Source organism: Anaerococcus sp. C0059F3, assembly GCF_056590475.1.
Genome location: NZ_JBWPWE010000001.1, coordinates 115,344 through 229,609 on the forward strand (window position 1 = coordinate 115,344; position 114,266 = coordinate 229,609).

General features: G+C 36.3%; 122 protein-coding genes, 1 pseudogene and 2 riboswitches (2 of these 125 cut by a window edge). Of the genes and pseudogenes, 112 read left to right on the forward strand and 11 right to left on the reverse strand.

What is annotated here, in order from left to right; all coding sequences use genetic code 11:
- From AC1EJ5_RS00500 to AC1EJ5_RS00535, 8 genes are all read left to right on the forward strand, one after another.
- Positions 1 to 1,344: the 3' portion of an ATP-dependent Clp protease ATP-binding subunit gene (locus tag AC1EJ5_RS00500; RefSeq protein WP_479813878.1), read on the forward strand. The gene continues 1,098 nt to the left of window position 1, outside the view; the window shows 1,344 of its 2,442 coding nt (coding positions 1,099-2,442); its start codon lies off the left edge, out of view; it ends in the stop codon at positions 1,342 to 1,344.
- 1,044 nt (positions 1,345 to 2,388) lie between these two features.
- Positions 2,389 to 4,539: an ABC transporter substrate-binding protein gene (locus AC1EJ5_RS00505; protein ID WP_479813880.1), complete on the forward strand. Its 2,151-nt coding sequence runs from the start codon at positions 2,389 to 2,391 to the stop codon at positions 4,537 to 4,539.
- 311 nt (positions 4,540 to 4,850) lie between these two features.
- Entirely contained in the window at positions 4,851 to 5,459 is a 609-nt protein-coding gene (locus tag AC1EJ5_RS00510) for an amidohydrolase (RefSeq protein WP_479813882.1), read from the forward strand.
- Entirely contained in the window at positions 5,460 to 6,035 is a 576-nt protein-coding gene (locus AC1EJ5_RS00515; protein WP_479813884.1) for a M20/M25/M40 family metallo-hydrolase, read from the forward strand.
- A 380-nt stretch (positions 6,036 to 6,415) separates the two neighbouring features.
- Positions 6,416 to 6,529: riboswitch (SAM riboswitch) on the forward strand.
- Positions 6,530 to 6,617: 88 nt separating this feature from the next.
- Positions 6,618 to 7,454, forward strand: coding sequence for an SAM hydrolase/SAM-dependent halogenase family protein (locus AC1EJ5_RS00520; protein ID WP_223418186.1), 837 nt, complete (start codon positions 6,618 to 6,620; stop codon positions 7,452 to 7,454).
- Positions 7,454 to 8,005, forward strand: a complete 552-nt coding sequence (locus AC1EJ5_RS00525) for an ECF-type riboflavin transporter substrate-binding protein (protein ID WP_223418184.1) — start codon at positions 7,454 to 7,456, stop codon at positions 8,003 to 8,005. The genes AC1EJ5_RS00520 and AC1EJ5_RS00525 overlap by 1 nt, the downstream gene beginning before the upstream one ends.
- Positions 8,006 to 8,010: 5 nt before the next feature.
- On the forward strand, positions 8,011 to 9,720 hold the full coding sequence (locus AC1EJ5_RS00530) for an ABC transporter ATP-binding protein (RefSeq protein WP_308749242.1): 1,710 nt from the start codon (positions 8,011 to 8,013) through the stop codon (positions 9,718 to 9,720).
- Positions 9,717 to 10,541 carry an energy-coupling factor transporter transmembrane component T family protein gene (locus AC1EJ5_RS00535; RefSeq protein ID WP_479813887.1) on the forward strand — a complete coding sequence of 275 codons (825 nt, stop codon included), beginning with the start codon at positions 9,717 to 9,719 and terminating at the stop codon, positions 10,539 to 10,541. Before AC1EJ5_RS00530 ends, AC1EJ5_RS00535 begins: the two co-directional genes overlap by 4 nt.
- A gap of 76 nt (positions 10,542 to 10,617) precedes the next feature.
- On the opposite strand, the gene AC1EJ5_RS00540 is transcribed toward AC1EJ5_RS00535, so the two are convergent.
- Positions 10,618 to 11,265 carry a hypothetical protein gene (locus tag AC1EJ5_RS00540; protein WP_311487157.1) on the reverse strand — a complete coding sequence of 216 codons (648 nt, stop codon included), beginning with the start codon at positions 11,263 to 11,265 and terminating at the stop codon, positions 10,618 to 10,620.
- Positions 11,266 to 11,347: 82 nt separating this feature from the next.
- Positions 11,348 to 12,853 carry a C69 family dipeptidase gene (locus AC1EJ5_RS00545; protein ID WP_479813889.1) on the reverse strand — a complete coding sequence of 502 codons (1,506 nt, stop codon included), beginning with the start codon at positions 12,851 to 12,853 and terminating at the stop codon, positions 11,348 to 11,350.
- A 272-nt stretch (positions 12,854 to 13,125) separates the two neighbouring features.
- On the opposite strand from AC1EJ5_RS00545, the gene AC1EJ5_RS00550 reads away from it, so the two are divergent.
- The 5 genes from AC1EJ5_RS00550 to AC1EJ5_RS00570 are packed head-to-tail and all read left to right on the forward strand — an operon-like array spanning position 13,126 to position 18,940.
- On the forward strand, positions 13,126 to 14,463 hold the full coding sequence (locus tag AC1EJ5_RS00550) for a sugar ABC transporter substrate-binding protein (protein ID WP_308749239.1): 1,338 nt from the start codon (positions 13,126 to 13,128) through the stop codon (positions 14,461 to 14,463).
- Positions 14,464 to 14,514: 51 nt separating this feature from the next.
- Positions 14,515 to 14,919 (forward strand): hypothetical protein, encoded by a 405-nt coding sequence (locus AC1EJ5_RS00555; RefSeq protein WP_223418177.1) that lies wholly within the window; start codon positions 14,515 to 14,517, stop codon positions 14,917 to 14,919.
- Between the two features lie 5 nt (positions 14,920 to 14,924).
- Positions 14,925 to 16,955 carry a carbohydrate ABC transporter permease gene (locus AC1EJ5_RS00560; protein WP_308749238.1) on the forward strand — a complete coding sequence of 677 codons (2,031 nt, stop codon included), beginning with the start codon at positions 14,925 to 14,927 and terminating at the stop codon, positions 16,953 to 16,955.
- A 1-nt stretch (position 16,956) separates the two neighbouring features.
- Positions 16,957 to 17,850 (forward strand): sugar ABC transporter permease, encoded by an 894-nt coding sequence (locus AC1EJ5_RS00565; protein WP_223418172.1) that lies wholly within the window; start codon positions 16,957 to 16,959, stop codon positions 17,848 to 17,850.
- A 4-nt stretch (positions 17,851 to 17,854) separates the two neighbouring features.
- Positions 17,855 to 18,940 carry a sn-glycerol-3-phosphate ABC transporter ATP-binding protein UgpC gene (locus tag AC1EJ5_RS00570; protein ID WP_308749237.1) on the forward strand — a complete coding sequence of 362 codons (1,086 nt, stop codon included), beginning with the start codon at positions 17,855 to 17,857 and terminating at the stop codon, positions 18,938 to 18,940.
- Positions 18,941 to 19,010: 70 nt separating this feature from the next.
- Here AC1EJ5_RS00570 and AC1EJ5_RS00575 read toward each other — a convergent pair whose 3' ends face one another.
- On the reverse strand, positions 19,011 to 19,460 hold the full coding sequence (locus AC1EJ5_RS00575; RefSeq protein ID WP_479813892.1) for a methylated-DNA--[protein]-cysteine S-methyltransferase: 450 nt from the start codon (positions 19,458 to 19,460) through the stop codon (positions 19,011 to 19,013).
- Between the two features lie 64 nt (positions 19,461 to 19,524).
- Between AC1EJ5_RS00575 and AC1EJ5_RS00580 the strand changes: the two genes are divergently transcribed.
- From AC1EJ5_RS00580 to AC1EJ5_RS00595, 4 genes are all read left to right on the forward strand, one after another.
- The gene (locus tag AC1EJ5_RS00580) at positions 19,525 to 20,826 is read left to right on the forward strand and encodes a glutamate-cysteine ligase family protein (RefSeq protein WP_479813894.1); all 1,302 of its coding nucleotides are present in this window, start codon (positions 19,525 to 19,527) and stop codon (positions 20,824 to 20,826) included.
- Positions 20,819 to 22,189 (forward strand): DNA repair protein RadA, encoded by a 1,371-nt coding sequence (gene radA / locus AC1EJ5_RS00585; RefSeq protein WP_479813896.1) that lies wholly within the window; start codon positions 20,819 to 20,821, stop codon positions 22,187 to 22,189. Before AC1EJ5_RS00580 ends, radA begins: the two co-directional genes overlap by 8 nt.
- Before the next feature lie 88 nt (positions 22,190 to 22,277).
- Complete coding sequence (locus AC1EJ5_RS00590) at positions 22,278 to 22,652, forward strand: FMN-binding protein (protein ID WP_223418161.1); 375 nt, start codon at positions 22,278 to 22,280, stop codon at positions 22,650 to 22,652.
- A gap of 89 nt (positions 22,653 to 22,741) precedes the next feature.
- Positions 22,742 to 24,574, forward strand: coding sequence for a flavocytochrome c (locus AC1EJ5_RS00595; RefSeq protein WP_479813898.1), 1,833 nt, complete (start codon positions 22,742 to 22,744; stop codon positions 24,572 to 24,574).
- 70 nt (positions 24,575 to 24,644) lie between these two features.
- Here AC1EJ5_RS00595 and AC1EJ5_RS00600 read toward each other — a convergent pair whose 3' ends face one another.
- Positions 24,645 to 25,514 (reverse strand): NAD(P)/FAD-dependent oxidoreductase, encoded by an 870-nt coding sequence (locus AC1EJ5_RS00600; protein ID WP_479813900.1) that lies wholly within the window; start codon positions 25,512 to 25,514, stop codon positions 24,645 to 24,647.
- Positions 25,515 to 25,726: 212 nt separating this feature from the next.
- Between AC1EJ5_RS00600 and AC1EJ5_RS00605 the strand changes: the two genes are divergently transcribed.
- The 3 genes from AC1EJ5_RS00605 to AC1EJ5_RS00615 are packed head-to-tail and all read left to right on the forward strand — an operon-like array spanning position 25,727 to position 28,806.
- Complete coding sequence (locus AC1EJ5_RS00605; RefSeq protein ID WP_479813902.1) at positions 25,727 to 26,596, forward strand: D-alanyl-D-alanine carboxypeptidase family protein; 870 nt, start codon at positions 25,727 to 25,729, stop codon at positions 26,594 to 26,596.
- Between the two features lies 1 nt (position 26,597).
- The gene (locus AC1EJ5_RS00610; protein WP_348937342.1) at positions 26,598 to 27,542 is read left to right on the forward strand and encodes a type I phosphomannose isomerase catalytic subunit; all 945 of its coding nucleotides are present in this window, start codon (positions 26,598 to 26,600) and stop codon (positions 27,540 to 27,542) included.
- A 1-nt stretch (position 27,543) separates the two neighbouring features.
- Positions 27,544 to 28,806 (forward strand): beta-N-acetylglucosaminidase domain-containing protein, encoded by a 1,263-nt coding sequence (locus tag AC1EJ5_RS00615; protein WP_479813904.1) that lies wholly within the window; start codon positions 27,544 to 27,546, stop codon positions 28,804 to 28,806.
- A 31-nt stretch (positions 28,807 to 28,837) separates the two neighbouring features.
- Here AC1EJ5_RS00615 and AC1EJ5_RS00620 read toward each other — a convergent pair whose 3' ends face one another.
- Positions 28,838 to 30,280 carry a nicotinate phosphoribosyltransferase gene (locus tag AC1EJ5_RS00620; protein ID WP_311480479.1) on the reverse strand — a complete coding sequence of 481 codons (1,443 nt, stop codon included), beginning with the start codon at positions 30,278 to 30,280 and terminating at the stop codon, positions 28,838 to 28,840.
- Positions 30,281 to 30,410: 130 nt separating this feature from the next.
- On the opposite strand from AC1EJ5_RS00620, the gene AC1EJ5_RS00625 reads away from it, so the two are divergent.
- The 15 genes from AC1EJ5_RS00625 to pepD all read left to right on the forward strand — a co-directional run bounded on the left by AC1EJ5_RS00625 (position 30,411) and on the right by pepD (position 44,863).
- On the forward strand, positions 30,411 to 31,058 hold the full coding sequence (locus AC1EJ5_RS00625) for an HAD family hydrolase (protein ID WP_479813997.1): 648 nt from the start codon (positions 30,411 to 30,413) through the stop codon (positions 31,056 to 31,058).
- A complete protein-coding gene (locus AC1EJ5_RS00630; protein ID WP_311480478.1) occupies positions 31,058 to 31,516 on the forward strand; it encodes a PTS sugar transporter subunit IIB in 459 nt (152 codons plus the stop codon). The genes AC1EJ5_RS00625 and AC1EJ5_RS00630 overlap by 1 nt, the downstream gene beginning before the upstream one ends.
- A 176-nt stretch (positions 31,517 to 31,692) precedes the next feature.
- Entirely contained in the window at positions 31,693 to 33,174 is a 1,482-nt protein-coding gene (gene gltX / locus AC1EJ5_RS00635; protein WP_479813907.1) for a glutamate--tRNA ligase, read from the forward strand.
- A complete protein-coding gene (gene cysS, locus AC1EJ5_RS00640; RefSeq protein ID WP_479813909.1) occupies positions 33,174 to 34,592 on the forward strand; it encodes a cysteine--tRNA ligase in 1,419 nt (472 codons plus the stop codon). The genes gltX and cysS overlap by 1 nt, the downstream gene beginning before the upstream one ends.
- Positions 34,592 to 35,296: a 23S rRNA (guanosine(2251)-2'-O)-methyltransferase RlmB gene (gene rlmB, locus AC1EJ5_RS00645; RefSeq protein WP_479813911.1), complete on the forward strand. Its 705-nt coding sequence runs from the start codon at positions 34,592 to 34,594 to the stop codon at positions 35,294 to 35,296. Before cysS ends, rlmB begins: the two co-directional genes overlap by 1 nt.
- Complete coding sequence (locus AC1EJ5_RS00650) at positions 35,283 to 35,807, forward strand: NYN domain-containing protein (RefSeq protein WP_223418143.1); 525 nt, start codon at positions 35,283 to 35,285, stop codon at positions 35,805 to 35,807. Before rlmB ends, AC1EJ5_RS00650 begins: the two co-directional genes overlap by 14 nt.
- A 30-nt stretch (positions 35,808 to 35,837) precedes the next feature.
- Positions 35,838 to 36,860 carry a sigma-70 family RNA polymerase sigma factor gene (locus AC1EJ5_RS00655; protein ID WP_479813913.1) on the forward strand — a complete coding sequence of 341 codons (1,023 nt, stop codon included), beginning with the start codon at positions 35,838 to 35,840 and terminating at the stop codon, positions 36,858 to 36,860.
- Between the two features lie 154 nt (positions 36,861 to 37,014).
- Positions 37,015 to 37,737, forward strand: a complete 723-nt coding sequence (locus AC1EJ5_RS00660; protein ID WP_479813915.1) for an ABC transporter ATP-binding protein — start codon at positions 37,015 to 37,017, stop codon at positions 37,735 to 37,737.
- Positions 37,730 to 39,379 (forward strand): hypothetical protein, encoded by a 1,650-nt coding sequence (locus AC1EJ5_RS00665; RefSeq protein ID WP_479813916.1) that lies wholly within the window; start codon positions 37,730 to 37,732, stop codon positions 39,377 to 39,379. The genes AC1EJ5_RS00660 and AC1EJ5_RS00665 overlap by 8 nt, the downstream gene beginning before the upstream one ends.
- Before the next feature lie 66 nt (positions 39,380 to 39,445).
- The gene (locus AC1EJ5_RS00670; protein ID WP_308749394.1) at positions 39,446 to 40,240 is read left to right on the forward strand and encodes a nucleoside hydrolase; all 795 of its coding nucleotides are present in this window, start codon (positions 39,446 to 39,448) and stop codon (positions 40,238 to 40,240) included.
- Entirely contained in the window at positions 40,231 to 40,728 is a 498-nt protein-coding gene (locus AC1EJ5_RS00675; RefSeq protein WP_479813918.1) for an FUSC family protein, read from the forward strand. The genes AC1EJ5_RS00670 and AC1EJ5_RS00675 overlap by 10 nt, the downstream gene beginning before the upstream one ends.
- A 148-nt stretch (positions 40,729 to 40,876) precedes the next feature.
- Positions 40,877 to 41,422, forward strand: a complete 546-nt coding sequence (locus AC1EJ5_RS00680) for an ECF transporter S component (RefSeq protein ID WP_479813920.1) — start codon at positions 40,877 to 40,879, stop codon at positions 41,420 to 41,422.
- A gap of 52 nt (positions 41,423 to 41,474) precedes the next feature.
- Positions 41,475 to 42,113 (forward strand): CpXC domain-containing protein, encoded by a 639-nt coding sequence (locus AC1EJ5_RS00685; RefSeq protein WP_479813922.1) that lies wholly within the window; start codon positions 41,475 to 41,477, stop codon positions 42,111 to 42,113.
- A gap of 46 nt (positions 42,114 to 42,159) precedes the next feature.
- A complete protein-coding gene (gene hemZ, locus AC1EJ5_RS00690; RefSeq protein ID WP_479813924.1) occupies positions 42,160 to 43,476 on the forward strand; it encodes a coproporphyrinogen dehydrogenase HemZ in 1,317 nt (438 codons plus the stop codon).
- Positions 43,463 to 44,863 (forward strand): beta-Ala-His dipeptidase, encoded by a 1,401-nt coding sequence (gene pepD, locus AC1EJ5_RS00695; RefSeq protein ID WP_479813926.1) that lies wholly within the window; start codon positions 43,463 to 43,465, stop codon positions 44,861 to 44,863. Before hemZ ends, pepD begins: the two co-directional genes overlap by 14 nt.
- Positions 44,864 to 45,290: 427 nt before the next feature.
- On the opposite strand, the gene AC1EJ5_RS00700 is transcribed toward pepD, so the two are convergent.
- Both AC1EJ5_RS00700 and AC1EJ5_RS00705 read right to left on the reverse strand, forming a co-directional pair.
- On the reverse strand, positions 45,291 to 45,719 hold the full coding sequence (locus AC1EJ5_RS00700) for a Dps family protein (protein ID WP_479813928.1): 429 nt from the start codon (positions 45,717 to 45,719) through the stop codon (positions 45,291 to 45,293).
- Positions 45,720 to 46,178: 459 nt separating this feature from the next.
- Entirely contained in the window at positions 46,179 to 47,171 is a 993-nt protein-coding gene (locus AC1EJ5_RS00705) for a helix-turn-helix domain-containing protein (RefSeq protein WP_479813930.1), read from the reverse strand.
- Between the two features lie 160 nt (positions 47,172 to 47,331).
- On the opposite strand from AC1EJ5_RS00705, the gene AC1EJ5_RS00710 reads away from it, so the two are divergent.
- The 23 genes and pseudogenes from AC1EJ5_RS00710 (at position 47,332) to thiE (ending at position 68,391) form a co-directional block, all read left to right on the forward strand.
- Positions 47,332 to 49,086, forward strand: a complete 1,755-nt coding sequence (locus AC1EJ5_RS00710) for an ABC transporter ATP-binding protein (RefSeq protein ID WP_479813932.1) — start codon at positions 47,332 to 47,334, stop codon at positions 49,084 to 49,086.
- The gene (locus tag AC1EJ5_RS00715) at positions 49,070 to 50,791 is read left to right on the forward strand and encodes an ABC transporter ATP-binding protein (protein ID WP_479813934.1); all 1,722 of its coding nucleotides are present in this window, start codon (positions 49,070 to 49,072) and stop codon (positions 50,789 to 50,791) included. The genes AC1EJ5_RS00710 and AC1EJ5_RS00715 overlap by 17 nt, the downstream gene beginning before the upstream one ends.
- Positions 50,792 to 50,802: 11 nt before the next feature.
- Positions 50,803 to 52,146, forward strand: a complete 1,344-nt coding sequence (locus AC1EJ5_RS00720; RefSeq protein WP_479813999.1) for an MATE family efflux transporter — start codon at positions 50,803 to 50,805, stop codon at positions 52,144 to 52,146.
- 59 nt (positions 52,147 to 52,205) lie between these two features.
- Positions 52,206 to 52,790 (forward strand): MptD family putative ECF transporter S component, encoded by a 585-nt coding sequence (locus AC1EJ5_RS00725; protein ID WP_049690828.1) that lies wholly within the window; start codon positions 52,206 to 52,208, stop codon positions 52,788 to 52,790.
- Entirely contained in the window at positions 52,790 to 53,485 is a 696-nt protein-coding gene (locus AC1EJ5_RS00730; protein WP_479813936.1) for an energy-coupling factor transporter transmembrane component T family protein, read from the forward strand. The genes AC1EJ5_RS00725 and AC1EJ5_RS00730 overlap by 1 nt, the downstream gene beginning before the upstream one ends.
- Positions 53,473 to 54,837, forward strand: coding sequence for an ABC transporter ATP-binding protein (locus AC1EJ5_RS00735; protein ID WP_479813938.1), 1,365 nt, complete (start codon positions 53,473 to 53,475; stop codon positions 54,835 to 54,837). The genes AC1EJ5_RS00730 and AC1EJ5_RS00735 overlap by 13 nt, the downstream gene beginning before the upstream one ends.
- A 636-nt stretch (positions 54,838 to 55,473) precedes the next feature.
- Positions 55,474 to 56,301, forward strand: a complete 828-nt coding sequence (locus tag AC1EJ5_RS00740; protein ID WP_479813940.1) for a class I SAM-dependent methyltransferase — start codon at positions 55,474 to 55,476, stop codon at positions 56,299 to 56,301.
- A 51-nt stretch (positions 56,302 to 56,352) separates the two neighbouring features.
- Positions 56,353 to 56,979 carry an L-2-amino-thiazoline-4-carboxylic acid hydrolase gene (locus AC1EJ5_RS00745; RefSeq protein ID WP_479813942.1) on the forward strand — a complete coding sequence of 209 codons (627 nt, stop codon included), beginning with the start codon at positions 56,353 to 56,355 and terminating at the stop codon, positions 56,977 to 56,979.
- Positions 56,980 to 57,000: 21 nt separating this feature from the next.
- Positions 57,001 to 57,117, forward strand: a pseudogene (locus AC1EJ5_RS00750) (alpha/beta fold hydrolase); the annotation flags it as partial.
- A gap of 13 nt (positions 57,118 to 57,130) precedes the next feature.
- Complete coding sequence (locus AC1EJ5_RS00755; protein ID WP_479813944.1) at positions 57,131 to 57,637, forward strand: hypothetical protein; 507 nt, start codon at positions 57,131 to 57,133, stop codon at positions 57,635 to 57,637.
- A gap of 812 nt (positions 57,638 to 58,449) precedes the next feature.
- Positions 58,450 to 58,716, forward strand: coding sequence for an HPr family phosphocarrier protein (locus AC1EJ5_RS00760; protein ID WP_223418115.1), 267 nt, complete (start codon positions 58,450 to 58,452; stop codon positions 58,714 to 58,716).
- A 134-nt stretch (positions 58,717 to 58,850) separates the two neighbouring features.
- Complete coding sequence (sufC, locus tag AC1EJ5_RS00765; RefSeq protein ID WP_223418114.1) at positions 58,851 to 59,582, forward strand: Fe-S cluster assembly ATPase SufC; 732 nt, start codon at positions 58,851 to 58,853, stop codon at positions 59,580 to 59,582.
- A 1-nt stretch (position 59,583) separates the two neighbouring features.
- Positions 59,584 to 60,996: a Fe-S cluster assembly protein SufB gene (gene sufB, locus AC1EJ5_RS00770; protein ID WP_223418113.1), complete on the forward strand. Its 1,413-nt coding sequence runs from the start codon at positions 59,584 to 59,586 to the stop codon at positions 60,994 to 60,996.
- Positions 60,996 to 62,039: a SufB/SufD family protein gene (locus tag AC1EJ5_RS00775; RefSeq protein ID WP_479813947.1), complete on the forward strand. Its 1,044-nt coding sequence runs from the start codon at positions 60,996 to 60,998 to the stop codon at positions 62,037 to 62,039. Before sufB ends, AC1EJ5_RS00775 begins: the two co-directional genes overlap by 1 nt.
- Before the next feature lies 1 nt (position 62,040).
- A complete protein-coding gene (locus tag AC1EJ5_RS00780; RefSeq protein ID WP_479813949.1) occupies positions 62,041 to 63,261 on the forward strand; it encodes an aminotransferase class V-fold PLP-dependent enzyme in 1,221 nt (406 codons plus the stop codon).
- Positions 63,261 to 63,692, forward strand: coding sequence for a Fe-S cluster assembly sulfur transfer protein SufU (gene sufU / locus AC1EJ5_RS00785; RefSeq protein ID WP_308749521.1), 432 nt, complete (start codon positions 63,261 to 63,263; stop codon positions 63,690 to 63,692). The genes AC1EJ5_RS00780 and sufU overlap by 1 nt, the downstream gene beginning before the upstream one ends.
- Positions 63,679 to 63,861, forward strand: coding sequence for a hypothetical protein (locus tag AC1EJ5_RS00790; protein WP_308749520.1), 183 nt, complete (start codon positions 63,679 to 63,681; stop codon positions 63,859 to 63,861). Before sufU ends, AC1EJ5_RS00790 begins: the two co-directional genes overlap by 14 nt.
- 78 nt (positions 63,862 to 63,939) lie before the next feature.
- Positions 63,940 to 64,035, forward strand: a riboswitch (TPP riboswitch).
- 148 nt (positions 64,036 to 64,183) lie between these two features.
- The gene (thiS, locus tag AC1EJ5_RS00795; protein WP_308749519.1) at positions 64,184 to 64,381 is read left to right on the forward strand and encodes a sulfur carrier protein ThiS; all 198 of its coding nucleotides are present in this window, start codon (positions 64,184 to 64,186) and stop codon (positions 64,379 to 64,381) included.
- A gap of 1 nt (position 64,382) precedes the next feature.
- Positions 64,383 to 64,988 (forward strand): sulfur carrier protein ThiS adenylyltransferase ThiF, encoded by a 606-nt coding sequence (gene thiF, locus AC1EJ5_RS00800; RefSeq protein ID WP_308749518.1) that lies wholly within the window; start codon positions 64,383 to 64,385, stop codon positions 64,986 to 64,988.
- On the forward strand, positions 64,978 to 65,748 hold the full coding sequence (locus AC1EJ5_RS00805) for a thiazole synthase (RefSeq protein WP_223418106.1): 771 nt from the start codon (positions 64,978 to 64,980) through the stop codon (positions 65,746 to 65,748). Before thiF ends, AC1EJ5_RS00805 begins: the two co-directional genes overlap by 11 nt.
- Position 65,749: 1 nt before the next feature.
- Positions 65,750 to 66,907 carry a 2-iminoacetate synthase ThiH gene (gene thiH, locus AC1EJ5_RS00810; RefSeq protein ID WP_223420680.1) on the forward strand — a complete coding sequence of 386 codons (1,158 nt, stop codon included), beginning with the start codon at positions 65,750 to 65,752 and terminating at the stop codon, positions 66,905 to 66,907.
- A gap of 51 nt (positions 66,908 to 66,958) precedes the next feature.
- Positions 66,959 to 67,780 carry a hydroxyethylthiazole kinase gene (gene thiM / locus AC1EJ5_RS00815; RefSeq protein WP_223418105.1) on the forward strand — a complete coding sequence of 274 codons (822 nt, stop codon included), beginning with the start codon at positions 66,959 to 66,961 and terminating at the stop codon, positions 67,778 to 67,780.
- Positions 67,777 to 68,391: a thiamine phosphate synthase gene (gene thiE, locus AC1EJ5_RS00820; protein ID WP_311486764.1), complete on the forward strand. Its 615-nt coding sequence runs from the start codon at positions 67,777 to 67,779 to the stop codon at positions 68,389 to 68,391. The genes thiM and thiE overlap by 4 nt, the downstream gene beginning before the upstream one ends.
- A gap of 206 nt (positions 68,392 to 68,597) precedes the next feature.
- Here thiE and AC1EJ5_RS00825 read toward each other — a convergent pair whose 3' ends face one another.
- Positions 68,598 to 68,843, reverse strand: a complete 246-nt coding sequence (locus AC1EJ5_RS00825; protein WP_223418101.1) for a hypothetical protein — start codon at positions 68,841 to 68,843, stop codon at positions 68,598 to 68,600.
- Positions 68,840 to 69,328, reverse strand: a complete 489-nt coding sequence (locus AC1EJ5_RS00830) for a dihydrofolate reductase (protein ID WP_479813952.1) — start codon at positions 69,326 to 69,328, stop codon at positions 68,840 to 68,842. Before AC1EJ5_RS00830 ends, AC1EJ5_RS00825 begins: the two co-directional genes overlap by 4 nt.
- Before the next feature lie 60 nt (positions 69,329 to 69,388).
- Between AC1EJ5_RS00830 and AC1EJ5_RS00835 the strand changes: the two genes are divergently transcribed.
- From AC1EJ5_RS00835 to AC1EJ5_RS00865, 7 genes are all read left to right on the forward strand, one after another.
- Positions 69,389 to 69,952: a chromate transporter gene (locus AC1EJ5_RS00835; RefSeq protein ID WP_479813954.1), complete on the forward strand. Its 564-nt coding sequence runs from the start codon at positions 69,389 to 69,391 to the stop codon at positions 69,950 to 69,952.
- Complete coding sequence (locus tag AC1EJ5_RS00840; protein WP_479813956.1) at positions 69,942 to 70,496, forward strand: chromate transporter; 555 nt, start codon at positions 69,942 to 69,944, stop codon at positions 70,494 to 70,496. The genes AC1EJ5_RS00835 and AC1EJ5_RS00840 overlap by 11 nt, the downstream gene beginning before the upstream one ends.
- 6 nt (positions 70,497 to 70,502) lie before the next feature.
- Positions 70,503 to 72,107 (forward strand): sensor histidine kinase, encoded by a 1,605-nt coding sequence (locus AC1EJ5_RS00845; protein WP_479813958.1) that lies wholly within the window; start codon positions 70,503 to 70,505, stop codon positions 72,105 to 72,107.
- A 1-nt stretch (position 72,108) separates the two neighbouring features.
- Positions 72,109 to 72,852, forward strand: coding sequence for a response regulator transcription factor (locus tag AC1EJ5_RS00850; protein WP_479813960.1), 744 nt, complete (start codon positions 72,109 to 72,111; stop codon positions 72,850 to 72,852).
- 102 nt (positions 72,853 to 72,954) lie between these two features.
- Entirely contained in the window at positions 72,955 to 74,040 is a 1,086-nt protein-coding gene (locus AC1EJ5_RS00855; RefSeq protein WP_308748973.1) for an extracellular solute-binding protein, read from the forward strand.
- Between the two features lies 1 nt (position 74,041).
- Complete coding sequence (locus tag AC1EJ5_RS00860; protein WP_348938798.1) at positions 74,042 to 75,115, forward strand: ABC transporter ATP-binding protein; 1,074 nt, start codon at positions 74,042 to 74,044, stop codon at positions 75,113 to 75,115.
- Positions 75,099 to 76,757 (forward strand): ABC transporter permease, encoded by a 1,659-nt coding sequence (locus AC1EJ5_RS00865; protein WP_479813962.1) that lies wholly within the window; start codon positions 75,099 to 75,101, stop codon positions 76,755 to 76,757. Before AC1EJ5_RS00860 ends, AC1EJ5_RS00865 begins: the two co-directional genes overlap by 17 nt.
- 222 nt (positions 76,758 to 76,979) lie before the next feature.
- Here the strand turns inward: AC1EJ5_RS00865 and AC1EJ5_RS00870 are convergent, their stop codons facing one another.
- Positions 76,980 to 77,789 carry an AraC family transcriptional regulator gene (locus AC1EJ5_RS00870; RefSeq protein WP_308748976.1) on the reverse strand — a complete coding sequence of 270 codons (810 nt, stop codon included), beginning with the start codon at positions 77,787 to 77,789 and terminating at the stop codon, positions 76,980 to 76,982.
- A 105-nt stretch (positions 77,790 to 77,894) separates the two neighbouring features.
- Between AC1EJ5_RS00870 and AC1EJ5_RS00875 the strand changes: the two genes are divergently transcribed.
- The 18 genes from AC1EJ5_RS00875 (at position 77,895) to AC1EJ5_RS00960 (ending at position 98,267) form a co-directional block, all read left to right on the forward strand.
- A complete protein-coding gene (locus AC1EJ5_RS00875) occupies positions 77,895 to 79,205 on the forward strand; it encodes an oxidoreductase (RefSeq protein ID WP_308748977.1) in 1,311 nt (436 codons plus the stop codon).
- The gene (locus AC1EJ5_RS00880) at positions 79,202 to 79,960 is read left to right on the forward strand and encodes a 3-ketoacyl-ACP reductase (RefSeq protein ID WP_308748978.1); all 759 of its coding nucleotides are present in this window, start codon (positions 79,202 to 79,204) and stop codon (positions 79,958 to 79,960) included. The genes AC1EJ5_RS00875 and AC1EJ5_RS00880 overlap by 4 nt, the downstream gene beginning before the upstream one ends.
- A complete protein-coding gene (locus AC1EJ5_RS00885) occupies positions 79,929 to 81,791 on the forward strand; it encodes an FAD-binding protein (protein ID WP_308748979.1) in 1,863 nt (620 codons plus the stop codon). The genes AC1EJ5_RS00880 and AC1EJ5_RS00885 overlap by 32 nt, the downstream gene beginning before the upstream one ends.
- 94 nt (positions 81,792 to 81,885) lie before the next feature.
- A complete protein-coding gene (locus AC1EJ5_RS00890; protein WP_308748980.1) occupies positions 81,886 to 82,929 on the forward strand; it encodes a TRAP transporter substrate-binding protein in 1,044 nt (347 codons plus the stop codon).
- Between the two features lie 8 nt (positions 82,930 to 82,937).
- On the forward strand, positions 82,938 to 83,399 hold the full coding sequence (locus AC1EJ5_RS00895) for a TRAP transporter small permease (RefSeq protein ID WP_479813965.1): 462 nt from the start codon (positions 82,938 to 82,940) through the stop codon (positions 83,397 to 83,399).
- Complete coding sequence (locus AC1EJ5_RS00900; protein WP_308748982.1) at positions 83,400 to 84,674, forward strand: TRAP transporter large permease; 1,275 nt, start codon at positions 83,400 to 83,402, stop codon at positions 84,672 to 84,674.
- 373 nt (positions 84,675 to 85,047) lie between these two features.
- Positions 85,048 to 86,061 carry a LacI family DNA-binding transcriptional regulator gene (locus tag AC1EJ5_RS00905; protein WP_308748983.1) on the forward strand — a complete coding sequence of 338 codons (1,014 nt, stop codon included), beginning with the start codon at positions 85,048 to 85,050 and terminating at the stop codon, positions 86,059 to 86,061.
- Between the two features lie 241 nt (positions 86,062 to 86,302).
- Positions 86,303 to 86,929: a bifunctional 2-keto-4-hydroxyglutarate aldolase/2-keto-3-deoxy-6-phosphogluconate aldolase gene (locus AC1EJ5_RS00910; protein WP_223418084.1), complete on the forward strand. Its 627-nt coding sequence runs from the start codon at positions 86,303 to 86,305 to the stop codon at positions 86,927 to 86,929.
- Positions 86,929 to 87,954 (forward strand): PfkB family carbohydrate kinase, encoded by a 1,026-nt coding sequence (locus tag AC1EJ5_RS00915; protein ID WP_479813967.1) that lies wholly within the window; start codon positions 86,929 to 86,931, stop codon positions 87,952 to 87,954. Before AC1EJ5_RS00910 ends, AC1EJ5_RS00915 begins: the two co-directional genes overlap by 1 nt.
- A gap of 63 nt (positions 87,955 to 88,017) precedes the next feature.
- Entirely contained in the window at positions 88,018 to 89,010 is a 993-nt protein-coding gene (locus AC1EJ5_RS00920) for a sugar kinase (RefSeq protein ID WP_308748985.1), read from the forward strand.
- 413 nt (positions 89,011 to 89,423) lie between these two features.
- On the forward strand, positions 89,424 to 90,386 hold the full coding sequence (locus tag AC1EJ5_RS00925; protein WP_308748999.1) for a LacI family DNA-binding transcriptional regulator: 963 nt from the start codon (positions 89,424 to 89,426) through the stop codon (positions 90,384 to 90,386).
- Positions 90,386 to 91,834 (forward strand): tagaturonate reductase, encoded by a 1,449-nt coding sequence (locus tag AC1EJ5_RS00930; RefSeq protein WP_308748986.1) that lies wholly within the window; start codon positions 90,386 to 90,388, stop codon positions 91,832 to 91,834. Before AC1EJ5_RS00925 ends, AC1EJ5_RS00930 begins: the two co-directional genes overlap by 1 nt.
- Positions 91,831 to 93,312 carry a UxaA family hydrolase gene (locus tag AC1EJ5_RS00935; RefSeq protein WP_308748987.1) on the forward strand — a complete coding sequence of 494 codons (1,482 nt, stop codon included), beginning with the start codon at positions 91,831 to 91,833 and terminating at the stop codon, positions 93,310 to 93,312. The genes AC1EJ5_RS00930 and AC1EJ5_RS00935 overlap by 4 nt, the downstream gene beginning before the upstream one ends.
- 8 nt (positions 93,313 to 93,320) lie before the next feature.
- Complete coding sequence (locus AC1EJ5_RS00940) at positions 93,321 to 94,352, forward strand: zinc-binding alcohol dehydrogenase family protein (RefSeq protein WP_308748988.1); 1,032 nt, start codon at positions 93,321 to 93,323, stop codon at positions 94,350 to 94,352.
- A gap of 159 nt (positions 94,353 to 94,511) precedes the next feature.
- Positions 94,512 to 95,402, forward strand: a complete 891-nt coding sequence (locus tag AC1EJ5_RS00945) for a C4-dicarboxylate TRAP transporter substrate-binding protein (protein ID WP_308748989.1) — start codon at positions 94,512 to 94,514, stop codon at positions 95,400 to 95,402.
- An 11-nt stretch (positions 95,403 to 95,413) separates the two neighbouring features.
- A complete protein-coding gene (locus tag AC1EJ5_RS00950; RefSeq protein WP_479813970.1) occupies positions 95,414 to 95,902 on the forward strand; it encodes a TRAP transporter small permease in 489 nt (162 codons plus the stop codon).
- Positions 95,903 to 95,927: 25 nt separating this feature from the next.
- Positions 95,928 to 97,181 (forward strand): TRAP transporter large permease, encoded by a 1,254-nt coding sequence (locus tag AC1EJ5_RS00955; RefSeq protein WP_479814002.1) that lies wholly within the window; start codon positions 95,928 to 95,930, stop codon positions 97,179 to 97,181.
- 150 nt (positions 97,182 to 97,331) lie between these two features.
- Entirely contained in the window at positions 97,332 to 98,267 is a 936-nt protein-coding gene (locus AC1EJ5_RS00960) for a 2-keto-3-deoxygluconate permease (protein WP_479813972.1), read from the forward strand.
- A gap of 237 nt (positions 98,268 to 98,504) precedes the next feature.
- Here the strand turns inward: AC1EJ5_RS00960 and AC1EJ5_RS00965 are convergent, their stop codons facing one another.
- Positions 98,505 to 100,427, reverse strand: coding sequence for an FAD-dependent oxidoreductase (locus AC1EJ5_RS00965; protein ID WP_479813974.1), 1,923 nt, complete (start codon positions 100,425 to 100,427; stop codon positions 98,505 to 98,507).
- A gap of 424 nt (positions 100,428 to 100,851) precedes the next feature.
- Between AC1EJ5_RS00965 and rpsJ the strand changes: the two genes are divergently transcribed.
- The 29 genes from rpsJ to AC1EJ5_RS01110 form a co-directional block, all read left to right on the forward strand.
- Positions 100,852 to 101,163 carry a 30S ribosomal protein S10 gene (gene rpsJ, locus AC1EJ5_RS00970; protein ID WP_004826901.1) on the forward strand — a complete coding sequence of 104 codons (312 nt, stop codon included), beginning with the start codon at positions 100,852 to 100,854 and terminating at the stop codon, positions 101,161 to 101,163.
- A gap of 79 nt (positions 101,164 to 101,242) precedes the next feature.
- Positions 101,243 to 101,878 carry a 50S ribosomal protein L3 gene (gene rplC / locus AC1EJ5_RS00975; RefSeq protein ID WP_223418053.1) on the forward strand — a complete coding sequence of 212 codons (636 nt, stop codon included), beginning with the start codon at positions 101,243 to 101,245 and terminating at the stop codon, positions 101,876 to 101,878.
- Positions 101,879 to 101,888: 10 nt separating this feature from the next.
- Positions 101,889 to 102,512: a 50S ribosomal protein L4 gene (rplD, locus tag AC1EJ5_RS00980; protein ID WP_479813976.1), complete on the forward strand. Its 624-nt coding sequence runs from the start codon at positions 101,889 to 101,891 to the stop codon at positions 102,510 to 102,512.
- The gene (rplW, locus tag AC1EJ5_RS00985) at positions 102,512 to 102,805 is read left to right on the forward strand and encodes a 50S ribosomal protein L23 (protein WP_223418049.1); all 294 of its coding nucleotides are present in this window, start codon (positions 102,512 to 102,514) and stop codon (positions 102,803 to 102,805) included. Before rplD ends, rplW begins: the two co-directional genes overlap by 1 nt.
- An 11-nt stretch (positions 102,806 to 102,816) precedes the next feature.
- Positions 102,817 to 103,650: a 50S ribosomal protein L2 gene (gene rplB, locus AC1EJ5_RS00990; RefSeq protein WP_223418047.1), complete on the forward strand. Its 834-nt coding sequence runs from the start codon at positions 102,817 to 102,819 to the stop codon at positions 103,648 to 103,650.
- 9 nt (positions 103,651 to 103,659) lie between these two features.
- Complete coding sequence (rpsS, locus tag AC1EJ5_RS00995) at positions 103,660 to 103,947, forward strand: 30S ribosomal protein S19 (protein ID WP_004826896.1); 288 nt, start codon at positions 103,660 to 103,662, stop codon at positions 103,945 to 103,947.
- 9 nt (positions 103,948 to 103,956) lie between these two features.
- A complete protein-coding gene (gene rplV / locus AC1EJ5_RS01000) occupies positions 103,957 to 104,298 on the forward strand; it encodes a 50S ribosomal protein L22 (RefSeq protein WP_308748995.1) in 342 nt (113 codons plus the stop codon).
- A gap of 7 nt (positions 104,299 to 104,305) precedes the next feature.
- A complete protein-coding gene (gene rpsC / locus AC1EJ5_RS01005) occupies positions 104,306 to 105,040 on the forward strand; it encodes a 30S ribosomal protein S3 (protein WP_311480431.1) in 735 nt (244 codons plus the stop codon).
- Positions 105,041 to 105,067: 27 nt separating this feature from the next.
- Positions 105,068 to 105,496, forward strand: coding sequence for a 50S ribosomal protein L16 (gene rplP, locus AC1EJ5_RS01010; protein ID WP_223418044.1), 429 nt, complete (start codon positions 105,068 to 105,070; stop codon positions 105,494 to 105,496).
- A 2-nt stretch (positions 105,497 to 105,498) separates the two neighbouring features.
- Positions 105,499 to 105,705 carry a 50S ribosomal protein L29 gene (gene rpmC / locus AC1EJ5_RS01015; RefSeq protein ID WP_004826892.1) on the forward strand — a complete coding sequence of 69 codons (207 nt, stop codon included), beginning with the start codon at positions 105,499 to 105,501 and terminating at the stop codon, positions 105,703 to 105,705.
- A 5-nt stretch (positions 105,706 to 105,710) separates the two neighbouring features.
- Positions 105,711 to 105,971, forward strand: coding sequence for a 30S ribosomal protein S17 (gene rpsQ / locus AC1EJ5_RS01020; RefSeq protein WP_223418043.1), 261 nt, complete (start codon positions 105,711 to 105,713; stop codon positions 105,969 to 105,971).
- Between the two features lie 17 nt (positions 105,972 to 105,988).
- Complete coding sequence (gene rplN, locus AC1EJ5_RS01025; protein ID WP_209773450.1) at positions 105,989 to 106,357, forward strand: 50S ribosomal protein L14; 369 nt, start codon at positions 105,989 to 105,991, stop codon at positions 106,355 to 106,357.
- A 9-nt stretch (positions 106,358 to 106,366) separates the two neighbouring features.
- A complete protein-coding gene (rplX, locus tag AC1EJ5_RS01030; protein WP_223418042.1) occupies positions 106,367 to 106,675 on the forward strand; it encodes a 50S ribosomal protein L24 in 309 nt (102 codons plus the stop codon).
- A 15-nt stretch (positions 106,676 to 106,690) separates the two neighbouring features.
- A complete protein-coding gene (gene rplE / locus AC1EJ5_RS01035) occupies positions 106,691 to 107,233 on the forward strand; it encodes a 50S ribosomal protein L5 (protein WP_311480430.1) in 543 nt (180 codons plus the stop codon).
- An 11-nt stretch (positions 107,234 to 107,244) separates the two neighbouring features.
- On the forward strand, positions 107,245 to 107,430 hold the full coding sequence (locus AC1EJ5_RS01040; RefSeq protein ID WP_223418039.1) for a type Z 30S ribosomal protein S14: 186 nt from the start codon (positions 107,245 to 107,247) through the stop codon (positions 107,428 to 107,430).
- A gap of 19 nt (positions 107,431 to 107,449) precedes the next feature.
- Positions 107,450 to 107,845, forward strand: a complete 396-nt coding sequence (gene rpsH / locus AC1EJ5_RS01045; RefSeq protein ID WP_209773442.1) for a 30S ribosomal protein S8 — start codon at positions 107,450 to 107,452, stop codon at positions 107,843 to 107,845.
- A gap of 10 nt (positions 107,846 to 107,855) precedes the next feature.
- Entirely contained in the window at positions 107,856 to 108,395 is a 540-nt protein-coding gene (gene rplF / locus AC1EJ5_RS01050; RefSeq protein ID WP_479813981.1) for a 50S ribosomal protein L6, read from the forward strand.
- 9 nt (positions 108,396 to 108,404) lie between these two features.
- On the forward strand, positions 108,405 to 108,764 hold the full coding sequence (rplR, locus tag AC1EJ5_RS01055; RefSeq protein WP_223418037.1) for a 50S ribosomal protein L18: 360 nt from the start codon (positions 108,405 to 108,407) through the stop codon (positions 108,762 to 108,764).
- Positions 108,765 to 108,776: 12 nt separating this feature from the next.
- Entirely contained in the window at positions 108,777 to 109,286 is a 510-nt protein-coding gene (gene rpsE / locus AC1EJ5_RS01060) for a 30S ribosomal protein S5 (protein WP_223418036.1), read from the forward strand.
- A gap of 10 nt (positions 109,287 to 109,296) precedes the next feature.
- Entirely contained in the window at positions 109,297 to 109,479 is a 183-nt protein-coding gene (gene rpmD, locus AC1EJ5_RS01065) for a 50S ribosomal protein L30 (RefSeq protein ID WP_209773426.1), read from the forward strand.
- Between the two features lie 8 nt (positions 109,480 to 109,487).
- Positions 109,488 to 109,967 carry a 50S ribosomal protein L15 gene (rplO, locus tag AC1EJ5_RS01070; RefSeq protein WP_223418034.1) on the forward strand — a complete coding sequence of 160 codons (480 nt, stop codon included), beginning with the start codon at positions 109,488 to 109,490 and terminating at the stop codon, positions 109,965 to 109,967.
- A gap of 15 nt (positions 109,968 to 109,982) precedes the next feature.
- On the forward strand, positions 109,983 to 111,257 hold the full coding sequence (gene secY / locus AC1EJ5_RS01075) for a preprotein translocase subunit SecY (protein ID WP_479813984.1): 1,275 nt from the start codon (positions 109,983 to 109,985) through the stop codon (positions 111,255 to 111,257).
- A gap of 3 nt (positions 111,258 to 111,260) precedes the next feature.
- Positions 111,261 to 111,911, forward strand: coding sequence for an adenylate kinase (locus tag AC1EJ5_RS01080; protein ID WP_223418031.1), 651 nt, complete (start codon positions 111,261 to 111,263; stop codon positions 111,909 to 111,911).
- Between the two features lie 124 nt (positions 111,912 to 112,035).
- A complete protein-coding gene (infA, locus tag AC1EJ5_RS01085; RefSeq protein ID WP_223418029.1) occupies positions 112,036 to 112,254 on the forward strand; it encodes a translation initiation factor IF-1 in 219 nt (72 codons plus the stop codon).
- 79 nt (positions 112,255 to 112,333) lie between these two features.
- A complete protein-coding gene (gene rpmJ / locus AC1EJ5_RS01090; protein ID WP_004818043.1) occupies positions 112,334 to 112,447 on the forward strand; it encodes a 50S ribosomal protein L36 in 114 nt (37 codons plus the stop codon).
- Between the two features lie 9 nt (positions 112,448 to 112,456).
- On the forward strand, positions 112,457 to 112,801 hold the full coding sequence (gene rpsM / locus AC1EJ5_RS01095; RefSeq protein WP_223418028.1) for a 30S ribosomal protein S13: 345 nt from the start codon (positions 112,457 to 112,459) through the stop codon (positions 112,799 to 112,801).
- 3 nt (positions 112,802 to 112,804) lie between these two features.
- Positions 112,805 to 113,203, forward strand: coding sequence for a 30S ribosomal protein S11 (rpsK, locus tag AC1EJ5_RS01100; protein WP_004826876.1), 399 nt, complete (start codon positions 112,805 to 112,807; stop codon positions 113,201 to 113,203).
- 13 nt (positions 113,204 to 113,216) lie between these two features.
- Positions 113,217 to 113,810: a 30S ribosomal protein S4 gene (rpsD, locus tag AC1EJ5_RS01105; RefSeq protein ID WP_223418027.1), complete on the forward strand. Its 594-nt coding sequence runs from the start codon at positions 113,217 to 113,219 to the stop codon at positions 113,808 to 113,810.
- Positions 113,811 to 113,842: 32 nt separating this feature from the next.
- Positions 113,843 to 114,266 carry the start of a DNA-directed RNA polymerase subunit alpha gene (locus tag AC1EJ5_RS01110; protein WP_223418026.1) on the forward strand. It continues 527 nt past the right edge of the window, so the window shows 424 of its 951 coding nt (coding positions 1-424); the start codon lies at positions 113,843 to 113,845; its stop codon lies off the right edge, out of view.

Below are 114,266 nucleotides of genomic sequence, written 5' to 3' on the forward strand. Positions count from 1 at the left end.
GACCTATCTGATAGGTATATCACCGATAGGTATTTACCAGACAAGGCCATCGACCTAATCGATGAGGCGGCATCAAAGCTAAGGATTTTAGCCTTTGACGATGAGGAAGAAAATACAGATACCAATGAGGATATATTGGAGAAATTAAAGGCGGAAAAGGACCAGGCAGTTCTTGACCAAGATTTCGAAAAGGCCGCCAAGCTCCGCGATATAATAAACCAAAAGAAGTTTGACCTGGAAGAGGAAAATGAAGAGGAAAAAGCGGCCTACAAGCTAGCTATTTCCTACGATGATATAGCAAATATTGTCGCTTCTTGGTCCAAAGTTCCAGTTGAAAGGCTCACAGAAGACGAAAAAGCCAAGTATGCTAGCCTTGATAAAAATTTGGCGGGCACAGTTATTGGTCAAGACGAGGCAATAGAATCTGTGGCTCGTGCTATCAAAAGGGCAAGAGTAGGTCTTAAAGATCCTAAAAAACCAATCGGTTCTTTCATATTTGTCGGACCTACAGGTGTGGGTAAGACTTACCTTGCCAAAAGCCTTGCTGAAGCTCTTTTTGGCTCAGAAGACAGGCTAATTAGGATGGATATGAGTGAATATATGGAGAAATTTGCCGTAAGCCGTTTGGTGGGATCTCCTCCAGGCTATGTTGGCTACGAAGAAGGTGGCCAACTCACCGAGGCAGTTAGGACCAATCCATATTCCGTAATCCTCTTTGACGAAATCGAAAAGGCCCACCCAGACGTCTTTAACCTCCTTCTTCAAATTCTAGATGACGGAAGGCTCACAGATGGCCAGGGTAGGACAGTTGATTTTAAAAACACAATTATAATTATGACCTCAAATGTTGGTGTATCAAGCCTTGCTAAGGCCACATTAATTGGTTTTGACCTGGCGGAAGACAAGGAAGAAGCCGACAACGAACGCAACAAGGAAATAATAACAAAGGCTATCAAGGATTCTTTTGCGCCAGAATTTTTAAACAGGCTAGATGGAACAATCATGTTCAATTCCCTAAGCCAAGCTAATATCAGGGAAATAACTGGCTTAATGCTTGAAAAAACAAGGGCTAGACTAAATGAAATTGGCATAGAAATCGCCTTTGACGAGAGGGTTGTAAACCTCCTTGCCAAGGAAGGCTTCAACTCCGAATATGGAGCAAGACCACTAGAACGCCACATCACAAAGATGATAGACGATAGGCTTGCTGAAGATATTCTTGATAACAAGCTTGATAAGGACATGACTATTAGGATTTATGTTCAAAACGATAGGTTGTGTTTTAGAAACATTACTAAATCTAAGAAAGCTTCTAAAGAAGCTAGGCAAGAAGCAAAAGCATAATACAGATTAAACTGGGTTGAGAAATCAACCTGGTTTTTTTATCCAAGATTAATGGTAGTAAAAACTTTGTTGGCAAAGTTTTTACGGTTTTCAAAATTTCTCAAGGTGCAAAGCACCGCAGTAGAAATTTATGAAAAACCTTATGTAATTTTTTAGAATAGATGCGACGAATAGGAGCATTTATTCTAAAAAGATTACGTTCCTTAGATATTTAATTTTAAATTTTATTTAATCTTATAAATGTTTAATTTTTTAACAATTGAATCTTCGTAATAAGGGGGAACGCTAAGGGGGCAGCAGAGGCCCCCTCCAGCTTTCCCCCTTAACCCCCCATTTCCCTCACCCCTCCTGCTCCTTAAGCGGAGGGCGAAAGCAGAAACTTGCCTTTTCGGCAAGCTTTTTTTGGTATGGTCTGATTCTTCGTTTATTGTTGATTTTCTTTTGAAGTTTTAAAATCACAAGCCTCCTATAAATTGCAATCTAGTCTGACTTTTAATTGATATTAAGATTTTCTCACAGTAGCTACTGAAATTTACTTGTAAACGTGCGTCAGTGCAATTTTTTTGACGGAGTCTTGAGATTTTATAATACATAATAAATGAGATATGATGCTAATTTTTAATGGTTTTTAAATAGTTTTAAAATTGTTTTATTAAATAAAGTAATCTAAAACTTAGAAAAATAGTAAGAAATGGAACTCTCGCTTCCTCTCTTCTCTACCTTGCTCGAGGTAAACTAAGCGGAGAAGACCCTGGCCATTTTGTATTTTTCGTATTCTAAAGGTGGCTGGATTTTTTTGATTTTGGATTTTATGCCCTTATGATGATAAAGCGAATAATTTGTGTATAATTTGTGAATAATAACGCTTTAGGAAATGAAAAACTTGGGAGCACAAAGTCCTTTAGCTTGATATTACCGCACCTAGAAATCTACTAAACTAAAAAAGGAAATTAATATATATACAAAAATCTTTGACCAGGATGAATAATAGGGGTGGAGTTGAAAATATTTTAAAAAAATATACATAAGAAAAGGAAGGTTAGTATGAAGAACAAAAAACTTTATTCATCCCTAATGGCTTTGGCTTTGGTCCTAAGTATTTCGGCTTGTGGTTCTAATACGGATTCTACAAACGATGCGGGAAGTAAAACAAGCGGACAAGAAGAAAGCAATGAAGCTGGTGGATCTAACGATGGTCAAGAAGAAAATCTTGATAATTTCGAAAAGCAAACAGCTGATGATACCATCGTTTTGGGTGTTGGTACTATTAATGGTGACTTCATCCAAGGCTACAACAATGATGCCAATGATGTAAATGTTAGAAGGTTTATGGGTATCGAAGGAAATAATGGCTATAATTGCTATGTAATTGACGAATATGGCCAATTTCAAACAAATACAGCAGCTCTTGAAAAGGATCCTGAAGTGATCAAGAATGAAGATGGGTCTATGACTACTAAATATACCATCAAAAAAGATTTGAAATGGTCAGACGGCGAGCCTATTACAGCTGATGATTATCTTTTCGGCATCCTACTAGAATCTGATAAGGACTTTAACACTCTTACAGGCTCTTTAAATGTTGGTGGCGATTCTCTTAAGGGATTCGATGCTTTCAAGAAGGGCGATTCAGATTCATTCGAAGGTCTTGAAAAAATCGATGATTATAATTTCTCTATAACAGTCGATGCTTCACAACTACCATATTTTGAAGCCCAAGCCCTATCAAATGCAGGTCCTACACCTCTTCACTATATTGGTCAAAACCTTGCTGTAGCAAAAGATGGTAAGAAACTTGTTGTAAAAGATGGCTACCAAGTGACTGACCAAGACAAGGAAAATTACAAGAAATCTATAGATAATCAAATTGCCCTCCTAAAAGAAAACTTTGACAAAGACAATGAAGGTGAGGATAAGGAAAGCGAAGATTACAAAAAAGCCAAGGAAGAATTAGATCAAAAAGAAAAAGATTTAGAGGCCAGAAAAAACGGTGATGTTGATCCAACAAGACTTCTAATTGAAGAAGCCATGATAAAAGAAACTAGCGATTACAGGTTCAATCCTGCTGTTACTTGCGGACCTTATAAATTCAATAAATTTGAAAATAACATGGTAAAACTTGACCTTAATGAGAATTACCAAGGTAACTTCAAGGGCCAAAAAGCAAGTATCCCTCACATCATAGTTCAATTGGTAAATAGAAATATAGGCCCAGACCTCCTAGAAAATGGCGACATCGACATTTGGGAAGGTGAAACTGATGGAGCTAAAATTGACCAACTTAAAAAAGCTCAAGAAGCAGGCAAAATAGGGTTAACTTCTTATGAAAGAAATGGTTATGGAAATATAATCTTTTTAACAGACAGAGGAGCCACTCAATACAAGGAAGTAAGACAAGCTATAGCAAGCCTAATGGACAGGAATGAATTTGTTCAAGCTTTCCTAGGTGGTTATGGAGTTGTGACAAATGGTATGTACGGCCAAAGCCAATGGATGTATAAGGAAAGAGGAAGTGACCTACAAGAAAAACTTATAAACTGGGTTTTAAATATTGATAAGGCAAACGAATTGTTAGATAAAACTCCTTACAAGTTTGAAAAAGACGGCAAGACCCCATGGGATAAGGCGAAAGCTCTCGATGAATTTAGCAAAAACCAAGAAGGCTTTGACTATTATAGGTATGACGAAAATGGCAATAAGCTTGTTGTTAACCAATATGGTGCAGAACAATCTCCAATCACAACCCTAATATCCAACCAACTTCCTCCAAATGCTAAACAAGCTGGTATGGAATATAATGTGACAGCAGGTTCCTTCTCAACCCTAATGGATTATTTAAGTTTCCCAAAAGAAGATGCACAATATACTGCATTTTCAATGGCTTCAGACTTTTCAACACCATTTGACCCATGGTTCTACTATTCATCAGAGGGTCCATTTAACAGAAGCAAGGTTAATGATCCAAAGGCTGATGAAGTAACATCAAACTTAAGAAAAACAGACCCAACTGACAAAGAAGGCTACCTAGATAAATGGGAAGAATTCCAAAAATGGTACAACGACTATCTACCAGAAATCCCACTATATTCAAATGTATTCCACACAGGATATTCAAACAGGATTAAAGGCTTCGATGTCATTACACCAGTATGGCAAGCTTGCGATCAAATCAACGCAATGACACTTGAAAAATAAAAATAAATTTATAAAAGGTGATGATTTAGAATGGTAACGGCTGTTCTACCATCGCCTTTTTCTTTATATATATGTTCATAAAAATCAATATACATCTTCAATTAAAACTTCGAGAAATATTAAGGATTTTAACCTACCCCTCGCTTCCTCTCGACTCCGCTCGAGGTAAACTAAGTGGAGAAGCCTATTGCCACTCTTATATAATCAATATGGTAAAGGCGTCTAATAAAATAAAAAATAGAAGAATACCTTTTTAAATTTTTATATCCTCCCTCAAATTTTGGGTAAAATTACATTAAGAGGTGATTTTTTTGAATAAAATTTTAGGTGAAATTTATAAGGAAATCGATGATCGTTTTGTTCAAATGGTTGATTTTCGTAGAAGGATCCACCAAAATGCTGAGCTTTCTTTTGAGGAAGTGGAAACTGCTGAATTCGTTGAAGACTTTTATAAGGATAAGGATGTGGAAATTACAAGCCACATGGGCGGTAATGGTCTTAGGGTTATAATTGATACAGGAAAATCTGGCAAGACAATTGCCCTTAGGGCTGATTTTGATGCCCTTCCTATTAAGGAAGAAACAGGTCTTAGTTTTGCTTCAAAAAACGAAGGGGTCATGCACGCTTGCGGACATGATGCCCACACAGCCTATTTAATGGTCCTTGGAGATATCCTCCGTGAGAAAAAAGAAAAACTTTCTGGAAAAATCGTGCTTATCCACCAACACGCCGAAGAAGTCCCACCCGGAGGTGCCAAGGGGATGATTGAGGCGGGCGTCCTCGACGGGGTTGATAATGTTTTTGGCATTCACGTCATGTCCGCCATGGATTATGGAACTATTCAATACCACAAGGGCAACACCCAAACTGGCAGGGCCATGTTTAAGATAAAATTTCAAGGTAAGGGAGGTCATGGATAAATGCCTCATTTATCAAACGACTCAATTGTGGCCGCAAGTCATTTTGTGACAGCTGTTCAAACTGTCGTAAGCCGTAGACTTTCTCCATACGAGGTGGGAGTTGTGACTATCGGTTCTTTTGACGGCAAGGGAACTTTTAATATAATCAAGGATTCTGTAACTGTCGAAGGCGACGTCAGGGCCATGGCAGATGAGACCAAAAAAACAATTGAAGACGAAATAAAGACCATTGCCAGGGGAATTGGGGAGACTTTTAAGGTTGGAGTTGAGATTGAATATACTGATGATTACCCAGTTTTATACAATGACCCTGAAATGACCCAGCTGGTTGTTAATGCTGTTAAGGAAGCAAATATCAAGGAAGTGACTGACATAATTGATTGTGGTCCTCAGCCACCATCAGAAGATTTCTCTTATTATGCCAAGGAAAGGCCATCCTGCTTTTTCTATGTAGGTGCAAAAAAGGAAGACGCTCCATACCCACACCACCACCCAAAATTTGACATAAGAGAAGATGCCATGAAAATCTGCGCCAAGGCTATGGCTGCTGTTGTTGTTAAATATTTGGGGGAATAAGCTGAATCCATTAAAGGGAATGAAGCTTGAATTTTATGCTATAGGACGTATAATTAAACTACAAGAAGGAAATATGTTCATTTTGAACGCAAAAAAAGACAGGAGAACTCGACTAACTCCTGTCTTTTTATTTAGGCTAGTTACTATCTTTATCTGATAAGCTGTCTAGCCATTTGCAAAGGTAATAGCTTATTACATTTGCCATGACAGCTATCAAGAAGGGATATAATATGCTCATTTAAACGCCCCCTTTCTGTTACCAGTATAGGGATAGTAACATAATAATTATAGCAGATTTTTATATATTTTTGTTAAAAATAAGATAAGTAATCAGAGCTTAATAAATAATAGCAAATTCCATCAAAAGCAGTATAATAAGATTACCATAAAGAGAAGGGGAGAGACAAGCTCTGTGATCCTTCAGCAACCTACTTTTTGTAAGGTGCTAAAGCTTGGCTGATGGAGTTTTTTCACATCCATCAGGGCGATGGGTGTTTTTTCGTGCCTAAAATTTATTTGTGGAAATTGACTGATAGAATTATGTTGATATAATATCCTAGTAATAATTTGAAAGGAATTTATATGAACACATTAGTTTTTCAATCAGATTTCGGTTTAGGAGACGGAGCAGTTTCCGCTATGCACGGAGTAAGTTTTATGGTAAATCCAGACTTAACCATAGACGACTTGACTCATGAAATTATGCCCTACAATATTTTTGAAGCATCTTATAGGCTTTTACAAACTATCAAGTATTGGCCAGAGGGCACAGTTTTTGTATCAGTAGTTGACCCAGGGGTTGGCTCTAGTCGCCATTCTATAGTGGTAAAAACCAAGTCAGGTCACTATATAGTCACACCAGATAATGGCACCATTTCCCATGTGGCAAAATATATAGGCCTTGAGTCTGCAAGGATTATAGACGAGATAAAGGATAGACTTCCTTTTTCCGAAAATTCTCACACCTTCCATGGTAGAGATGTCTATGCCTACAACGGGGCAAAACTTGCCGGTGATACTTCTTATTATGATTTTCTAGATACGCTTAGTCTAGATGAGCTTTGCTATGAAACCATAAAAGATGCAAAAATTACTGATGGAGTCATAGAAGGCACTGTTGACATCTTAGATATTAGGTTTGGATCTTTATGGACAAATATTAGCCTCGATATGCTAAACGAAGCTGGTATCAAACAAGGGGATATGATTAAGGTCATTATCTATTATAAGGGAATCAAAAAATATGAAAATCAGATGACCTTTGGCCATTCCTTTGCAGATGTAGGTTTGGGTGAAACCGTAGCCTATATCAATTCGTTAATCAATCTTGGTATCGCAATTAACCAAGCGTCATTTTCTGCCACCTACCAAATCGGTACAGGGGCAGATTGGAGTATTTTTATTAAAAAGGAGCAATAATGAAAAAGAATAATTCTATTACTACAATTGTAGCTATCGGTATTGGCGCTGCTGTATTTTTTATCCTAGGTAGGTATTTATCTATACCAGTTGGCTTTATACCAAACACATCAGTTGAAACAACCTATCCATTCTTGGCTTTGATGTCAGTTCTTTTTGGACCAGTAGCAGGCGGCCTAATCGGTCTTATTGGCCATGCTATTAAGGACCTTCTAACTTATGGTCTATGGTGGTCATGGGTTGTAACATCAGGCATCACAGGCTTTGGTTACGGTCTAGTTGGATCTAAACTTGACATTTCTCAAGGCGCTTTTACAAAAAAAGACATGGTTAAATTCAATGTTGGCCAAATCATTGTAAATGTTCTTTGCTGGGGAATCATTGCACCAGTTTTGGATATTTTAATCTATTCAGAACCAGCTAACAAGGTTTTTGCCCAAGGTTTTGTATCAGCAGGCTTAAATTCAGTAGCAGTTGGTATCTTAGGTACAATTTTAATCGCAGCTTATGCTAAGACAAGAACAGCAGATAATTCACTAAAAAGAGATTAGGATATATGGAAAATAGACAGGACCTGGTAGTTTTTGACAAGTACAATTTTAAATACAAGTCCCAGGTCGAACCTTCGCTTTTTGACATAGATTTAAAAGTGAAAAAGGGCGAGAAAATAATAATTGTGGGCCCATCTGGCTCTGGCAAGTCCACCCTTGCCAAAAGCCTAAATGGACAGATTCCAAACACCTTTCCTGGGGATATAACAGGCTCTTGTCTAATTGATGGAAAAGATTTACTTGATTCGTCTATTTTTGACCTATCCCTATCGGTAGGCACAGTTCTTCAAGATACAGACGGTCAATTCGTAGGCCTTACAGTTGCCGAAGACATTGCCTTCTCTCTAGAAAATGACAATGTAGACCAGGAAGAGATGAAAAAAATCGTTGAGAAGTGGGCGAAAGAATTAAATCTTTCTAAGCTTTTAGAAATGAAACCTGGAGAGCTTTCGGGGGGACAAAAGCAATCGGTCTCCATAGCTGGGGTCTTGGTTTCAGATGTGCCGATTTTATTACTTGATGAACCTCTGGCAAATCTTGATCCAAAGTCTGGCAGAAAGACTATGGAGTTATTAAAAAGGCTCGCTGATAAGCTTGGTTACACAGTTATTGTAATTGAACATAGGTTTGAAGAGGCCCTTTTACTTGATCCCGATAGGATAATTGCTGTTGACGGTGGGAAAATTCTTGCGGATATGAGTCCGACTGACCTTTTAAAGTCAGATATTTTGGAGAAAATCGGTATTAGAAGACCTCTTTATATCGACGCTATGAAATACGCTGGCGTAGATATTTCTGGATACGAAAAGCTTGGAGACTTTGATGAAGTTGAAATATCCCCAAGTGACCTAGCCAAGATAGAAGGATGGGCCAAGGGGCAGGTCGGCAAAGAAATCAAAAAAACTAATGAAGAAGTGATTAAAATAGAGAATCTAACCTTCTCCTATGAGAGGGAAAATATTTTGGAAAATCTTTCCTTAGAGATTGACAAGGGGGAAATAATTTCGATTTTAGGTCCGAATGGAGCAGGAAAATCAACACTCGCCAAGCTTATGTGTGGGTTCTTAAGACCAGATTCTGGGAAAATAATCCTTGCAGGGAAGGATTCGAAAGACCTATCCATAAAAGAAATTGCCGATAAGGTTGGCTTCATCCTCCAAAATCCAAACGCTATGATTTCAAAGACTATGATTTTTGATGAAGTCGCTTTTGGTTTGAGGGTGAGGGGAGTGGCCGAAGATGTAATCAAGAAGAAAGTTCACGATGCTCTTGAAATTTGTGGCCTATATTCCTTTAGGAAGTGGCCGATTTCCGCTCTTTCTTACGGGCAAAGACGAAGGGTCACTATAGCTTCGATTTTGGTTTTGGACCCAGAAGTGATTATTATGGATGAGCCGACAGCCGGTCAAGACTTCCACCACTATACAAAAATGATGGAATTTATAAGGAAAATCAACAAAGAATATGACCTAACCATCCTAATGATTAGCCATGATATGCACCTAATTGAGGAATATACAGATAGGGCGCTTGTAATCGGTGATAAGAAAATCCTAGCTGATACTACTCCAGCTGAGCTTTTTAGTCAAAGTGAATTAATTGACAGGGCAAATCTTGCCGAGACATCGCTTTTTAAACTTGGTCAGAGGCTTAAAAGTATGGATGCCCTTGACTTTATAGAGACCTTTATTGGTTATGAAAGGAGCAAGAGATGAATAAGACCCTCGGATATATCAAGAACGATACATTTATTCACGGACTTTCTGGCACAACAAAACTGCTTGCTTTTATCCTTCTTTCTGTAATAGTCATGACTAGCTATGACACAAGATTTCTAATCCTCGTTATGGCACTATCGCTATTGGCAATGAAAATTGCAGAAATTCATTGGGAAGATGTGGCATTTTTGATAAAAATTGTCGCAGTCTTTTCCCTAATCAATATCCTTGCAATTTATATTTTTGAGCCAGCCTATGGGGTGGGACTCTATGGGTCAAGGACACTTATTTTTGGCACTGGAAGGTACGCCCTGACTTTGGAGCAAGTTTTTTACGAATTTAACGTCGCTCTTAAGTATTTTTCAACCATTCCCTTGGCTATAGTTTTTATTTTTGCCACAGATCCATCCGAATTTTCATCAAGCCTAAATAGGATTGGCCTATCTTACAAAATCTCTTACGCAGTCGCCCTTGCCCTTAGGTATATACCAGACATCCAAAAATCTTATTTTGATATTAGGCAGGCAAGCCAGGCTAGGGGGATAGAAATGAGCGAGAAGGCAGGTCTTGTAAAGAGAATTAAGGCGAGTAGCAATATTGTAATTCCCCTAATTTTTGACAGTCTAGAGAGGATTGAAGCCATAGCCCAAGCCATGGAATTAAGACGTTTTGGAAAAAATAAAACTAGAACTTGGTACAAGGCTAGACCCTTTGGTAAAAATGACTTTGTAATTTTATTTATCACCCTAGCTTTGGTCGGAATCGGAATTTCTTTATTTTTCATCAATAAGGGCAGGTTTTACAATCCATTTATATAGGAAACTTCAATCAAAAAAGCTCTCTTTATTTGAGAGAGCTTTTGGGATTATGAGATTTTAAAGACCCTTGTGGGTCTTATTTTTTTGTTATTTTATAATTAATCCCATTTACAAGTTCAACCTCATAAGGACTTGCTGAAAAATAGCCTTTTAGAAAATCTAGCCTGTATTTGTGGTAGGAGGATTCTTCGTTTTTTAAGTCATTTACCGAGCCATTTCCAAGCTCAAAGGACTCGTGATGATCGTGGCTGTGACCACCCTCGCAAGAGGCATTTCTTGAATTTTCAAGGTTGATGGCGTCTTGGTATTTTGCATGGAGGTTATTATTGGTAATTAAATATAAACTTCCTCCGTCAAGGACGGCTGAAAGTCCTTGATCACAAGGCATACCGTCGAGTAAATACTTATTTAGGTCGGTAAAAATCTCCTCAAAGTTTGAAAAATCTTTGTCCTTGCCACATTCTTGACCAAGTTTAAAAAGTTTTTCGCTTGGGTTTTTGCAAAGACTAAGTGCCTTGGCAAGGCGACTTTCAACTATATCTATCTTTTCTTGGAGAAAACCGTGGATATTTTCTTGGTCTAAGATTTCCTCGAGGGGTCTTTTTGAAACAGGTTCATATTTTATTTGAGAAAAATCCCCATCCATCAAAAAATCTGTTATTTCATCTTGAAACTTGATTTTTTCATACATTAGATAGTGGATTGGTCCTAAAGTTTTTGACATAAAATCTCCTTTATTTTTTATATTATTATAAGATTTGGTGAAATTTTTGCAAGGGAAAACCCGAGCTCGGCTCGGGAATTTTTTATGCGTCTGACCTTGAAAAGCTGTTTGTCATCTTATTTGATGCCACTAAAAGGACTTGGTCAAGAAGGTCGTCAGTCTCTTTTTGGAGCATTTTTGCGATTTTCTCGTTGGCTTCTTCAAGGATTTCTAGAGAATCTTCTCTTGAAAGATTTCCGCTTATAATTTTCTCATCTGTCTTATAAATCATCTCCCAAGCAAAAGATCCTACTTTTTCTTGGTAACGCTCGATTAAATTTGCAGTATCTGCGAAATATGGGTCGGCAAGGGCTGCAATTATGCGGTTTATCCAGTAGAAAGATTCTGTAGTGACACGTCCTGTAGTATCTCTCAAATAAGCTGGAGTGTTGGTGATGTTTACATAAAATGGAGCCATGGCGTTAAAGGTATTTGAGCCTAGGGCAAGCCATTCTATGGCCTTGATTGGATCTGGCTTATCGGACCTAATTTGTGTTAAGCCTAGGAAATTATTCCTATTTATGCCGATTGGACGGAAGGCACCTGCCTGAGATGTGTCCCCATGTTTTTTGTATGGGTCGTAAGGTGTGCCTTGGAAATGGTGGGAGAGGGCATATTTGATGTCTTCTACAGTGATTTTCTTTTCAGGAACACTTGCCCATGGGATATCGTCATCATCTGGTCTTAGGTCAGCATCTATGCCGTCATAGGTATTTGACATTGGGTTAAAATATCTTTGTAAAACCCAGGCCCTTGGTGTGTTGTAGACATGGTCTGCATCTGAATGGCTACCAAAGGCATCTCTTGGATTTAAACTACCATCAAGGGATAGGTCTAGGTGGTATTTTTCTATAAAGTCCTTAAGGTCAGCTGAACATAAGAAATTCTCACCCTTTCCTAGGGCGTCTTCTAGGTCAAAATAATCAAGGCCTAGTTGGTTTGGCATGATTACATAGGAATCGTCTGGGACACGTCTTGCAATCCAGTGGTGGCCGCCAATAGTTTCTAGCCACCAAATTTCATTTTCATCTTGGAAGGCAATGCCGTTTTTCTCGTAAGTGCCGTATTCTTCTAGGAGGGAACCCAGACGGAGGACGCCTTCCCTTGCTGAACTTATATAGGGAAGGACGATTGAAACAATGTCTTCTTCGCCAATTCCGCCAGGAATTTCTTCCTTATAATTAGCCTCTCCCTTTGTGCCGACAGATTTTTGGTAGACTACAAGAGGGTCTGCGCCGAGGACTCTTTCATTTGAGGTAATTGTCTCAGTTGCAGTCATAGCGACGTTTTTAGCATTGACACCGCAAGCTGCCCAGATTCCTTGGCCAGCTACAGCCTCTGGCATAGCTGTATAGGAAAGAGGATTTTCTGGAAGAGGAATTTCCACCTTTGAAATCACTGATTTATAGACCTTTGGTTGGTCTTCTTTTTTAACAAAAACGAATTTTTTTGCATTATATTGGCCACTTCCAGAATCTTCATTTCTGGCAACTAGGGTTGATCCATCAAAACTTGCTTTTTTACCTACAAGTATGGTTGTACATGACATAGTAATTCTCCTTATATTTTTTATAAACTTTTATATAAACAATGTACCTTTTGCTCAAAAAAATAAAATATTTAAGAAAAAAATTTTTTCTTGCAAAAAAAATAAGAAATGATAAAGGCTCGCAAATGGCGTGGCTTCAACCTTATCTCACAACTTGATAAAACGTTGCAACTCCATAATAGAGAACGATACCGAAAAAGTTTGACAGAATTTTGATAATTAGATATAATGATGGTGTAATAAACGCTTTCATATCATTTTTAGGAGGAAATATGAAAAAAGGAATAAAATCAATAATGGCTTTATCACTTGCTTTTGTTATGGCAGCATGTGGTGGAGCTAAAGATGGCGGAAAAGAAGCTGCTGATACTGGTAAAGAAGCAGCAAATAAGGACGCAAGCGCAAAATTAAGCGTGCAAGTAGAAGAAGCATGGCTTCCACACTACGAAAAAGCAGCAGAAAGAGTTAAGGAAAAATTCCCTAACGCAGAAATCGAATTTAAGACAATGGGAGCATTCGATCACCTAGATATAATCGATGCTACAGACGCTTCAAACGAAGACGTTGCAGACCTATTTGCAATCCCAGCAGACAGACTTTACGGTCTTCACGGAAACGATATACTAGCTGCAATCGATTCTAAAAAACTTGCTGGTGAAATCGGTGGTTGGGATGATTTTGATAAGGGAATCGGCGGAAACTTCAACATTGACGGCGAATATTTTGCTTTCCCATTCAACATTGAAACTCTAATTACCTATGTAAACAAAGCTAACGCTGAAGAAAAAGGTATCGACCTTTCTAAACCAATTGAAATCAATGATGTAGCTGATGAATCAACAGTTCTACTACCAATCTTTGATGCTTGGTACGGTGTTGCAGCAACAAACTCTTCAGGAATCGAACTTTTAGGCAAAAAAGAAGACGGTACACTTTACTCTGACTTCACAAAAGAATGGGATGAGCTTGAACCAGAAAAACAAGCAACAGTTAAAGCCCTATTCGACTACTGGAAAAAACACAACGAAGCAGGAACACAATTATTTGACGCTGATGCTGGTTGGGGATATATCGATGATACATTCAAACCTGGCAAGGGCGGTGTAGCTAGACTTGGTGGACCATGGGATGCAGCTCCTATATCTGAACAAGCTGGCGAAGATAACCTAGAAATCTTCCCAATTAGCCAATTAACATTAGCAGGCAAAGCTCTAACCCACTGGCAAGGTGGATGGGGACTTGCAATGAACGCTAGAATCGAAGAAGATGCTGACAAAGTTGCTATAGCAGAAGCAATGATTGAAGAAATTGTAAACCCAGAATTTGCAGCAGACCTATACAAAGCTACAGGTAAGGTACTTGAAAACGTAAGCGCTGAAACATATCAAGGAATGGATCTTCCAGAAACTGATAAGAAAATCATCGCAGCTACAATCGAATCTTACAAAGAAGCTCCAGCAAGACCACTATTCAAAGAGTGGGGCGATGTATGGGATACCTACAAAAACGCAATACTTTCTTGGAACTCTGTAAAACCAGCTGACGAAAAAGCAGCATACGCAGAATTAAAAGCATCATTTGATTCAATGATGGCAAACTTTAACCATTAAAAAAATGTTAAGGGGCAGGCTTTAAGCTTAGCCCCTTATATTTAAAACAATATGGAAAAAGAAAAACAAAGAAATAAATTTCTACTACAAATACTTCTAATATCCGCAGCAATCATCCTAAACTTCAGCCTAGAAGCAATGATGTTAGCCAAGGACCCAAGTGTTTTTGAAACTATTTCTAAAATTAAACCAGGACTTAGTTATGATGATTTTTTAAATTCAATCATTTTTTCTTTATTTATAAAGGTAATAAATCCCATAACTATATCTCTATACACCTTTTTTACTATTAAAAAATACGGAATCAACAAAACCTATAAGCTATTTTTCGGGGCAATGACTCTTATTTCTATAGTCAACCTATTTTTTTCCTTTAGCCTAGGATCTGTATTTTATTATCTAGGACTTATTCTAAATATTTTCTTACTAATAGTAATAACAAGACAAGAAAGGTAATTATAATGACTTATGAAAAAAGCCTTATAGATAGGAGGGGAGTGACCTATCCTAGGAAAAATCAATATATAATTGATCTTATCGAAGCTAAGGAAAACGGTACTAGCCCTAAATATACTAAAGCAAACCATCCCTACAATATTAAGTTAAAAGAATACGAGGATCAGAAAAAAACCCTTCTAGAAAAAGCAAAAAACGAGGCGAATTCTGATAAAAACCTTCCAGCAGATGGTAAACTAAAAGACCTATATATAGAAAAACTCGTGGCAGAAAAGATGCAGGCCTTCTATGAGGAAAACAAGGACCTATCTTATGAAAGTCTCCTTGATTATAGGCTTAATGAGCTAGATGTCACAGAGATACCAAAAATCTTAGACCACGACCAATTCTTAAAAGATTCCCTAAAAGACGCTGAAGAACGCCAAAAAAACTTGACTCCAGAAGTCATTGCTGAAAAAAGTAAGTTCATTGAGGCTGACAGAAAGGTCTTAAAGGAAAAATACGAACACGACGTAGCTGAAATAGAAGAAGCCTTCAAAGAAGAAAGAATTTCAAAAAAGGCCTACAAGGCTACAAAAGAACAACTAAAACAAAAATTTAAAGACCAAAACTTAAAGATAGACTATAGGAACCCTGAAAGATCAATAAAAGAAGAGATTGAGTCTTACAAATATAAATTAAAAGAAGACCTCAAACATTCTTTAAAAATCCTGGAAGAAGAAAGATCAGATGCTAGAAGAAGGACCCCTGTCGAAGTCGAAAAGGAAAGACCTTTCAAATCCATAATCTCAGCCCCAATCCCAGGAGTCGGCCAACTATTAAACGGCCAATGGCAAAAGGGCCTAATGTTTTTAGTAGGAGCCTTGTTTATATTCTTAATAGCAATTCCATATGCCCTTGGCTTTGGAAACTACCAAGGACAAGGTATAGCAGGTCTTATTTCCCTAGCCCAAGGCGGCAAAAGACTTGATAGGTCAATTATCTTTATGATAGAGGGCATCTTAGCCCTAGCCTTTGTATGCATAGCCCTTGCAATCTTTATAGGATCATTCTTGGATGCCTATAGGACAGAAAAGGGAGAAATTCAAGGCATAAGACCAAACTCATACTTTGAAACAAAAAAATACCTAAGAACTGATGGATTCCCATACTTAATAACCTCACCAGCTCTGTTGGTAATCATCTTTATAGTAATTGTTCCAATAGTAACAGCCATCCTTATTTCCTTTACAAATATGGACCCACAACACCAAAACAAATTCGAGTGGGTAGGACTTGCTAACTATGTATCCATAGCAAGAGGACAAGGTATAGCAGGTAAGGCCTTCTGGCATATATTCGGTTGGACAATTATGTGGACAATACTAGCTTCTACACTTGCAATTGTATTGGGCTTCATCTTTGCCTTAATGGTCAACAACGAGAGAATCAAAGGCAAAAAGTTCTTTAGAACTGTTTACCTATTGCCATGGGCAATACCAGCCTTCATCACAATCATGTTCTTCTCAATAATGACCAGCCGTGGCGGTGTAATAACAGAAGCTGTAAACAACTTGTTTAACACATCTTTAGATATTAAAAACAACACAGTTCAAACCAGAGCTGCCCTAGTGCTACTTCAAGGTTGGTTGGGACATTCTTATATATTCCTACTTACAACTGGTGTACTTCAAGCTATACCAAAGGATTTATATGAAGCAGCAAGCATAGACGGAGCAACAGGTTTCCAAAGGACATTAAGAATAACAATACCTTTGGTACTTTTCCAAATATCTCCAATGCTAATCAACCAATACACATTCAACTTTAACAACTTCTCAATAATTTACCTATTTAACGGCGGTGGCCCATTCAACCCACAAGTCTACGGTAACTTAGCGGGATCAAGTGATATTTTGATTTCATACATCTACAACTTGACTATGAACAGTCAGTACCAGGCTATAGGAGCTGCGATTACTGTATTTATCTCAATAATACTTATAATCATTTCCTTCTTCGGCTACATGAAATCATCAGCCTTCAAGGAGTATTAGTATGTTTAAGAAAAAGAAAAATAAAGACCTCTACCTATCAGACCTTCAGCCACTTACAGCTGCAGGCAAGGTAGCTTTGACAATATCCTACCTAATCTTATTTATATGGGCTGCAATTATCCTAGTACCCCTAGTAATCATGGTTGTATCATCATTTAACGGCAACCAAGGCCAATATATATCAATGACAGGAGACTTTGTCTTCTCAGTAAATAACTTTAAGTACTTGTTTGAAAAAACACAGTTCTTAAGATGGGTAGTAAATACACTAAAAATAGCAACAGCAACAACAATCCTTACCCTGATTTTTGTATCTTTTACAGGTTATGCCTATTCAAGATTTAGATTTAAGGGCAAGAAAGCAAGTCTTATAACCATAATGCTAGTTCAGATTATCCCAGCCTTTGCGGGAATCACTGCCTACTACGCTATCCACACAATTGTTTCGGGTGTAGTTCCAGTATTTTCTCGTCCAATGATGCTAATTTTAATCTACTCAGGTGGGGCAATAGCAGGTAACACCTTCATCTTAAAAGGTTACCTTGATTCTATTTCCCAAGAGCTTGACGAGGCTGCAAGGATAGACGGATGTTCAAACTTCCAAGTTTATAGGCTAATAATCATGCCACTTGCAAGACCAATGCTAGCAATCATAGCTCTACAATGCTTTATAGGACCATTTCTTGATTACATGATGCCAAAAATACTCTTGACAAATCCAGCAGATTACACCTTGGCAACAGGCCTATTTACACTAATATCAGACGTTAGAAATATGAACCAACCGGCCTTTGCAGCAGGCGGCTTCTTATCAGCCATCCCTGTTATGCTTCTCTTCTTGTTCCTACAAGATGAGCTAGTTGGAGGATTGTCATCAGGTGCAGTGAAAGGATAAAATAATGAGAGTTAAATTAGATAATTTAGGAAAAAAATATGAAGGTAGGGATAAATTTACCATCAGACACATAGATCTAGACATCAAAGACAAGGACTTTTGTGCCATCCTAGGACCATCTGGTTGTGGTAAATCAACCCTAGTAAGAATGATAGCGGGCCTTAACTCAATAACAGAAGGTACCCTATATTTCGGTGATAAAATAATGAATACAGTAGAGCCAAAGGACAGGGACATCGCAATGGTATTCCAATCCTATGCCCTCTACCCACACATGACAGTATATGATAACATGGCTTTCTCTCTAAAAATGAAAAACGAGAGAAAAGAAGTCATCGACCAAAGAGTTCAAGAAGCGGCAGACATCTTACAATTAAGAGACTACCTATATTCTAGACCATCAGACATCTCAGGTGGTCAAAGACAAAGGGTGGCCCTAGGACGTGCGATCGTTAGAAAACCATCTGTATTCCTTATGGACGAACCACTTTCTAACCTTGACGCCAAGCTTCGTGAACACATGAGAGTTGAAATCGTAAGGATACACAACCAGCTTGAAACAACCAGCTGCTATGTAACCCACGACCAAACAGAAGCAATGACTATGGCAACAAAAATCATCCTTCTTGACCAAGGTAAAATCCAACAAGTAGGAGCGCCAACAGAATTCTACCAAAGACCAGAAAACCTCTTCGTAGCAGGATTTATCGGATCTCCAACTATGAATATCATAGAAGGAAAGATAGAAAATGGCATGTTTGTCAATAATTCAGGCCTTATGAAAATAAGGGCAAATGACAAAGACGCTGCCATCCTTAAAAACTATGAAGGCAAGGAAGTTTCTCTAGGAATCAGATCAGAAAGATTTATCCCAGGTGAACACGAATATAACTCTGTAACAGGAACAATAGAAGTTATAGAAATGCTTGGTAAGGAACAAATCATCTACGCAAAGATGGACGACGGAACTGAACTTGTAGTAAGCCAACCAGGCCACTTCGAATACAGAATAGGCGAAAGCCACACCTTTAGCCTAGATCCAGAAGCCCTCCACTTCTTTGACGGAGAAACAACAAATAGAATTAACTAAAAAAGAGAGTCGGATGTCCGACTCTTTTTTGTGTTAGGAAATATCAAAAATTTCTCCTATAAGGGAAAATTTATCCTTCGATTTTTAATAGTTTTCTTTTTATTTCCCTGTCATAGGCAAAGCCTCCTAGGAATCCGTCTGCTTTTATTACCCTGTGGCAGGGGATTATTATTAAAAAAGGATTTTTGCCAATGGCTGTTCCTACGGCTTGGGTGGCCTTTGGCCTTCCTATGGCTTTTGCGATTTCTTTATAAGATGAAGTTTTTCCGTAAGGAATTTTCAACAAAGCTTGCCAGACTGATTTTTGAAAGGCGGTGCCTTTTGGATCTAGGAGGTCAAGCTTATCGAAAGTTTTTCTTTTTCCTTCAAAATATTTTAAAAGCTGGTCTTTAAAAATGTTAAAAAGCTCATTTTCTTCGCTATTTTCATCAATTTCATCCACCAATTCAATTTTCCTTATCTTTGCCTCATAGGAAATTTTTATTATTCCTAGGGGACTTTCAAAAAATCCGTATTTCATAAGTCCATTATACCATGGTTTATTTGGCAAATATTCGTATAATGATAAGAGTAAAGGGGTTATTATGGAAAGATTAGAAAAAATTCAAAAAATTGTAGATTTTATTAAGTCTGGCGAAAAGAACGAAAAGGACTTTAGGCTGGGCTTTGAAATAGAGCACTTTGTAGTAAATAAGGAAACTTTGGAGAGCCAATCTTTTTACGGCGAAGACGGGATTGGGGAAATCCTAAAAGACCTAGTCGACCTTGGTTATGAAAAAACAGACGAATCTGGCATGGCCTTTTCTGATGGTAATGTTGATATCTCAATAGAACCTGCTGGCCAATTCGAACTTGCCCTAAGGGCTAAGACTATGGTAGATGACCTTTTTGAAGTTTATAGGACCCACATGGAAAGACTTATCCCTCTTTTTGAAAGAAGAGGCCTGCTTTTGGTGACCCTTGGCTACCATCCAAAAACTAAGATTGACGATATTAAGATAATTCCAAAGGCTCGCTATGATTTTATGTACAAATATTTTGAAAAATACGGCGGAGAGTATGCCCATAACATGATGAAGGGGACTTGCTCTATGCAGTTGGCTGTGGATTATAAAAATGAAGAAGATTTCAAAAAGAAATACTTTTTAGCCAACGCCCTCAGCCCATTTTTGTATTCAGTCTTTGATAATGCCCTAATTTTTGAGGGAGAAACCTACATTGACAGAAACCTAAGGCAAACAATTTGGGAATACACAGATAGGGACAGGACTGGTCTTTATGACTTTGCCTTTGATTCTGATTTGTCATACGCAAAATATGCTGAGAAAATCCTTGATACTCCAATGATTTTTATGCCAAGTGATGATGGGGAAGCCTATGTCGGAAGAAAGACCCTCGATGAACTAATGACCGAGGAAAATGCCGACGCCATGGTTAACCACGGAATTTCCATAGTTTTCCCAGATGTGAGAGTTAAAACTTATATGGAAATCAGGATGCCTGATAATATTCCATATCCTTACAATATGGCGGCTGCGGCTTTGATAAAGGGAATATTTTTTGTTGACGAAACTTTTGAAAAAGTTTACGAATTGTTCCAAGATATGACCTATGACGAGGCTCAAAAGCTTAAAAACAACGCTACTAGGATGGGGATTTTCGCCCTTTATCAAAATGTGGAAATCTACCAGCACGTCCTAGATATAATCGATATTATTAGGCCAGTTCTAGACGAAAGTGAAAATAAATATCTTGATGAACTTGAAGCTATGCTTGATTTTGGCATTGTTCCAAGGGATATTTTTGCAAAAATTTATAAGGACGATCCAAAGAGGGCCGTTTACGAATTTTCTGTAAATAGGTTTGTTGAGGCAAACAATGGCTAAGGTCAAAAAAGCTTACGAATGCACTAATTGTGGCCATATCCAAAATGTTTGGGCTGGCCAGTGCCCATCTTGCAAAAAGTGGGGAAGCCTTGTAGAAACAACAATCAAAGAAGAAAAGGCCGGCAAAAAAGTTATCCTCGATGAAGATAATAAGGCTAAAAAGCTAAAGGAAATTGAAATTAACGAGTCGGAGAGAATCCACTCTGCCTATGAGGAATTTGACAGGGCAGTGGGCGGAGGACTTGTCCGTGACTCAGTTTCAATACTTACAGCTCGCCCAGGTGCAGGAAAATCTACACTTTTATTACAATTGTCAAAATCCTATGCCGACGAGGGACTCAAAGTCCTTTACGTTTCGGGAGAAGAAAGCGAAAGCCAGATAAAATCAAGGTCACAAAGAATTATGAAAGACGAACCCAAGAATCTTTGGATCCTTTCTACCAATTCCATGGACCTTGCAATTAAGGAAATAAAGGCAACTGGGGCTGATATTGTAATTTTAGACTCCATTCAGACTTTTTCCCTCCAGGAATTTGACAACAAGCAGGGCTCACCTACCCAGACAATTGAGGTGGCTGGTAAGGCTGTTGAAATGGCCAAAAATCCAGAAAAGAAGCGTGCCTTCATCATGGTCGGCCACATGACAAAGACAGGGGAAATGGCAGGGCTTCGTACCCTTGAACACTTAGTAGATACAGTTCTAATCCTAGACGGCAGTCCCGATGAAGACCTAAGAGTTTTAACATCAAGCAAAAACAGGTTTGGAAGGACAGGTGAGATTGGGCTTTTTTCAATGGATGAGGAAGGCTTAATAGAAATCACAAATCCTAGCGAATATTTTATAACCCAAAGAGATAGCGAAATCGAAGGCTCAGCGATTTCTGTGACAAAGGAAGGCTCAAGGCTCCTTGAAGTTGAGATAGAATCCTTAGTTTCAAAATCCTTTATGCCTTATCCGCAAAGAATAGGCGATTCCCTAAGGAGAGATGACCTAAATACCCTTATTTCAATTCTCCAAGAAAGGGCGGGTCTTAATTTATTTGATATGAATGTTATAATCAAGACCACAGGTGGGCTAAAACTTTCAGAACCATCTGTAAACCTTGCTATAATCATGTCTATCGCTTCATCTTACTTGAAAAAACCAATCTCAGACAAGGTCGTTTTTATAGCCGAAGTTGGCCTTACTGGCGAACTAAAAAAAGTGCCCCAGGCCAAACAAAGGGTCAAGGAACTTGAAAGACTTGGCTATGACAAGGTTTATTTGGCTAAAAATTCCCTAGTTCAAAAGGATTTTAAAGATATGAAAATAATGCAAATGGGCAACATCAAAGAGGTCATTAAAGACGTCTTTGGGGCCTAGGTCAGGAAAAACCTTGAAATTTACCAGAATTTATGGTATATTTTTCTAGTAAACATAATTCAAACAGAATTTTTACAAGGAGAGTAATATGAAAAAGAATATATTTTTAGTTGGAGCTCTTGCTCTAGTACTAGCAGCTTGTGGAAACTCAGCTGAAAAACCAGCAGAAGAAAACGCACAAGCACCAGCAGCAGAAGAAACAGCTGAAAAAACAGGTACAGCTACAGCTGCAGGTTACGGTGGAGACATCAAGCTAACAGTTACTATGGAAGGCGACAAGATCAAAGACATCGTAGTTGATGAACACAGCGAAAGCGAAGGAATCGGTGCAGATGCACTTCCAGAACTAGTAGAAGCTGCTAAAAATGCAAACGGAACAGAATTCGACAACGTATCTGGCGCAACAGTTACAAGTGAAGCATTCAAAGCTGCCCTAAAGGACGCAATGGACGCTGCAAAATAAGAAAATATGAGATTTTTAAAAGGCTATCTTCGGATAGCCTCATATTTTGTTTTAATTTGCCTATAGAATATAATTAATGAGGAGTACATATGAACAAATATAAGTCACTAGCAATGGCTCTTGCTATGGCAATGGCACTTTCCGCTTGTGGAAATACTGCTACAAAGCCAAAAGAAGAAACTAAAGAAGAAGTTAAACAGGAAGAAACTGCTAAAGATGAAAAAGAAACAGAAAGCACTACAGATATAGCTACACTTTCTGGTGATTTTGAAGGTACAGCTAAAGGCTACGGCGGAGATATCAATGTTAAAGTAACTATGGAAAATGGCGTAATTACTGGTATTGATGTAGATCAAAAGGAAACAGGTGCTGTAGGCGGAGCGGGAATTCTTAGAATTAAAGAAGAGGTTATTGCAAAAAATACTACAGACCTTGACAATGTCTCTGGAGCAACTATATCATCAGCTGCATTTTTATCTGCAGTTAACAATGCTATAAAAGAAGCTGGAGCAAATCCAGAAGACCTAGTAGCAAAAGAATCTAAAGAAGATAGACAAACAGAAATAACAACTGATACAGTAGTAGTAGGTGCAGGTGGAGCAGGTCTTTCTGCAGCTATCCAAATGGCCCAAGACGGTAAAAATGTCACTGTAATTGAAAAAGCAGGCATCACAGGTGGTAACTCATCTCTAGCATCTGGCGGCATGAATGCAGCTGAAACAAAACTTCAAAAAGAAGAAGGAATTCCAGATACAGTAGAAACATTCGTAGCAGATACTATGAAGGGTGGCCATGACAAAAATAACAAGGAATTAGTTGAAAAAATGGCAGCAGAATCATCAGAAGCTGTTGACTGGCTAGAAGAATTAGGTGCACCACTTAAGCAGCTAAAATTCTCGGGTGGTCAAACAGAAATGAGAACCCACGCACCAATTAATGACGAAGGAAAATCAATACCTGTAGGTAACTATTTAGTTCAAAAACTTACTGAAAAAGCAAAAGAACTTGGCGTAGAAATTGTCTATGACGCAAGAGTAGAAAAAGTTCTTATGGAAGATGGAAAAGCTGTTGGTGTTGAAGCAGCTTATAAAGATGGCGAAAAGCTAAAAGTCAACGCTGGTGCAGTTATAGTTGCAACAGGCGGTTTCGGTTCAAACCAAGAAATGATTGAAAAATACAACCCAGACCTAAAGGGCTATGTATCAACAAACGCTAAGTCTATCGAAGGTGACGCTGTTAAATTCTTAGAAGAGGTTGGGGCAAACTTCATAGATATGGATCAAATTCAAATCCACCCAACTGTAGTACAAAAAGACGGATCACTAATTTCTGAAGGTCTTAGGGGAGAAGGAGCAATCCTTGTAAACCAAGACGGAAAGAGATTTGTAAATGAACTAGAAACAAGAGATTTTGTATCAAAAGAAATTCTAAGTCAAAAAGACCCAGCAGCTTGGCTAATAGTTGACCAATCAATGTTTGACCAATCTGCAACAATTGCTAAGTATTTCGACAAGGGACTTCTAACAAAATGTGATGATTATAAGGCTCTAGCAGAATTAATTGGCACAGACGAAGAAACTATCAAAGAAACAATAGAAAACTGGATTGAAACAGTTAAAAACAATGAAGATAAGGAATTTGGCAGAAAAGGAATGGAAGAAACAAGATCTGACCTATCAGTTGCTCCTTATTATGCAGTTCAAATCTCACCTGGTATCCACCATACAATGGGCGGGGTAGAAGTAAATACAAATTCTGAAGTCCTAGATAAAGACGGCAATGTTATCCCAGGCCTATACGCAGCAGGCGAAGTTACAGGCGGCATCCACGGAGCTAATAGACTAGGCGGAAACGCTGTAACAGATATAATAGTATTTGGTAGAAATGCTGCAAAACACGCAGAAGAATATCTTCAAAAATAACTATTAATAAAAACTAAAATAGGACTCCCTTATCCAAAGAGGAATAGGGAGTCCTATTTAATTGAAAATTTTACTTGCTTGCCCTTATACCAGCAAGAGTCCCATCAGCAACTGCTGTGGCTATTTGTTTTACATCTTTAATCCTAACATCTCCTGCAAAAAACAAGCCGTCTACTTTTGAGCTTATTTCTTCATCAAGGAAGGTATTTTTAACTTGACCTAAATCCTTAACTAGGTCTGTATTGCCGTTTTGGCCGATTTGAACATAGATTTCTATGCCGTTTTCATCTTCGATGACACAATCATCAAGGATGGCCTTCACACACTTATTATCCTTAACTTCAATATCTTTAAGGCTTGATGATGTGTGGACTTTTATCTTTTCTGAAGCCTCGATTTGCTTTTTAAATTCATCGATGCAAAGAAGGGCATCCTGGTTTTGGACGATGTGGACTTCTTTGGCAAATTTACCTATATAGAGAGCTTCCTTGCTTGCTCCGTCTGATCCACCGTTTACAATTACAGTTTTCCCCTTAAGGCTTTCTTCATTGCCATATGGCCAATGTTTTATCTCAAAGCCCTTATAATCAATATCAAGCTCTTTTAAGTGAGAACCTGCTGCATAGATTAGTTTTTTACCTTCATAGGTATTTTTATTTGTTTTTACAAGGAAAAAGTCGTTTTTTTTCTCAATAGATAGACATTCTTCGTAGGTCACATCAATCTTTGAAAAGGCGAGTTGGTCTTTTAGTTTTTGTGAAAAATCCTCGCCGGATTCATTATCGGCAAGGCTAGCATAATGACTAACTTTGGAAACATGGCTAATTAGGCCACCTACCCTATCTTTTTCTAGTAAAAGTAGGTCCTTGCCACGAGCCTTCGCATATAAGGCTGCGCTAAGGCCGGCAGGGCCTGCTTCAATTATAATTATATCTTTCATTTTTTTCACCTCATATTTACTATCTGATATAAATTATCAATTGCAAGTAGTGGGAAAAGTTTTTTTATATTTTTTTCTATGATTTTCGGGGACAAGCTAGCCGCTAAAAATCATATCTAATAAGCTTTAAATTTGGCAAAATTTTAAGCTTTTATAAAAAGGCTTACAAAAGATTTAATTATCTAAATTCGAATTTGGTGTACAATAGAAGTATGAAAAAGATTAGAAATTTATTTATAATTGCCTTAGTTTTGCTTATAGCAGTTTTTGTCAGCTCTAGGTTCAAAAAAGAGGCTGAAGATGAAAAGTTTATATCAAAAGCGGTCTACCTTTACAATTTGACTGACGATAAGGAAGTCCTTTCTAAAAACGAAAACGAGAGGCTTCCAATGGCATCTCTTACAAAAATCATGACTGTAAGGGTGGCCCTAAAACACATCACAGATTTGGCGGCGACTGCCCCAGTTGACACTGATGCCTATCACAGGGCTATTGACATGAATGCCTCAATGGCAGGCTTTAGGGGAGGTGAAGCCACATCTTATAGAGATCTTTTGTATGCAACCATGCTCAAATCTGCTGGTGAAGCTGCCGATAGTCTTGCCATAAATATTTCAGGTTCTATGGATAATTTTGTGGCGATGATGAACCAGGAAGCAGAAGATTTGGGCCTTAAGAATACTTCCTATGCCAACGCTGACGGCATGGATGATCCAAAAAATTACCAATCGGCAAAAGACTGCGCCATGCTTATAAAAGATAGCCTAGAGGACGGCAATTTCAGGGCAATTTTTACAAAAAGAGACTTTGTGACAAGGCCAACCCTTGACCATCCCGACGGAGTCTATCTTGAATCGACAGTTTTTAGCCATCTGAAAAAATACAATCAAAATGGATTTGAGATAATAGGCGGCAAGTCTGGAACAACCGACAAGGCCGGCCTTTGTTGGGCAACTCTTGCAGAAAAAAATGGCAAGGAATATATCCTCGTTGTCATGGGTGTCCCTTATGATGACATAGACAACCTAAACGACAACCATATAGAAGAAACATTGAGGATTTACGAAAGTATAGGAGATTAAAATGGATAAAATTTTATTTTTAGAAGGCAAATTTTCAGAAAAAATCTGGGGCGGATCCAAATTAAAAGACCTTTATTCTTACCAAATCCCATCAGATAAAACTGGGGAATATTGGGCTATTTCAGGCATGGAAGGGGAATCGTCTGCAATTTTAAATGGCGAATTTAAAGGCAAGTCCTTAAGGGAAGTTTATAAAGATAAGCCAGAGCTTTTTGGCAATCCTAATGAAAAAGAATTTCCACTTTTGGTAAAAATAATTGATGCGGCAGACGACCTATCAATCCAAGTTCACCCTGACGATGAGATGGGGGCTAGGCTTGAAAATTCAAGGGGCAAGACCGAGTGTTGGTACATTTTAAATGAAAATCCAGCTTCGATAATTTTTGGGCTCAAAGTTGATTCTAAAGATGAGGCCATAAAATTGATTGACGAGAGAAAATGGGATGAGCTTTTGAAGGAAGTTCCTACAAAAAAGGGTGACTTTTTCTTTGTAAGGGCAGGCACAGTCCACGCTATCAAAAAAGACTCCCTAATCCTTGAAATCCAACAAGCTTCAGACATCACCTACAGGCTTTATGACTACGATAGGAGGGACGATAAGGGAAATCTCAGAGATCTTCACTTAGAAAAATCTAAGAAAGCCATCAAAATTATTGACCAAGAAGACCAAATCCAAAACTTGTCCGGCACAGGCTACGAGGGAAGAAATTTAACTTCCAATGAATATTTTGAGGTAAGGGAATTAAAAATAAATAGCCAAGCTAAGTTTGAAAGACAAAATCCATATTTATTGGAATCTTTAATTGAAGGGGCCGGCGAGATTGAAATTGACGGAAAAGTCTACCCAATCAAAAAGGGAGATTTTTTCCTAATAACAAATTATGCTAAGGACTATAAAATTACAGGCAAGCTTACAATAATAGAAGCAAATCCAGTGGAGAAATAAGATGAAGAAAGGCATAATTGAAGGCTTTTACGGTATCCCTTGGACTTTTGACGAGAGAAAGTCTATGATAAATTTCCTAGCTGAAATTGGCATGGACCAGTACATTTATGCTCCAAAAGACGACCCCTACCACAACAAAAAGTGGCGTGGGCCTTACCCAGCAGAAGAAATTGCGAAAATCAAGGCCCTCGCAGACCTAAGCGATGAAAAGGGTATTGAATTTACTTGGGCCATCCACCCAGGCCAAAATCCCTTCGATTTTGATTCTTACGATGAAGAAATTGGGAAGATTTTCGCTAAATATAGTCAATTAATAAGTGTTGGAGTCAAGTCTTTTGGCCTATGTCTTGATGATATTGACAAAAATCTCGCCTATGAAAAAAGATCTTACCATATGAAATTAATAAGGGACTTGGCTGATTTTGTGGAAAAGGAAACAGGAAATCATCTTTATTTTGTCCACCCTTGGTACAACGACGCTTGGATAGACGAAAAAGGTTTTGAATACGAAGGCCTTTTGAAGGACATAAAAAATGTCAACCTCATGTGGACTGGCAGCCAGGTTGTAGATCCAATCAATCACAAGTCAAACGAAGATTTTTTCAAAAGAACTGGCAAAAAGCCCTATATTTGGTTTAATTGGCCGGTAAATGATTATAAGCCAGAAGAAATTTTTTTGGAAATTTTTGAGTTTTACGATTCAAGAGAGATAAATTTCGACGGATTTTACCTAAACCCAATGAATCAGGCAGAAGCTTCAAAAATATCAATTTACCAGGCAAATCAATATTTGAAAAATCCAGACAAATACAACCCTGAAGAAGCTTTTAAAAAAGCAGTCAAAAACCTAGAACTAGGCGCTTTTGAAGATTTGATAAAAATCGCTCCAAGCCTTTATGGGTCCTTGGTCTACCAAAGGACTGAGGATAAGAAATTTACAGAAGATATGGATATTAAAAAAGCCTTTGAAGAAAAAAACACAGGAATCCTTAAAAAATTACTGGAAGAAAAAATAAAGGCAACAGAAGCTTACCAAAAAAATCATTCAAATGAATCCTTATACAAGGAAATAAAGCCCTTTGTAGTAAGCTTAAAAAACCTAGCAAGTGCAGTCTTATCAAAGCTTGAAGGAAATAAAAGCCAAGCTGAAAATTATTATAAAAATGCAAAAAATATAAAAATCCAAGTCCTAGGCGAAAAGGGCTTAGAAGAGATAGATGTCAAAACCAGTGAGGTTTTGGAAAAAATTTACCAAAAAATTTAACAAGCAAAAAGGCAGCCCAGGCTGCCTCTTTTTATTTAGATTTGGCTTCTAAAATTAATTTTTGTTTCAAATTCCAAAGTTTTTGGGAAAGGTCAACGTAATAATTGTGTGGGGCGTCATACCTTTTTACCTCATCCCATAGAGATGCAACTTCCTCTTTTCTGTAGGCTGCAATCTCGTCAAGGCTTGGCTCGTCATAGACAAGTTCGCCTTTTTCAAAGATTTTAACTTGCATCTCTCTAGCCTTGTAATTTTTCATTTTTTTCATCTTCCAGGTGAAAAGTGGGTCGAAGATTACAAGTGGTTCGGAATCGTCAACTTCCTCATCTCTTAGGGCAATATAGTCAGCCTCAGCCTTGCCAGTTTCAGCATCGTAGAGCCTGTAGACCTTCTTAAAGCCTGGTGTTGTAATTTTTTCTACATTTTCAGAGACTTTAATTTTCGCCTCAAGGTCTCCGTCTTTTTCAATAGCTACAAGCTTATAAACTCCACCAAAAACAGGGTCGGACTTGGCTGTAATTAGCCTTTCTCCTATACCAAAAGAGTCGATTTTTGCTCCCTGGGCAAGGAGAGATTCAATTTTAAATTCATCTAGGGAATTTGATGCGACAATCTTAAAGTCCTTAAAACCATTCTCGTCAAGCCTTTTTCTGACTTCCTTAGAAAGGTAGGCCAAATCGCCTGAGTCAATCCTAACTCCGCCTGTAAGGCCCTTTGGGACAAGTTCTTCCTTGAAAACCTTCATGGCATTTACAAGGCCAGATTCAAGTGTGTCGTAGGTATCGATTAAAAGTATGCAGTTATTTGGATACATTTTTGCATAGGTTTTAAAGGCTTGGTATTCAGAATCAAAGGCTTGAATCCAAGAGTGGGCCATGGTTCCAGATGCCTTAAAGCCATATTTTTTGGCTGAATAAGTGTTGGATGTAATTGGGGCACCCGCGATGTAGGCTGCCCTTGCTCCAGTGATTGAAGCATCGGCTCCCTGAGCACGTCTGGCACCAAATTCCATTACAAGCCTGTCTCCTGCAGAGTTTACAATCCTATTGGTCTTAGTTGCAATTAGTGAATTAAAATTCATTGACAAAAGCAAGTAGGTTTCAATTATAGAACACTCTATGATTGGGGCCTTGACTGTTACAATTGGCTCTCCTGGAAACATTACTGATCCTTCAGGAAAGGCATAAACGTCGCCTGTAAATTTGAAATTTCTTAAATATTCTAAAAATCCTTCAGAAAAACCACCCTGGGCCTTGAAATATTCAATGTCTTCGTCAGTGAAATGAAGGTTTTTGATATAGGAAATTATATCATTAAGACCTGCAAAAATCGCATAGCCACCTCCATCTGGGTTTTTCCTGTAAAAGGCGTCAAAGACGGCGATTGTATCTTTCATTCCGTTTTCATAATAACCATTAGCCATAGTAAATTCATAAAAATCGCTAAGCATGGTTAGGTTTCTAATTTCTCTCATAAGCTCCTTCTTATTTTCAGTTCATTTTCTTACCAATATTTATACCCTAAAAGTCAAAACTTTCTTTAAATATTTACCTATAGGCAAATTTCCAAAGAAAAGTACAATGATAGAAAAAAGCGAGGAAGATATGTATATATTTGATATAGACGGTACCTTGTTATACACAATAGATACCATAACTTATTTTATAAACCAAACTCTAAAGAAATTTGAATTGGAAGCTTGCCCAAAAGAAAAGGTCGAAGCTTTTGTTGGAAATGGCCCAGTTGTCCTTTGCGAGAAGACCCTTGACTATGTTGGGGCTCCTAAGGACGAAAAGTTTAGGAAAGATTTCTTGGATTCTTACAACAAGGCCTACGACGATAATCCTACCTATCTTACAAAGGCATATGATGGTGTGAAAGAAGCCCTTGATGCGCTAAAGAAAACGAGAAAACCCTTAGTTTGTTTTTCAAATAAACCAGATGAAACATGCAAAAAAGTCATTCCTGTTGTTTTCGGAGAGGGATATTTTGACGATATCTTAGGTTATAGGGAAGATTACAAAAGAAAGCCATCACCAGAAGGAATTATTATCCTAAAGGAAAAGTTTGGGGCAGATTTTTCTGATATAATTTATTTCGGCGACAGCGAAGTCGATATGAAATGCGGGAAAAACGCCGGAATTTTCACTGTTGGAGTCTCTTGGGGTTTTAGGGATAGAAAAGTTCTTGAAGATGCAAATCCTGACCTAATAATTGATGACCCAAGCCAAATGCTTCTTAGGAGGGCTTAATGGGAAAAATTACTCTCGCGAGAATTGATTCGAGACTTGCAAATGGCAATGTTGTTGAAGATTGGTGCGGAAAATACGGCTTAAAAAAAGTAATCATCGCCAATGACAGGACAGCGACCGATCCTATTAGAATTGAGGTCATGGACCTTACAGTGCCAGATTTTATTGAATCGACTTATTTAAAAGTAGCAAATGTAAAAGATTTTCTTGATAAAAATGAGGGAGAGTATTTTCTCCTTATTGAAAATACGGGAGATCTTGAAAAAATAATTGATTCAGGTGCCCAAATTACAGAAGTAAATGTCGGAGTAATTCACCTTTCAATCGGCAAAAAATCTTTGACAGAACTCGTGGCTGTGGACGACGAGGATATGAGAATTTTTGAAAAAATCAAAAACACAGGGATAAAAATTTTTATAAAAACCTCAATAAATGATAAAGAAGAAAAAATAATTTAATAAAAAACCAAAAATTTATCAAAAAATCAATTTTCAACCTTGACAAGGTTGATTTTTGTAGTAATAGATGTTATAATTAGATGAGTTAAGGTTAAGTTTGAGGGGGAAGTTTTACTTCCCTTATTTACTTATCAACCTAAAAGAATAATTGAAATGAAAACTAAAAGGAGTTATTAATGAGTGAAGTTAGAGTAAGATTTGCACCATCTCCAACAGGATATTTGCATATAGGCGGCCTTAGGACAGCCTTATTCAACTACCTATACGCAAGACATACTGGCGGCAAGATGATTTTAAGAATAGAAGATACAGACAGGACTAGGTTTGTAGAAGGTGCTTTGGAAAATCTTTTGAAGGCCCTAAAATGGTCAGGCGTTGAAATCGACGAAGGTGTTATGCTCGATGAAAATGGTCATGTTACAGAAAAAGGAGATTTTGGTCCATATATCCAATCTGAAAGAGTAGAAAAAGGCATTTATAACAAATACATCGACCAATTAATCGAAGAAGGCAAGGCTTACTATTGCTTCTGCTCTCAAGAAAGAGTCGACAAGGTTAGAGATCAAATGAAAGCTGACGGCCTTACACCAAAATACGACGGTCTTTGTAGGTCTATTCCTCTAGAAGAAGCCAAACAAAGAGTTGAAAATGGGGAAGAATACACAGTTAGACTAAAATTACCAAAAGACTACGATATTTCATTTAACGACAGGATTAAGGGCAAGATTACCTTTAATACTGACGACCAAGATGACCAAGTCCTTATCAAAAGAGATGGTTACCCAACCTACCACTTTGCTGTAGTTGTAGACGACCACTTAATGGGAATTACCCACGTTGTTCGTGGAGATGAGTGGATTTCATCAACACCAAAGCACGTTTACCTTTACGAAGCCTTTGGCTGGGATGCTCCAGAATATATCCACCTACCTACAGTTTTAAATAAGGACCACAAAAAATATTCAAAGAGAAACGGCGACGGCATGGTAGAGGACTTCATCGAAGAAGGTTACATGCCAGAAGGACTAATAAACTTCCTATCACTACTAGGTTGGTCACCAGATAGCGAAGAAGAAATCTTCACAATTGAAGAGCTTGCTAAACAATTTGACTTTGATAGGGTAAATAAAACTGGTGCCGTTTTTGACAAGAAAAAACTTGACTGGGTAAATGGCCACTATGTAAGAGAATTATCACCAGAAAAACTTGCAGAAGACATCAAGCCATGCATGATAAAGGCTGGATTAATTGACGAATCTTATGACCATGACAAACTAGTTCTTCTTGCAGAAACATGGCAATCAGCCATTGACAAGTTCTCAGATGCACCAGAACTTGCTAAAAACTACTATATAAAGAGCGAAGATATTGAATATGATGATGACGCAAAAGAAGCAATTTCAACAGATGAGGCAAGAACTTTATTTAATGCCTTCTTAAACCAACTTGACCAAGTAGATGAAATTGATCCTGAATTTGCAAAATCAGTTATGAAAACTATCCAAAAGGAAACAGGCATCAAGGGCAAGAACCTTTGGTTCCCAGTAAGGGCAGCAGTTACAGGATCAGTTCATGGACCAGATTTATCAAATGCCTTTTTAATCATGGGCAAGGACCTAGTTAAGGATAGATTAGAATACGTAAGGGATAATTTTTAATGAAGATTTACAATACTCTTAGCAGAACTAAGGAAGTATTTAAACCAATTGAAGAAAATAAAATAAAGATGTACGTCTGTGGACCTACTGTTTATGATTACATGCACATAGGAAACGCAAGGCCTTTGGTAATTTTTGACACATTTAGGCGTTTTGCCCAATATAGGGGCTATGATGTGACCTATGTTGTAAACTTCACCGATGTTGACGATAAAATTATAAAAAAATCCATCGAAGAAGGCATCACAACCAAGGAAGTCACAGACCGCTACATTGCCCAATATATGACAGACGCTAAGGCCCTAAACCTAGACGAAGAAGACACCATCCACCCAAGGGCAACCGAGGTTATGGATGATATTATAGACTTTGTAAAGGGTCTAATCGATAAGGGTATGGCATACGTTTCAGATGGGGATGTTTACTTTGATGTAAGCAAAAAATCCGACTACGGCAAATTATCAAGGAAAAATCTTGAAGACCTAGTTCATGGAGCTAGCCAAAGGCTAGATGATAAGGACGCAGGCAAGAAGAAAAATCCTGCAGACTTCACCCTTTGGAAGGCAACTAAACTAGCAGGCGAAGTTGCTTGGGATTCACCATGGGGCAAGGGTAGACCAGGTTGGCATATAGAATGTTCAACCATGAATAAGAAAATCCTTGGAGATACAATCGACATCCACGCTGGCGGGGAAGATTTGGAATTTCCTCATCACGAGAACGAAATCGCCCAATCTGAAGCCCTAAATGACGTCCAGTTTGCAAATTATTGGATGCACAACGGGATGATCCAAGTAAATGGTTCAAAGATGAGCAAGTCGGTTGGTAATTTCTTTACTCTTGATGATATCAAGAAGGAATACGACTTGATGACCATTAGGTTTTGGCTACTCACAACATCTTATAGGCAGCCAATTAACTTCACCAAGGAAATAATCGACCAGGCCCAAGCTTCCCTAGATAGGCTAAACAATGCTTATTTCAAAGCGGAAGACCTAGTCGCAAATGCAAGTGAAAAAGAAATCTTAAATGAGGAAAAAGATTTGCTTCAAATCCTAGATGCCAAAGAAAATGAATTTGTAAGTGTAATGGAAGATGACCTAAATACAGCAGATGCCATTACAGTTTTATTTGATCTTGCTAAATTTATAAATACAAACTTAGACGGGGACTCTTCTAAGGCATTTGTAGAAAAAACTTTCGACCTTTATAAGAGGCTCTATGATGTCCTTGGACTTCTTGCAAAGAAAAAGGAAAGCCAAGTAGACGAGGCATTTATAGAAGAAAAAATCGCAGAGAGAAATGCAGCTAAGAAAAATAGAGATTTTGCGACAGCGGATAAGATTCGTGATGACCTAAAGGAAATGGGCATCATCCTTAAGGATACCAGAGAAGGTACCAAGTGGGAGATAGGCTGATGGATAAGATTTACGGCAGAAAACCTGTAATCGACGCCATTGATTCGGGTGTAAAAATCTATAAGGCTTTTGTAATCAAGCAAAATTCTAAGATTGTCGATGAGATTATTTCTAAGCTTCAAAGAGCAAATGTTGAGATAAATTTTGTAGATAAGAGATTTTTTGATAAAATAGATATGAACCACCAGGGAGTGATGGTAGAGGCGGAATCTTTTCAGTATAAGGACCTAAAAGACATTGATAAGTATAAAAGGCTAATTATCCTTGACCAAATCGAAGACCCTCACAACCTCGGAGCCATAATCAGAAGTGCAGAAAGCTTTGGTTTTGACGGGGTAATCATTCCTGAAAGAAGGAGTGCATCAGTAAGCCCAATTGTCTACAAAACAAGTGCTGGTGCTATCAATAATATTAATATTATCATGGTTAAAAATACCAACAGGGCCATAGAAGAGATCAAAGAAGCCGGTTTTTGGGTTTATGGATTAGCTGGCGAGGCCTCTTCACCAATTGACCAAGTAGACCTTAAAGGCAAGGTTTGTTTGATAGTTGGTAACGAAGGTAAGGGACTATCTAGACTTGTTAGGGAAAATTGTGATATACTTATTAATATACCGATGAAGGGTTTTGTAAATAGCTTAAATGCATCAGTAGCCTCAGCCATTGGCATGTATGAGGTTTTAAGACAAAATGGCTTTAATTAAGGAAAATATATCCTACGTCGACGGCTACAATGTGATAAACAAGTGGCCAAAGCTTAGAGAGGCGGCCAGAGAAAGTCTAGAAACAGCCAGGGAAGATTTAATCGAAGATTTGGCTGAATATAGCTTTTTATCTGGGGAAAAAATGGTCATAGTTTTTGACGCCTATAATCTTGATAGGCTCAAGGAAACGACCATAGAAAAATACGGGATGAAAATAGTTTTTACCAAGAGGTTTCAAACTGCAGATACCTACATTGAGGCAGAACTTGCAAGGATTGCAAGAAGGCACAATGTAAAGGTAGTCACAGATGACGGCCAAGTCCAAAACATGGCCCTAGTCAAGGGTGCAGTGAGGATGACAGCCCTTGAGCTTAAGGCTGATCTTGATATATTAAGGTCCAAGATTAGAAAAACTAAAAGGGCAAATTTCAATGAAAATTACGACGCCTATCCCATTTCCAAAGCCTTAAAAGCCAAGCTTGATGAGCTTAAAATAGACCTAGACGACTAGGTGGGTAAATAAATTCAAACGGGTGATAAGATGGATAAAATAAATTTAAAAGATAAGGAAACTTTAGAAAAGCTTAGAGATTATCTTGATACAAGTGATTTGAGCGAAGAAGAACTCATCGAACTTGTAGATGCGATGACCGATGAGCAAAAAGAAGAAATTCTAGATATTATTTCTGAAGAAGACGACGAAGACTTCGACGATGATGATGACCTAATTGGCTCTGCCAAAAAGGGAGTAAACACCTCCCTTGCCCCTATCAGACGCAAGGATATGATGAAATTATCTGACCTAAACAACGAAGAGATAGTGGAGCAATTCCAACTTGGCAACCAAAACGCCCTTTCAGCCCTTGTTGAAAAAAACCAAGGACTTGTAAGGAGCAGGGCTTCATATTTCTTTAGGTCCCACGGCAATGACCTTGACCTAGAAGATTTGGTTCAATCCGGCATGCTAGGCATGATAAGGGCTGCAGAGAAATTTGACCTTACTTTAGGATACAAATTTACAACCTACGCCTACAAATGGATAGACAAGGCAATCAGAAAGGCCATCAACAAAGAAGGACATACAATCAGAATACCAGCAGGTAAATACTTAAAATTAAATAAATTAAAACAAATCTTAAAGGCTAATCCAGAAGCAAGCGATGAAGAGATTTACAGGATCTTAGAAAATGAAGGAATAAACAAAAAACAAGCAGATGATTTGTTCCTCATAAACAGAAACCAAGTAAACTCCACATCCCTAAACATCAACCTAGATAGTGAAGACTCCACAGGTGATGAGCTAATGGATATGGTAGGCGACGAGTCAACCCCAGTAGATATGGTAATCCTAGAAAAAGACATGGAAAACTTTTTGATGCAGGCCCTAGACCAGCTAACAGAAAGGGAAAAGCAAATCATAATCTACAGGTACGGCCTAGACAACGAAAAACCAAAAACCCTAGAGCAAATAGGTTCAATTTACGACCTTTCTCGTGAGAGGATAAGACAAATTGAAAACCAAGCCTTGGGTAAATTAAAAGATTATTCAGATTCTATCGGATAAAATTTATAAGCGTCTTTTGCGGACGCTTTTTTTATGCAAAAAATTCTCCGACTGGTAAAATGTTTAAGACTATTGATATTATATTTTTATGAATATTTATGGAATGAATTTTATTAGTTATAGTTGTAAAATAATATAAAAAAGGAAGTGAAATATGATAGAAGTAAAAAACTTTACCAAGGAATACACTGTCGAGAAAAGGGCTGTTGATGATATTTCTTTTGAAGCTAAAGATGGGGAAATCTTTGGATTTTTAGGCCCAAACGGAGCGGGCAAATCTACTACAATTAAGTCTATTGTAGGGATAAATTCAAAGACTAAGGGCGAAATTTTTATAAATGGGATCCGTATAGAAGACAACCCAATGGCTTACAAAAACCAGTTCTCCTATGTGCCAGATAATCCAGAATTATTCGAAAATTATTCAGGAAATGAATATATAAATTTCATCGCCGATATATATGGGATTGACACTGAAACTAGGAAGGAGAGGCTTGATTATTACCTAAACTTTTTTGATATTAGAGATGCCATGAAAGACCAAATTTCAACCTATTCCCATGGTATGGCCCAAAGACTTGCCATAATCGGTGCCCTTATTCATGACCCACAGGTTTTAATCCTTGACGAACCAATGGTTGGCCTTGATGCCAAGTCTGCCTACAATCTCAAACAGATTTTAAGACAAAGAGCAAATGAGGGCAAGTGCGTCATGTTTTCAACCCACGTCATGGAAGTTGCCCAAGAACTTTGCGACAGGATTGCAATTATCGCCAAGGGCAAGATTATCGCTATGGGAACTCTTGAAGAAATCAAGCACATAGCCAACAATGAAGGGACTCTTGAATCAATTTTCTTGGAGCTTACAGATGAATAAGTCTAATATCCTAATATTCGCCAAATATAGTCTTAAAGAGTCATTTTTTCCATATATGCCGAGGAAAACTGTCCCAAATATGCCAAAATCATATTTAGGTAGGATTTTGCTTTTAATATGGACTTATGTATTTTTTGGAGCGATTTTCACAGGAGTTTTCAAGGCATCTGCCTACCTTTACGTGGCAAACGACATGGCCTTTATGTATTTTACAAGCTTTGGCATGTCCATGACCCTAATGGTATTTTTATTTTACCTGCCACAAATTTTCTCAAACCTCTATACCAAGTCGGCCATAGCCAATTATCAGACTATGCCTATTAGGGAGGGCGAACTCTTTGTGGGCAAGGTTTTTGGTGGAGTTTTAAGCTTTGTGGACTTTTTCCTATATTTAGTTATTGGTCTTGTAATTTATTTTGGGGAAGCTGGTTTTGATCCTTGGGTTTTAGTAATGGGGCTAATATTGTATTTGCCAATGGTTTACCTACCTTATGGGATTTTGTCACTTTTCTTACTTGTAATAAAAAAGTTTACCAACGTCAACAGGCACGCAAAACTTTTTAAGACAATTGGCTATTTAATCATGTTTGCAATGATGGGAGTGATTTACTACTTCTCTTTTTCTACTTCAAATTCAAGTTCAATGGGAAAAATGAATATTGACCCAAATCAAATAAAAAATATGCTGGGCATGGTTTCAAATGTATTTTTCAACGCAAAAATATACGGCTTTGCAGTCGCAGGAACTATGAGCCAAAGGCTGATTTTTACAGGTCTTCTTTTGGGATTGTGTTTTATTTTGGCCTTTATTTCCTATAAAATAGCAGACAAATTTTATTATGAAGCAGTATTTGACGAACACCTTGACACATCAAAGAAAGAAGCGACTCCAAGTAAGGATATTAAAATCGAAGCAGGCAGCCAATTTAAGGCGATTTTCAAAAAAGATTTGAAAACACTCTTTTCAAATATAGTCTTTTTGTCAGGACCGCTTGGCATGGTCATGGTTATCTTAGTTATGGGCTTTGTCCAAGCGAGCCGTGCTATGGAAGAATCGGGAGTTGACCCAGCTAGTCCAGAGTTTCTCCTATTTGCCTTTTTGATTTCCCTTGGAGTTGGGCTTTTCATATGGATAAATGGGGGTCTTGCCAATACCTCCTTATCAAGGGAAGGAAAGAGCTTCTACCTCATCCAGACCTTGCCAATTGATCCAAAAAGCCACATGAGGGCGAGGTTTGCCTCAGCCTATGTCGTTGCCTGTGGGATAAACCTAATTCTTGCCATAGCCTTTACCCTTATTTTAAAACTCACAATTTTAGGAGGCTTGGTAATATTTTCGGGACTCTCTCTAACATGTGCCTTTGCAACTATGATTAGCCTTTATTTTGGGACCTTTATGGTCTACACCCAATGGAAAAAACCTCAGGAAATCCAGCAAGGCGGAGGCCTTAAGGCAGTTTTACTCTACCTAGGATCTCTAGTTATAATGGGACTTCTGGGCCTTATGGTCTTTGCAATCACAGAATTAACAGACAATATAATGATAGGGGCAGGTGTGGCTTTCTTAGCTGTCTTGATTATCACATTTCTAATTTATAGGGCTTGCCTTAAAAAATATACAAAGGGCTTCATGGATGTATAAAATAAAAATCTCAGCTTTAAAAAGCTGGGATTTTTTAGTATAGTAATTTATCAGAAAGGAAGAATTATGGAATATCAAAAACCCTTTATTTATATAGATACAAATTTTAGCCCTGCTGACGGACTTTTTATAAAAATGGCTCTTGATTCCTTTGATTTTGAACTTGTTGGCCTATCAGCAAATAGGTCTTTTATGTCAAGCAGGGCTGCTGGAGAAAATATCCTGGGTCTTGTTAATAATGAAGGACTTTACTTGTCAGTGGCTAAAAATTATGATGACTTAGAATCAAAGTATGATAATGAAATTTTCACTGCAGTTGGCGACTATCTCGAGGACATGGATGCTTTTGAAAATCTTTATGATCTGGCTTCCGATTGTGGAAGGCTTGATATAATCGTATCTGGCGACTTATCTAACATCGCTAAGGCTTGTCGAGAATTTGAAGACTTCACCGACTATATTGACCACATTTTCCTACTAATCCCAGATTTAAAAGACTTATCAAAGGAAGATTTAGCAGACCTCGACCTAATTTTATCTTCGGGCATAGAAGTATTTGCTATTGACCAAAACTTTGCCAATAATTTTATCCTAGAAGATAAAGATTTAAAAAATATAATAAAAAATCATCCGCAAATGGAAAAACTTTTAAAATCTTACGACGAAGAGCCGCTGATAGGTGCCCTTCTTCTCTACCTATCCCAAAGGCCAGAAGCCTTCATCTTTGAGGAAGCAGGCCTTAAGGTGAATTTTGATGAGAAAATTCTTGAAAAAGTTAATTCAAGACCAAAGGCTTATCTAGTAAATAAGGTCAACGAAGAAAGTTTTTACGATTACCTAAGAGCTATCCTATGCGACTAAAATTTCCAGGACCAAGGATAAGAAAAACAGGCCTTGCCGTCCTTATTTCCATGATAATTTCCTATTATAGGCCGGGAGAAGGACTAGCCTTTTATTCGGCAATTGCAGCTATCATTTGCATGCAGCAAAATGTTCATCAAACCTTCCACAAGGGCCTAGGGAGGATTATCGGGACAATTTTTGGCGGAACTATGGGTCTTATTTACCTTTTGGCCTTTCCAGCAGGAGCTATTCCAGAAATCGCAAGACTTATTATAATTGCAGGCCTTGTCACAATAATTATCTGGATTATGGCATCGGTTAATAAAAAAGACGCCGTATCTATTGCTGGCATTGTCTTTTTGTCAGTTACCATAAACCACGCCGGTGACCTGGTTCCTTTTAATTTTGCCCTAAATAGGATAATCGATACCTTAATTGGCGTTCTTGTGGCATTTTTTGTGAATTATATAGATTTTAAAATCAAGGAAATTTCTGAAATCCGATAGTATTTAAACCTTGATAATTCATTGAATTTATTATCATAAGTTCTAGTTTTGATTTTCAAGTGAGAATTATTTAGATAAAATTTTCACAATTTACTAATTTATGGTATAATGAGTTGGACGTAATGTTAGAAAAGAAAAAGGAGTTAGAATGAAAAAACTAAGCACACAGAAACTTGTATATATGGCGCTTTTTGCGGCTTTGGTATACATATTTTCAAGATTTTTCCAAATCCCTATAGTGACCCCTCTTGGTCAAACTAGGTTCCATCTAGGAAATGTATTTTGCCTACTTGGCGGCCTCTTATTAGGACCAGTCTATGGCGGTATCTCAGCAGGTGTGGGTTCTGCCCTATTTGATTTATTTGATCCGGTATATTTTACAAGCGCACCAATCACCTTCATTACAAAATTCGCCATGGCCTTTGTTGCAGGTATTATTTACAAAAAAAGAGATAAGGTCGTAAATGCACCAAAGCTAGTTATAGCAAGTGCCCTAGGCCAAATCACTTATGTAATCCTATACCTTGGCAAAACTTTTATCAAAAACAGAATGGTCCTAGGACTTACCATGGAAGCAACCATGGCAGAAGTTATCCAAAAGGGATCAGTGTCAATGGTAAATGCAGTTATTTCTGTAATTGTAGCCACAATTTTAGCCATTCCTCTTCTTAAGGCTGTAAAATTTGAAGACTAGGCCTAGTTTTTGGGTAAATATAAATTAAGCTTAAGAAAGAGAAAGGTTTGATATGGAAAGAAGAGAAAAAGTATTTAAAATAACCTGCCCTAAGTGCGGCCACAACTTTGAAAAGACCCTACCAACAGCGATTTTTCCGCTGGGAGAAGACAGGGAAAAGATAATAAAGGGAGATTTTGCGACTATAACTTGTCCAGCCTGCGAAAATGATTTTATCCTAAATTATCGCTTCGCATACACAGATGAGGTCAATCTTTTTATGGTTGTAAATGATCCGGCCTTTGTGGACAAAAAGGCAAGGCTTGCTTTTTCAACAGGTCTAGGCCTTATAGGGGCAGCTAGAAAAGACGAACTTATTAAACATACCCTAAGATTAACTTACGATTACAAGGCTCTTAGAGAAAAAATCAATATTCTAGAGATGGGCCTTGATGATAAGGTAATTGAGCTTATGAAATATTTCCTAATCAGCAGTGAAGATTTCGCCTATAAGCCAGAACAAATTAAGGACTTTATATTTACAGAAGATAAGGAATTTTATTTGGAAACCGTCCTAAATGTGGGACTTAAACTTGAGTTTTCCGACATTCTTTATGATACAATCGTAAATAATTATGGAGATTTGATCAAAAAAGACATGAACCTATTAGTAGACAGGGCTTGGGCGGAAAACTTCCTAAAGGCAGAATAAAAAGGGGCTTAGGCCCTTTTTTGCTTGAAAAACTTGTGGGGGCAAGATGAAAATATACCTTGAAGATGAAAATAAAAGAAAAATAGCCTATGATATTTTGAATATTTTCCTAGACCACGAGGAAATTAATTTTGTGGAAGAAGAAGTTCAGGCAGAAATTAAAATTAAAGATAATTTGGTAAATATTTCCGGAAAAGATTTTTCTTATAAAACCAACCAAGAATTAAAAGTTCTTCTCTACGACTTTTTGGCTCAAAAAACTGGTTACGAGTCGCCTTGGGGGACTCTAACGGGGTCAAAACCGTCAAAACTTTTGAAAAATAAAAGCCTAAGTGAAATCAAAAATATTTATAAATTGTCAGATGAGAAACTAGAACTTTTGGAAAAAGTCGATGAAAACCAGGAAAAACTTGATATTTCGAAAGATGACTTTAGCCTTTATATCAACATCCCCTTTTGCCCGACTAGGTGCGATTATTGTTCCTATCCGACTTTGATTGGTGCCCACCACGACAAGGGGACCTATGTGGATTATCTAATCAAGGAAATTGAGGGGATAAATTTACCAGAAAAGCTTGATGCCATCTACATCGGAGGCGGGACTCCATCTTATCTGACAGGATCCCAAATCGAAAAAATTCTAGCAGCCGTAAATAAGAAATTTTCCTACAAGGAATTTACCTTCGAAGCCGGCAGGGAGGATACACTGGATTTTGAAAAATTAAAAATCCTCAAAGACGGTGGGGTTTCAAGGATTTCCCTAAATCCTCAGACCTTTAATAGGGAAATTTTGAAAAATCTAAATAGGGATATTGATATGGACCATTTTCTAGATATCTATAAGACCGCCAAGGACTTGGATTTTATTGTAAATATGGACTTTATAGTGGGTCTTGAGGGAGAAAGTGCAGATGATTTTGCCAAAAATTTTGACATCTTAAAAGACCTACTTCCTGATAATATCACCTTCCACGCCCTCGCCATAAAATCAGGTTCTAAGTATAACGAGGCAGGAAAAACTGGCCAGAGGGCGGATTCCCTAAAAATAGCGAAAGATATTGAAAATTTCACCAAGGAAAATTCCTATCAACCTTATTATTTGTATAGGCAAAAAAATATAATTTCCAACCTAGAAAACGTGGGTTATCAAAGAAATAATACAGCCCAGAGGTATAATGTAATTATTAATGAAGAAATCGGCTCAATTTTAGGACTGGGCATGAATGCCAATTCAAAATTGATTTCTGGGAAAAAATTTAGAAATCCAAGAAATCTTAGGGATTATTACCAGGATTTTGAAAGGAATCTGTCCGCCAAAAATGAGCTTATAAAGAGAGAAGGAGATAAAAATGAATTACTCTGACCAAGTTTTAAAATATTTTAAAGAATTAGCTAAAATTCCTAGAGAATCTGGCAACGAAAAAGAAGTTTCTGACTTTTTGGTAAATTTTGCTAAGGAAAGAAATTTAGAAGTCGTTCAAGACGAGGCTTTAAACGTAATTATTAGAAAACCAGCCAGCAAGGGCTACGAAGATCACGCAATTGTTGCTCTCCAAGGCCATATGGATATGGTTTGTGTGAAGGTTGAGGGAAGTGACCACGACTTTGAAAAAGACCCAATCAAATTATTAGAAGAAGATGGCTGGATTACAGCAGATGGTACAACTCTTGGTGCTGACGACGGAATTGGCGTTGCCTTTATTTTGGCAGTCTTAGATGACGATAGCCTAAAACACGGCCCAATCGAAGCAATAATCACAACTGAAGAAGAAACATCAATGGGAGGAGCAGGCAAGCTGGACCTTTCTCAAATTACAGCCAAATACCTAGTAAATATCGACTCTGAAGAAGAGGGAATCCTTACAGTAGGCTGTGCAGGCGGACTTGACCTTGAAATCGAATTTGATAAGAAATTCGAAAAAGCAGAAGGTGACTTTATAGAAGTTGGCCTAAAGGGCTTTGCAGGCGGCCACTCAGGCATGGAAATTGATGAATTTAGGCTAAATGCTAATAAAACCTTAGGAAGACTCTTAGAAGGCATAGAAGGCCTACAAATCGCTACAATAAATGGTGGTGTAAAGAGAAATGCAATCGCATCTTCTGCAAAGGCTGTTGTTTCTGTTCCTAACAAAGAAGAGGCAATCAAACTTATAGAAGAAAGAATAAGAGAAGTTAAAAACGAATATAAAGACGTTGATCCAAATGGGGAAATTTGGGTAAAAGATGCATCATTTGATGGAGAAGTTCTCACAAAAGACCTATCTAAAAACATAATCGACCTCTTATTTGTAATCCCAGATGGCCTATACAAAAAAGTTGGAGATTCAATAGTAACAAGCTCAAACTTAGGCCTAATCGAAGATAGAGAAAATGTAATCTGGATTTCATCAATGTTTAGATCAGAAATCGACTCTCAAAAATTCTACAAGGCAGCCATTTCAAAGAAAATCGTAGAAAGATTCGGAGCAAGGGCAGAAATTACCAGCGAATATTCAGGCTGGCAAAGAGAAGATAGCCCAATAATTGATCTTGCCAAAGAAGTTTGGAAAGATGTCCACGGAGATGAAATGCAAATCGCCACCACCCACGGCGGCCTAGAATGCGGACTTTTCAAGAAAACCCTAAAAGACACCGAAATGATATCCTTCGGCCCAGAAATCCAAGGCGCCCACAGCCCAGAAGAAAGAGTAAACATAAAATCAATAGCAAATAACTTTAAATTCTTAATAGAACTATTAGAAAGAATCTAAGAGAAAAGTTAAAACCACCCTGGTATTAAAGAGGGTGGTTTTTTCTATGATGGGCATATTTTAATGCTAGGGTGAATTTCCCTACAGGGTCTAGTGGATTATCAACAACTATTTGTACAATTTAAAATCGGACACGATACTGGGTAAACTAGATCGACTAAGGATGTTTATCTAGGCCTAGTCGATTTAGTTTTTTATCAAATTTATATACACTAATACAAATATCTATACATAAAAAATGTATCAACCCTTACCCTTTTATTAGGATTTAAGTTGATACATAAAATTATTTACAGACCCTTCTCACGCTGGGCTTGGCCTTTTAGCCTTACTCTTTCACTCTGTGGAGGGAGTCCTTAATAAGGCCTACAGGCTATTTTATTATTAAGGATTATTCAATCCATAGTTTTGCAAAAGTTAATTTTGCCTATTTAAGACTTGATTCCACAAACCAAATTTGTTTGTTGTAGTCTTCAATATGATCTTCCATGGCATTAGCTACAGGGAAATTATCAGCTTCATCTGCTTCTTTTCTAATCTCTAGGGCGAGTTCTTTTTGAAGTTTTATGTCAGATAGGACTATTTCTAATGCCTCTTTAATAGATATTTCTTTAGAATCTTCAATCTCTTTGATTGTAGAAATTTCTAAATATTCTTTTATATTAGCAACTGGGAATTCCCCAGCCATTCTGATAAGCTCAGCAACTTCATCAAGTCTATCACTAGCCTTATCATATTCAGCTTCAAGGTACTCATGTACAGCCACAAATTGACTGCCTACTATATTCCAATGTAGGTTATGGAATTTTATATTCATTACTGCAAGATTTGCAAGATATTTGTTTAAATTTGTCATTTCTTCCTCCTAATTTAAAATGATTCTAATTATTATTAACGTTATACATAAGAATAAAAATAAGTCAAGTTTATATTATTGTGTAAAATTTACTAAAACAATATTTATTATTTCATCCTAATATATATCTTAGAGGGTCTTATCCAATCCTTATTGATGTCAACGAAGATTGGTTTAAAAAGGCTGACGGGTGGATATTAATCTCATAGCTAAAGCTTAATTGTTGAAAGATTCATAGTTTTGAATTTGTATTTTTCGCAGGGTTAATAAATTTAAAGGACTTAGCTTAGAGAGACATAAAGCTAAGTCAAATAAGAAAGACCATAGCAAAGGTGCAGAGAGATAAATATCGGCAGTCTTCGGACTGCCTTTATTTTTTGTTCACCTTTTAAATATCAAATTTATATACACATATACAAATGTCTATAAAGTAAATACGTATAAATTTAAAAAAATAGTTTAATCACAGCAATCACAATTTAAATTGTAATGGTCGCAAGCCAAACCACGGACTTCGCTGGGAAGTTTTCCCTTGTATCTTTTGTAATAAATGGAAAATTTGCTAGCAGATGAATATCCAACAGATTCTGCAATTTCTTTTATAGGCAGTTGGGTATTTAAGAGAAGAGTTTCAGCTACATTCATTCTTTTTCTTTGGGTGTATTCTGTAATGCTTTGACCATATTTTTCTTTGAACAAATTTTTTAATTTTGTTCCGCTCATTTTAGATATTTTTTCAAGGGTTTCTTGATTTACATTCATGGCGAAATGATCATCTAAGAATCTTGCTACATCTTCAAGTGCTTTATTATCATCGGACTCAATTTTATATTTCTTTCTATTCAAGTAAGTATCTATTACTATACTTACCCATTCATTTGCTTTGGCTTTGAAGAAAAAATCAGCGGCAGGAGCGTCCATCTTGCAATTTAAAATTTCCATTGCCACTTTTTCCAATGACTTTGTAAGTATAATTTGATTCGGTTGAAGTAAAGATGAATAAAATGATTCCGGATTAATGTTAATAGATGCTAAATGTTTTTCTATTAGCTCCTTTTTAAAGCCAATCGAAACGGCAAGATAATAACAGTTCTCGTGTAATAAAAATAGGAAGTCATCTTTTATGTTGTCGAAATCAAGTGTGCATAATGAGTTTGCGGTAAGCGTTTGATAAGGACTGAATTTCTCGCCGTTTGCGCTGACTATGTAGCTTGTGTATATTGAAGCATAATCTGCCATACTATAGGTATTATTTTGAACTACTTCTTCACTGATATAAAAATCATGGACATCAATAATAAATCCATCTCCTTCATAAAACCAATACAAGCCATCTGCATAAGTTAAATCATCTTTACTCCAACAAAAAGTGTGGCCTGCACTTGAATACTTCTTATTATTTTTACATTCATCCACTTTCATATATTCTTTTACAAAATCATAATATGACATAATACACCTATCCCTATTAGACAATATTCCAATTAGCCTTATTAATTCAAAACTATTGTATCAGTAATTATAACCGATGTATAATAGAAAAGCAATGATAATTATTATCAATTACGCAAATTTATATCTAAAAGGAATACCAAAGAAAGGAGATATCATTATGAAGATTTATAAAAAACTATTTGCTTATGTGGAAGATAAAAAATATCTCGGCTTTTTAGCTATAGTTTTTTCTGCTATATCTGCTCTACTTACAGTATATGGATATTATTTAATCTACAAATTTCTAGATAAGTTAATAATTAATTCAAATTTATCCGGTGCAGATAGCATAGCATTAAAATCTGTTGTTACACTAACAAGTGGAGCAATATTTTATTTTGTCTCAGGACTGTTTTCACATATATTGGGATTTAGGCTTGAAACAAATTTAAGAAAGAGGGGGATTGATGGCTTAGAGAAAGCAAGTTTTAGGTTCTTTGACTTAAATCCCTCTGGTCAGATAAGAAAGATCATAGATGATAATGCAGCACAAACTCATCAGGTTGTAGCTCACATGATTCCAGATAGCTCTCAGGCAATAGTTACACCCGTACTTGTCCTTGTACTTGGCTTTATAGTAAGTATAAGGGTTGGTATAACTTTGCTTGCTCTTACTATAATTGGCGGCTTAATTTTAGGGGCGATGATGGGCGAGCAAGAATTTATGAAGATATACCAAGAGGCCCTATCTAAACTAAGTGCTGAAACTGTTGAGTATGTGAGAGGAATGCAAGTTGTAAAAATATTTAAAGCAAATGTAGAGTCTTTTAAAAGCTTTTATAAGGCGATAAAAGATTACTCAAAGTATGCTTATGATTATTCCCTATCTTGTAAAAAGCCTTATGTTTTATATCAATGGTTATTTTTTGGACTGATTGCAATTTTAATTATTCCTATAGTTTATTTTATGACAAGCTTAGGTAGCGCAAAGGTGATTTTACTTGAGCTTATCATGATTATATTTTTATCAGGAGTTCTCTTTGTTTCATTCACGAGAATAATGTGGTACTCCATGTATATTTCTCAAGGGAATTATGCAGTAGATACTTTAGAAGCGCTTTACAAAGATATGCAAAAAGACAAATTGGTCCATGGTAATGTCAATAATTTTAAAAACTATAATATAGACTTTGACAATGTAAGCTTTGCTTATAATGATAAAGCTGTTATTGAAAATTTATCCTTTAAATTAGAAGAAGGAAAGTCCTATGCACTAGTCGGTTCATCGGGATCAGGCAAATCGACTGTAGCAAAACTTATATCGGGTTTTTACAATGTTAATGAAGGAAGCATAAAGATAGGCGGCGTAGCAATAAGTGAATATTCTGATGAAGCCTTAATTAAAGCCGTTTCCTTTGTTTTTCAAGATTCAAAATTATTCAAGAAGAGCATTTATGATAATGTTGCTTTAGCTAATAAAGATGCGACGAAAGATGACGTTATGAGAGCCTTAAAATTAGCAGGATGTGATTTAATATTAGACAAATTCCCAGAAAGAGAAAATACAATCATAGGCTCAAAAGGAGTTTATTTATCCGGTGGAGAAAAACAAAGAATTGCAATTGCTAGAGCAATTTTAAAGGATTCCAAAATTATTATTATGGATGAAGCATCAGCATCTATTGACCCAGATAACGAGTTTGAATTGCAAAAAGCTTTCAAAAATCTTATGAAGGATAAAACAGTTATCATGATTGCACACAGACTATCTACAATTAAAGACCTTGATGAAATTATTGTTATGGATAGTGGAAAAATTATAGAAAGAGGGTCTGACAAAGAATTAATGTCAAAAGATACAAGGTATAAGAGCCTGCAAGAGATGTTTAACAGTGCGAATGAATGGAGGGTTTCAAATGAAAGAGTTTTATAAAAAAAGATTTGCTCTTACAGATAAAGGAGCAAGAAATTTAAGTAAAGCAACACTGGCTACATTTTTCGTTTATTGTACAAACATGCTTCCTGCCATATTACTTATGATTTTTGCTCAGGAAGTTTTGGAAAATATGGGCAAAAGCAATGGCTTTTATATAGTATTCTCAGTTTTGACTTTGATAGCAATGTATATTTTGCTTTCTATCGAATACGATAAATTATATAACACAACCTATCAAGAAAGTGCAGATTTAAGAATAAGGACAGCGGAGAATTTATCAAAATTACCTCTATCTTACTTTTCTAAACATGACATTTCCGACATTTCACAAACAATCATGGCTGATATTGCAGGCATAGAGCATGCAATGAGCCACGCAATACCAAAGGTGGGCGGCATGGTACTGTTTTTCCCATTAATGTCTGTAATGATGCTAGCGGGCAATGTCAAGATGGGTTTAGCTGTAATTATTCCATCTATTTTAAGCTTTATATTTATACCTTTATCTAAAAAATATCAGGTTAATAGACAGAATAGACATTATGATGTCTTAAGAAAAAACTCAGAAAGCTTTCAAGAAAATATCGAAATGCAAATGGAGATTAAAGCATATAATTTATCGAAGGATATTAAAGATGATTTATATAAAAAAATGGAAGATAGTGAGAGAGTACACTTAAAGTACGAAGTAACTACAATTTTAACTTTGTCTATATCTTCAATATTTAGCTTTATATCTCTTGCTGTTGTGATATTTGTCGGCGTAAATCTAATTATTAATAAAGAGATAAATTCTCTCTACCTTATAGGATATTTACTAGCTGCTATGAAGATAAAAGACGCTCTAGATGCATCTAAAGCGGGCTTGATGGAAATATTTTATTTAACGCCAAAAATTGAAAGATTAAAAGAAATTCAAAATCAAGATTTACAAGAAGGCGATGACTATAGCTTAAAAAAATTTGATATTGATCTAAAAGATGTTGAGTTTGCTTACAATAAAGACGCAAAAGTTTTAAATGGTGTAAGTTTTAAAGCTAAGCAGGGAGAGGTTACTGCTTTGGTAGGTGCAAGCGGATGTGGTAAAACAACTATCTTGAAACTTATATCAAGACTTTATGATTACGACGAGGGACAAATCTTAATCGATGGCAAAGATATAAAAGAAATATCAACAGAATCCCTTTTTGATAAGGTGTCTATTGTTTTCCAAGATGTAGTTCTCTTTAATCAAAGCGTTATGGAAAATATTAGACTTGGTAAGCAAAATGCAAGTGACGAAGAAGTCAAAAGAGCAGCAAAACTTGCAAACTGCACAGATTTTATAGAAAAGATGGATAAGGGTTTCGATACAGTTATTGGTGAGAACGGTGCTGAGCTATCAGGAGGAGAAAGACAAAGGTTATCAATAGCCAGAGCCTTCTTAAAAGATGCACCGATATTGATTTTAGATGAGATAGCAGCAAGCCTTGATGTTGACAACGAGAAAAAAATTCAAGAGTCATTAAATAACTTAGTTAAAGATAAAACTGTCGTCATCATTTCACACAGAATGAAATCAATAGAAAATGCAGACAAGATAGTAGTTCTTGAAAACGGAAAAGTAGAAAGCGAAGGCAAACATGAAGAGCTTTTACAAAAATCAAAAGTTTACAAGAATTTAATAGAAAAAACAAAAATGGCAGAAGAATTTATATATTGAAAGAACTAAAAATGAATCAAAACATGAAAGAACAGTTGTTGACCAAGAAGCCATTGTCTTTAATGTTTCAATTATCTATACCAGCAGTAATTGGCATGGTGGTTATAGGTCTATATCCACTTATGGATGGAATATTTGCTGGACAAATAATTGGTGAGAATGCTATGGCGGCTTGCTCAATAGCTATGCCACTTACATTTTTTAATAATGGGATTGCAACGCTTATAGGGATAGGTTCGGCATCAATTTTATCAAGAGCCATGGGAAAGAGTGATAAAGATACTATAGACAAGCTTATGGGAAATCTTATCTATTGGATTATATTTTTTTCAACGATCATAACAATAGGAGGAATACTTCTAGGACCATATTTTTTAGATTTAATTGGAGCAACAGGAGAAATAAAGGCATTAGGCATAAGGTATTTAAGAATAATATTTCTAGGCTCAAATTTTGTAAACTTTACCCAGTCAGCCAATATGGTTATGCGTGGTGAAGGACTTATGAAAAGAGCAATGAGTATCATGGGACTTGGTGCCTTTATCAATATAGCTCTTGATCCAATACTAATGAAATTAATGGGTGATTATGCCATTGAGGGAGCAGCTATAGCAACTGTAACAGCACAAATAATTCAAGCGGTTATTACTCTTTATTATTTTAAGAGTAAAAGTGAAAATGTAAAAATAAAGAAAATAAAAAAAGAAAAAGATATATCAAAGGAAATGTTTGGAGTAGGAGTATCAGCTATGATCATGCAAGTATTTTTCATGGTTCAACAAACATTGCTTTATAGACAAGCTTTTAGATATGGAGGAGATCCAAATGCAATATTAATGTCTGCAACTTTGAGATTTTATGGATTTTCATTTATACCAATTTGGGGAATGAGTCAGGCATTACAGCCGATTATTGGTACAAACTTTGGAGCAAAACAATACGATAGAGTAAAGGAAACTATGAAGATATTTTCTATAGGAGGAACAGTACTTGCGGCAATTTTTTGGTTACCAGCACAAGTATTTTCAAAACAGTTACTTGGTTTATTTAAAGTAAGTCAGGATATAATTTCAAGTGGGGTTAATAATTTCAGAATGTTCTATTCAGTATTTATTCTTTATGGAATTATGATTATGACAATAACTTTTTTCCAAGCGATAGGGGATGGAAAAAAAGCTGGAATGATTGTAATGTTAAGACAGCTAATACTACTTGTTCCAGCCTTACTTATATTACCAAGAGTATTTGGAGCAGCGGCTGTTTGGTGGACAGAACCAGTTGTAGATTTTACTATGATAATGGTAGGTTTAGCAATGCAAGCAAAGGCTCTTTCAAATATGAATGTAAATGATTAAAAATAAAATAAAAAGAAAAATAAAAATGACAGAAGAATTTATTTATTAGGAGGTTTAAATTGGATAATAAAAAATTAAAAGTCAAAGATTTAGTAAGTATCGGTGTTTTTGCCGTAATTTATTTCGTCTTGATGTTTGGTGTTGGCATGATGGGCATGATCCCAATATTGTTTTTAGTTTACCCAACAGTTTTAGCCATAGTTGCAGGAACTGTAGTTATGTTATTTATGGCTAAGGTTCAAAAACCATGGGCATTATTTATATTCGGTATGATATCACCACTTGTTATGTTTGCATGTGGTCATACCTACGTCCTTGTAGTTTTATCGCTTATAGTAATGATAATAGCAGAATTAATTAGAAAGATTGGTAATTATAATTCCTTTAAATACAATATGCTTTCTTATGCAATCTTCAGCACATGGATATGTAGCTCTTTAATGCAAATGCTTTTAGCGAAAGAAAAATATTTGGAAATGTCTATTGAAATGATGGGAAAAGATTATGTTGATGCAATGGAAAAACTAATAACATATCCTCACATGGCCTTAGTAGCCTTAGGTGCTTTTCTAGGAGGAATAATTGGAGCATATATAGGCAAGGCTCTATTGAAAAAACACTTTGAAAAAGCAGGCATTGTATAATGCCTACCTTTTCTTCAAATGTTCCCTTTAATCCCAATCCAATAAGTAAGATATTAGTCGTATTTCTTACAGGCTTAACTGTTGTGCATAGCTTAAACATCCGTTTTGAGCTAGCAATTGCTTGTATTATTGGTATTTTGTTTTATTTAAATGGATACAAAAAAACACTTTTTAAATGGATAATTTTATGCACAATATTATATGCTTTACCTAATTTTATGGTGCTATCTAATATAAATCCAATAATTAAGATGTTTTTAAGCTTATTTATTATCTTCAGAATGTTTTTATTGCCATTTATGGCAGCTAGCTTCATGATAAAGACCTCTGATGTAGGTGCAATAATTTCATCAATGGATAAGCTTAAAATTCCAAAAAATCTTTCCATACCTATTGCAGTTATGTTTAGGTTCTTCCCATCTTTTAAAGAGGAGAAGAAAAATATCAAAATGGCTATGAGAGTAAGGGGTATAAATTTTAAAAATCCAATCAAATATCTTGAATATGTTTCAGTACCACTACTAATTATATCTTCAAACATTGCAGATGACATTGCAAAAGCAGCAGAAACAAAGGCGATAGAAAATCCAATTGCCAAGACTAGATATATTCGAGCAAAGATACAGCTAATTGATTTTGTTTATGTATTAGCAGTTGCTGGACTTATTGTGGGAGGCTTAATATGGTTGAAATAAAAAATTTAAGTCTTGATTATGGCGAAGTGCATATATTGGATGACATATCACTATCAATATCCGAGGGAGAGTGTGTGCTATTTACAGGAAAAAGCGGAAGCGGTAAGTCATCTTTAATAAATTCTATCAACGGCTTAGCTGTAAGGTATGATAACGCAAAGACAAAGGGCGAAATAATTATTGATGGTAAAAATATAAAAGAGTTGGAGCTTTATCAAATCTCAATGCTTGTCTCAACTGTGTTTCAAAATCCTAAGACATATTTCTTTAACATTAATACTACATTAGAGCTGCTATTTTATTTGGAAAACATAGGGCTTACAAGAGAAGAGATGGACAGACGTTTGAATGAGATGCTAGAAGTTTTTCCAATAAAAAATCTATTGAACAGAAATATATTTAATCTATCCGGCGGTGAAAAACAAATTCTTTGCATTGCAGCTTCTTATATAGCAGGCACAAAGATTATTGTAATGGATGAGCCTTCATCGAATTTGGATATTAAAAGCATAAGTGTTTTGACACAAATGCTTAAAATACTAAAAGAAAAAGGCATAAGCATAATTGTAGCAGAGCATAGAATTTATTATTTGATGGATATAGTTGATCGTGTATTTTTGATAGATAAAGGCAAACTTAAAAAAACTTATACTAGAAGTGAATTTTTAAAGCTAGACAAAAATGATTTGAACGCTTTAAGCTTAAGAGATAAAGAATTAAGCAAATTAGAAGTTCCTTATTTAAAAGACGGTGGAGAATATCAGATAAAAAATCTTAGCTACAAATTTACTGATGATGACTATTTAAGTTTAACAGACATCTCATTTAAGCTTGGAAAAATTTATGGCATAATAGGATCCAACGGACGAGGGAAGTCAACGCTTTTGAGATGCTTAATAGGTCTTGAGAAAAAATCAAAAGAAGAAATTTATTTTAAAGGAGAAAAACTATCCAAGAAAGAAAGGCTGAAAAAATCTTCACTTGTTATGCAAGACGTAAATCATCAATTATTTACAGATGAAGTATTCAAAGAACTTAGCCTAGGAGTAAAGAATTTTGATGAAGAAAAGGCAAAAATCATTTTAAAAGATTTAGGCTTAGACGAATTTAGAGAAAGGCATCCAATGAGTTTATCAGGAGGACAAAAGCAAAGACTTGCAATAGCATCTCTTATGTGTAAGGATTCTCCATTTGTCTATTACGATGAACCTACAAGTGGTATGGATTATTCCAATATGATGAAAATATCGGAATTAATCAAAAAATATAGAAATAAGGATAAAATAATTTTTATAGTTTCTCATGATATTGAGTTTTTAAATGAAGTAGCAGATGAGATTTTTGAATTGTAAAATAGGGCCTGTTAAATCTGTCTATAGAACTGGGAGATTATTTAAAAATTTAAAAGATATTTAGAACCATTGGTATTCATGAAAGATTTACCTTAATGATTTTTCGTATGGTATTTATACATTTCACGATTCTTATTTACAGTGTTTATATTTTCCGTATTTCTAGTGAAATTCTTTATTTACTTACTATAATTAGAGAGATGAGAGATAAGTATCGGCAGTCTTCGGGCTGTCTTTTTTTGCGTATTTGAACCCAGTAAATCATACGATTGAAAGGAAACTGTGTTATATGGTATAATCAAATTGATAATCAATATCGTTTAATTAAAAGAAGGTGTTTATTTGTGACTTTATACAAGTGTATCTTAATTGGTCTTTTGGGTTCATACTTGATGTTTTGGGAGACATGGCCTTATATTATGATCCTAATGATTATGGTGGCAAGCACCTGTATTTCTTTTAATTCTCACTCCCCTTGCTGACAGGTTGCCAAAGGGATTACATATGATTATTCGCGGAGGATGGTTTAACTTAATATATTTTGTCTACTACTTATCTTTATTGATAAACTAAACAAATATGAATTTATAAGTTTATAAATCAGGAATTGCATTTATTATTTACAGGAGAAACTTTATGAAACAATTAAATTATATAGATAGCAAGAATAAAAAAGCTGACTACAAGAACTGGGTTCCTGAAAGTTTGTTAAGGAATTTAATACTTGCAAGCCTTATGGCTTTCGTTCTATTTATAGTGCTTGGCCTCAGTGATTTTGTATTTAGTGGAAGAACTCGTCTAATATGTGCCCTTATTCTTGGGCTTGCAACGTTGATACTTATTTTCTTTGCAAGCTGGATTAGATTTTTATATAGGGCTTTTGATTACAACGGGAAAAGAAAGCTTGCCAAAGTCATAATAGAGGGGACTGCCGACTATGTAAAGATCCCAGATGGTGGCGTGGGTTTAGATGTAGGATGTGGTAGCGGTGCACTTACAATTGCTTGCGCAAAGAAAAATCCAAAAGCGACCATGGTGGGCTGCGACATATGGAGTGGGACATATAAAAGTGAATTTTCTAAAAAACTCTGTGAAGACAATGCAAAATTAGAGGGACTAGCAAATGTGAAATTTGAAGAAGGAAATGCAGTGAATCTCCCTTTTGAAGATGAAAGTTTTGATGCAGTGACAAGCAACTATGTTTATCACAATATTGCAGGGCAAAACAAACAAAAACTTTTACTAGAAACTTTTCGTGTACTTAAAAAAGGTGGAGTCTTTGTTATTCATGATTTGATGAGCAAGTCAAGATACGGAGATATGAATAAATTTATCGAACAGCTTAAAAAAGATGGCTACGAAGATGTTCAATTAATTGACACAACAAAGGGTCTTTTTATGGGTCACAAAGAAGCTTTATTTTTAGGACTTTACGGCTCAAGTCTTCTTATTGGTAGAAAATAACGTTGTATATAAATTGCTAAAAAAATTTAGAAAGTTGATGGGGTTAGCAAGATGAAATACAAAGGTTTTTATTTCTTATTATTTAAAGGTCCAATGAAGAAAGTTCTAATAGAAAGGTATGATAAAGCATATGCATCAGAAATTATTAAGAAGAGTAAAAAAATTTATCGAAAATTAATAGAAGAGGCAGATGATATCGGCGATGACAATCCAATGGCATACAATGAGATGTTCGCCCTTGTCTTTGTTGCTCCATACATAGCAAGTGAGAAAAAAATTCCACCAGAAACAATTCAAGAAATGATGCGTCGCTCTCTTTATTCTGTCAAATGGTATTTTTCTTTAATAAACCTCAATACTAAGATAGGAAAAGAGGCCAATAAGAAAAATGTTCTTAAGTACTACAAGTGGTATACAGAGGAAAAAGAAAAGCTCTATCCAACTTCTTTTAAGGTTGACTTTGAAGGTCAACCTTATGAGGGTGCTTGTTATTATAGGATTACTCGTTGTCCCATTTGTGCATATACAAAGAAGCTCGGGGTAGATGAATTAATGCCCCTATTTTGCGAGCTTGACGATGTAATGATAAGCCTTCAACATGGAGTTTTACATAGAAAAGAAACCATCGCCAAGGGAGGAGACTACTGTGATTACTTCATCCTAGGAGATAAAGAGTAATAGATAATTTATTTTTATTAGAGAGAGTATCTTCCGCAAATGAAGACAGAGGTATTTGAAGTAATGGGCCACGGACAATTTCTCTATGAACATCCCAAAGAATACGCCGAGAAACTAAAAAACTTTTTGGAAAATAAACAAGGAGAATATTATGGATATAACACGAGCAATATTAGATGGGATTGCAATGGCTGCTATCTTTAACGGTGCAGTAGCAGCTTTTGTACTGATTAACCCAAGATTTTTCTTCGATTCTTATCCAAAGGCAATTCAAAATTCGGCTCCAGATAAGATGACAAAAGAAGAGAAAAGAATAAATTTCATACTTACGATTATAATTTCAGGAATCGCATTTATATATGGTGTGACCTCTCTTTTACATACAGGAATAAGAGGACTTAGAGATCTTTTCTGGATGAGTTATATTCAGTGGACAATATTAAACTTAGGAGATTTCTTTTTGTTGGATGTACTTTTGTTCCAAGGAAAGTACAAGGATAGGATAGTCATACCAGGCACAGAAGGACATGATGATTACAAATTTGGAAATTGGATGAAACATTTGGCCATTAAGGAACATTTTATCTTGATGCCATTTTTACTAATTCCAATCGCATCCATAATCCAAGCCTGGCTAGTGGTGTTACTGGGATTATAAAATGAAATTTGAAAGATATGATTAATTTGTGACACACAAGAATCACGAGGAAAATAACTTTAAAAAAAGTGACTGATTTACGATAATAATAAACAAAATTTGGCAAAATCCAAACGAGCCTTGAAAAATCTAGAACTTAGAAAATAATTCTATTATTTACCAAGCGAAGATTTTTAATCGAAGGTTGCGTAAAGAAAACTGATGGCAAGCCCGTCCGGCTCGTTGAGGACTGAGCGATAGCGAGTTATCAGTTTTTAGCAACCTGACGATTAGAAATCAGTTGGGAGTTAAGAAAACTAATACGAAGTCATTCCACTTAATAAAGAGGTTTGCCGTAGGCAAACTTCTCCTTCCGCCCTCCGCATAAGGAGACGCTCGGGGGTGTAACGGTGAGGGGGTACAAGGGGGAGCCCGATGAGGGACAGTTTGCCCAGCGGCCGAGAGCGGCGGAAGGTCCCTTGGGGCTCCCCCTTGAAACGAAGATTCAACAGTAAATAAAATAATTTAATCAAATATAGAATTACTACTATAATGATAATTCGAAGTGATTTTGTAAATAAAATAATTAATAAAAAAATAGAATAAATTAAAAATTAAAAAAATCTTACACAGAATTATTTTAAAAAAACATTCCACCCATGCCATTCCCGCAGGGAAAAAATAAAATTATTATAAATAAAAATAAAAAAATATACATTAATAAATAGCTAATCATAAATATCCTGGATATTTAACCAAAAAATCGTTTGCAAAATTTCAAAATTATAGTAACATCTATTATAAGGTGATAAATATTTGACAAAGGAGGCCCTATGTACGAACAAAAAGTAACACTTTCTAATGAAATTGGTTTGCATGCTAGACCAGCATCAATATTCATAAGACAAGCTGTCCAGTTTCCTTGTGACATAACTGTTGAAAAAGCTGGGAGGAGTTATAATGCTAAGTCTATCATGTCAGTTCTGAGCATGAGTGCTTCTAAAGGCGATGAGATAGTTATTCGAGCAGAAGGTGACGAAGAAGAAGATGCTGTAAAAAGTCTTATCGATTTAGTTGAAAATAAATTGAATGAATATTAGCATAATAATAAATAACGAGCCCTGGCTCGTTTTTTTTATTTTTTCTGGTATGCTGATTAATGCGGGATTATTGATAATCCCTAGCAAAAAGGTATGATTTAAAAAGAGTGAAAAATAGATAAAAGAGGTAGATAATGAGCGATTTATTAAAAATAGAAAATCTCCACGTTTCGGCTGGAGATAAGGATATACTAAAGGGAATAAATTTGACAGTTGGTAAGGGCGAGGTCCACGTTGTTATGGGGGCCAATGGTTCTGGTAAATCAACCCTTATGAACTCAATTATGGCAAATCCTGCCTATACAATCAAGGAAGGAAAGATTTTCTTTGAGGGTGAGGATATCACAGATCTTAGCGTTGATAAGAGGGCTAGACTTGGTATTTTCATGTCCTTCCAACACCCAGATGAGATTCCTGGTGTTAAGCTTTCTGATTTTCTAAGAATTTCTGAAGAGCAAATCACAGGTGATAAGCCAAAAATTTTGGCCTTTAACAAAAAACTTACCAAGGAAATGGAAAATCTTAAGCTAGATTCTTCCTATGCTAATAGGTATGTAAATGTTGGTTTTTCTGGTGGTGAAAGAAAGAAATCAGAAATCCTTCAAATGCAAATGCTAAATCCAAAACTTGCCCTTCTTGATGAGACAGATTCAGGTCTTGACGTTGATGCGGTAAGGATTGTTTCAGAAGGTATTAAAAATTTCCTAGATGGGGAAAAATCAGTAATTTTAATTACCCACCACAGGGAAATTTTATCAAATATCAAGGCTGATTATGTTCATATCCTAAAAGATGGTGTAATCCAAGAAACTGGTGATGATAGCCTAATGGATAAGATTGAAGCTGAAGGCTACGAATGGGTGTAAGATGAAAGAAATTAATATTGAAGAACAATTAAAGGACATAGACCGCGGTTACTATGATTTCTTTAATGAATTTATATATTCAGATATTACAGAAAAGGGCTTGAATGCTGATATTGTAAATGAAATATCTGATAAGAAAAACGAACCAGATTGGATGAGAAAGAGAAGACTTAAATCTCTAGAACTTTTTGAGAAAATCGATAATCCTTCTTGGGGTCCAGACTTATCAGAGCTAGATATGGCTGATATTACAACCTATGTCAAGCCACCAACAGATAAAAAATCCTCTTGGGAGGCCCTACCAGAAGACATCAAGGATACCTTCGATAGACTTGGTATTCCACAAGCTGAGCAAGAATCTCTTGCTGGTGTTGGTGCCCAATACGATAGTGAGGAAGTTTACCACTCTATCCAAAAACACTTATCAGACCAAGGTGTAATTTTCATGGATTTCACATCTGCTATTAGGGAACACGAAGATTTGGTCAAGAAATACTTCCAAAAGGCAATTCCCCCTACACTTCATAAGTATGCAGCCCTCCACGGTGCTGTTTGGTCAGGTGGATCTCTAATTTACGTGCCAGAAGGAGTTAAGGTTGATATTCCGCTCCAATCTTATTACAGGCTAAATGCCCCAGGAGCTGGCCAATTTGAGCATACAATGATTATTGCTGAGGATAATTCTAGAGTTCACTTCATCGAGGGATGTTCTGCGCCAAGATACAACGTGGTTAACCTTCACGCAGGTTCTGTAGAAATCTTTGTCGGCAAAAACGCCGAAGTCAGATTTTCTACTATAGAAAACTGGTCAAGAAATATGTACAACCTAAACACCAAGCGTGCCATTATCCAAGAAGGCGGCAAGATGATTTGGGTATCAGGATCTTTTGGTTCAAAAGTGTCTATGCTTTATCCAACATCAGTTTTAGCTGGTGAGGGAGCAAGTGCTGAGTACACTGGTATCACTTTCGCAGGTGACGGTCAATATATAGACAACGGTTGTTCTATGATCCACCTTGCTCCAAATACCTACTCAACAGCATTAACCAAGTCAATCACAGCAGGAAACGGTAAGTCCATGACCCGTTCTTTAGTTGAAATGAGGAAGAATTCTCAAGGTTCTAGATCAACTGTAGACTGTGAAAACCTCATGATTTCAGAGGAAAGCCAATCAGATACAATTCCAGTTTTAGACATTAGAAATGACGACGTTGACTGTGGCCATGAGGCAAAAATTGGATCTATTGACCAAGGCCAGGTATTTTACCTAATGAGCAGGGGTATTCCAGAAGATGAAGCAAAATCAATGATTGTAAGAGGTTTTGCAGAGCCGATTTCAAAACTTCTACCACTTGAATATGCAGTTGAAATGAACAACTTAATTGATATGGAATTGGAAGGAGCGAACGGCTGATGGCAAGAATAAATGAAATGAGGGCCTTAACTTGGGCCTACCTAGGTCTAAACAAGGCTGATTATGACCTAGTTGAAATTAAAAACCAGCCTTTTTACGGAAATTCTGTAAAAGAAGGCCAGAACCAAGTTCAAACAGCCTTTGCAGGCGAAACTTACGGCCTTTCTCCAGAAATAAATAAGGAAAATAGAGACTTTAGAAACTACTTTTCAAGTTTTGATATAGATAAAAATAGGGAAACTGAATTTATAAACCTAGAAATGAACGACGAAAACAACATCCTTGTATCAAGCATTGAAATTAACGCAAGAGAGAATACTTCTTCTTCATTTTTGGTAAATTTTGCAGACCTTGCTCAGGGAAAGATTTTTATAAATTCTCAAATCCTAGTTAATTTAGAGAAAGATTCTAAGGTGAAACTCGTAGTTGTAGTTGACCTTAAAAACGACTCTACCAACTTAAATTCAATCGCCACAAGACTTGGTGACAGGTCAGAACTTGATATTACTTATATTGAAATCGGGGCTACAAAGTCCATGGTTAATATCAGAAATATCCTAAGAGGCGAAGAGGCCAAAGTCGTAGAAAATGGTGTTTACTTCAAATCAAAGGAAGAATACCTAGACCTAATGACTGTAAATGAGCATTTCGGTATAAATACAGATTCAAATACCCTCTTTAACGGGGCTTTAAAAGATAAGGCTGTTAAAAACTTTAAAGGCATTGTCGACCTAAGACGTGGTTGCACCAAGGCTGACGGCAAGATTGGAGATTATTCAATGATGCTATCAGATAAGGTTATTAACAAGTCTGCTCCTATCCTTCTTAATGAGGAAAAGGAAGTAGCCGGCAAGCACGCAGCAAGCGTGGGTAGGATGAATAAGGAAATGCTATTTTATATCATGAGCCGTGGATTTAGCAAAAAACAAGCAGAATCCATGATGCTTGAGGCAAATTTTGCCCCAGCCCTTGATAAGATCGAAGACGAAGACCTTCGCAAAACCATAGCAGATGAAGTTCACGAGCTAAATAGCAGGAATTAGTATGAATGTAGAAGAAATTAGAAAAGATTTCCCTTATCTTGATGGGGCCAAGGTCGGCAAGGATGTAATCTACCTAGATACAGCCGCCACCAGCCAAAAGCCAAGACAGGTAATCGAAGCAGTTGACAATTATTATAGGTATAAAAACGCCAACCCTCATAGGGGTGCCCACTACCTTTCATGGGTAGCTACAGAAGCCTATGAAAATGGTAGGGAAGTAATTAGAAAATTTATAAATGCAAAGTCTCGAAATGAAATAGTCTACACAAAGACTACAACCGAGGCTATGAACCTCCTTGCCTATTCCTATGGACTAGATAATTTAAAGGCGGGCGATGAGATTTTAATTACAATCTTAGAACACCACGCCAACCTTGTTCCATGGCAAATGGTGGCAAAGGCCACTGGGGCAAAGCTTGTTTATGCCTACTTAAAAGACGATCATTCTCTTGATTATGAAGATTTAAAGTCAAAGATTAATGAGAAAACAAAAATAGTTTCAATAACCGGTGCATCAAATGTGACTGGGGAAATTATTGATGTAAAAAAAATAATTGGCTGGGCAAAAGAAGTAGGAGCAACCACAATCGTTGATGCAGCCCAACTTGTAGCCCACAAAAAAATTGACGTCACAGACTTAGATTGTGATTTCCTTGTATTTTCTGGCCATAAAATCTATGCCCCAATGGGCATTGGTATTCTTTATGGAAAATATGACCTACTTGATAAGATGAAACCTTTTAACTTGGGCGGAGATATGATAGAATATGTCTATGAAGATTATTCAACCTTTGCCAAGGCACCTATAAAATTTGAGGCCGGAACACCAAATGTTGGTGGAGTTATTGGCCTAATAGAAGCTATAAAATATGTGGATCAAATCGGCATGGATAAAATCCACGCCCATGAGATGGAATTAACTCACTATGCCTATGACCTAATCAAGGACATAGAAAATATCAAAATCGTCCATCCGACAAGTGTTGAGGAGGGGGCTCTAATTTCCTTTACTTTCGATGACGTCCACCCACACGACATAGCTTCTATCCTAGATTCTAAGAATGTAGCTGTAAGAAGTGGCCACCATTGCGCCATGCCTCTACACACCTATCTTGGAATCTCATCTACAGCCAGGGCATCTTTTGCGATTTATAATACAAAAGAAGAAGTTGAAATCTTTGCAAAAAGCTTAAGAGAAGTTAGAAAGGTGATGGGACTATAATGGATATGCAAGAAATATACAGTCAGATTATCCTAGATCATTCAAGAAACCAAGCCAATAAGCATGACCTAGAAGACCCTGACATCAAGGAAGACGGCCACAATCCATCTTGTGGTGATGAAATAGTTTTGCAATTAAAACTCGATGGAGATAAGATTGTGGACGCAGCCTTCACAGGCGACGGCTGTGCCATAAGTCAAGCAGCTACATCTGTAATGTGCGATATGCTGGTTGGAAAAACTTTAGATCAGGCTGATAAAATGGCAGACATCTACCAAAGGATGATCAAAAGAGAAGATGTGACAGATGAAGAACTTGAAGAATTAGAAGACGCTATAGCCTTCAAGAACATTCAAAATATGCCACAAAGGGTAAATTGTGCCCTACTTTCTTGGAACACCCTAAGGGCTGTTATTGATGAGAAAAAATAATTTAGACCAATTGGAATTTTATACATCGCTAGCAAGTGCGATTTTAGTCTATGTATTGGCTTATTTACAATACTCTAAAGGCAGTGAAGTCTGGTGGCTAATCTTAATTGCAGCCATCCTAATGACAGCCAATGCCTATGTGAAATACAAAAAAATAAATAATTTATAGGCAATTTTAATATATTGAAAATAAAAGCAAATATTAGTCAAAAATAAAATTGAAATTATTAGGAATTTGCCTTATAATATTAGTAGCTAGGGGTGCTAGTAGCTGAGAGATGAATTCATCAACCCTTTAAACTTGTAGGTTAAGACCTTCGTAAGAAAGCTAGAAAAAGAGTTTAAAGGCCCCTAGGAGGGGTCTTTTTTAATGAAAAATTCCCTCTCCTAGAAGGGCAAAGAAAATTAAGTAAAGATGCTTAGGCACTAAAGGGGCATACCACCTCGGGTATGGTTGTCCTTTTTGTGCCTTTTTTTGAGGGGGTGAGTAAGTGATTAAGGTAAATGACAAGGAGGTTTTCTTCCTTGAGGGGGAAAATCTCAGGGATTTCTTAATAAGAAATGACTACGACCCAGATTTTTTGGCCTGTGAAGTTGACTGCCGATTGGTTAAAAAAGTGGATTTTGATAAATTTATCTTAGAAGATGGGGCAAAAGTGGAAGTTTTTTCCTTTGTTGGCGGGGGTTGATATGAGAAATGAAATTTTAAAAAGACAAGACCCAGAAATTAATGAAATACTCAAAAAAGCAAGTGTTTCAATCTTAGGTTGTGGGGGACTTGGTTCAAATATAGCCATGATCCTTGCCAGGTGTGGGCTTGGAGAAATTTATATCTACGATTACGATAAGGTTGAATTATCGAACCTAAACAGGCAAAACTATGACCAAAAAGATTTGGGAAAATCAAAGGTTTTTCAAACAAAGAAAAAAATTGAGGAAACTATTCCCTGTAACAAAATTTTTGCCGAGGAAGTTCTTATTACAAAAGATAACTTAGCTGAAATTACAGGAAAAACAGATATTTTCATCGAAGCCTTTGACAAAAAAGAGATGAAAAGCATGGTGTTTGAATATTTTTTGGGAAAAGATGATAAAAAATTAATTATGGCATCAGGTCTTTCGGGTCTTGGAGATTTATCTGATATAAAAGTGAAAAAAATAAAAAATATAAGCATGGTTGGGGACTTCAAATCAAGTCCTGAACAAGGTTTATATGCACCTTATATAGGAATTGTAGCAAATTTAGAAGCACTCTTAGCACTTAAAATTATTATAGGAGAAAGAAATGGAAAATAAAGATTATTTAGTACTTGGAGATAAGAAATTTGAGTCAAGGTTTATCCTTGGTTCTGGAAAATATTCGCCAGAATTAATTGATGCAGCTATCAAATCTGCAGGTTCACAAATGATTACTGTTGCTCTAAGAAGAGCAAATACCAAGGATGTAGCAAATATTTTAAATTACATACCAAAAGATGTTACTATCATCCCAAACACCTCAGGTGCAAGAAATGCTGACGAAGCTATTAGAATCTCAAGACTTGCCAGGGAAATGGGTTGTGGAAACTTTGTAAAAATCGAAATAATGAGAGATTCAAAATACCTTTTGCCAGACAATGTTGAAACCCTAAAGGCAACAGAAATTCTTGCCAAAGAAGGCTTTGTAGTTCTTCCATATATGTATCCAGACCTAAATTTTGCTAGGGACTTAAGAGATGCAGGAGCTTCTGCAATCATGCCTCTTGCTAGTCCAATTGGCTCAAACAAGGGACTAGCTACTCGAGATTTTATAAAAATAATAATTGACGAAATAGACCTACCAGTTATTGTCGATGCAGGAATTGGTGTGCCAAGTCATGCTGCAGAAGCTATGGAAATGGGAGCTGCAGCTATTATGGCAAATACAGGTATAGCTTCTGCTAGCGATATAAACTTGATGGCCAAGGCCTTCAAGCTAGGAATTGAAGGTGGAAGGCTAGCTTACCTTGCAAAACCAGGTAGAGTTTTACAATCAGGTGCCGACCCATCTTCACCACTAAGGGACTTTTTTGACTGATATGAATATAGAAAGTGTGCTCGATTATTTTCCAGGAATGGATATAATCGATTCAGACATTAAAGAAAGGGTGAAAAAATCCTACGAAGAAGTAAAAAATATAAAAGTTACCAAGGCTGATGTGGTGGCAAGCCTAGAGTCATCAAGTATTACTCCAAGAGACTTTTATAATCTCCTAAGCGATGAGGCAGGAGAATACCTAGAGGTCATAGCCGATTTGGCAAAGGAGAAAAGAATCAGATATTTTGGCAACAATGTTTGTCTATTTTCTCCAATATATATAGCAAATTATTGCGAAAATTCCTGTAGGTATTGTGGCTTTAGGGCCAAGTCTGATATAAAAAGGGCCAAATTAACCTTTGATGAAATCGAAGCTGAGATGAAGGCTCTTGCCGATACAGGTATTGAAGACGTGTTAATCTTAACTGGGGAATCTAAAAAGTTTTCGTCTATAGAATATATTGCCGAAGCTTGTAAAATTGCTAGCAAGTATTTTAAGGTGATAGGCATCGAGGTTTATCCTGCCAATGTGGATGATTACAAACTTTTAAGACAAGCAGGGGCGGATTTTGTGACAGTTTTCCAAGAAACATACAATCCTGAAACCTACGATTACTACCACCCTTACGGTCACAAGAGGAGTTTTTCCTATAGGTTTGATACCCAGGAAAGGGCCCTCCAGGCTGGTTTTAGGGGAGTTGGTTTTGGAACGCTTTTCGGTCTTGGAGATCCAATAGAAGAAGCCTTTAAACTTGCTATCCACGCAAGCGAAATCCAGAAAAAATACCCTTACGCAGAAATCGCTATTTCTTTGCCAAGAATAAGACCAACCCACGGTGCAGATAATTCACTAAAATTCAACATAGTTGACGATAAAAAGTTTTTCCAAATCATGGCTGCTATTAGGATGTTTTTGCCTTTTGCATCAATCACCCTTTCAACCAGGGAGTCAAAAGATTTTAGAAACCTAGCCGTAAACTATGCTGCGACAAAAATTTCAGCATCTGTTGATACATCAATTGGCCATAGGTCAAAAGAAAGTCAAGATGAGGGTGATGAACAATTTGTAATTGACGATGCAAGGTCAACTGCAGAAACCTTTGAGGACCTAAAGAACCTCGGCATGACCCCAGTATTTACAGACTATATAAACCTATAGGTCGGCTTTTCGAATAAATTAAAAACAATTTCAAAAAAGAAAGGAAGGGCAATGTTTGATTTAGAAAAAATATTAGAGGCCAGGGACAGGTTAAAGGAAAAATCGCCCCTAGTCCATGCCATCACCCATCCAATCGCTATAAATATGGTTGCCAATGTTATTTTATTTATGGGAGCCAAGGCAATTTGTGCAGCCCATCCTCAAGAGGTGGGAGAGATAGTAAAAATGGTTGATTCCCTAAGTATAAATCTAGGAAATATCACGGCAGAAAGGATGGTCGCTATTGATCTGGCAGCTCAGGCTGCAAATGAGAAAAAAATATCTCTAAGTATTGATATGGTAGGAGTTGGAGCATCGACTCTCCGCTATAATTTTGCAATGGATTTACTTGGTAAGTACCATTTTGATTTGATCAAGGGCAATAGTTCAGAAATCAGGGCCCTTGCTAAGGGAAAGTCAAATGCCAGAGGAATTGACGTTGGTAAAGCTGATGAAATTTCTAAAGAAAATATAGAAGAAATTGCCCGAGAAGTAAGAAATCTAGCGAAAAAATACCAAACGACAGTATTAGTCACAGGTAAAACCGACTTGGTCGTGACAAAAGATTCTTTTTACACAGTTGACAATGGAGTTGAGACCTTAAGCAAAATTACCGGCACAGGCTGCATGGTCACAGCAATGATTTCATCTTTTATGGCAGTAACTGACCCGGTTTCGGCTAGCCTTATTGGCCTACTTGTAATGGAAATTGCCGCAGAAAAGGCAGATACAGAAGGTCTTTATACATTTTTTGTAAATTTGATGGACCAAATCGGTCTGATTAGTGATTGCGAAATAAGGGAAAAAGCAAAAGTAAGGGAGATAAAATTTTGAAAAAACTATACATGGTTACAAATTCGGATAAGTATAGCGAGGAAGAATTTTTAGAAAGAATCGAATCTGCCCTCAAAGGCGGGGTAGATATCCTTCAACTGAGGGAAAAAGAAAAGACTGACCTTGAAATCCTAAATCTGGGCAAAAAAGTCAAGGCCCTTTGTGATTCCTACAAGGTACCAATGTTAATTGACGATAAGCCTCACATTGCCTGGGCTTTGGGTCTCGGGGTTCACCTAGGTGCGGACGATATGCCAATAGAGCTTGGCAGAAAACTTTTAGGACCAGAAGCCCTTATAGGGGCTACAGCAAAATCTGTGGAAGCTGCTAAAATAGCCGAAAAGCAAGGGGCTAATTATCTAGGGGTTGGGGCTATTTTTGAAACCAAAACCCACGTCAAAACCAAAAGGACAAGCTTGGAAACCTTAATTGAAATAAAGAAAAATGTAGGAATTGAAGTCTATGCCATAGGCGGCCTGAATTTCGACAACATTGACATCCTAAAAGGCTCAAGCATAGACGGGATCTGCGTTGTAAGAGCTATTATGGATAGCCCAAATGTAGAAGAAGATACAAGGAAATTAAAGGAAAAAATTAATAAAATTCTATAAAATTTCAAAAAAAGACCCGGCATTTTTGCCGGGTCAGATTTTTATCAAGTTATCCTAAATCGCTATTGCGACCTTTTAAAGGATGAAAATTCTCATAAATTGAGACTTTGTTTGTCTTTTAAATTACAAGACTCCATGAGTTTAGAATCCACTTTGTAAGTTCGTCTGGATTTCAAATAAAAAATTAATTTGAAATGAAAATCAAACTATAAAAACTCCACCTCATTTTCCCCAATTACCACAGAAGGCACGCCTGCCCTGTGGGTTTTTCTTACTTCTTCGTAGCCAGGGAGAGTGTCCCTGTATTTTAGAAATAGTTTTAGGCTTGGCATGGAAGAGGTGACATTTACTACATCGTAGTCCTTATATTTCTCGCTTCCGTCTTCAATTTCTCCTAAAATCCCTGCACAATCTGGGCAGAGGTCACTTACAAATAATATTTTATCTTTCATTTTCTTTCCTTTCTTATGTATCTTACAAATTTTATCTTTTTTCCTTCATCATCTATGGGTTCGCTTTCTTCGACGATTTCAAAATCTGAATCCTTATCAAAGTTGTGGAGGTAGGTGTCTGCTGGGCTTTCCTTATCAATTTTTGTGATGATTGCCTCATCAATATTGTCCAGGAAAAGCTCGCAAATTTCTGCTCCACCAATTACAAAGGCTTCCTTGGGGGAATTTTCAACATAGGATAGGATTTCAGAAATGTTATTAAAAACCAAGGCACCCTCTCTTTTTAGATTTATATCCCTAGTCAAAATTAAATTTTCCCTATTTGGAAGGGCCCTTCCCATTGAATCGAAGGTCTTTCTTCCCATTATTACTAGACCACCGGTCGTTGTTTCTTTAAAGTGCTTGAGATCTTTTTTTAAATCGTAAAGCATCTTATTATCCAAACCGATTGCCCAATTTTTATCAACTGCTAGTATTAATTTCATATTCACCTCACCTTACTTATACCCAGAAATATAGTAAGATATAGGTAGAAAGAGAGACTTATGGAAAAGAAAAATAAATTATGGCAAATCTTTAAATCAACTCTCTATCTTTCAGCCTTCACCTTTGGTGGGGGCTATGTGATATTGACCTTGATGAAAGATACCTTTGTAGATAAATTAAAATGGATAGATAAGGAACAAATGCTTGATATGACAGCCATTGCCCAGTCGGCACCGGGAGCTGTTGCTATAAATGCGTCGATAGTTGTGGGCTATGAAACGGGAGGCCTTCCTGGAATGTTTGTTGCGATTTTGGGCACAGCCATCCCACCACTTGTGATAATTTCTGTTATTTCAATGTTTTACGAGGCATTTATATCAAATCATTATATAGCAAGCTTTTTAAAAGGCATGCAGGCAGCTATTGCAGCGCTTATTTTTAAGGTTTCTTATGATATGGCCAAAGACTTACTTAAGGAAAAATCAAAATTTGTTCCGGTAATAATGGTAATCGCTTTTGTTTTAGGATATTTTTTAAAGGTCAACATTGTTTATATAATTGGCGGCCTAATCTTACTTGGCCTAGTAAATTCGCTTATAAAAAGGAGGGGCCATGCTAATTAAATTATTTATAAGTTTTTTAAAAATTGGACTCTTCTCTTTTGGCGGAGGCTATGCAGCCCTTGCCCTAATCCAACAAGAAGTAGTCGTAGAAAACGGCTGGCTTGGTGTTGGAGAATTTAACGACCTAATCACAATAAGCCAGATGACACCAGGGCCAATTGCTCTAAACTCAGCTACCTTTGTAGGCCAAAGAGTAGCGGGTTTTCCAGGCAGTCTTGCTGCCACAATGGGCTGCATTCTCCCATCGGCGATCATAGTTGGGGCCCTTTCATATTTTTATAAAAAATACAAGGACCTGGACTTAATGACTGATGTCTTAAAATTTCTAAGACCTGCAATTGTTGTTATGATCCTAATTGCTGGCCTTGATATACTAAAAACTGCACTTTTTGATGTAAAAGCCATAGAAATAGCAAACCTTGATTTTAAAATGTTGGGTCTTTTTATCGGAGCTTTTATAATCATGCAAAAAAAAGATTACGACCCAATAAAGGTCATGGTCGCAAGCGGGGCTATTTACCTGGCCTTGGGACTGGTGGTGTAAAAGATTATGCTTTATTCGCACAAGATTTATAAGGGGATTTTTAAAAAGGTTTTGGGCTTTTTGATCCTAATCATCCTTGGACTTTCAGGCCTTTATGTCTATATCTATTATGCGGTTGATTTCAAGGAAGCTAGGACAAATCTTGATGCCGTTTACAATGAATTTGCCCTAATTGACACGAGTTTTAAAGATTTCCTTAAGGAAAATGAAAAAGAAATTGACGCTGGTTTAGAAAAAGGCAAGGCTAGCCAAAGCTTGGTAAATTCTTATTATAGTTTGGCAAATGAGCTAGGAATCGACTACCAAATTGATTTTTATCCAACTAAGGGAAATGATTTTTCCTATAGCAAGAAGAAAAGAGATTACAAATCTTTTAGGTCCTACCAAAACATTATGGGCCTTGATAGGGACGGAATTTCCACAACTTTTTTTAGGGATAGGAAGGACTTTGTCTATGTTCTTAGGGGCAAATACAAAAATGGCCAGGCAGTTTTATATATACCTGGTGGGAATATTTCCAGGAAAATCAGACTTAAGGCTGGTGGCTTTTATATAACAGACCATTATGGGAGGGTGATATTTAACGACTTGGCTTTGGTTGAAAATAATTTGGATAGGCTAAATAAGCTTAGGCCGGATTTTTTGGATAAGGGGACCTATATCGAGGAAGCTATGGCCTACGGAGATTATCAAGTCCACACCATTGTAAAAAGAACCATTTCAAACGACCAATTTATTTATATCCTTTCTTTGATTTTCCTTGGGGGATTTTTAATCCTTGCCTTTTTACTAGTATCTATCAGGGGCTTTATAGAAGACTCAACAGCAGTAATTGCAAGGCTTAACGAGGAAATTGATATGGTTGCCGAAGGAGAGCTTGACCGCATCGACATAAGGACTGACGATGAGATAAATTCCATAGTAAAAAATATAAATAAGCTAATTGACTCAAAGAAAATCCTTCTAGATAAAAACGTTAGGCTCAAATACGTCAACAAGTACAACGAGTTTAAGATGCTTGAATCTCAATTCAATCCACATTTTTTGTACAACACCCTAGAGCTAATTTCAATTACCATGTATATTGACCCCAAAATATCTGACAGGCTAATCCAAGACCTAAATGAAATCCTAAGGTATTCCATAAATGACCTGTCTTTTATCAGGCTGGATGAGGATATTTTCTATATTTACAAGTTCTTAGACATCGAAAAAATCAAATCTGAGGACAAATTTAAATATCAAATCGAAATGGACGAGGAAAGTGGGGAGGTCTTGGTTCCTAAACTTTTCCTCCAGCCAATTTTGGAAAACAGTTTGAAATACGCAAGAAAATCTACTTCTAATTTGGATTTGAAAATAGAAATTAAACGCAAGGACAAAGACCTTTTGATAAGGATTAGGGATAATGGCAAAAAGCTGGCAAAAACAGAGATTGAGAGGCTAAATTCTTATCTGGAAGTAGAATCAAAAAAAGATTATATTTCTATGAAGCACCACGGTCTTATTAACACCTACAACAGGCTAAGGATGCTTTATAAGGATAAGGTTTGGATAGGCTTTGTGGATGATAGCGAGGGTGTTTGTGTGGAAATAAGGATAGGATTATAAGATGATAAAAGTTTTAATAGTTGAAGATGAAAATTTAATTAGGAAAAAACTCCTCCACTTCATTGACTACGACGCCTTGGGAATGGTTGTTGTGGCTGACGGATCTAATGGAGTCGAGGGAGTTGACCTTATCAAAAAATACCAGCCGGATATTGTCCTTGCTGATATAAATATGCCCGAGAAAGATGGGCTTGATATGATAAAAGAAACCCTCGATTATGATTATATAGCCATAATTATTTCGGGTTATGATTACTTTTCCTATGCCCAAAGAGCGCTTAAATACGGGGTTACGGACTATCTTTTAAAACCAATCAGCCTTGATGATCTAAAGGAAGCTCTGATAAATGCTAGGGAAATAATTTATAAAAAGAGAAATGTAATTTCCCAAAAAACGGACCTTGAAAATGCGGTTGATATTAGCCTAAATCCGCTTATAAAGGATAGTACTGTTCTTGAAATGATTGACTATATAAAGAACAACTACGAGGAAAAAATTTCGATTTCAGACCTATCAAAGGAGTTAGCTTATTCAGAATCCATGCTTAATAGGAAGTTTAAGAAGGAAGTCCACATCACTTTTAACGAATATTTGAACAGATATAGGATAAATAAGGCTATCGATTTGCTTAAAAATTCTGATTATAATATTACAGAAATTGCTTATATGTGCGGGTATTCTTCTGCAAAATATTTCGCCAGGGTCTTTAAAAAATACCTCGGTATGTCGCCATCTGACCTATAAAATGTAAAGTTGATTAAAAAGTACACCTATTGTGTAAAATAGTGTACTTTTTTTGTGGGTAAAAATGATATACTATAGGTAAGAAAACATTTGGAGGAAAATATGAAAAAGAAATTACTCAGTATTTTAGCAGTATTTGGACTTATCCTAGCTTCAGGATGCGGAAATAATGCTAAAGAAGAAAACGATGTCAAAGAAGAAAAGGCAGAAACAAAGGTAGAAGAATCTGCTGAAGAAGTAAAAAAGGACGATGAAGAAACTTTAATTGTTTATTCACCAAACTCAGAAGGACTTATCAACTCAATAATTCCTGCATTTGAAGAAAAATATGGTATCACAGTTCAACTAGAACAAGCTGGTACAGGCGAACTTTTCACCAAACTAAGAGGTGAAGCATCAGCTCCAGTAGCAGACGTTATCTTTGGTGGATCATTCTCTACCTATTCTGAAAACAAAGACTTATTTGAAGAATACGTTTCAAGCCACGATAGCGAACTTCCAGAAGCTTTCAGAAACAAAGATGGCTACAAAACAAGCTATACACTTGATGGTTCTGTAATTATCGTAAACAAAGACCTTACAGATGGTATTGAAATCAAGGGTTACAAGGACCTATTAAACCCAGAACTTAAGGGCAAAATCGCAACAAGTGACCCATCATCTTCATCATCAGCTTTCTCACACCTAACAAATATGTTAGTAGCTATGGGTGGCTATGAATCAGACGAAGCTTGGGATTATGTTGACAAATTATTTAAAAACATCGACGGCAAAATCCAATCATCTTCATCTTCAGTTTACAAAACTGTAGTAGACGGAGAAATGGCAGTGGGTATTTCTTATGAAGACCCAGTTATGCAACTAATCAAGGACGGTGCTGACAATATCGATATAGTTTACATGGAAGAAGGAGTTATCTTCCTACCAGCAGGTTCAGGTATAATTAAGAACTGCTCACACCCAAACAATGCTAAGCTATTCATGGACTTCCTAAACTCTAAAGAAGCTCAAGATATTCTAGGCACACAAACAACAAACAGACCAATCAGAGAAGACGCAGAAGTAAGCGACTTTATGAAACCAATCACAGAAATCAAGCAATTACAAGAAGATTATGACTATGTAAACGAAAATAGAGAAAAAATCATCGAAAGATTTACAAACCTTCTTGTAGAAGCAGGAAACTAAGATGTCAAAAATTATAATCAAAGACGCCGTTAAAAAATACGGCGAAAAGACAGTAATAAAATCTGTCAACCTAGAAATCCAGGATGGTGAATTTTTCACCCTCCTTGGGCCTTCAGGCTGTGGAAAGACAACATTACTTAGGATGATAGCCGGCTTTAATTCAATTGAGGGCGGCGAATTTTATTTTAATGACACCCTCATTAACAACATGGACCCATCCAAGAGAAACATAGGAATGGTATTCCAAAACTATGCAGTCTTCCCAAATATGACAGTTAGGGGCAATATAGAATTTGGCCTTAAAGAAAGAAAGGTACCAAAAGATGAGATGGATGAGAGAGTTGAAAAAATTCTCGATATAATGAAAATCAGAGAATATGCCGACAGAAAACCTCAAAACCTCTCAGGTGGTCAGCAACAAAGGGTGGCCCTAGCAAGAGCTATAGTTATTGAGCCAGACGTTTTATTAATGGATGAGCCTTTAAGTAACCTAGATGCTAAATTAAGGGTAGACCTTAGAGAAGAAATCAGAAGAATTCAAAAAGAAATTGGTATCACAACAGTTTATGTAACCCACGACCAAGAAGAAGCTATGGCAGTATCAGACAGGATTGCTGTTATGAAAGATGGAGTTATTGAACAATGTGACAAACCAAGAAAGATTTACCACAAGCCAAACAATATGTTCGTAGCTTCATTTATAGGAACAAACAATGTATTAAGTGGAAATTATGACGCAGATAATAAAGAAATTATCATAGATTCTGGAGAAAAATTCTCCTACAATCTAGGAAATCAACCTAGCCAAAGGGTTAAACTTTCAGTTAGACCTGAAGATTTTAGGATAGATCCAAATGGAGATGTGGAAGTAAAAATCAACGATGAAGTCTTTTTAGGCTCTACTATGCATTACAATGTAGAACTTAAGGATAAAACCCTTTTGAACATAATGGAAGAATCAAAGTTTGAAGAAATCAGCAGGGTAAATACAGACACTAAATTAAGGATTAACCTTGATAAAATCAACGTATTTAACGAAAAAGGAGATGTGAATCTCAATGAAAACGAAAGCTAATAAATTTGGATTTTGGAAAATAATTACCCTAGCCATCCTAGCTGGAGTTTTGATTTTTCTAATCTATCCAATCACCAGACTTTTAATCCAATCTTTTTATAACAAAGAAGGCAATTTAAGTCTTGCAAACTTTACTGAATTCTTTTCAAACAAGTACTATTTTTCAACCATTATAAACAGTTTGAAATTATCAATAATAGCCACAGTCACAACCATTCTCCTAGCTACACCAATAGCTTATTTTATGAGTTTTTATAAGATTAGGGGAGCCAAGGTTTTAGAGATAATCATAATCCTTGCTTCAATGTCAGCACCTTTTATCGGAGCTTATTCATGGATCTTATTGCTTGGTAGAAATGGTATAATAACAAACTTTTTTGCTGGCATTGGCCTAAATATTCCTGATATATACGGTTTTGCTGGAATATTACTAGTATTCACCTTCCAACTATATTCATTAGTATTTTTATATGCCAAGGCAGCCTTTGAAAACCTTGACGCATCCCTTATGGAAGCAAGTGAAAACTTGGGAGTGACAGGCTTTAAGAGATTTAGGAAAATAATCCTACCTCTTGTGACCCCATCACTTTTAGCAGGAGGACTTTTAGTCTTCATGAGATGTATGTCTGACTTTGGTACCCCAATGCTAATCGGTGAAGGATATAGGACTTTCCCAGTATTAATCTACAATGAATTCGTAGGTGAAGTTGGCCAAAACCAAGGCTTTGCATCAGCCATAGCCATAATTGCCATAATAGTAACCAGCGTAATTTTCCTAATACAAAAGAAAATATCAGAGAAAAATGCCTATTCGTCAAACTTCTTAAATCCAGTCCAAAAGACTAAGCTTAAAGGAGCAAAGGGCCTTCTAATCCACCTTTTTGTCTACATCATCGTAGGCCTATCAATCCTACCACAAGCTTATCTGATCTTAACATCATTTAAGAACACATCAGGAAAGATATTCATTGACGGATATTCATTAAAATCTTACCACACAGCCTTTGCAAGGATGGGAACATCAATCAGAAACACCCTCCTTTTACCACTCCTAGCCCTTATAATTATCATAATCCTATCAGTTTTGATAGCCTATATAGTAGTTAGGATAAAAGGCAAACTTGCAGCAGCTATAGACGTATTCACTATGGTGCCATTTATCCTCCCAGGAGTTGTAATAGGTATTGCCCTCCTAACAGGATTTGGAAATGGAATGATGGGATCAAACTTCCTAGTCTTGGGCGGAACAATGTGGATAGTAATAGTATCCTTCGTAATAAGGAGACTGCCATACACCCTAAGGTCAGCCACATCAACCCTTCAGTCCCTCCCAATATCCCTAGAAGAAGCGTCCTATTCACTCGGAGCAAGCAAGTTTAAGACATTCGCACAAATCACCCTCCCACTAATGATGAGGGGAGTAGTAGCAGGCTCAATTTTATCATACGTAACCTTGATATCAGAGCTATCTTCATCCATCATCCTTACAAATTTAAAGACAAGGACAATGACAGTTTCTATCTACACAGAAGTAGTAAGAGGAAACTACGGAGTAGCCGCAGCACTTGCTACAATGCTAACAGCATTCACAATCTTAGCCCTAATCGTATTTAATATGATGGGAGCAAAGAAAAATAAATAAAATTTTCTAAGTGCCCTCTAAAGACCCCAAGCATTGACTTGGGGTTTTTTGCGGGGAATTTAGAAAAAATCAAGAAACATATATAAGTTATGATAAATTATAGTAGATCAATAGATACATAGTGATATAAGATATTATTTTAATTTACTTAAATACTTTATAACACCTTACAGCGTTTGAGTATATCTACAAGTGAAAAAATTTATAAAAAAGGTTATTATTTCAGTCTGATTTATAAGATGATCTATAGCGGGTAGGAGTGATGCTTTCGTATTTTTTAAACATTCTAATAAATAATGTTTCTGAACTATATCCTATTTTGTTTGTTATTTCAGAAATTGATAGATTACTATTTACTAACAAATCTTTCGCTATAGAGATTCTAACAAGTATCAAGTACGTTTTAAAGTTGTATCCTGTAATTTTTTTGAAGTGCCTGCTAACTTCATATCTATTTATGAAAAAGAGTTCTTCTATTAATTTTAAATTAATATTATCCTTATAATTCTTATTGATATATTCTTGAATCTTAAAAATTGTCTTTTCAAAATCAGTGTTTTCCCAATTATAAAAGAAATCGTTAGATCTAAAAATCAGAATCATTAATTGATTGATTAGAAGCTTTTCGTATTCTTTCGAAAAAATAGATTCGTTGTAATTATTCATTAAATTATCAAAAATATCTCTGATTTGAGATGATGTATTTTCATTAAATTTAAAAACGTATGGAAAATTATCAGGTCTATTTTGAAATATTTTAATATATACTTTAGAGGGTAACATATTTATTTCTTGTAAATCTTTAATCTTAACTACATATCTATTGTAAGGATACGTATTGATATGCATAGAGTGTTTTTCTAAATTAGAAATTATAACGATTGAATTTCTGTTTGCTAAAATTTCTTTTCCTTCTATCAAGAATATACTACTACCTTCTTCAATAAAAATGATTTCAACATCATTATGAAAATGTATATTAGGTATATTTAAACTATCAGTATTGTAATATATATCTATATTATGTTTCATTAAAAATCCCTTTCTACAAGAAATGTATATACTTTTACAAACTTTGATATCGTTATCCTTATTTTACTTTGTTATAATGATAATTAAAGAGTGGAGGTATAGATATTGGAAAATATAAGGAAGTTTGGATATACAAATATTGGAGACTTAAATATAGAATTAGGCAAACATGGTATCCATGCGGCAAAGGAAATGGCCGATTTAACTTCGCCAATTATGTTAAATGATTTTAAGCTTGTAAATAGGCTGGTTGCTCTTCCTATGGAAGGTGTAGATGGCAAAGACGGCAGGCCAACTGATCTTACCAAGAAAAAATACATAGATGTAGCCAAGGGTGGCTATGGATTAATTTGGCTTGAGGCCACTTCCGTTAATAAGGAAGGTATGAGTAATGACAATCAACTCTTTATTAATGATGATACTGTAAACGATTTTCAAAGCTTAAATTTTGAAATAAAGGAAGCTTCAAAAGAATCAGCCTATGGTGGCGAAGCTTATACAGTTTTACAATTAAACCATTCTGGAAGATATTCAAATATTGGTAAGGAAGAAAATGCTCAAATAGCAACTCACAGAGAAAAACTAGATGCCAAAAGAGGAATAGAGAAAGATAGGGAACTTGTAAGTGACTCCTACCTTGATGGGCTTAAAAATGATTACCTAAAAGCAGCTAGGCTTGCTAAAAAAGCGGGCTTTGATGCTGTAGATATCAAGGCTTGCCATGGCTACCTCTTATCAGAGCTTCTTTCAGCTACAGATAGGAAGGGTACTTATGGTGGAAGTTTTGAAAATAGGACTAAATTCATCCTTGAAACAATTGATCTAATTAGAAAAGATGAGGAGTGTAAAGGTCTTGATATAGCTGTTAGACTTAATATGGCGGATATGACTGAACATGGTTTTGCAACCACAGCCAACCTTGACTATGACCTTACAGAAACAATAAAGCTTATTGAACAATTACAGGCTAGGGGTGTAAAACTCATTTCCCTAACCCTTGGAAATCCTTATTTTATTTCATATATTAGCAAGCCTTCAGATTTAAAAAAGGATGAAACAATTGAAAGTCCATTTACTTCTTCATTTAGGATTTTTGAAATGTGTGGAAAACTCCAAAAGCTCTTCCCGGAAATGATCTTTGTGGGAGTTGGCTATACATTCTTCAGAGAATTTGGGGCAAATGTTGCGGAAGGACTCATCCGAGATGGAAAGATAAGCCTAGCTGGTTTCGGTAGAGACATGCTAGCCTATCCTGAATTAGGAAATGACCTTCTAAAAAATGGAAAAATGGACAAAAATAAGGTATGCATAACCTGCAATCTTTGCTCAAAGCTTAAGGCAAACTTTTTGCCAGCAGGATGCGTGGTTAGAAATAGGCAAACTTATGGTAAGTATGTAAAGGAATTGAATAAATGAGTGAAAGAGTAGCTATTATAACTGGAGCCACTAGGGGAATAGGACTTGGTATTACCAAGCAACTTCTAAAAGATGGTTACAAAATTTGCGCCTTTGGGACAAGAAATATTGAAGACTACGACGAATTTAGCAAAATCTACGATGAAGAAAAAATCTTCTATTATAAGGGCAATATCGCCGATAAAGAAGACAGGAAAAAGTTCGTAGAAAAGGCCTATGAAAGATTTGGCTCAATTAATATTCTGGTAAACAATGCTGGAGTTGCGCCAAAAGTTCGAGAAGATATATTGAAAGTTTCAGAAGAAAGTATAGATAGACTTTTTGAAATCAACACAAAATCAATGTTCTTTTTAAGCCAAGACGTGGCAAGAAGGATGATTCAAGATAATTCAACAGAAGATAAGTGCATTATAAATATTTCTTCAGTGTCTTCATCAGTTGTGAGCACTGACAGGGCTGACTACTGCATATCAAAGGCTGCTATATCAATGATTACAAAACTTTTTGCTTCAAAGCTTGGAGAATATGGAATAAATGTTTATGAAATCCAACCAGGCATAATAAAGACAGACATGACCAAGGTTGCTGAATCAAAATATGACAAGCTTTTTGCAGAAGGAATTACTCCTATTAAAAGATGGGGTTATCCTGAAGACATAGCCCTAGCAGTAAGTGCCCTTGCTGAGTTTAAGTTTAAATATACAACAGGACAGGTGATAAGAGTTGACGGCGGCTACACATTACAAACTTTATAAAGAAAAATACGATGCAATAGTCGTTGGATCTGGAGCAGCGGGCTTTAATGCCGCTAATAGGCTATTTGAAAACGATATTAAGAACATAGCTATTATTACAGAAGATGTTAACTTAGGTACAAGTAGAAATGCTGGTTCGGATAAGCAAACTTATTACAAATTGGCCTTAGAATCGTCAGATGATGATTCTGTTGACAAGATGGCGGCGGTTTACTATGATGGAATGCACATTCATGGTGATATAGCCAAGGTAGAAGCTAGCGAATCAGTAAGATCCTTTATGAACCTAGTAGAACTTGGTGTGGAATTTCCCTTTAATGAATACGGGGAATATATAGGCTATAAAACAGACCACGATCCAAACAAAAGAGCTACATCTGCAGGACCTTATACATCCAAACAAATGACAGAAAAGCTTGAAAAAAGAGCTAGGTCTTATGGGATAAAAATTCTTAACCATTACAAGGTTGTAAAAATATTTACATCTAAGGATGAATTTGATGGGGTCTTGTGTTTAAACAAGGGAGATTTTTATCTGATAGAAGCAAAAAATATAATTTATGCAACAGGAGGACCAGCAAATCTCTACTCCAACACTGTATATCCAAATGGACAAAAAGGGTCAACTGGCCTTGCCCTAGATGCGGGTGTAAAGGGCATGAACCTAACTCATTTCCAATATGGGATGTCATCAATAAAGCCAAAGTGGAATGTGTCAGGGACTTATATGCAGGTGATGCCAAGGTTTTATTCCCTAGATGTAGATGGGAATGAATATGATTTTCTTGCTGAATATTACGATGACTTTAAAGTCTTACTTAAAAATGTCTTCTTAAAAGGCTACCAATGGCCGTTTGATGTTAAAAAAATTGAGGGTTCATCTATGGTAGACTATCTTGTATATAAGGAAGAAGTTTACAAAAACAGGAGGGTCTTCCTTGATTTTAGGAACAATCCATCCTTCAAAGATATTCCCTTTGATGACTTAGATAAGGAAGTAAAAGATTATATCTTATCTAATGATGCAAGACTTGAAAAGCCAATTGATAGGCTCCTTAAGATGAATAAAAAGGCCTACGATTTCTATATTGACCATGGAGTGGACCTTAAAAAAGAGCCACTGGAAATATCTCTTTGTGCCCAACACAACAACGGCGGTCTTTATATAGACAAGGACTATCAAACCAATATCAAGGGCTTTTATGCTGCAGGTGAAGTTGCAGGAAGTCACGGCATCTATAGGCCAGGCGGATCAGCCTTAAATGCAGGCCAAGTTGGGTCAAAAAGAGCTAGCGAAAACATAAAGCTTGCAAAGAAAGATTTTTCAGATAGGGACTGCGAAAAAGAAGCTAGAGATTATATAGAAAAATTCCTTAATCTAGTCGGAGAAGAATCAAATATTAATGATTTAATAGAAAACTACCAAGAAGAGATGACATCTTTTGCAGCAGCCTTTAGGAATATAAAAGAAATTGAAATCCTAATTAAAAAAAGAAGAGAGACCTACAAAAGCTTTTTTGACCAAGTTAGGGCAAAGAGCCACCAGCTAATCAAGGCCTTTGAGTTTTATGACATAGTAGTTGGCCAGTTGGTTTATCTTGAAGCTATGAAAGATTATTACGACCATATCAAAGCGAAAATTGGCGGTAGCATCTATTTTGAAGATGAAATTGATTTTGCAAGTGATGGAGAATTTGTAAACCAGGTCCAAGTTACAGAATTTAAGGATGGAAAATCTTCTTTTGAGTGGGAAGAAGTAAGGCCAATTCCATCTGTCAATCAACCATTTGAAATTCAGTGGAATGAATATTTGAAAGCGATAAATATATAAAAAGCATAGCTTTTGTTAAGGGGGTGGAAATAAGAAAATAATAGTAGTTCATTCGATGATTCGTAGTAAATTTAAAACAAAGTGAGGTTAAGAAATGAAAATTAAAAAAATATTTACTCTATTAATGGCCGCTTTAGTATTATCATCTTGCGGCGGAAATGATAAGTCAGACGATAATGTAAAAAAAGAAAATAATAATGTGGCAAATTCAGAAAGTTCAGATGTTGAATACGAACTTAACTTGGGAGATGTTTTATCTGAGGAACACCCACATTCAAAATCCTTTTACTATTTTGCAGATAAGGTAAAAGAGTACACTAATGGCAAAGTAAAAGTAAATGTCTTTGTAAATTCGACACTAGGAAATCAGAGCGATTTAACCGAAGGATTGTCACTAGGTACTGTTCAGATAGCTAAAACTATGTCTACTGTATTATCTACATATAATCCTGAGATTCAAATATTTGATGTTCCATATCTTTTCAAAAATGAAGATCATTTCTTTGAGGTTGTAGATGGTCATATTGGTCAAGAATTAGCTAAGGAAGCCTTAGCAAAGAATGATTTGGTTGGTCTAGGTTATTTCTATGCAGGAAAGAGAAGTGTATACAGCAATAAAGATATAAATTCGATTGATGATTTAAAAGGAATGAAATTAAGAGTTCCTGAAGCTCCAATTTATCAAGATATGTGTAAATCATGGGGAGCTTCTGGTGTTACAATGTCTGTAGGTGAGCTATATACATCTTTACAAACAGGTGTAGTAGATGGTGCTGAAAATGCTCCTATATTCTACGAAAATCAAAAACATTACGAAGCAGCTCCATACTTTATTCAGACAGAACACGTAATTGCACCAGATATTGTAGTTATGAGTAAAAGTTACTTAGAATCAATGCCTAAGGAATATCAAGATGCAATAGAAAAAGCTGCTAAAGAAATGGTAGATTATGAAAGAAAGTTATGGAAAGATACAGAAGAAGAAACAATATCTAAACTAAAAGAAAAAGGTGTTACTTTTAAAGAAATAGATAAAACACCATTTATTGAAGCTAGTAAACAAATTAGAGAACAATATAAAGATATAGTTGGAGAAGATAAACTTAAAGAAATTGATAAATTAGGTGAAAAATACTAGGGGATAGCATGAGAAAATTTTTTTCAATGTTAAATAAAATTGAATATTTTATTATAACTAGCTCATTCTTTGTTCTTCTATTTGTAGCATTTTTACAAGTTTTTTCGAGGCTATTGATTCATAAACCTCTTGCTTGGACTGAGGAAGCAAGTAGATACTTATTTATATTTAATGTTTTGCTTGCATCAGTAGTTGTAACCAAGAGAGACGAGAATTTCAAAGTGGATTTTGTGTATGAAAAATTTGGTAAAAATGGTAAAAAATTGTTAGATATTGTTGGATTAATTATAATAATGCTCTTTTCACTAATATTAATTGTATATGGATTAGAGTTAATTAGAACTGGCGGAAATAGAATATCACCATCATTAGGTTTGTCTATGAAGATAGTCTATTTACCAATACCAATTATAGGTATCCTGAATTTTATCCATATATTTGAGAAGATTCTTAATAAGAAGGAGGGCTAAATGTTAATTGTCTTATTAGCCTTGATCATAATGATAGTAGGCGCTGTTCCTATTGCATATGCAATAGGATTAGCAGCTTCAATAGGTATATTTTTAACCAATAATATTCCGACTGTTGTTGTGCCACAAAGAATGTTTACAATGCTTGATTCATTTTCACTTCTAGCTATACCATTTTTTATACTAGCAGGAAACTTAATGGATAGAGGTGGAATTTCAAAAAAATTAGTTAACTTTGCGTCTTCTATGGTTGGTCATATTAGAGGTGGACTTGGTATGGTTGCTGTAATATCTTGCATGTTATTTGGAGCCATATCTGGATCAGGAGCTGCAGCAACAGCAGCAATTGGGTCTATTTTAATACCAGCAATGAAGAAAGAAAAATATGATTCTGAGTTTTCCGGTGCTATTTCATCGGTATCAGGACCATTAGGAATAATAATTCCGCCAAGTGTTGTAATGGTTATATACGCTACAACTGCGAATGTATCTGTCGGCGATATGTTCTTGGCAGGATATATACCTGGAATATTAATAGCCGCTGGTTTAATATTTACAGTTTATATAATCGCTTTAAAAAATAATTATCCTGCTGGTCCAAAACCTAGTTTAAAGAATTTTTTGGTATCGCTTAAAGAATCTGTATGGGCTTTATTAATGATTCTTATAATAATGGGTGGAATATTATCTGGATTGTTTACAGCTACTGAAGCAGCATGTGTGAGTGTTGTTTATTCACTTATTGTAGGAATGTTTATATATAAAGAACTTAAAATTAAGGATTTACCAAAGATATTCCATGATAGTGCATTAACTACCGCAGGAGTGATGTTCTGTGTGGCAACTACTAATATTTTAGCTTGGTTTATGACCCATCAACAAATTCCAATGATGGTATCAAAATTATTGACAGATAATATAAGTAGTAAAATTGTATTATTGTTAATGATAAATATAATATTTCTATTTTTAGGTACTATATTAGATTCGACTCCAGCAATTATACTCTCTGTTCCAATACTATTGCCAATTGCACAAAGTATAGGAGTTGATCCTGTGCACTTTGGATTGATAGCCACAGTGAACTTAGCTATTGGGCAAAGTACTCCGCCTGTAGGTTTAACTTTATTTGTTGGTTCTAGTATCGCTGGGGTTAAACTTCAGGAAATGATGAAGTATTTGATACCTTTCTGGATTTCAAGCATTATAGCTTTAATGCTAGTAACATATATTCCTCAGATATCGATGTTTTTACCAAACTTGATAGGGGGATAATAAGCTTAAATCAATGCTTTGTACTTAAAATATCATCGTTATTTGAAAATTTTTGATATTAATAAAATATAAAAACAAATAAATTATATTATCAATAAACGGGATAAGTTTTACAAAATAAAACTCATTCCGTTTATTGAATTTTTTTAAAAACAATTTATTATTAATGTTAGATTTATCAATTATAATATCTCCATTATATATTTTATTGACTTATAGATTGCGTTGATGTTTGTAAAATTTTATAGGGTTTTATATAAATATATTGAATGTCTATTGTAAAAATTGTTTCTAAAGTATAATCATTAATAACAAGATTTGTAATCGTTTGCATTGATTCTATATACTGATTGAAATTTTATAAGAGGCAAGAATGGATATTTATGATATAGCGAAGAAGTCGGGTTATTCTACGGCGACTGTTTCTAGGGTTATTAACAAGTCGCCTAATGTGAGTGACAAGGCTAGGAAAATTATAGAGGAAATTATTGAGGAGTCGGGCTATAAGCCCAATAGGATAGCGAGGAGTCTGGCGAAAAATTCTACCCAGATGATTGGGATTATGGTTCCTGATATTAGGGGATATTTTGAGAGCCAATCGGCCTATGAACTTGAAAGGAGGCTTGACAAGCTCGGTTATACCAACCTACTTTGTGTGACAACCAATAGCTATGATAAAAAGATGTCCTATCTTGATATCTTGGTTGAAAGCAAGGTTGAGGCAATAATTGGCGTTGGTTCGACATATGAGGAAAAGAAATTTTATGAAAAATTAAAAAATATGTCGGTTATCATTCCCATGGCACTTTTGAATGTTAAGACTAGCGATGAAAATGAAAAAATTGTCAATGTTTATATCGACGAAATCGAGGCTATGGACCAGGCTGTGAAGCTTTTGAAGGATAATTCTTACAAAAAGCCTCTTTATGTTTCCCTTGATACCGGCTATATGTCAAGATCCTACATTGGTAAAAAATCTGGTTTTGTAGAGGCTCTTTATAAGTATTTTGAAGATGCGAATTTTGTTGAGTTTAAAGTAAAAAATCCTGAGAATGATTTGCCAAAACTTATAGATTTTTTAAAGGAAAATCCAGAATTTGATTCAATCCAATTTGAGCTTGATAGCTTGGCTGTAAGTGCCTATAAATTGATGGCAAATGAAGGAATAAAAATACCTGAAGATATTGGCCTTATTGGCTTTGATAATATTGAGGCGACAGAATTTACCAACCAAGCCATAACTTCGATTGACCAGAGAATTTCAGACCAGGTTGAAATTGCGATAGATAACCTCCTTAAGATTTTAAACCAGGAGGAAGCCCAGACAAATATTGCCCTAGAAGCGAAATTAATCGAAAAAGAGACTACTGCTAGAAACCATAATTAAACAAATTATTTGTTTTTAGCTTTAGTATGGGAAGTAAATTCAAAAAAATTTCCTTAAGATTAAATTTATCGAAAAGTACTGATTATCAAGTTTTTGAGATAAATATCGAGGAGATTTTTTGATGAATTTTCAAAAAATTGTTTTCCATTCACTTGAAATTAAAAAAAATTGCCGCACAATGGTATCAGAAAAAGAAAAAATTGCTTTATTGTTTAGCATATATTTTAGAAAGGAGTAATAAATGAGCAAAGTAACAACAATTCAACAAATCACAAAACTTGGAATAGTTCCAGTTGTAAGGGCAAATTCTGCTGACCAAGCTATAGAATTTTGCAAGGGCCTAATCGATGGAGGTATCAATACTCTTGAGGTAACCTTTACAATCCCAAACGCTATCGAAGTATTCCAAAGAATCCAAAAAGAACTTCCAGAAGACACACTCCTTGGAGCAGGCACTGTTCTTGACCCAACAACAGCAAGACTTGCAATAATGAATGGGGCAAAATTCGTAGTTAGCCCATCTTTTGATAAAGAAGTAGCAAAAATGTGTAATATTTACAACATTCCATATATGCCAGGATGCGTTACACCAGCTGAGATGCTTGAAGCATACAAGTACGGTGTTGATATTATCAAACTATTCCCAGGTTCCCTAGCAGGTCCATCTTATGTAAAAGCTATCCACGGACCATACCCACACTTCCAAATCATGCCAACAGGCGGTGTAAGCCTTGAAAACATCAAAGATTGGTTTGATGCAGGTGTAGTAGCTGTAGGTGCAGGTTCAAACCTTGTTAAAGGTAGCCGTGAAGAAATAACCAAAAAAGCTAAAGAATATCTAGAAAAAATTGCGGAGGTAAGAAAATAATGAGCAAAAAAGTAGTAACCCTAGGCGAAATCATGTTAAGACTATCCACACCAGGATACGAAAGATTTGTCCAAGCAGAAAGCTTTGACGCAATCTATGGCGGTGGAGAAGCAAACGTAGCAGTATCACTTGCAAACTATGGTTTTGATGCCTACTATGTAACAAAATTACCAAGCCACGAAATCGGCCAAGCAGCCCTAAATTCACTTAGAAGATACGGCGTAAACACAAACTACATCGTAAGAGGCGGAGAAAGAGTTGGTATCTATTATTCAGAAACTGGTGCATCTTCAAGACCATCAAAGGTAATCTACGACAGATCAAACTCAGCAATAGCAGAAGCAGATCCAAGCGAATTTAACTTTGAAGAAATCTTCAAAAATGCTAAATGGTTCCACACTTCAGGTATTACTCCAGCTATTTCTAAAAATGGTGCAGAAATTACAAAAGAAGCTATGAAGGCAGCTAAGGCTGCAGGTGCAAAAGTTTCTATCGACCTAAACTACAGAGCAAAACTTTGGACACCAGAAGAAGCTCAAAAGGTAATGAAAGACCTTATGCAATATGTAGACGTATGTATCGGAAATGAAGAAGACGCATCTCTATCACTTGGCTTTACACCAAAGGGACTTGACGTAACAAGCGGCAAGCTAGATGTAGAAGCCTACCACGAAATCTTCAAACAAATGAGAGAAGAATTTGGTTTCGATATGATCGCTTCATCACTTAGAGAATCATACTCAGCAAGCGACAACGGTTGGTCAGCCCTAATTTATGACGGCAAAGACTTCCACCAAGCTCCACAATACGACGTAAGAATCGTAGACAGAGTAGGTGGCGGAGATAGCTTCGCAGCAGGATTAATCACAGGTCTATTAGACGGCAAATCAGCTGCAGATGCCCTTGACTTTGGTGTAGCAGCATCAGCTCTAAAACACACCATCAAAGGTGACTACAACCACATGTCTAGAGAAGAAGTAGAAGTTCTAGTTGGTGGAGACACATCAGGCAGAGTACAAAGATAGATAACTATTTAAGCAGGATGAGTCTTCATCCTGCTTATTTTTTTATAAAAATCGAGGTAAAAAATGAAAGATAAAATAGTATGCATGGGAGAACTTGTCCTAAGACTCTCTCCACCGAGTTTCGAGAGATTAGTCCAGGCTGAATCTTTCAGACCTATCTATGGAGGCAGCGAAGCCAACGTGGCCATAGCCCTAGCCAACCTTGGCCAAAAAGTAAAATATATAACAAGGTTACCTGACAATGAAATAGGCTATGCAGGCCTAAACAACCTAAGAAACTACGGTATAGATATGGATTATACAGCCCTAGGTGGAGACAGAATAGGAATCTACTTTGCAGAAAACGGCATAGGCCTTAGGGCATCAAAGGTAATTTATGACAGAAAACACTCAGCCATGAGCAAGGCTAGATACTTTGAATATGACTGGCAGGCGATTTTTGAAGATGCCAAGATATTTTTCTTATCAGGAATCACAGCTGCCCTATCAGAAGAAGGCAGGGAACTGACTACCTATGCCATAAAAAGGGCAAAGGAATTTGGAGTAAAAGTCATCTTTGATCTTAACTACAGGGCAAACCTCTGGCCACTCGAAGAAGCGGCTGCCTTTTATAAAACAATCCTAAACGACGTAGACATCCTAATAGGAGTCCTCCCAACCCTTCACTCATCATTTAAGGGAGTATTTGACAACGTAAGTTTAGCAAATATGCTAATAGACCTATACAAAAAATACGACCTAGAATACGCCATATCAACAATTAGGACATCCTACTCAGCATCAAGAAACTCCCTATCAGCAGGAGCATATTGTGGGGACGAATACATAAAAACCCGTGCCTACGAATTTGATATAGTAGACAGAATCGGCGGAGGAGACGCCTTCGCAGCAGGCCTAATAAACTCGCTATTCAAAGGAAACGACATCTACGACGCCCTAGAATTTGGAGTGGCCCTATCAACCCTAAAACACACCATGGAAGGCGACTTCGCAATCTTCACAGAAAGACAAGTAAGGTCCCTAATATCAGGAAACAGAAGAATGATGTTTCATTAAAAATAACAAAACGCCAAAGCTAGTAAAAGTTTTGGTGTTTTTTGTTGGGAAAATCTAAAAAAAATGTTAAGCCTTAAGGAAAAAATAGAAAATTTCTTAAAAAAACTTAGGAAAATCTTAAACATCAAAAATAAAAAGTGTTTTCAGAAGTTCAAATACCAAGGGATTAAACAATTATACTTATGAAAATAAAATAAATATGAGAAATATTTGACAAACGTTTTTATATGTGATATATTGTTATCAAACATTAGGGAAGCGCTTTCTTAAAGAAAAATACAATAATTAATAACAATTAACAAAAATTCTCCTAAAATGTTTTTATTTTTATACAAAATGGAAGCGCTTCCATTTTAGGAAATTTAACTTATGGGGGCGATTATATCAAGACAGATAATTTAAATATTTATGATATAGCCAAAGAAGCTAATGTCTCAATTTCAACTGTTTCTAGAGTTATGAATAATTCGGGCAGTGTCAGTCAAAAGACTAGAGATAAGGTTGAGGCAATCATAAAAAAGGCAGACTACAGTCCAAACAATATTGCCAGATCCTTGGCTAGCAAAAAATCTTCATTGATTGGCCTTTTGGTTCCTGATATAAGAAATTATTTCCATTCACAGGCTTGCTATGAGATTGATAATTTACTTAAGGAATATGGATACAGGACCTTGTTGTCAAACACTACTAGGGATCTTGATGAAAAAATAAAAAATCTAAAGATTCAGAAGCAACAACAAGTTGAAGGGATTATAACAATCGGCTCTGATTATAATGAAAAAGAATTTATTGATGAGGCTATAGAGCTAAACAAGACCATACCTATAGTTCAGCTAAATAACTACAATGAAAACCTTGTAAGCGTTTATTGTGACGAAAAAAATGGCATGGACCAGGCCTTGGCCTACCTAAAATCAAAGGAATACAAAAAACCAGCCTTTGTCTACATAACAAGAAGCAAGAACAACAGGGCTTTCAATGAAAAAAAGAGGGGCTATGAGCATGCCTTAAATAAATATTATAAAAATAATGCTTATATAGAATTTTTCTTGGATGATTCTTCTTATGAAGACTTGCTTAATAAAATTAAGGCTGAAGGGATTGATGCAATCCAGTGTGAAAACGATAATATAGCAATTAAACTTTTTAAGTTTTTTACAGATAAGGGATTGGATGTGCCAGGAGATATTGGAATTATCGGTTTTGATAACCAGCTAACAACTGATTATACACAAAAAAGAATTAGCTCAATCGACCATAAGATTTACGACCACTCTAAGGTTGCAGTAGACCTGCTTGTGGAATTGATAAATGATAAAGAAGTAAAAAGAGATAATGTTATAAAACCAGAATTGGTAGTAAAGGAGACAACATAATGCAAAACATTTCGGAGATTGTGAAAAAAGAAAACAGAAAAGAGACTATTTTACAGTTCGGGGAGGGAAACTTCCTTAGGGCCTTTGTTGACTGGATGATTGACCTTTCAAATGAGAAAGACAGCAAACCAGGCGATGTAGTAATTGTCCAACCGATTGCATCGGGCCTTGTAGATTTAATTAATGAACAAAACGGCATCTACACTCTCTCAATGAGGGGCAATAGTGAGACTGGCAAGAAGATTGAAAATAGGGTAATCAAGTCAGTTTCAAGGGGCATTAACCCATACGCTGATTTTAAAGCTTATAAGGAATTTGTGGAAAGCGAAGACCTTAAATATGTAATTTCAAACACCACAGAAGCTGGTATTTCCTACCACGAAGAAGGTTTCAAGGAAGACCAAGTTCAAGATTCTTTCCCGGCCAAAGTTGCCCAACTTTTATACTTTAGATACAAAAAATATAACGGTGACTTAGATAAGGGCCTAGTATTCTTCCCAGTAGAGCTAATTGACAATAATGGATACTATTTAGAAAAATATGTAAACCAACACATAGATCACTGGGGTCTTGGGGATGACTTCAAAGAATGGTTCAAAAAAGCCAACCACATCACATCTACACTTGTAGATAGGATTGTAACTGGTAGACCTTCTCCAGAAGAGGCGCAAGAATTTTTTAAGGAAAATGGCTACGAAGATAAACTCCTAGTATTTTCAGAGTTATTTAACCTTTGGGTTATAGAAGGCGATAAGGAAAGAGCTAAGGACTTTAGATTTGAAAACCTTCCTTGCAATGTGATTTGGACTGACAATGTAGCTCCATACAAGAAGAGAAAGGTAAGAATCCTAAACGGTGGTCATACCTCAACAGTGCCAGCAGCTGTTATCCACGGCCACGACATTGTAAGGGATTTTATGGAAGATGAAGTCTTTGCAAACTACCTAAATGATTTGATTGACCAAGAGGTAATTCCAAACATCGACCTTCCAAAAGAAGATTTGCTTAAGTTTAAAAATGAAGTTTTCCTTAGATTTAACAATCCATACGTAGACCACAAACTTTTATCTATAACACTAAATTCAATTTCAAAATTCAACGCTAGGTGCCTACCAAGCATAGTTGATTTCTACAATGAGAGTGGAAAGACTCCAAAACACTTTGCCTTTTCTCTAGCATCATTAATTAGGTTTTATGAGATAGAAGAAACAAGCGAAGGATACTTCGGAAAAGACGAAAATGGCAAGACATATCCAGTAAAAGATGACCAAGACTTACTTGAATTTTTCGCAGCAAAAGCAAAGGATGAAAATTATATTGACCAAGTTCTAGATTCTGATATTTGGGGATACGACCTAAGCAAACTTGGAGATTTCAAAGAAGCGGTTAAGAAATACTACGAAGAAATCAAGGCTAAGTCCATAAGGGAGGTAATGAAGGAAATATGAAAGCATATTTAAAAATTAATCCCAATGACAATGTGGCCATAGCTGTAAGAGACCTGGAAAAAGACCTTAAAATCGAGGAATTTGACCTAAGCCTTAAAGAAGATATAAAAAGAGGTCACAAATTCGCCATAAAAGATATGAATAAAGGCGAAGATATCGTAAAATACGGCATGCCAATAGGCCATGCCCTAGCAGATATAAAAAAAGGATCCTGGGTCCATGTTCATAACTTAAAGACCAACCTTTCTGACATAATTACTTATGACTATGACAAAAAAGAAGTTAATCTAAAAGATGACTTGCTTGATGAAAGCCTTAAATTCCAAGGTTATTTAAGGGAAGATGGCAGGGCAGGAATCAGAAATGAAATTTGGATTGTGCCAGGAGTTGGTTGTATCAACCAAACTTGTAACAACCTTGTAAAAATGGCCAGCAAAAAATATCCAGATGTGACCTTCCAAGCTATAACCCACACCCATGGATGTTCACAACTAGGCGATGACCTAGAAATGACTAGAGATATCCTAGCTGGATTAATCAAAAATCCAAATGCAGCTGGAGTCTTAGTTGTATCCCTGGGTTGCGAAAACAATGTAATTAGCGAATTTAAAGAATATATAAAACCATATAACGAAAAAAGAGTAAAATTCTTAACTGTTCAAGAAGTGGAAGACGAATACCAAACAGGTCTGGATTTAATTGATGACCTAGTTGGCTATAGAAATACGTTCAAAAAGGAAGCGCTTCCAATTTCTAAATTAACAGTTGGATTTAAGTGCGGAGGATCAGATGGATTTTCAGGTATAACAGCAAATCCATTGTGCGGATATACTTCAGACAAACTGGTAAAAAACGGTGCGACAACAATGCTAACCGAAGTTCCAGAAATGTTTGGGGCAGAAAAACTCCTTATGAACCGTGCCAAAGATGAGGAAACCTTTGAAGATATTGTAAGTATGATTAATAATTTCAAAGAATACTTCAAAAGCCACGGGCAAAATATATATGAAAACCCATCACCAGGCAACAAAGATGGTGGAATTTCAACCCTAGAAGACAAATCTTTAGGATGTATACAGAAGGGAGGAAGCTCAGAAGTAGAAAATGTCCTAGGCCTAGGAGAACAAAGTCATGTTAAAGGATTAAACCTCCTAAACGGACCAGGAAACGACCAAGTATCCTGCACCAACCTTGCAGCAAGCGGTTGTACCCTAATAGTGTTCACAACAGGCAGGGGCAATCCATTTGGATCGATAGTACCAACAGTGAAGATGTCAACAAACACAGAATTAGCCAAGAAAAAAACAAATTGGATAGATTTTGACGCAGGCAGGGTAATAAGCGAAGGCCTAAGCTTTGAAGAGTTAAGAGATGAATTTATAGCCTACTTACTAGAAGTAGCCAGCGGCAAAGAAACTAACAACGAAAAATACGACTTTAGAGAAATTTCAATCTTTAAAGACGGAGTAACTTTATAGGAGGTAATATGAAAACAATAAAAATTGTAAAACCTGGTCAAGTAGAAATACAAGAATGTGAAAAACCAGAAAGAAAAGAAGGGGAAGCCCTATTAAAGATTCTTTATGGAGGAATCTGTGGATCAGACTTAGGTTCATATAGAGGAACCTTTGCATATTTTGATTATCCAAGAACACCTGGTCATGAGTTCTCTGCAGAGATAGTGGATATAGATGAAAATAATGAATACGGATTAAAAAAAGGAATGAAAGTTACCTGTAATCCATATTTTAACTGCGGACACTGCTATTCTTGTGAAAGGGGCTTAGTTAATGCTTGTACTGACAACCAAACAATGGGAGTTCAGAGAGAAGGAGCATTTAGTGAATACATAAGTATGCCATTAGAGAGAATTTATGATGGAAAAAGACTTGATCCTAAGTTATTAACAATAATAGAACCATTCTGCATATCATGGCATGGAGTAAAGAGAGGAGGAGTAAAAAAATCAGATAAGGTATTAGTCGTTGGAGCAGGTACCATAGGGGTATTTGCAGCATTAAGTGCAAAATTAAAGGGCGCAGAAGTGTACATATGTGATGTATCAGAAGAAAAATTAGACTATGCAATGGAAAACTTTGGCTTTGATGGAAAAATAGTTAACTCAAGCGAAGAAGAATTCAAAAAGAGCGTAGATACAATTACTGATAACAAAGGATTTGACGTCTGCATAGAAGCTGTTGGCTTGCCACAAACTTTCCAAAATTGTATAGATGCATCATGCTTCGGAGGAAATGTAGTACTAATAGGAGTAGGTAAGAAAAATTTAGATTTTAATTTTACCATAATACAGAAAAAAGAACTTAATATTTTCGGTTCAAGAAATGCTCTTAAGGAAGACTTTTTAGACCTTATTGACTTGGTAAAAGACAATCAAGAAATGGTAGAAAAAGTGATAACAAACACATACAAAATGGACGATGTAAAAGAAGCCTTTAATGATTTTGATAACAATAAGGGCGGTCACATGTTAAAAGTAGTAATAGATTTTACAAAATAAAAGGAGATTTATATGTTTAAAAAAATATTAGGATTAGCACTAGCTTCAACATTATTATTTACAGGTTGTTCAGCAGGAAATAATGACAAAAAAGATGATAAAACAAGCGATAATGGAAAAGATAAGCCAGTCGTACTACAAGTTGCTTTTGAAAATAGTATGAGTGAGCCTCTAGGACAAGGTGTACAAAAATGGGCAGATCTTCTTAGTGAGAAATCTAACGGAAACATGAAAATAGAAATTTTCCCAGATTCACAGATGGGAGACAAGGCTGACATCATAGACTCTATGTTAATAGGAGAAAATGTATGTACATTAGCAGACGGTGCATTTTACGCTGATTATGGTGTAAATGATTTTGGTATTGTGTTTGCTCCATTCTTATTTGATTCTTGGGATGATTGCTGGAAACTAGTTGATTCAGATTGGTATAAAGAACAATGTGATAAACTTGAAGAAAAAGGTTTAAAGATTGTATCTTCAAATTGGGTTTACGGGGACAGACATACAATGACTGTTAATCCAGTTAATAATGTAGATGACTTAAAAGGAATGAAAATCAGAGTTCCAGGAAACAAAATCCAATCTATAGGCTTTGACTCATTAGGAGCTACATCTGTAGGTATGGCTCTAGGAGATGTTTATCAAGCATTACAAACAAAAACAATAGATGGAGCAGAAAACCCAATATCTACACTATATGGTAGAAAATTACACGAAGTTGCAAAGAACCTAATATTAGATGCACACGTAAAGAACTTTACAACATTTGTAGTATCAGCAGATTGGTTTAAATCTTTAACTGAAGAACAACAACAAATGTTAATTGACACCGCTAATGAAGCTGGTCTATACAATAACGAGGTACAAGCAAAACAAGAAGAAGAATACTTAAACAAGATGAAAGAAGAAGGTGTTAATGTAGTTGTACCTGATGCAGATGTAATGAAAGGCTTCAAAGAAAAAGCAGAATCATTCTATACTCACTCTGATGAGTTTGGTTGGTCAGAAGGTCTTTATGAAAAAGTAAAGGCTGCTATGGGTAAGTAGGTGAATTTATAGTGAAAGACAATAAATTTTTTAGATGTATTTTGAATGTTGATGCAATAATAGCTAGTATTACACTTTGTCTTCTTATTGTTTTAACATTTGCAGGTGTTATATGGAGGAGAGTATTGAACTCTCCTTTCACCTGGATGGAAGAAGTACAATTGGCATGTATGGTGTGGATTGTATTTGCAGGAGCTACAGTAGCTTTTAGGACAGGAAATCACGTTGCCATAGAAATGGTAGTAGACTTATTTCCAGAGAAAGTACAAAAAATTGCTACATATTTTATTTCTGCTGTAGTAGTTTTTGTTTTGGGATATTTATTTTATGTAAGCTTAGGTTTTATAAATATATTTATTACTAGTGGTAGATCAACAAGTATATTGAACATACCATATAGCCTAATATATGCTATAGCACCAGCTTCATTTATATTGATGATTTTCAATTACTTTTATGGTTTGAAGTATCCTGAAGAAGGAGGAGAATTAAATGCATAATATTTTAATTTTATCTGCCATAGTGATGCTTGCATTGCTATTTCTGAAGGTACCTGTGTTTATATCTATATTGGGTGGTTCAGCGGTATATTTCTTATTAAATCCTGGTATAAATCCAATAATATTTGCCCAGCAAGCTATAACTGGAGTTGAAAGTATATCTTTACTTGCTATTCCGTTCTTTGTATGTGCTGGTATTTTTATGAATTATACTGGTGTTACAAAAAGAATAATGGATTTCTGTGAAGTAGCAACAGCTAGGTTACCAGGTGGTCTAGCACAAGTTAACGTATTATTATCAACCCTAATGGGAGGGTTATCAGGTTCTAATATAGCTGACGCAGCTATGCAATCAAAGATGCTAGTTCCTGAAATGACTAAAAAAGGATTTTCTTTGGAATTCTCATCAGTTGTAACAGCAGCTTCATCAATGATCACTCCACTTATTCCTCCAGGAATAGCAATGATTTTATATGGGGTAATTGCCAACGTATCAATCGGAAAATTATTTATCTCTGGTATAGGGGTTGGTACTTTACTTTGTGCAAGTATGATGATTCTAGTTGGGGTAATATCAAAGAAAAGATCTTATGGCGTAATAAGTGATGAAAAAGTAACAGCTGAAAAGTTTTTTAAGGCTTTAAAACCTGCCTTGCTTCCACTTTGTTTACCAATAATCATAATAGGTGGTATAAGGATAGGAATATTCACAGCTACTGAGGCCGGTGCCGTAGCTATTGTTTACTCTTTATTTTTAGGAATAATATATAGAGAGATTAAGCTAAAAAATATTATCACTGGTCTTAAAGAAACTATTACAACAACATCATCAATAATGCTAATAGTATCAGCAGCATCTGTATTTTCTTGGATTTTAACCAAGGAACAAATCCCTCAACAATTGACCGCTTATATAATGACTGTTATTTCAAATAAGTATGTATTCTTAATTGTAATAAATATATTTTTACTATTAGTAGGTATGTTTATTGAAGGAAATGCATCAATGATAGTTCTTGTTCCTTTACTAGCACCAATAGCAGCCCAATATGGAATTAATGAAATACAATTTGCGATGATTTATATTTTCAATAATGCTATAGGAGCATTGTCTCCACCAATGGGTACATTAATGTTCGTAACTTGTAGTATAACAAAATGTAAAACAGCTAACTTTATAAAAGAAGCGGTTCCATTTTATATACTATTATTAATCAATCTTCTATTATTGACATACGTGCCAATATTTACAACTGGATTGGTTGATTTATTCTATTAATAATTTTTAGATAAGATAATTGCTTAAAGAATAACATTCTAACATACCCTTCTTAAAGAGTCGGTTATATTGCCGACTCTTTAAATTTACATATTTTGATTTTTGAGATTGGATTTACTTAGGTATAATAACCCTATCACGGAGGAAAATATGATTTCTAGATTTTTTAAGAGGGTGCCCGCGGGGATTATTGTGGTGCCTATGTTTTTGGCTTCTATTTTGAATACTTTTGCGCCTGGGTTTTTACAGGTTGGGCCTATGACTGCGGCTCTTACTAGCAAAGATGGCCTTAATGCTTTGATTGATGTAACTCTGGTTGCTGTTGGTAGCCAGCTTACTTTTAAGAGGCTTGAGCTTGCTCTTAAGAGAGGGCTTGTTTTATTTTTGGCAAAATGGCTTACTGCTATTGTTTTGGGATTTTTATTTTTTAAATCTTTTGGTAGGGATGGATTTTTGGGGATTTCTGCTCTTGCTTTTATAGCGGCGATTTCTAACCATAACAATGCACTTTTTATTGGCCTTATTTCTGATTATGGGGATGAATATGATGTGGCGAGTGCGGCTATTACTGCAATAATTTCTGTGCCGATTTTTACTTTTTTGACCTTGTCTATGCTTGGGATTGCAGATATTACTCCAACTTCGATTTTAGATCTTAGTTTACCCCTACTTGCCGGGGTTGTCCTTGGCAATATCGATAAGAATTTTTGTGAATTCCTGGCTGGGACCCAAAAATATATCATGCCTTTTTTGGGATTTGCTATTGGAGCGGGCATTGATCTTATGGCTATCCTAACAGGAGGCTTGGCTGGCCTTGTTTTATCCTTCCTTACAGTAGGAGCTGCCTTTGTTATTTCCTTGCCGGCAGATATTTTTATCAACAAGAGACCGGGTTGGGCTGCGATTTCGACCTATACAGCTGCGGGCAATTCTGTTATTGTACCTGCTCTTGTGGCTAATCTTGATCCATCATGGCAGGCTTATGAGAATTTGGCTGCTGCTCAATTGGGGACTGTTGTGATTATGACTTCACTTTTAGTTCCACTTGCGGCTAGCCTTTGGATGAAATTTTATAAGAGCAAATAAATTTTATAGGTTATAAAGAGATAGGTCATATTTTTGGTAAATAGGAGATATAAGAAAATAATTTGCTAAAGATAATTAAATAATTGTAATTTGTGAGATTCCTCCTATCCTCTCGACTTTGCTCGAAGTAAAATATCAGTCAGAATGATCTCGTGGCATTGGTTTACTTGCATAAACAAAAATACCCTCCTTGCTTTCGTGCAAAGAGGGTATTTTAATTTTACTGCATAATTATTTTTATTTTTTATCGCCTTTATCTGCAAAGTCATTTGCAACACTTTCATCTGCAAAGGCACTTGCATTTTCACCTGCTATATAACCCATATAGCCTGCTACACCTATAGCTTGTCTACCTGGGTAGAAGTCGCCAAAGAATTGACCTGATGAGATTACACCAGATGCATAAAGTCCAGGGATTGCATGGCCATCTTTGTCTACAACTTCAGCCCTTGGAGAGGTTTTGATTCCGCCGAAAACACCACGGGTTGCATCGTACATCAAAGCTGCGTAGTAAGGACCTTCTGCCTTAAATTCTTTGAGGAATTTAGGGTCTTTACCGAAGTCTGTATCTTCTCCAGCCTTGGCTAGTTCGTTGTATCTGTCTACTTCTTTCTTGACTACTTCTGGGTCAAGTTCCATTAATTTTGCTAATTCTTCAATAGTATCTGCCTTGTAAACTCTGATAATTTTGTCATTGTTGGCAGTTTTTTCTAGGTATTCTTCCAAGTGTGGAAGGTTTGGAGCGATTTCGCTATCCATAATTGCCCAAGCTGTATTTTGTCCATCTTCTCTTACGAATTCAAATTTTTGTGGGTGAGAACCACCGTCTTCCTTGAATACCCTTTTGCCTTCCATATTAAGAAGGATAGCTTCGAATGGATAACCATTTGTAGGATCGCCTACCATTGGGTAGTCGTGTGGGTTGGCGTTAAATACACCTGACATTGATTCTTGGAATGGGTTCATAACACCGCCTGCTTCTAGGGCAAGTTTGTGGCCGTCACCGGTGTTACCTATAGCAGATGCAGAATATTCACCAGCACCCCTCTTGTTGTATTCCTTATCCATTTCAGGGTTTCTTGCGTAGTCGCCTGTTGCAAGGACTACTGCGTCAGCGTTGAAGGTTTTCTTGCCGGTCTTAGAATCAGAAATTACTCCTTTGATAACTCCGTCATCATTTATTAATTCTGTAGCTGGGGTGTTTAGGTAAATATCAACTCCCAAATCATTTAGTTTTTTAACAAAGGTTGCGATAAGGTTTGGTGCACCCTTGGCATTTGCTTTTTTAGATGGGATGGTGATTGCTTCTGCGTTTTTCTTAGATTTTTCATTTGGGTTAATTTTTACAGTAATAGACCCATCTTTTTCGCTTGGTTCAGTCCTGTAATCAACGCCGATTTCATCATAAACTTGCATTAATTTTGGTGAAACATCGATAAGGGCATCTAGCATTTCCATGTCGATTGGGTTTAGATCTTGGGCCCAAGACCTGTTTAGCCAGCCTGTTTTCATTGTTTCCTTGTCAGCTTCTGTTGGAGCGGCAAGCATATTACCACTTGCTGTGATTGATGTACCGCCTAGAAGGCCGTTCTTTTCGATAAGGGCAACTTTTGCACCATTGCTAGCAGCTCTATAAGCAGATACAATTCCGCTAAATCCACCGCCTGCTACAACAACATCGTAGTCAAATTCTTCATCTTTTACATCGACAGGAACGAGGGCTTTCTTAAGGGCATCAACAACTTCCTTTGATGATCCTTCTTCTATGGCCTTTGCTGCAGCAGTTTTTACAGCGGCAGATGTGATTGTTGCACCAGAAACATTGTCGATTGCTAAAGATTGGTTATCAACTATAGCTTTAGGAATAGTCTCATAGACAGCTTCGCAAATGCCGCTTGTTTCGTTTTCTTCGCCGATTTCAACTGACTCTATCTTATCCTTGCCAAGTTTAACAATGACTTCAACATCACCGTCAACACCTTGGGCAACAGCTTTGTATTCGCCTTCTTTGTAAGCTATATCGGTAGTTGGTTGTTTTTGTTCAGAAGTTTCTTGAGATTTTTCTTGGCTTTTAACTTCTTCTTTTTTATCAGCATTGTCATTTTGACAAGACGCTAAAATAGAAGCGCTTAAAAGCAATAGCAATAATTTGTTTTTCATAATTCCCTCCTTATGTAGATTAATTAAATCTTAACATAGAATAAATATATTGGCAATATTGAGATATTTAAAACATAAGCATATTAATCCTATATATATCCTATATATAAAGAAGGGAATGAAAAATAAAAAATATTTGTATATAAACTTGAAAAGTAAAACCTAGCTGGTATATTTACTAGCAGGGTTTTTTACTAGTGTTTTATTTTTTTTATTAATAAATAAAAAGAATTGTAAAACCTAGAAAAAAACTTGCGAAATACGCTTAATTGTCGTATTATATATAAGTGCTTTGAAGTTAGATGTTGCTTATGTATAGGCCAATGCATAAGGAAACTCTGACAGAGCGAGCTTAGGAATAATCCTAAGCGATTTCCAAAAATTATCAAACGCCCGGACGGGCGTAAAAGAAAGAGAGAGGAAAATGGCTAATCAACAAAAGATAAGAATCAGACTTAGAGCTTACGATCACGAAGTTATCGATAGCTCAGCAGAGAAAATCGTAGAAGCGGTAAAAAGAAGCGGAGCAGAAGTAAGTGGACCAATTCCATTACCAACAGAAATCGAAAGAATTACAATTCTTAGAGCGGTTCACAAATACAAAGATTCCAGAGAACAGTTTGAACAAAGAACTCACAAAAGACTTATCGACATCATCGGACCTAATGCTAAGACATTAGATGCGCTAAAGAAGTTAAATCTTCCAGCTGGTGTTGATATAGAGATTAAATTATAACTGTAATTAGGATGATTGACGGTTAAAGGTTAATAAGGATTAACTAGATTGATCAATCCGCTGTAATTAAGGAGGACTCATGAAGAGTATATTTACAACAAAAGTAGGCATGACTCAAGTCATCGACGAAGACGGAGTTATTACTCCTGTTACTGTTCTAAAAGCTGACGAGAACGTAGTTGTTCAAGTTAAGACAAAAGACGTAGACGGATACAACGCTATCCAAGTAGGAACAGTTGACAAGAAAGAAAAGAACGTTAAAAAGCCAATCAGAGGTCACTTTGATAAGGCAGGTGCTTCATACAAGAGATACCTAAAAGAGATTAACCTTGGTGAAGAAGAAACCGAATTAAAAGCTGGTGATAAAATCACAGTTGACATCTTTGAAGAAGGTCAACTAGTAGACATAGTTGCTATTTCAAAGGGTAAGGGAACTCAAGGTGCTATCAAAAGATGGAACTACGGAAGAGGTCCAGCAAGCCACGGTTCAAAATCTCACAGAGTAGCAGGTGCTAGAGCAGCAGGTTCTGACCCATCTAGAGTATTCAAGGGTAGAAAAGGTTCAGGAAAAATGGGACACGATCGTGTAACTATCCAAAATGTTAAGCTAGTAAAAGTTAACGCTGAAGATAGCTACATCTTAGTAAAAGGCGGAGTACCAGGACCTAAAGGTGGACTTGTTGAAGTTAAACAAGCTATTAAAAGCCTAGACTAAGGAGGATAAAATGCCTAAAGTAAATATTTTAAATATTAAGGGAGAAAATGTTGGCGAACTTGAACTAAACGAAACAATCTTCGCTACAAAAGTAAGCGAACACGCTGTTTACGAAGTAATCAAAAACCAACTAGCAAATAAAAGACAAGGTACACAATCAGCTAAGACTCGTGCTGAAGTACGTGGTGGTGGAAGAAAGCCATTCAGACAAAAAGGAACAGGACGTGCTCGTCAAGGTTCTATAAGAGCTCCACACTACACAGGTGGTGGTGTTGTATTTGCACCAAAGCCAAGAGACTACAGCTACAGACTAGCAAAGAAATTAAGAAGAAAAGCACTTTACTCAGTACTTACATCTAAACTTAATGATAATGAATTGGTAGTAGTAGATAGCCTAGAGCTAGCTAATGCTAAAACAAAAGAAGCTAAAGCAGCACTTACAGCCTTAAATGCTGACAGAAAAGCATATGTAGTAACAGCTGAAAAAGACGAATTAGTATATAGATCATTTAGAAACATCGAAGGTGTAGAAGTAGCTGAAGCTAGATTAATAAATGTTTATGATTTAGTAAGACACGACAAGTTAGTAATAACACAAGACGCTATTGCTAAACTTCAGGAGGTATTTATCTAATGAAAGCACCTTATCAAATAATCAAAAGACCAATAATCACAGAAAAAAGCATGGAAATGCTTGATGAACACAAATATACTTTTGAAGTAGACAAAAACGCTAATAAACCAGAAATCAAAGCTGCAGTAGAAGCAATCTTTGATGGCGTAAAAGTTAAATCAGTAAGAACCATGAACTATAAAGGTAAAAAAGTTAGAACCAGATATGGTTATGGTAAAAGAGCTGACTGGAAAAAAGCTATCGTTGAACTAACAGAAGATAGCCAAGCTATTGAATACTTCGACGGACTATAAGGAGGACTTAGATGGCTATTAGAAAATTAAAACCAACATCAAACGGACATAGAAATATGTCAGTAAGTACCTTTGAAGAAGTTACTACAGCAAAGCCATACAAGGCACTAACTACAGACCTTAAAAGCAAGGCTGGTAGAAACAATACAGGTAGAACAACAGTAAGATTCCGTGGCGGCGGAGTTAAGAGAAGATATAGAATTATCGACTTCAAAAGAGATAAAGATAATATTCCAGCAAGAGTACAAACAATCGAATACGATCCAAACAGAAGCGCATATATCGCACTAGTAGCATATGCTGATGGTGAAAAAAGATATATCCTAGCTCCAAAAGGATTAAAAGTAGGCGATGTAATCGAATCTGGCGAACATGCTGATATCAAACCAGGTAACGCTCTTGAACTAAAAGACATTCCAGTAGGTACAACAGTACACGCAGTAGAACTTAGAGCAGGCCGTGGAGCTATACTTGTAAGAAGTGCCGGAGTTGGCGCACAACTTATGGCTAAAGAAGGCGGATTTGCTACACTAAGACTACCAAGCGGTGAAATGAGAATGGTACACTTAAACTGCAAAGCTACTATTGGTACAGTAGGAAACTCTGAACATGAACTTATAAGAGTAGGTAAAGCAGGTAAATCTAGATATAAAGGCAAGAGACCTCACGTAAGAGGATCAGTAATGAACCCAGTAGACCATCCACACGGTGGTGGTGAAGGTAGAGCACCAATTGGTAGACCAGCTCCAATGACACCATGGGGCAAGAAAGCTATCGGTGTTAAGACTAGAAATAAGAAAAAACAATCTTCTGCATACATCGTAAGAAGAAGAAACGAAAAATAGGGGGATATAATGGCTAGATCACTTAAAAAGGGACCATTTGTCGATGATCATTTAATGAAGAAAATAGACGAATTAAATGAAAAAAATGAAAAGAAAGTAATTAGAACATGGTCAAGACGTTCTACAATATTCCCTGAATTTGTAGAACACACAATAGCAGTTCATGACGGAAGAAAACACGTTCCAATCTATATCACAGAAGATATGGTAGGTCATAAACTTGGCGAATTTGTGCCAACAAGAACATTCAGAGGCCACGCTAAAAAGGCAACTGAAATGAAAAGCAAAATGCGTTAGGAGAGATAAATGAAAGTACAAGCAATAGCTAAATATCAAAGAATATCTCCTCTAAAAGTTAACTATATAGCAAGAGAAATCAGAGGCAAACAAGTAGACGAAGCACTAAACATCTTAAGATTTACTAACAAAAAAGGTGCAAGACTACTTGAAGAAGTGCTAAAAAGTGCCATTGCCAACGCTGAAAACAACAACGGACTTGATAGAGAAGATCTATACGTAGAAAAAGCATACGCAAATGATGCTCCAACTATGAAAAGATACAGACCTAAAGCTAAGGGTGCTGCATACCCAATATTAAAAAGATCAAGTCATATCGGCGTAGTGTTAGCGGATATAGAGGAAAGGTAGGATTAATATGGGACAAAAAGTAAACCCTAAAGGATATAGAGTAGGCGTAATCAGAGATTGGGACTCCAAATGGTTCGCTGATAAAAAAGACTTTTCTGACCTTCTAGTAGAAGACGTAAAGATAAGAGAATTTATCAAAAAGACAGCTTTTGAAGCTGGAATTGCAGATATTGAAATTGAAAGAGCAGTAAACAACCTAAAGATTACAATCTTCACAGGAAAACCAGGAATGGTAATCGGTAGAGGTGGTGCTGGAGTTGAAGAACTAAAAGCTAAGATTGAAAAAATCGCTCCAGGTAAAAGAATCATCATCAACGTTGAAGAAATCAAATACCAAGATTTATCTGCCCAACTAGTTGCTGAAAATATTGCTAACCAACTAGAAAACAGAATTGCATTTAGACGTGCCATGAAACAATCTATCCAAAGAACAATGAGAGCTGGAGCTAAGGGTATTAAAACTATGGTTTCAGGAAGAGTTGGCGGAGCAGATATGGCAAGAAGTGAAGGATACTCAGAAGGTACAATTCCACTTCAAACACTAAGAGCAAATATTGACTACGGTTTTGCAGAAGCAGACACAGAATACGGTAAAATCGGATGCAAAGTTTGGATCTACAAAGGTGAAGTTCTTCCAGGAGAAAAAGCTGAAAGAGAACCAAAACTAGCTGCTCCACAAAATAACAGAAGAAAGAAAAGAAATAATAGACGTCCAAACAGAAATAATCAGGGACAAAATTAGTCTTAAAGAATCAGGAGAGTATTATTTATGTTAATGCCTAAAAGAGTAAAATATCGTAGACAACATAGAGGCAGAATGAAGGGTAATGCTAATAGAGGTAACCAACTTGCTTATGGTGAGTATGGCTTACAAGCTCTAGAAGCTTGCTGGATGACAGCAAACCAAATCGAGGCTGCTCGTCGTGCGATGACAAGATATATAAAAAGAGGCGGAAATATTTGGATAAAAGTATTTCCAGACAAACCAGTATCTAAAAAGCCTGCAGAGGTAAGAATGGGTTCTGGTAAAGGTGCACCAGAATACTGGGTAGCCGTAATCAAACCAGGTAGAGTACTATTTGAGATGAGTGGTGTTAGTGAAGAGGTAGCAAGAGAAGCAATGAGACTTGCTGCACAAAAACTTCCAATCAAAACAAAATTCATCCAAAGACTTGAAGTAACAGGTTCGGAGGAATAAGGATGAAAATAGCAGAAATTAGAAATTTATCAGACAAAGATCTAGATAAACAACTATTTGATTTACAAAATGAGCTTTTCAATCTTCGTTTTAGGCTTGCCACAGGTCAGTTAGAAAACCCAGCAGCTATAGGAACTGTTAAGAAAGATATAGCTAGAGTTAAGACTATCCAAACAGAAAGAAAGATTGAAGCGGGCAAGGAGGCTTAATCTCAATGGAAAGAAATAGAAGAAACGTGCGCCAAGGCGTGGTAGTATCTGACGCAATGGATAAGACTATAACAGTTCTTGTTGAAGATATCATTAGCCACCCAGTGTACAAAAAGAAAATAGTTAGAAGTAAAAAATACAAAGCTCATGATGAGAAAAATGAAGCTAAAGTTGGCGATAAAGTAGTAATAATGGAAACAAGAGCCCTATCTAAAACAAAAAGATGGAGACTAGTACGCATTAGCCAAGCGGCAGAAATTGTTTAATTAATAAGGAGATTATTATGATACAACAAGAAACTCGTATGAGAGTAGCAGATAACTCCGGCGCAAGAGAACTTTTAGTAATCAAAGTTCTTGGAGGAACTAGAAGAAGATATGCCAATATTGGTGATGTAGTTGTTTGTTCAGTAAAAAGTGCAACACCCGGCGGAGCGGTAAAAAAAGGTCAAGTAGTTAAGGCTGTTATTGTTAGAACAAAAAGAGGCCTAAAAAGAGTTGATGGTTCAGTAATAAGATTTGACGATAACGCAGCAGTAATCATCAAAGACGACCAAACACCAGTAGGAACAAGAATCTTTGGTCCAGTAACAAGAGAACTAAGATCTGAAGGTTTCATGAGAATTATCTCACTAGCACCGGAAGTATTATAGGGGGATAAAATGCATATAAAAAAAGGCGATAAAGTCCAAATAATATCAGGTGAATATAAAGGACATGTAGGAGAAGTTTTACAAGCTTTCCCAAAGACAAATAGAGTAATAGTTGAAGGTGCCAACGTGCAAATAAAACACCAAAGAGCAACAACAATGGGCGGTGAGTCAGGAAGACTTGAACAAAACGGTCCAATTGATGCATCAAATGTACTTCTATACTCAGAAGAACTTAAAAAAGGTGTTCGTACAGGAATTGTTTACGAAGACGGCAAAAAGATTCGTAAATCAAAAAAGACTGACGAAAAATTCGACTAGGTAATAGGAGATATTATGACACAGAGACTTAAAGAAAAATATCAAAACGAAGTTGTTGAAAAACTTATCGAACAGTTCGGTTATAAAAATGTTATGCAAGTTCCAAGACTTGAAAAGATTGTTATAAACATCGGACTTGGAGAAGCAAAAGACAACCAAAACCTATTAAATACAGCTAAGAGAGAACTTAGCCTAATAACAGGTCAACAACCAATCGAAATCAAAGCTAAAAAATCAGTAGCAAACTTTAAATTAAGAGCTGGTCAAGCAGTTGGTACAAAAGTTACCCTTAGAAGAGAAAAGATGTATGACTTCCTAGATAAGTTAATCTCAATCTCACTTCCAAGAGTTAGGGACTTTAGAGGTATCAACCCAAATTCTTTTGATGGCCGTGGAAACTATTCACTAGGTATCAAAGAACAATTGATCTTCCCTGAAATCAAGTATGACGATGTAGACTTCATCCACGGAATGGATATTACAATCGTAACTACTGCTGAAACTGATGAAGAAGCAAAAGCATTCTTAGAATTAATGGGAATGCCATTTAAGAAATAGAAGGAGCAAAAATGGCTAAAAAGTCACTAAGAGCTAAACAACAAAGAAAACAAAGATTCTCTACAAGAGAATATACAAGATGTAAACTTTGTGGAAGACCACACGGCTACTTAAGAAAATATGGAATTTGCCGTATTTGCTTTAGAGAACTTGCAAATAATGGACAAATACCAGGAGTAAGAAAAGCAAGCTGGTAATTAAGGGGGAAAGATAATTATGATGACAGATCCAATAGCGGATATGCTAACAAGAATCAGAAATGGTAACAAAGCTAATCATAAAAAGATTACTGTTCCATCTTCTAATGAGAAAAAAGCTATTGCCCAAATACTGCTTGATGAAGGCTTTATAACAGGGTTTAACGTAGAAGAAGACAATAAACAAGGTATTCTTACAATAGATTTAAAATATACAGAAAATGGCGAAAAAGTAATCTCTGGCCTTAGAAGAATCTCTAAACCAGGTCTTAGAGTTTACGTAAAAGCTAATGAAGTTCCAAAGGTACTAGATGGTCTTGGAACAGCGATTATTTCGACATCAAAAGGACTTATGACTGACCGTGCTGCAAGACGTGAAAATGTAGGCGGCGAAGTTATTTGTTACGTATGGTAAGGAGTAATATATGTCAAGAATAGGTAAACAACCAATCGTAATACCTTCTGGAGTAGAAGTTACTATAGATGGTCTTAATGTAAAAGTTAAAGGAAAAAACGGAGAAGATAGCTTAACAATAAGCGATAGAGTTACACTTGAACAAATTGAAAACGAACTAATCCTTTCAATTCCTGAAAACTATACAAAACAACAAAACATTGACCACGGTCTTTATAGATCTTTAATACACAATATGGTAGTAGGAGTATCAGAAGGTTATCAAAAAACACTTCAAATCGAAGGAACAGGATACAGAGCAGCTAAACAAGGTAAGAACTTAGTATTAAACTTAGGTTATTCTCACCAAATCACAATGCCAGATCCTGAAGGTATCGAAACTGAAGTACCAAATGATAGAACTATTATTGTTAAGGGATACAACAAACAACATGTAGGTCAACATGCTGCAAACATCAGAGCTAAGAGAAAACCTGAACCATACAAGGGCAAGGGAATCAGATACGCTGATGAGCATGTAAGACGTAAAGTTGGTAAGACAGGTAAGTAGGAGATATAAATGGCTAAAAAGAATAAAAACGATAGACTTATAACTCGTAAAAAAAGAGTTAGAGCAAAGATATCAGGAACTCCTCAAAGACCAAGACTTTCAGTTTATAAATCAAACACAAACATCTATGCACAACTAATTGACGATGTTAACGGTGTAACACTTGCAAGTGCTAACAGCCTTCAAAAAGATGTAGCAGAAAGCGAACACGCTAACGTTGAAACAGCTAAGAAAGTTGGAGCAGCAATCGGCAAGAGAGCTCTTGAAGCTGGCATCGAAGAAGTTGTATTTGATAGAAACGGTTATTTATATCACGGAAAAGTCAAAGCACTAGCAGAAGCAGCAAGAGAAGCTGGTCTTAAGTTTTAGGAGGTTGGTAAAATGAAATATTTATTAAAAAGTGAAGTAGAAAAACTAAACCTCGAAGATAGAGTAGTTGCAATCAACAGAGTTGCTAAAACTGTAAAAGGTGGACGTAACATCAGATTTACAGCCCTAGTAGTTGTAGGAAACTCAAACGGTGTTGTAGGTGTTGGAACAGGTAAAGCTACAGAAGTACCAGAAGCAATCAGAAAAGCTACAGAAAATGCTAAAAAGCAAATGATAGAAGTTCCAGTAGTAGGAACAACAATTCCACACAGAATTCAAGGAGTTGATGGTGCAGGAAAGGTATTATTAATGCCAGCAGTAGAAGGTACAGGAATCATCGCAGGTGGTCCAGTACGTGCTATATGCGAACTTGCAGGATTTAAAGACATCAAAGCTAAAAACCTTGGAACAAGTAACCCAAGAAATATCATTAACGCGTGTATCAATGCATTTTACAACATGAAGACTGTAGAAGAAGTTGCAAGACTTCGTGGTATATCGGTAGAAGAATTTGACTATTAAGGAGAGTACAATGGGAAGAATTGAAATCACACTTAAAAGATCTTTTATCGGTAAAAAAGATGGACAGATCGCAACAGCAAAAGCGCTTGGCCTTAGAAAAATCGGTCAATCAGTTGTTAAAGAAAATAATGACGCAACCAAGGGAATGGTTCACAAAATCAGACACATGGTTGAAGTTAAGAATATAGACTGAGGTGTAAAATGAAATTACATGATTTACAACCAAACGTTAAATTAAAAGATAAGAAACGTAAAGGAAGAGGAGCTGGTTCAGGACTAGGTAAAAGATCTGGTCGTGGACAAGACGGACAAAACTCAAGAAGTGGTGGAGGAGTAAGACCAGGTTTCGAAGGTGGTCAAATGCCTCTATACAGACTCTTACCTAAAAGAGGTTTTAAAAACATCAACAGAAAGATTTACGAAACAATCAATGTTGAAAGCTTAAACGTCTTTGAAGATGGTACAGAAGTTACACCAGAATTATTATTTGAGACAAAACTATTAAAGAAAAACAAAGCTAAAGCTGGAGTTAAGATCCTAGGCGATGGCGAACTAGAAAAGAAACTAACAATAAAAGCTCATAAATTCACAAAATCTGCTGTAGAAAAAATCGAACAAGCAGGTGGAAGTGTAGAAACTATCGAAGTGAAAAAGTGGGTAAAACCATCTAAAAAAGCTTAATAGAAAGAAGTAGCTATGTTAGATATAATTAAAAGAGCAGCAGGGGAAGAAGAAATCAGGAAGAAATTCCGATTCACCCTCTTGATGCTTGTAATATATAGGCTTGGAAATAATATTCCAATACCTTTTATCGATACAAAGGCCTTAGCAAACGCATATTCAAACATTGAAGGAACCCTTGTTGACTACCTAAATATGTTAACAGGTGGTGGACTATCAACCTTATCAATATTTGCCCTAGGAGTTCAACCTTACATTACAGCATCAATCGTAATGCAATTACTCACTGTAGTAATACCAAGGTTAGAAGAATTAACTCGTGAGGGTGAACAGGGAAGAAAAACCATTCAAAAATACACCAGGTATATGACAATAGTACTTGCCATATTCCAGGCAATAGCCATTACAAACGGCCTTTACGGTGCAGCCCTATCAAGTGCAACAGGCTTCCAAAAGATAGCCATGAATGTTACCCTAATAGGCGGAACAATGTTTGTAACATGGATGGGTGAAACTATGACAGAAAAGGGACTTGGTAACGGTACAAGTTTACTAATCTTCATGGGTATTATAGCATCCTTCCCAAGAACCATTTCTAGATGGCAAGAAGGCCTTCACTACAATACTACAAGCGTTCTTGCTATAGCTATTATGTCAATTTTAGTTGTCCTAATAGTAATAGCAGTAGTAATGATATCTGAAGGCGAAAGAAAAATCCCAATCCAATACGCAAAAAGAGTAGTAGGACGTAAGATGTACGGCGGCCAATCAACCCATATTCCAGTAAAGGTAAACATGGGTGGAGTAATGCCAATCATCTTCGCATCAGCAGTACTTGCTATTCCTTCTACTGTATCACTATTCTTCGGAAATGGTGGAGAAAGCGGATTAACTGCATTTTTCAACAAATCAACATTTGGTTTCGCGGTATATCTATTAGTACAAACTGTACTTATCCTAGTATTCGCATACTTCTATAACCAAATCCAATTTAACACCGTTGAATATGCAAAGCAACTACAACAAAATGGTGGTTTCGTTCCGGGAATTAGACCTGGTAAACCAACCAGTGATTTCCTAGCAACTGTATCAACAAGAATAACCTTCATCGGTTCAATTTGCTTAGCCCTACTAACCATAGTACCAGCTATAGCAAGCAGACTCCTAGGACTACAAATATCATTTGGTGGATCATCAGTAATCATCGTTGTAGGTGTAATTATTGAAACTGTAAAACAAATCGAAGCTATGATGACTATGAAGCAATATAAAGGATTTTTAAACAGGTAAGAAATGAATATAATATTGTTAGGCCCACCAGGAGCTGGTAAGGGTACGCTATCAAGTAAAATAATAGACAGATTAGACGCAGTTCAGATAGCAACAGGTGACATATTCAGATACAATATCTCAAATAAAACTGAACTGGGAATGAAAGCAAAATCTTATATGGACAGAGGAGACCTTGTGCCAGATGAATTAACAATTGATCTAGTATGGGATGCCTTTGACAAAGTGGAAAATAGGGATGAAAGAATAGTACTATTCGACGGATTTCCTAGAAACTTAGACCAAGCCAAGGCCCTAGATAAGGGAATGGCAGAAAGAAATACTGAAATAGGCCAGGTAGTTTATTTTGATGTAGATGATGAAATCCTAATTGAAAGAATTACAGGCAGAAGGGTTTGCGAAGACTGTGGAGCAACCTTCCACATAATGAACAATAAGCCTCAAAAAGAAGGCCTTTGTGATAAATGTGGCGGAAAGCTCATTCAAAGAAATGATGATAATGAACAAACAGTTAAAAACCGTATTGCAGTATATAATGACTTCACCAGTCCACTCATAGAATACTATGAAAAGGCAGGAAAGTTAGTTAAAATAGATGGCGCTAAAACTCCAGAAGAAGTTTTTAACGAATTTAACGATAAATTAGGAAAGTAAACTAATTTATGCTAAGAAAAAATTAGATGTGATAGAATCTTACAAAGATTTCTAGAACAAAGTCGTTGATAAAACACAAGCGTTCAATAGACATTTTAGAAAATTTATAAAGGAGGTTCTATCAATGTCAAAAAAAGATGCTATAGAAGTTACAGGAGAAGTTGTCGAAGCAATGCCTAATGCAATATTTAGGGTAAGACTAGACAACGGACATGAAGTACAAGCTCACATATCAGGCAAGCTTCGTATGAACAGCATTAGAATATTAGAAGGAGATACAGTAACTGTAGAGCTATCTCCTTACGATCTTAGCCAAGGTAGAATTACTTGGAGACGCAAATAATTACCAAGGCAAAGGACATTAACTTTAATTTTAAAAGTTAGATCTAAAAATAAGATATAAACTTAAGTTAGGAGCAAACATGAAAGTTAGAGCATCAGTTAAAAAAATGTGTGATAAATGCAAGATTATCAAAAGAAATGGTAAAGTTATGGTAATCTGCGAAAATCCAAAACACAAACAAAGACAAGGTTAGGAGGGTTTAATGCCAAGAATAGCTGGTATAGATTTACCTAGAGAAAAAAGAGCAGAAATTGGACTAACATATATTTATGGTGTAGGAAGAGCAACTGCTAACGAAATATTAGAAAAAGCAGGAATAAATCCTGATACAAAGATGAAAGACCTTACAGAAGAAGAACTTGGTAAGATTCGTGAACAATTAGACCACTACACAATCGAAGGTGACCTAAGAAGAGAAACAAGTCTTAACATCAAAGCACTTAGAGAAAATGGTTCTTATAGAGGACTTAGACATAAAAACGGTCTTCCAGTAAGAGGTCAAAACACAAAGAACAACGCAAGAACAAGAAAAAGCAGAAAGGGTTAATAGATGGCTCCAAAAGGAAAAAAATCTACCAAAGGTAGAAGAAGAGTTAAAAAGAATGTTGAACGTGGCCAAGCTCACATTTCATCAACATTCAATAATACAATGGTAACACTTACTGATATGCAAGGAAACGCACTCTCTTGGGCAAGCGCAGGACAACTAGGCTTTAGAGGAAGTAGAAAATCTACTCCATTCGCAGCAGGTGAAGCAGCAGAAACTGCAGCTAAAATTGCAATCGACCAAGGCCTAAAAACTGTAGAAGTTTATGTAAAAGGACCAGGTTCAGGAAGAGAAGCAGCAATCAGAAGTCTACAAGCAGCAGGACTAGAAGTTACAATGATCAAAGACGTAACACCAATCCCACACAACGGTTGTAGACCACCAAAGAGAAGAAGAGTTTAATTAAGGAGATATTATGGCAGTAAGCAAAGATCCAGTATACAAAAGAGCGAGAGCTTTAGGAATTTCTCCAGCCTACCTAGGATACACAGGTTCTTCAAATAGAGCTCTTCCAAAAAGAAGAAGCAAACTATCTGAGTATGGTATGCAACAAAGAGAAAAACAAAAAGCTAAATTCATCTACGGAGTAAGCGAAAAACAATTTAGAGGCTACTACGACAAAGCTAGCAGAATGAAAGGTCAAACAGGTGAACAACTTATAATCCTTTGTGAAAGAAGACTAGATAACATAGCCTTCAGATCAGGCCTTGCTAGAACAAGAAGAGAAGCAAGACAAATCGTAACACACGGCCACCTACTCGTAAATGGTAAGCAAGTAGACATCCCATCTTATTTAGTTGAAGAAGGTGATGTAATCGAAGTTAGAGAAAAATCTAGAACAAACACACTATTTAAAGCTATCAAAGAAGTAAATGCATCATTTGGTGTAGTTGAATGGTTAGATAGCGACATAGAAAACCTAAAAGTAAAAGTAGTAAAGTTCCCAACAAGAGAAGAAATAGACATTCCAGTTGAAGAACGTATGATAGTAGAGTTCTACTCTAAGTAGGATTAAGTAATAGTTAGAACTAAGGAGCTACCATGATCGATAAAATAGAAACTAATATAGAGATATTGGATATAAGGGAAGAAGACCATTACGGTAAATTTGCCCTATACCCACTTGAGCGAGGATATGGTACAACCATTGGAAACAGCATGAGAAGGGTGCTCTTATCATCCTTACCTGGTTCTAGCGTCTCAAAAATACTAATCGATGGAGTACTTCATGAATTTTCTATAATTGATGGAGTAGTTGAAGACGTTCCAGAAATAATCCTAAACATCAAAGGCCTAAATGTAAAAAAACATTCAGACGAAGATGTAACCTTATTTCTAGAAATTGAAGGACCAAAGATAGTAACAGCCAAAGATATAAAAGAAGATGCCTTAGTTGAAATAGCCAATCCAGACCATTATATAGCTACAGTTAACGATAAAAGTAAGCTTTTAATAGCTATGGATG

Bases quoted from the DNA above. Each gene is read 5' to 3' on its own strand.
- AC1EJ5_RS00505 (WP_479813880.1), top strand. From the start codon at position 2,389: ATGAAGAACAAAAAACTTTATTCATCCCTAATGGCTTTGGCTTTGGTC.
- AC1EJ5_RS00515 (WP_479813884.1), top strand. From the start codon at position 5,460: ATGCCTCATTTATCAAACGACTCAATTGTGGCCGCAAGTCATTTTGTG.
- AC1EJ5_RS00520 (WP_223418186.1), top strand. From the start codon at position 6,618: ATGAACACATTAGTTTTTCAATCAGATTTCGGTTTAGGAGACGGAGCA.
- AC1EJ5_RS00525 (WP_223418184.1), top strand. From the start codon at position 7,454: ATGAAAAAGAATAATTCTATTACTACAATTGTAGCTATCGGTATTGGC.
- AC1EJ5_RS00530 (WP_308749242.1), top strand. From the start codon at position 8,011: ATGGAAAATAGACAGGACCTGGTAGTTTTTGACAAGTACAATTTTAAA.
- AC1EJ5_RS00535 (WP_479813887.1), top strand. From the start codon at position 9,717: ATGAATAAGACCCTCGGATATATCAAGAACGATACATTTATTCACGGA.
- AC1EJ5_RS00540 (WP_311487157.1), bottom strand. From the start codon at position 11,265: ATGTCAAAAACTTTAGGACCAATCCACTATCTAATGTATGAAAAAATC.
- AC1EJ5_RS00545 (WP_479813889.1), bottom strand. From the start codon at position 12,853: ATGTCATGTACAACCATACTTGTAGGTAAAAAAGCAAGTTTTGATGGA.
- AC1EJ5_RS00550 (WP_308749239.1), top strand. From the start codon at position 13,126: ATGAAAAAAGGAATAAAATCAATAATGGCTTTATCACTTGCTTTTGTT.
- AC1EJ5_RS00555 (WP_223418177.1), top strand. From the start codon at position 14,515: ATGGAAAAAGAAAAACAAAGAAATAAATTTCTACTACAAATACTTCTA.
- AC1EJ5_RS00560 (WP_308749238.1), top strand. From the start codon at position 14,925: ATGACTTATGAAAAAAGCCTTATAGATAGGAGGGGAGTGACCTATCCT.
- AC1EJ5_RS00565 (WP_223418172.1), top strand. From the start codon at position 16,957: ATGTTTAAGAAAAAGAAAAATAAAGACCTCTACCTATCAGACCTTCAG.
- AC1EJ5_RS00570 (WP_308749237.1), top strand. From the start codon at position 17,855: ATGAGAGTTAAATTAGATAATTTAGGAAAAAAATATGAAGGTAGGGAT.
- AC1EJ5_RS00575 (WP_479813892.1), bottom strand. From the start codon at position 19,460: ATGAAATACGGATTTTTTGAAAGTCCCCTAGGAATAATAAAAATTTCC.
- AC1EJ5_RS00580 (WP_479813894.1), top strand. From the start codon at position 19,525: ATGGAAAGATTAGAAAAAATTCAAAAAATTGTAGATTTTATTAAGTCT.
- radA (WP_479813896.1), top strand. From the start codon at position 20,819: ATGGCTAAGGTCAAAAAAGCTTACGAATGCACTAATTGTGGCCATATC.
- AC1EJ5_RS00590 (WP_223418161.1), top strand. From the start codon at position 22,278: ATGAAAAAGAATATATTTTTAGTTGGAGCTCTTGCTCTAGTACTAGCA.
- AC1EJ5_RS00595 (WP_479813898.1), top strand. From the start codon at position 22,742: ATGAACAAATATAAGTCACTAGCAATGGCTCTTGCTATGGCAATGGCA.
- AC1EJ5_RS00600 (WP_479813900.1), bottom strand. From the start codon at position 25,514: ATGAAAGATATAATTATAATTGAAGCAGGCCCTGCCGGCCTTAGCGCA.
- AC1EJ5_RS00605 (WP_479813902.1), top strand. From the start codon at position 25,727: ATGAAAAAGATTAGAAATTTATTTATAATTGCCTTAGTTTTGCTTATA.
- AC1EJ5_RS00610 (WP_348937342.1), top strand. From the start codon at position 26,598: ATGGATAAAATTTTATTTTTAGAAGGCAAATTTTCAGAAAAAATCTGG.
- AC1EJ5_RS00615 (WP_479813904.1), top strand. From the start codon at position 27,544: ATGAAGAAAGGCATAATTGAAGGCTTTTACGGTATCCCTTGGACTTTT.
- AC1EJ5_RS00620 (WP_311480479.1), bottom strand. From the start codon at position 30,280: ATGAGAGAAATTAGAAACCTAACCATGCTTAGCGATTTTTATGAATTT.
- AC1EJ5_RS00625 (WP_479813997.1), top strand. From the start codon at position 30,411: ATGTATATATTTGATATAGACGGTACCTTGTTATACACAATAGATACC.
- AC1EJ5_RS00630 (WP_311480478.1), top strand. From the start codon at position 31,058: ATGGGAAAAATTACTCTCGCGAGAATTGATTCGAGACTTGCAAATGGC.
- gltX (WP_479813907.1), top strand. From the start codon at position 31,693: ATGAGTGAAGTTAGAGTAAGATTTGCACCATCTCCAACAGGATATTTG.
- cysS (WP_479813909.1), top strand. From the start codon at position 33,174: ATGAAGATTTACAATACTCTTAGCAGAACTAAGGAAGTATTTAAACCA.
- rlmB (WP_479813911.1), top strand. From the start codon at position 34,592: ATGGATAAGATTTACGGCAGAAAACCTGTAATCGACGCCATTGATTCG.
- AC1EJ5_RS00650 (WP_223418143.1), top strand. From the start codon at position 35,283: ATGGCTTTAATTAAGGAAAATATATCCTACGTCGACGGCTACAATGTG.
- AC1EJ5_RS00655 (WP_479813913.1), top strand. From the start codon at position 35,838: ATGGATAAAATAAATTTAAAAGATAAGGAAACTTTAGAAAAGCTTAGA.
- AC1EJ5_RS00660 (WP_479813915.1), top strand. From the start codon at position 37,015: ATGATAGAAGTAAAAAACTTTACCAAGGAATACACTGTCGAGAAAAGG.
- AC1EJ5_RS00665 (WP_479813916.1), top strand. From the start codon at position 37,730: ATGAATAAGTCTAATATCCTAATATTCGCCAAATATAGTCTTAAAGAG.
- AC1EJ5_RS00670 (WP_308749394.1), top strand. From the start codon at position 39,446: ATGGAATATCAAAAACCCTTTATTTATATAGATACAAATTTTAGCCCT.
- AC1EJ5_RS00675 (WP_479813918.1), top strand. From the start codon at position 40,231: ATGCGACTAAAATTTCCAGGACCAAGGATAAGAAAAACAGGCCTTGCC.
- AC1EJ5_RS00680 (WP_479813920.1), top strand. From the start codon at position 40,877: ATGAAAAAACTAAGCACACAGAAACTTGTATATATGGCGCTTTTTGCG.
- AC1EJ5_RS00685 (WP_479813922.1), top strand. From the start codon at position 41,475: ATGGAAAGAAGAGAAAAAGTATTTAAAATAACCTGCCCTAAGTGCGGC.
- hemZ (WP_479813924.1), top strand. From the start codon at position 42,160: ATGAAAATATACCTTGAAGATGAAAATAAAAGAAAAATAGCCTATGAT.
- pepD (WP_479813926.1), top strand. From the start codon at position 43,463: ATGAATTACTCTGACCAAGTTTTAAAATATTTTAAAGAATTAGCTAAA.
- AC1EJ5_RS00700 (WP_479813928.1), bottom strand. From the start codon at position 45,719: ATGACAAATTTAAACAAATATCTTGCAAATCTTGCAGTAATGAATATA.
- AC1EJ5_RS00705 (WP_479813930.1), bottom strand. From the start codon at position 47,171: ATGTCATATTATGATTTTGTAAAAGAATATATGAAAGTGGATGAATGT.
- AC1EJ5_RS00710 (WP_479813932.1), top strand. From the start codon at position 47,332: ATGAAGATTTATAAAAAACTATTTGCTTATGTGGAAGATAAAAAATAT.
- AC1EJ5_RS00715 (WP_479813934.1), top strand. From the start codon at position 49,070: ATGAAAGAGTTTTATAAAAAAAGATTTGCTCTTACAGATAAAGGAGCA.
- AC1EJ5_RS00720 (WP_479813999.1), top strand. From the start codon at position 50,803: ATGAATCAAAACATGAAAGAACAGTTGTTGACCAAGAAGCCATTGTCT.
- AC1EJ5_RS00730 (WP_479813936.1), top strand. From the start codon at position 52,790: ATGCCTACCTTTTCTTCAAATGTTCCCTTTAATCCCAATCCAATAAGT.
- AC1EJ5_RS00735 (WP_479813938.1), top strand. From the start codon at position 53,473: ATGGTTGAAATAAAAAATTTAAGTCTTGATTATGGCGAAGTGCATATA.
- AC1EJ5_RS00740 (WP_479813940.1), top strand. From the start codon at position 55,474: ATGAAACAATTAAATTATATAGATAGCAAGAATAAAAAAGCTGACTAC.
- AC1EJ5_RS00745 (WP_479813942.1), top strand. From the start codon at position 56,353: ATGAAATACAAAGGTTTTTATTTCTTATTATTTAAAGGTCCAATGAAG.
- AC1EJ5_RS00755 (WP_479813944.1), top strand. From the start codon at position 57,131: ATGGATATAACACGAGCAATATTAGATGGGATTGCAATGGCTGCTATC.
- AC1EJ5_RS00760 (WP_223418115.1), top strand. From the start codon at position 58,450: ATGTACGAACAAAAAGTAACACTTTCTAATGAAATTGGTTTGCATGCT.
- sufC (WP_223418114.1), top strand. From the start codon at position 58,851: ATGAGCGATTTATTAAAAATAGAAAATCTCCACGTTTCGGCTGGAGAT.
- sufB (WP_223418113.1), top strand. From the start codon at position 59,584: ATGAAAGAAATTAATATTGAAGAACAATTAAAGGACATAGACCGCGGT.
- AC1EJ5_RS00775 (WP_479813947.1), top strand. From the start codon at position 60,996: ATGGCAAGAATAAATGAAATGAGGGCCTTAACTTGGGCCTACCTAGGT.
- AC1EJ5_RS00780 (WP_479813949.1), top strand. From the start codon at position 62,041: ATGAATGTAGAAGAAATTAGAAAAGATTTCCCTTATCTTGATGGGGCC.
- sufU (WP_308749521.1), top strand. From the start codon at position 63,261: ATGGATATGCAAGAAATATACAGTCAGATTATCCTAGATCATTCAAGA.
- AC1EJ5_RS00790 (WP_308749520.1), top strand. From the start codon at position 63,679: ATGAGAAAAAATAATTTAGACCAATTGGAATTTTATACATCGCTAGCA.
- thiF (WP_308749518.1), top strand. From the start codon at position 64,383: ATGAGAAATGAAATTTTAAAAAGACAAGACCCAGAAATTAATGAAATA.
- AC1EJ5_RS00805 (WP_223418106.1), top strand. From the start codon at position 64,978: ATGGAAAATAAAGATTATTTAGTACTTGGAGATAAGAAATTTGAGTCA.
- thiH (WP_223420680.1), top strand. From the start codon at position 65,750: ATGAATATAGAAAGTGTGCTCGATTATTTTCCAGGAATGGATATAATC.
- thiM (WP_223418105.1), top strand. From the start codon at position 66,959: ATGTTTGATTTAGAAAAAATATTAGAGGCCAGGGACAGGTTAAAGGAA.
- AC1EJ5_RS00825 (WP_223418101.1), bottom strand. From the start codon at position 68,843: ATGAAAGATAAAATATTATTTGTAAGTGACCTCTGCCCAGATTGTGCA.
- AC1EJ5_RS00830 (WP_479813952.1), bottom strand. From the start codon at position 69,328: ATGAAATTAATACTAGCAGTTGATAAAAATTGGGCAATCGGTTTGGAT.
- AC1EJ5_RS00835 (WP_479813954.1), top strand. From the start codon at position 69,389: ATGGAAAAGAAAAATAAATTATGGCAAATCTTTAAATCAACTCTCTAT.
- AC1EJ5_RS00840 (WP_479813956.1), top strand. From the start codon at position 69,942: ATGCTAATTAAATTATTTATAAGTTTTTTAAAAATTGGACTCTTCTCT.
- AC1EJ5_RS00845 (WP_479813958.1), top strand. From the start codon at position 70,503: ATGCTTTATTCGCACAAGATTTATAAGGGGATTTTTAAAAAGGTTTTG.
- AC1EJ5_RS00850 (WP_479813960.1), top strand. From the start codon at position 72,109: ATGATAAAAGTTTTAATAGTTGAAGATGAAAATTTAATTAGGAAAAAA.
- AC1EJ5_RS00855 (WP_308748973.1), top strand. From the start codon at position 72,955: ATGAAAAAGAAATTACTCAGTATTTTAGCAGTATTTGGACTTATCCTA.
- AC1EJ5_RS00860 (WP_348938798.1), top strand. From the start codon at position 74,042: ATGTCAAAAATTATAATCAAAGACGCCGTTAAAAAATACGGCGAAAAG.
- AC1EJ5_RS00865 (WP_479813962.1), top strand. From the start codon at position 75,099: ATGAAAACGAAAGCTAATAAATTTGGATTTTGGAAAATAATTACCCTA.
- AC1EJ5_RS00870 (WP_308748976.1), bottom strand. From the start codon at position 77,789: ATGAAACATAATATAGATATATATTACAATACTGATAGTTTAAATATA.
- AC1EJ5_RS00880 (WP_308748978.1), top strand. From the start codon at position 79,202: ATGAGTGAAAGAGTAGCTATTATAACTGGAGCCACTAGGGGAATAGGA.
- AC1EJ5_RS00890 (WP_308748980.1), top strand. From the start codon at position 81,886: ATGAAAATTAAAAAAATATTTACTCTATTAATGGCCGCTTTAGTATTA.
- AC1EJ5_RS00895 (WP_479813965.1), top strand. From the start codon at position 82,938: ATGAGAAAATTTTTTTCAATGTTAAATAAAATTGAATATTTTATTATA.
- AC1EJ5_RS00900 (WP_308748982.1), top strand. From the start codon at position 83,400: ATGTTAATTGTCTTATTAGCCTTGATCATAATGATAGTAGGCGCTGTT.
- AC1EJ5_RS00905 (WP_308748983.1), top strand. From the start codon at position 85,048: ATGGATATTTATGATATAGCGAAGAAGTCGGGTTATTCTACGGCGACT.
- AC1EJ5_RS00910 (WP_223418084.1), top strand. From the start codon at position 86,303: ATGAGCAAAGTAACAACAATTCAACAAATCACAAAACTTGGAATAGTT.
- AC1EJ5_RS00915 (WP_479813967.1), top strand. From the start codon at position 86,929: ATGAGCAAAAAAGTAGTAACCCTAGGCGAAATCATGTTAAGACTATCC.
- AC1EJ5_RS00920 (WP_308748985.1), top strand. From the start codon at position 88,018: ATGAAAGATAAAATAGTATGCATGGGAGAACTTGTCCTAAGACTCTCT.
- AC1EJ5_RS00930 (WP_308748986.1), top strand. From the start codon at position 90,386: ATGCAAAACATTTCGGAGATTGTGAAAAAAGAAAACAGAAAAGAGACT.
- AC1EJ5_RS00935 (WP_308748987.1), top strand. From the start codon at position 91,831: ATGAAAGCATATTTAAAAATTAATCCCAATGACAATGTGGCCATAGCT.
- AC1EJ5_RS00940 (WP_308748988.1), top strand. From the start codon at position 93,321: ATGAAAACAATAAAAATTGTAAAACCTGGTCAAGTAGAAATACAAGAA.
- AC1EJ5_RS00945 (WP_308748989.1), top strand. From the start codon at position 94,512: ATGAGTGAGCCTCTAGGACAAGGTGTACAAAAATGGGCAGATCTTCTT.
- AC1EJ5_RS00955 (WP_479814002.1), top strand. From the start codon at position 95,928: ATGCTTGCATTGCTATTTCTGAAGGTACCTGTGTTTATATCTATATTG.
- AC1EJ5_RS00960 (WP_479813972.1), top strand. From the start codon at position 97,332: ATGATTTCTAGATTTTTTAAGAGGGTGCCCGCGGGGATTATTGTGGTG.
- AC1EJ5_RS00965 (WP_479813974.1), bottom strand. From the start codon at position 100,427: ATGAAAAACAAATTATTGCTATTGCTTTTAAGCGCTTCTATTTTAGCG.
- rpsJ (WP_004826901.1), top strand. From the start codon at position 100,852: ATGGCTAATCAACAAAAGATAAGAATCAGACTTAGAGCTTACGATCAC.
- rplC (WP_223418053.1), top strand. From the start codon at position 101,243: ATGAAGAGTATATTTACAACAAAAGTAGGCATGACTCAAGTCATCGAC.
- rplD (WP_479813976.1), top strand. From the start codon at position 101,889: ATGCCTAAAGTAAATATTTTAAATATTAAGGGAGAAAATGTTGGCGAA.
- rplW (WP_223418049.1), top strand. From the start codon at position 102,512: ATGAAAGCACCTTATCAAATAATCAAAAGACCAATAATCACAGAAAAA.
- rplB (WP_223418047.1), top strand. From the start codon at position 102,817: ATGGCTATTAGAAAATTAAAACCAACATCAAACGGACATAGAAATATG.
- rpsS (WP_004826896.1), top strand. From the start codon at position 103,660: ATGGCTAGATCACTTAAAAAGGGACCATTTGTCGATGATCATTTAATG.
- rplV (WP_308748995.1), top strand. From the start codon at position 103,957: ATGAAAGTACAAGCAATAGCTAAATATCAAAGAATATCTCCTCTAAAA.
- rpsC (WP_311480431.1), top strand. From the start codon at position 104,306: ATGGGACAAAAAGTAAACCCTAAAGGATATAGAGTAGGCGTAATCAGA.
- rplP (WP_223418044.1), top strand. From the start codon at position 105,068: ATGTTAATGCCTAAAAGAGTAAAATATCGTAGACAACATAGAGGCAGA.
- rpmC (WP_004826892.1), top strand. From the start codon at position 105,499: ATGAAAATAGCAGAAATTAGAAATTTATCAGACAAAGATCTAGATAAA.
- rpsQ (WP_223418043.1), top strand. From the start codon at position 105,711: ATGGAAAGAAATAGAAGAAACGTGCGCCAAGGCGTGGTAGTATCTGAC.
- rplN (WP_209773450.1), top strand. From the start codon at position 105,989: ATGATACAACAAGAAACTCGTATGAGAGTAGCAGATAACTCCGGCGCA.
- rplX (WP_223418042.1), top strand. From the start codon at position 106,367: ATGCATATAAAAAAAGGCGATAAAGTCCAAATAATATCAGGTGAATAT.
- rplE (WP_311480430.1), top strand. From the start codon at position 106,691: ATGACACAGAGACTTAAAGAAAAATATCAAAACGAAGTTGTTGAAAAA.
- AC1EJ5_RS01040 (WP_223418039.1), top strand. From the start codon at position 107,245: ATGGCTAAAAAGTCACTAAGAGCTAAACAACAAAGAAAACAAAGATTC.
- rpsH (WP_209773442.1), top strand. From the start codon at position 107,450: ATGATGACAGATCCAATAGCGGATATGCTAACAAGAATCAGAAATGGT.
- rplF (WP_479813981.1), top strand. From the start codon at position 107,856: ATGTCAAGAATAGGTAAACAACCAATCGTAATACCTTCTGGAGTAGAA.
- rplR (WP_223418037.1), top strand. From the start codon at position 108,405: ATGGCTAAAAAGAATAAAAACGATAGACTTATAACTCGTAAAAAAAGA.
- rpsE (WP_223418036.1), top strand. From the start codon at position 108,777: ATGAAATATTTATTAAAAAGTGAAGTAGAAAAACTAAACCTCGAAGAT.
- rpmD (WP_209773426.1), top strand. From the start codon at position 109,297: ATGGGAAGAATTGAAATCACACTTAAAAGATCTTTTATCGGTAAAAAA.
- rplO (WP_223418034.1), top strand. From the start codon at position 109,488: ATGAAATTACATGATTTACAACCAAACGTTAAATTAAAAGATAAGAAA.
- secY (WP_479813984.1), top strand. From the start codon at position 109,983: ATGTTAGATATAATTAAAAGAGCAGCAGGGGAAGAAGAAATCAGGAAG.
- AC1EJ5_RS01080 (WP_223418031.1), top strand. From the start codon at position 111,261: ATGAATATAATATTGTTAGGCCCACCAGGAGCTGGTAAGGGTACGCTA.
- infA (WP_223418029.1), top strand. From the start codon at position 112,036: ATGTCAAAAAAAGATGCTATAGAAGTTACAGGAGAAGTTGTCGAAGCA.
- rpmJ (WP_004818043.1), top strand. From the start codon at position 112,334: ATGAAAGTTAGAGCATCAGTTAAAAAAATGTGTGATAAATGCAAGATT.
- rpsM (WP_223418028.1), top strand. From the start codon at position 112,457: ATGCCAAGAATAGCTGGTATAGATTTACCTAGAGAAAAAAGAGCAGAA.
- rpsK (WP_004826876.1), top strand. From the start codon at position 112,805: ATGGCTCCAAAAGGAAAAAAATCTACCAAAGGTAGAAGAAGAGTTAAA.
- rpsD (WP_223418027.1), top strand. From the start codon at position 113,217: ATGGCAGTAAGCAAAGATCCAGTATACAAAAGAGCGAGAGCTTTAGGA.